The organism is Chryseobacterium sp. AG844, assembly GCF_003182335.1.
Lineage (GTDB): Bacteria > Bacteroidota > Bacteroidia > Flavobacteriales > Weeksellaceae > Chryseobacterium > Chryseobacterium cupriresistens.
Genome location: NZ_QGTV01000015.1, coordinates 1 through 115,343 on the forward strand (window position 1 = coordinate 1; position 115,343 = coordinate 115,343).

Consider the following 115,343-nt stretch of genomic DNA (forward strand, 5'->3'; position numbering starts at 1 on the left):
GGCATCCGGGTATTACAACCCTGTGGATTGGACTCAAATGTTTTAAAGATATAGCCAAAGCTTACAAAATCTTTAAAGATCTGTCCACACGATAGCTTCATGAAGGGGCTATACCCCCTTGGGTAAGGGGGTAGACGGACTTAGATAAGGGGCTCCACCTACTTATATAAGAGGGTAGAGACCGTTGTCCAAAGGGGTGGAGACGGTTATTATACAACCTGGAGGAGGTTAGGGAAGGAGGTAAGAATCATGCGTACTATTTATCTGGCTTCATCAGTGGCGCAGCCACCATTCCTTTGCTTCCTCCAATCATCAATTCGAATCAATAAAACCTTTGCATTTTAAAATATTCTGTATCTTCAAATGCAATGGCTTATTATTTTGTTTTAAACGCAAGGTCGCAAAGTTTTCAATATTGATATGTTTTGTAAGGCGCAAGAAAATCAAAGATTTTCAGCAAGGAAATTAGGGTAGGTCATCAGCAATTTTATCGGAGATAAAATCTTTGCGCCTTAAACAGTGTCCTTATGATGAGAGCTTGCGTCTTTGCGATTTCCAACCAAAAATAAGCAGATGGATCATCACAAAAAAAGCACGTTTTCACGTGCTCATGTTGAGAGAGGATGTATTGAATGTAACACTATTTTACTTAGAAGATGTATCAGGATCTGCTGAGGACGGAGGAACCTGAGTTTGCTGAGGAGTTTGTGCCGTCACAAAAAACTGCTTCATATCATCATAAATAACATTAGTCCCCGGTACATTCTCTTCGGAAAGGTATCTGATGCTTCGGTAGAAACTGATGGCGTTATGATAGTTATCGTGATCCAGCAATACCTTGGTGTCTGAAAGCTGTTCTGTTAAAGAATCCAGCTGTTGCAGCCTTTGTTCGATCTGTTCTCTGGCGATATAATCTTTATCGAATTCTGCTTTATCGAGGAAGTTAGGAACATATTGGGCATATTGTTCCATGTAGATTTTGGCTTTATTGACGAAAAGTTTGTTCTGTTCGGCAATTCTTCCGTATTGCTGTCGATGATCCGGAGTAAGGTTGATGGTTTTTCCCAACAGTACAGACTGGATGTCCTGAATTGCTTTATCAATAGTTTGTAAATCGCTTTCTGAAAAGCTTACACTGATTAAATTGTCTAGTGCCATAATATTGTGTTTTTTTGGTTTGTAGGATCAAATATAGGGAGTGCCAGGCATAGAAAAATACAGGGATATAAGATTTTCAGAGCATGTTCGTCAGAAAGTGAAAACCAGATAACAGGGTTTGTTTTTTCTGACTTTTTGATGAAAAAAAGCGGCCATAAAAACGGAAATGGCGAAATAGGGGAGAAAGACCGTTTCACGGTATCAGGATGAAGAACAGAGATTGTAATTAAGCTGTTTTTTAAGGGGCATTTTTATAAATATTTTTCTATATTTAAACCTCATAAATGTTGATTTATCATGGAACATACAATACATCAGGGACGCAATGTAAAACGATTCAGAGAAATGCTGGGCATCAAGCAGGAAGCATTGGCTCTTGACCTTGGGGACGACTGGAACCAGAAGAAAGTTTCTCTGCTGGAACAGAAAGAAATTATTGAAGATCCTCTACTGAAAAGAATTTCTGAAGTATTGAAAATTCCTGTGGAAGCTTTTCAGAATTTTGATGAGGAGCAGGCGGTGAATATTATTTCTAATACGTTTACAGCCAGTGATAATGCTACAGGTTTTATGTATAATCATTATCCTACATTTAATCCAATAGATAAAATTGTAGAATTATATGATGAAAAGGTTGCTCTTTATGAAAGGATGCTGAAGGAGAAGGATGAGATGATGGGGAGATTGGAGAGGTTGATTGAGAAGAAGTAATTTAAGATATTATAAAAGGTTCAGCATATGCTGAACCTTTTTATTTTTAATTTAAATGAAGACTTTCTTGTCTGCTTACAAAGCTGCTTACAGTCAGTCTGTGTACACCTAGGATTCTTCCGATTGCAGAGTACGATACTTTTTTATCCAGAAGCTCCTGAATTTTCTTTTCTTGTCCTGTAAGTTTAGTTTTTGAAGATTTGCTTCCTCTGGGTCTGCCTAATATAACTCCTTCCGCCCGTTTTCTTGCCAATGCTTCTTTAGTTCTTTGAGAAATTAAATTTCTTTCAATCTCTGCGGAAAGTCCAAAAGCAAAAGCTAGTACTTTAGAGCTAATATCACTTCCCAGCCGATAATTATCTTTGATCGTCCAAACTTGTATATCCCGATTCATGCATTCATTAAGAATCCCCATAATCATTAATAGATTTCTTCCTAGTCTGGAAAGCTCAGAGCAAATAAGAATATCTCCCTTCTTCATCTTTTTTAAAAGCTTACCTAGCTTTCTGTCATCTACATTTTTTGCACCAGAGATCGTTTCTTCAATCCATTTGTCTACTATAGTTTCTTGATGCTGGCAAAATTGATTGATTTCAAACCGTTGGTTCTCTACTGTTTGTTTGTCTGTACTTACTCTGATGTATCCGTAAATCATTGTATTTGTTGTTAAAAATTATTTATTATTTAATTTAAACAAAAACTATCATAAATAAAACATAGTATTATTTTAATCAACAATAATAAAACTGTATGAACCTGTTGTAAAACTGCATAATTATAACGACCATTATTAAGAGGGCGAGATATTAAGCGCTATTCTTATGAATTTGCTGATTTATATTTAATTACAACATTTCCAAGCCTTAAAATTGATATAGAACAATATCCTTCTGTAAAACAACATCTTATATCATTTGGATATCATAGATTAAAACAATCAGGAGATAAAGGTTCTCGTAAAAAAACTAATAATCAATGGTTTGAGACACAAGATAGCATAGGTTATATGGAGGATTTCTTTAGACCAAAAATAATTTATCCTAATATGACAAAATTCCTTCCATTTATTTATGATGATGAAGAATTTGTAACAAATCAAAAATGCTTTATCATCACAGGTTTAAATATTGAATTTTTAACAGCGTTTTTAAATTCATCAGTATTTAAATATTGTTTTAGAGATAAATTCCCAGAACTACAAGGCGGTACCAGAGAATTAAGTAAGATTTTTTTTGATAAAATTCCTGTTATTAAGGTTTCAGAAAGTATTAATAATCAATTTAAAGATATAGTTAGTAATATTCAGAAATTTAAACGTATTGGACAGGATACAAAAGATTTAGAGTTAAAGGTTGATCATATAATTTTTGATTTATATGATTTAACAAAGTTTGAGAGAGAAGAAATTGGATTTATTGAGATTCAATAAAATCTATTTCTTCTTTCGTTAACCCAATTTGAGAATAAATAATTTGATTTATTTGAAACTCGTAATTATCAGTAGAAACAGAATTATCATTTAATATGATGTCTATAAGATCTTCAATCTTTTTTAAATCTTGAGAATTCGGAATTGGGATTAATAGAGGTTCAATTGCTTGAACACTAATTAATAAATCTCCTGTACCTGTTTTGGGAGCTTCTTTCATAAGGTATTTTCCAAATTTAGAGTTTAGTATACCTACTAAATACTTAATATGGTTACCAACAGCAAAACATGTACTATCTAAAGCTAAGGAACCTGATTTATCAAATGAAAATCTTAAAATTGAACCGATACGTTTCCAGACTATTTTATGTCTAAAGAAATCCTCCATATAAGCACAGTTCCTTAAATTATATGGAGTACAACCCTTATCCAAGCGTTTTTCTAAAATCGGTAAAAACTTGTCCAAATGTTTTTTTACTGCCATAAAATCTTCAATATTTATCGGATTGACACCCTTTTCTTTGATTCCATTATGTACATTAATTAACCATAAATCTTCAAAATTATAATTGTATTTTTTTATATCTCTGCCGCGTAAAATAGGTCGAATGATTTCGGCAGATTTTGGATCTTCAGCAATAAGTTCATCTTTCTTTTTCCCATCTATTATAAATGCATCATTATAACCTGTTAAAATTCCACGATAAATCTTGATATCCCAAGAACTTAATGGAACTCCAACTGTCTCAATTTTAGCTTTTATGCTTTGTTCAATTTCACTTAGAATGACCCAACTTTCAGAACTTAAAAAAGAAATATTTTCAGCATTCTGTCTAAAATAATCACTCAAATTTTTTAACTCCTTTTCTTTTACGATGCAAGCTAAAGTTTGTTGTTTATTTTTATCCCTTGAAAACATCAAAATATTAGTATCCACAGTAGCAGTATCAAATATTTGAGTCCCTCCAAAATCTATTAAGATTTCGGGGTTAGTTTTGTCTATAAAAAACTTTCTGAGGCTTTCACCATAGGCTGCCCGCATCCATTTGTTAGAAGTGATAAATGTGAGAAGCCCTTTTTCTCTCAATACTTTATACCCTAATTCATAAAATAGGCTATAAATATCTCCTGTTCTGGCAAAAGTTTCATACCCTAATTTTTGTAATACATCGCTTGCTTCTCCCATTTTCTGTAGCTGGATATAAGGAGGATTCCCGATAATGACATCAAAACCAATGAAGTTACCATCATTATCCAGTACTTCAGGAAATTCAAAACGCCATTCAAATGCATTGCGATAAATAATATTATTTAGAATTTCTTCTTTTTGCTTTTTAGCTTGTTCAGCCTTTAATTTAAGTTTTTTGAGTTTATCTTTTTCTGCTTTTTTTATTGTTTCTCCGAAAGCAATTAAGTTGTTTTGTCTTTGTTCTTCATTTTGGTATTCACCCAATGCTTTAGAAAATTTCTCTTTTTCTTTGTTGTCGAGACTAGACTTGAGATTGTTTTTAATAGTACTGATAATATCTTCAATCTCTCTCTTTTTAGCTTTGGATTTAGTTGTCTTATAGTCTTTTACAGCTTGCTTATAATCTTCAACCGAAAACGTAATTTCTTTGCTTTTAAAAGCACTTTTTAAACTGTCATTCAATGCAAACTTATTAATCAATGAGTTTCCACATTTAATATTGATGTCAATATTGGGTAGTGTCTGCAATTCTCCTTCATCTGTATAATAGGCATTTTTAAGGAGTTCAATCCACAATCTCAGTCTGCATATATTTACTGAGTTCGGGTTAATATCTACTCCAAACAAGCAGTTTTCAATAAGAGTTTCTTTTTCATGAAAAATTGCTTTTTGGATTTTTAAACTTTGTGGGTCTTTACGGTTATAGCTGAACAAATCTCCATCAGCATCAGAAATATAAATTTCATCATTATCAATTTCTATTGTACATGGTAGCTTTGTTCCTTCTTCATCACCTAAAATTCCTAATTCGCTTTTAATGACAATCATTTCATTAAGAGCAGAAACAAGGAAATGTCCCGATCCTACTGCTGGATCGCAGATTCTGATAGAGTTAACTACTTCATTGAATTTTTTACGATCTTCTTTCTTGAAAAAAGTATTGCAATAATCAATAACATCTTCAAATGTTTCAATGGTTTCTGTAATTTCTTCTTTAAATTTTTGAACTACAGATTTTCTCAATGTTTCTCTACACATAAACATGGTAATAGTACCCGGAGTATAGAAAGATCCATCTTTATAACCATTGATTTTTTCAAAAATTAATCCCAAAACAGAGGCATTAATTAATGTTTTATTTTGTTGCTTATCATTAATTTCAACAGATGCATCCGCGGAAAAATCATAAGCATCTAAAAATTTAAATAGATATTCTAAAGTATTAAGCTTTCCAGTTTGTTTTTTTCCATTAGAATTTTTTAATACTGTAGATGAATAAACCTCCATTTCTTCATCCATCAATGCTGTAATGTCAAAGGTAAGATCTTCAAGCTCACTCTTTTCAAATAAGCTACTGTTTAGATAAGGAATATATTTAAATTTTTCTGCGTATCGTTGGTGACGTTCTTTTATTGGTTTTGCTAATGCCGAGAAGAACATTTCATTCAGTGCGTCAAAGCCAGGAATAAATTCTGAATTTAAAAATTTATATTCTGGTGAATCATTATTGTAACTTCTCAATTGGGATTCCAGTAACTTTAAGAAAAGAATTCTGTTAACCCATGTCAGACAAAGTTCTAACCCAACGGTAAACGATTTTTCTTCACTGTTAGGAATATTTTTAACCTTGATAAGATAATCTTTATCTTCAAGGGTAAAAATTGCATTCTCTATCAAAGGGCCATAATCTGCTTCTTTATTCTTTTTTCTTTGGATAATTTTTTTACCACTTTCTTTTACTTCTTCAAGCCCAATGATGTGAAGTAATTCATTATAAAAAACTTTATTAAGTTGATTACTGTCATTACCAAAGCTTTTTCCTAGTAAATGAACATCAGAGAATAACTTATAAATATTAACAAGCTCTTTGTCTTTGAATTTTGAAACTTCTTTATTTCTAAAATCAAGATAAACAAACGGAAGAGTATCTTCTACCTGTTCTATATATTTCTTTGCTATTTCATTATAGAAAAGTTCGTTCTTTATGGTGTCTTTTAGACCATCTCTAAACGCTTTGTATTCTTTAATTAATTCACTGTTTTTATAAAATAAGTTGTAGAAATCACTTGCATTGAAAAAGAACCATTCAAAACCATTGGTTATAATAAGGTGCTTAATATTGTTGTTCTTATAATCAACTCTTTCTCTAAGGTAATACAACAGCATTTCCTGAAATGCCTTTTTATTAAGTTGTTTTTCTGTCGGGAATTCAGCTCTGTTACTAGGTTTTTTGGCTTCTATTAAAACTCCCACGTCAGAAGTTGCATCTTTACCTAAATAAATTGCCAGATCAATTCTTTCCTTTGTATTTATTTCATTTTCAGAATAGAAAGTAGATGAAAGGAATTTCGATATTGGAGATTTTAAATGCTCTTCACTTTCATTTCTGCTGTCAACTAAATTAATAGCATTGATACAGTCCTGAAGTTTCACTGAAAAATCATCAATATCAGCTCTAAAAGGTTTAAATTTTTTATATGCAGGATTTAATGCTTTCTGAGGTTCGAGTTTATTAATTTTCATGTATTATTGTCTAATAAAAGAGGGGATTAATTTAGACAAAAATGTGGTACAAAACAAACGGGAAACCTTTATGTATTGATAAAATATTTGATTAATAAATAAAAATGTCAGGGTTATTCATATTGGTATCTTCAATCTCAGTATAAATATAATGAGAGATAAAGTCATTACTAATGCAGAGGAAATGCTGAGATGTCATAATTTAATTTCCAAACTTCTTCACCCTAATCACCTTCTCCCTTACCTTAATCACAAAAGGCTCCAGTTGTACTATTTTCCCGGCTTCCACTTTAAAAGTATCAGTAGAGCGTTCGCAATAGGTATTGGATGGCAGAGAGTTTTTGTTTAGTTCAATCCTGTAATTTCCGGAGGGCAGGAAGGAGGCAAATTCCCCGTTATCATCGGTGATGATATGATGTACTAACTGTTCGTTGCGGTAAATATTGAATAGAACACCTCCGACTTTGGGCGTGAAATCTACTGCGGTTTTGGAATCAAAGTCGTAAGTTATTTTTCCCTGGGTCGTTCCGTTTTGATGAAGAGGGATCTCAAAAGAGTAGTGGTGCTTGTCTACGGTAAATTCGGTTTCATCGTAATACCAGCCTTGCTGGATGACCTGTTTCAGGGCATACTTTCCATAAGGGATAGAACGGTAGCTGATAGAACCTGATGGATCGGTTTTAAATGAAATATTGTTGAGCATAATGAGATAGCCTGCTGCTTCTTTATCGCCTTCATCATAGATATTATTTTCGTTCAGGTCATAATAGACAAATGCTTTGATGTCTCCTTTTTTACCCGGATCAAGGGTGCTGTTTCTAAGGTTGACGGTCACACCGGCTTCCACGGTCAACAGATTATTGGTGAAGCTTCCGGCAGTATAACTGAAGTAGGAAGAGTTCAGATATAGAGCGTACTTTTCCCTTGAATACTTCAGGTTCATAAAGCCGGAAGGCGATTTTCCGTACAGAACATCATCCGTATAAGAAACCCCTGAGGTGACATTCAGCTGACGGTTGAAGAAGTTTTTATTCACAAAAGCAGAAACAGAAAGTTTTTCGTAGGGAGTGCTCTGGTTCATCATTTTTGAAAAAGCATATTCGGAAAGGAAATAACTTCCGTGCTGATAGATCCCGTTCACGGTAAGCCATTTGTAGCTGTAAGTTCCGCTTGCCTTCATCTGAAACTGCTGTTTGTCGTTGTCCGGATATTGAACCAATCCTGTCTCCATGCTTAAGATAGAGGAGTGTTGCTTATCAGGGCTCAGCCAGGTAAGGTATTCCGTAAAACGTTGTGCCTTCAGCTGTTTCGTGTTTTTGTAAGGCTGAGCATTGAAGAAATTATTATAAGAGTTGGAGTTTTCTTCCTGATACTGGTAGCCAAGTCCCATCCCGAAATTCCCTTTTTTAGGGAAGTTGATTCCTGTATCCAGTCTTAGATTGCTTGAATTCAGGGTGTTGTCGTAAAAGTAGAACTTGGGTGAAAAATGGGAAGCCGTAATGTTGGCATACACATTATGGTCTTTGAAAATCATGGTAGAGAAATTCTGCTGAATCTGCAAAATTCCCCTTCTGTTTCCGGGATAATAGTCTGTGCTGTAGAAATAATTTCCGTTCAGATTGACCTTTTTGATCATTCCTGAATATTGGGATTCCAAAGCTAAAGAAGGCTTGGAGGACTGGTTATTTTCGTAGAAACTCAGTCCGCCATACATTTTGGTGTTGGTTCTCCAGTCTTTGCCGAAAGCATACTGAAGGTCTGTTCCGGCTACATGATGTCTGGCTTTTTCATAAGGATCGTCCCTGAAAATATACGTTCCAGAGATATTACGGGAAGCGTTTTGAGCCCCAAGGGTTCCTCTGGTGTAAAATCCATAACCATATTTCAGAAAAGAATTTCTTTCGATCAGGCTGTAGGTCTGGTCTACGAAACCTGCTTCAATTTTTTTGTCTTTATCCGGAGAAGTGTAGGCATATTCGAGCCCTCTTCCGAATAGGGAAAGTTCCAGTAATTTATTGATGTTTCCGATGGTGAATTCACTGTTTTCCCTGTGATAGGTCAGATAGGTATTGTTGACAATGGGATCGCTCTGGTTCTTCATGGTATAGATATTTCCCCGGATGAAAATATATCCTGAAGGGAGGTTGAAACCTCCGGAACCTACCAATTGATACATGTCCAGGTTTTCTCCGGCATGCCTGTAACTTGCCGTGATGGTGTTCCTGGTAAAGTTGGAAAAAGCGGTGGATTCCATATCTTCATAACGTTGTACCGAAGAAACATTTTGCACAGATACCGTAGTGTTGCCGAATATCTCTCTGTCCGGCTCTCTGAAACCTGCAATATTAACGGAAATCTGAGTGCTTCGGGATCTGATTCTGGAAGGCAGAAAACGGAACACAAAGACTGAATCTTTCTGCACGCCAATACTTCCTGTTTTCTCTATAAAAGCATTTCCCTGCTCAGCTTCCGGAATTTTAAAGACAACCGTTACATGCTGCTTTCTGTTCCCAAGATTGGAAACTCTTGCCCTTACTTCTACCGAATCGGTAGCCTTATTCACATGAATAAGTGGGTTTTCTGCCGTGATGCGCATGGCATTGTTTTCAGTAACGGTGTAAGGTATTTCTTTTTCCGCCATTGTTTTATTCTGCTGGTCAGAAAGACGGAAACCCAGACGTGATTCTCCTGAAACGGCATTATTGCTGACCACGATCTTTACCGGAATGAAAAGATGTTCACCGGATTTCATTTCGACCTGAAGACTGTTGCCCGAAATATTCCTGAAACCTTGAGGAATCGTAATGTTTATTTTTCCTTTGAAATCATTTGTGCTTTGATTGTCAAGGACAATGATCAGATCCAGAATGCCTGTTTTATCTGTTCTGGATTCATTACGGATATCAAGACTTATCCCGGAACTGCTTTGCGCCGGAATCCATATCTGAAACGAAATCAAAAAAATGAAAAAGATTTTTTTGAACAGGTCTTGAAGCATGGTTATTGGGGGATAATCTCGTATTGAAGGGTGGTGGAATATTCTTCCGATTTGGCATTAATCAGTCTTTCATCATTGGCTTTGGTGGAATATCGGATATCGTAATACAGGCTGGAGTTTCCCGTGGAGCCTCCTGTCGCAATAAGCTGTGGAGAAGCACTCAGCAGGATAGGATATACATTCCCATTGTTTCCGGAAACGGGGATGAGATTCATTTTTACGGTTCCTAAAGCAATGTAGTTTCCGGCTGGAGAGCTGAACTGCCCCTGAAGAGAACGTAATTTGATCTGGTAATTGGTATTGCTTTTTACAATCAGTCCATTGGAATAAGTGACACTTACTCCGTTGACATAATCCGGCATACTTTTGAATTCCAGTGATCCGTTGACCGCTTTTGCAGAAAACTGAAGCGACATTTCAGGGACATCGGTCGGAGTTCCGCTGAGCGTTCCGATGTGAATCTGAAAATTATGATCAGCCCTGCCAATAATATTGTTGTACCGGTCATACGCCGTAAACTGTACCGGAACATTAAATCGGGTCCAGGAAGGGTAGCTTCCAAGATAGGATCCTCCCATAACGGTCAGGCTGTATTTTACCTGCAGGTTATAATAGCCGTTGGGCTGTGGCGGCTGATTGTACAGTGCTGCATTGGACTGTGGAATTAAAAAGATTTCCTGGTTGGCCTGAAGAAAAGTATTCAACGGCATTCCGATCTGAGGAATCGTGGGTACAGGTCCCGGATAAGCCTGTCCTGAAGTGGAAACCGGTTGAAATGATATTTTGTTGGCAGGCATTGTATAATTTCCGTCCGTAGAAGTGATAGGCTGCTTCAGCTTCATGGATATTTTCCAGTAAGGAATATTAAATGCGCCGTTACCGGCCAGGGTAAAGGTGTATGCATCCGGATTGGTATTTCCGCTGTAGGAATTAATCTGCAGGTAACTGTTCACCCATGAGTTGTAATTGATCTGTGAGAAGCAGTTCAGGGAAATCAACAGAAAGAAACAGAAGAGTTTTTGACTATTCATAGCTGAAACTTAATTCTCCCAATTCCAGATTGTTGTTGTCTCCATAATCAATCATTACAGAAGCGGTGTACTTTCCTTTTTCAAGGCTTGCCGGAAGAGGGATATTCATCTCTCTTTTGTTTCCGGGCATGGAGTAAAAGATAACGGGATCCAGTGATACTTTTTTTCCGGTTTGGGTATTCACAAAGTCAGTGTATATTTTTCCGTCGCCCCATATATCGCCCTGATTTTCAAAAAAGAGGTTGACTGTATTGGTTGTTTTTCCGTATACCAGATTCTGGATTTCAAGTTTTTTCGTTTTGGCGGCAGGCAGCTTGTGGAATAATTTGATTCCTGAGCGGATGCTTACCTTGATATTGGCGCCTTTATGATCCACATCATCTACCGGATTCATCTGGCTTACATATAAAACGGCCGTATGGGCAGCCAGTTGGTCTGAAAGTGCATTAGGAACCGTAATGGTAACCTCAATATCTTTTTTTTCTCCCGGAGCCAGCGTAAAGTAATTATCTTCCTTTTTGACCGAAACCCAACTTGCGCAGGAAGCGGGAAGGGTATTGGCGGGATAGGTTACATTCTCACCTTTTTTGTCATACTCCCAGTCTCCAAGGCTTACCGCAAGGTCCAGAGAGTTCTTGGCACTTACATTCGTTACCGTTATTGTCTGGGTATTGCTGTTTCCGTTTCCCGATTCAAAATACAGTCTTGGCGGTGAAACCGAAACTCCTGTTTGTGCGTATCCATGAAAAGATGATAGGAAAAGAAGACTGAAAAGGAAAAGAGAGAGTCTGCTCATGAAGGAGATTAGTTTTTAAATGTTGATAAAGTGCTGGGGTAGGTACAACACTTTATCATTACATAATGATAGCTATTATTGAGAAATAATCGTATACGTCAGCTCAGTAGTGTATACGGTAGGATCTTGTCCTGCGATATAGTTATCCAGGTAAGTATTAGCTCCTGCACCTTTATATTCAATATTGATTTTTTTGTCTACCCCTCCGGTAGAAGAAGTTACCAAAGTAGCTTCGTTAGCTGATAAATGTACATTCTGAGCATATTGAGCGCCGTTTACAGCTTCAGAGCCTGCGCTTGCAATAATCTGGATCGTGTTAGCCTGGATGTTTTTACCTCCCTGCTGTAATACATCATTTCCACCTTTTACTTTTACCTGGAATCCTCCTGTGCTGTAAATGCTTAAGTGATCTGCGTTAAGAGAAGATACACCGTCAGCATAGTCATCTTTAGTTACGTAGTCTAAATTAACGATTTTTTGAGCGTTGTTAACAACAAGAGTTTGGATAGGCTTCAGTCTTACATTCAGCGTTACATTCTGTTGTGCTTGTAATGTTGAGAATCCCAGGATAGCAAAAGAAGCTAAGATCAAATTTTTCATAAGGTTAAGGATGTTTTTTTGTATTAATTGTTTTTAAAATTGCGGTTGCAAAGGTAAATACAAAGAACATCATGGTCTTTGTGAAAAAATACTTATTATTTGTGAATTTTTACGGAGAAATAAGCGCGCACTAATAAATGCCTTTTGTGAATAATTACACAAAAAGTATAGTTTAAATGCTGATAAAATCACCATAAAGTAAAAAGAATGTTTAATTAATCTTAAACATTAATTTTACTTAATATATAGGGAATGAATAAATTGCAGAATTGTTATTCTCTGCATAGTAATTTTTTTAATCCTTGCTTTATTTTTTACTGAGAAATTAGAGTTAATGTTAAAAAATTTTGCTCGTCACTGCTGTTGGAGCTTAAATCTTCCATTGCATTTTCTAACTCATGATCGATGATATATCTCTCCTGAACCACTCCTTTGTGATGGCTGATGAGAGGATAATCACCAGATCTTTCCCTGTTGCTTTCGGAAGTACCGGACGTATCACGATCTTCATCATATTCTGCTTTCAGCTGAAATCCGGACGGACTTGAGATGGTTACAGACTGAACTTCCCGGAAGGAAGACTCGCTCCCTTCGTCCGAAAATCCTGTGCCTACAGCAAGCATCTGTACAGGATAAAGCCTAACGTTAAGCCTCAAACCGTCTGCTGCCTGTGCAAATGATTTTGTAAAAGCAAAATAAAGCAAAATGAATAAAATATACTTTGCAAGCATATAACCTATATTTTTCCCCAAAAGGTTACTTATGTAAATATACAAATTATTTCATTTCGGAGGGATTTTTTCCCGTATGTTTTTTAATAAAATTAGTAAAGTTTCCTTCATTGCTGAAACCCAGATCATAAGATATTTCAGAGATGGTGGAGTTTGAGAAACGCAGGGCTTTTTTGCATTCGATAATGAGCTTTTCAATGATGATGTGTTTAGCTGTTTTGCCCAGTACATATTCTGTCATCTCGGTCAGTTTCCTTGATGAGATATTAAGTTCTTCGGCGTAATAAGCCACTTTTTTTGCCTTTTTATAGTCTCTTTGCAACAGAACTTTGAACCGGTTGACATAATACATATAGTCAAATTTGATTTCTTTTTTGATTTCTTCAGTGGGAATATGCAGAAGGGCATCCAGCATCAGTCGTTCTATAGCATTATGGGCAGCCGCTATATATAAGCTTTCATCTTTTTTCCTAAAACTTTCCATCCGCTCCAGAAAAACCACTCTCATCTGTTCTACATTCAGGAAAGGTGCTATAAATATGTCGGAATTATAATTATAAAAAAGCTGAGAATTGATAAAAAGACTGTCTTTGGTTGATCTTTCATAAAAACTGGATGAAAAAGCAATTGAATACACATCTGATCTTTTGGTTTCACCAAAAACTATTTTCTTTTGCGGCCCTACGAAGGCAATACTTCCTCTTTTTAAAGGGTATGGAACATTCTCTACCGTTAGCTGGATATTTTCCAGAATAATATAAATACAAAAATATTCCAGGGTATTGAATTCTCTTTTGTTGTTATTTCGGGCGATAATAAAATCTAAACGATTGATACTGAATCCTATATTTTTTAACTGATCCGTGATTTTGTACATACATTATTAACCATTCTGTTCAAGAAAAATTCTTGTAAATTATTATATAAATATAAAAAATTTACCAAATAGTAAGTTTTAAAGGAAAAAATTAAGTTGAGCATCCATGAAAATACCCGGTGACCGTCTGATCAACCGGGTATTGTTATATTTTTTTTTCATTGTTAATTCAATGATAGACAATGATGTATGTTTTGTATTGGGAAATTATGTGTTTAAATCAGCTGGGACTGATGTTACTTTGCACATCCATTTTCTTAACCTCCATACGGGTAAGTATACAAAAACCACAGACAGAATTCCGGCCAGCGTTCCCACCACAACAGCCATTGCCGTTGCATCCAGTTTGTAATCTTTTGAAAAATTATACTGTCCTATAAACAGCAGCGACAATACCAATAATCCCGTAATCAATCCATGTAGGATGCTCAGTCTGGTCATCAGCTTTTTGATGTTGAGCTGCTCGTCTACTGTAAACTCTATGGCTTCCTGGCTGGCAGCATTCGTTACTCTTTTGATGATGTCTATGGTAAGAACCACCGGAAGGAAGATGGCCATCGGCAGGGTGAGACGGGCAAGATTTTGGGTTCCTGAAAAAAAATGGGTGTAGCCCAATTCCTTGAAACTGGCGTAAGCAATAATGAAATTAAAAAACACATTCGGAAGGACGTAATAAATCGTACGCTTTATGAGAAAGCGTTTGAGGGTGGTTTTCTTTATCAGTCTGGGCTTCGGAGGCTTTATTTTAAATTTCATAAAGAAGTTGTCAATAGCTCAATGGCTTTATCTTTTATCAGATGAGCTTCCTCTTTGGGAAGAAAATTTTCATTGGACATGAAGGTGAAGTCCATCTGCTGGTTGTACGTACTGGTGACTAAGGTATTTGAGTTCAGCCATGGGAAAGCCACGGTAGGACTAAAAATCGTTTTCAGGCTGAAGTTTTTATAATTATTCGGGATATTGATCTTGCCCATATTGGATAATGTAATGTCATGTCCGCCTTCGCTGGATTTCAGCATATTGATCATCCGCCCTACAACAGGATGCATATGTTCTCCCATCCACAGGAGCTCACGGGCTTCCATTTTATTGATTTTCGCAGTAAGGTCTTTTTTGATCAGCCTGGCATTGTCCATCACATCATTGCTGTTTTTCCTGATGGAAAGCTCCACGGTTGGGGCAAAAGCAAATAAATGATCTTCTTTAATTTCCGGAATAAAATGACGCACATCTACCGGGCTGATCACTTTACCTTTGGCACGGTCTCCCTGAACATCACGGAAGGCCTGCATCACGGAAGAACACAGCAAAGCATGCACAGAAATCTGGTTGGCTTTACATTTTTCAGTGATAAGCCTGGTTTCTTCCTGAGTCATTTTCCAGTGAATGGTATAGCTTTTTCCCTGGTTTCTTTTTTTACTTTTTCGCTGCATGGAAAAGAATATTCTGGCGAACAGAAGGTAAAGGCCGGCCTTATATTTTTTGATTGCTGTATTAAAATCCGAAGGCAGAAAATCATCAACAGATTCAAAAGCAGCATAAGGAATTAATGGAGCATAAGGATTGTCCAGCAAACTCAGGAGTTCACGCAGTAAGGTTACTCCGGTGGTTCCATCGGATATGCAGTGAGGCATGACCCAAAGGATTTCGGAAGTATCCTGTCCTTTTACCCATACTACTTCGGCCAATGGTTTTTTGGGTGTTTCAAAAAGTTTAAACCATCCTTTTTCGGATTCTTTGAACCAGTCATCGTCTGTTGTACGTTCTACAATGCGAAGCGGAATAGGTTCAATATCTTTCTGTCCCATAAAATAAGGATAGTTTCCGATGTTATGATCAATATTCGTTCTTAGAATAGGATGCTTCTGCTGGATTCTTATTAAAGCCGCTTTAAAATTTTCTTCAGGAATTTCTCCCTTAATTCTTGCGGTATAAATACAATTTAAAGGTGTTTCCGGATCTACATACATGATCCTTTCCACCATCATTAAGGGTCTTTTGATCATGATACTGCCATTTGTTTTAGTTGAGAATGAATGATCCGCATTACCTCTTCACGAACTGCCAGTGCATCTGTGTAAGGTAAATATCCTTCGCTTCCCATGAATGAAAAATCCATTTCACCCCGGTACGTTGAGGTTACCATTGTAGTTGTATTTCCCAGCGGTCCGATTACTGACGGACTGAAAATCGTATCTACCGTAAACTCCTGGTACTCATGAGGAATCTGAATGCGTCCCAGATTGGAAAACATACAATCGTTGGAGGATTTTCCGTTCTTTAAAAGCTTTGTAAAATTCTTAAGCGCATCATGTCCGGATTCCATAACCATCATGGTGAGGTAAGGATTCAGCTTTGAGGTCTTCTGTTCCACAGATTTCTGCATGGCACGGAGATTATCCGTAAAGCTTAGCTTTTCGTCAGAAGAAACCACGATCATCAGCCCGAAAGCGAAAATATGATCTTCTTTGATCTGTCCTGCAAAACGTCTGATGTCTACCGGACAGGAAACTTTATTGAAGGACTTTTCTGCTCTTACTTTTTTAAATGCCTGCAATACCGCTGCACTCAAAAATGTATTGACTGTCACGCCCTGGGATTTACAGTAAGCGATTAATTCTTTGCTTACCGTTTCATCCAGCTTCCAGTTGATCAGGTAATCATTCTGTCTTTCCACAGCTTTTTTGCCTACCGGAATCCATTTGATGGCGGTAGCAGCCAGTCTTCCGATAAATCTGGCTTTCAGTTTCTGTCTGCGGCTGTTCAGAATGTTGGCCGGAACCACATCTTCGATCCCCAGGATAGGATTTTCTACCCCGATATCAGCAGCCGGATTGTCCAGTACGATGAGAAATTCTTTTAAAAAGGCCATTGCAGAACCACCATCGCAAAGACAATGGTGGAACGCAAACAGCATGTCAGAAACGTCTTCTCCTTTGATCCAGATAAATCGGATCAGGGGAAATTTTTCGTAGTTAAAGGTGGTGTTCCATTCTCTCCTGGATTCTTCCTGCCACTGATCTTCACTTTGTCTGGTGACGATTCTTACGGGGATAGAAACAGGTTTTTCAGGAACGTTAAACCAAGGAATATTTTTTTCATCATGGCTGATGAATGCTCTCAGCCAAGGGTGTTTGTTTTGAATCCGGGCCAGAGCCTGCTGGATCTCTTTTAAGGTAAAAGTTCCTCTCAGTCTGAACGGAATGACCGCGTTAAAAGGTTCTGTTCCGTCTCCCAGTAACATGCGCTCACCAAATAGCAATCTTCTTTTCATAGGCTACACTGAAGCTAATATTGAATGTTCGTGTACAAAATTTTCTAATAGTTCTACGGCTTTGTCATTTCCTCCGGCAAGCGTGAATGTATTGCGGACTTCCTGAGCGGCGGTTCTGTATTTTGGATTTTCCAATAATTCAAAAACGGTTTCACGAAGAGCATCCACTCGCAGTCTTTTGTATCGGATGCTGATTCCGCAGCCTGCCTGCTCAATCAGTTTTGCAATGTGGAAATGATCATAAGCGATAGGAGTAATCAACATTGGTAAACCGTTACGGAAAGTATCGTTTACGGTATTGAAACCACCATGGCAAATTACCATATCCATTTGCTGCATCACTGCCGATTGAGGGACAAAGCTGTTTACAATGAAATTGTCCGGCCATTCTTCAAAAATTTCCGATGGAGTAGCAGCAATCACTGTAACGGGCTGATCTTTAAATGCTGCAATGATTTTTTCAAAAAAAGCTTTTCTGATGTCTACCAGCAGCGTTCCCAATGATACAAAGATTTTTGGAGTGGTGGATGCATTCAGCTTATCCCAGTCAAACGGAGCATCATTCGGACGGCCTTTTACCGGCCCTACAAATTTCATATGAGGCGGAACGGTTTCAAATCCGGCGAAAGCCTGGGAGGTAAATACCATATTCAGTTTGTGAGAATGGATGTAAATTCCTTCCTCATGAATGCCTACTTCTTTCTGAAGGTCTTTGATGAGGTTTTGCTGCCATTCCCAGATTTTAGGGGCACTTTTTTCTGTGTCTCCCATCACATCCGGTGGAACAGGTGTTGTTGTTACACAAGGAATATGATGTTTATGAGCGAAAAGAGCGCCTCCGAAAGTAATACAGTCGTTAACGATGACATCCGGCATCCAGCTTTCTGTCAGTCTGGTTAATCCTGGCATCATCATTTTAGCGAAAGGAACATAGGTTTCTTCCAGTGCCAGTTTCATTACTTCAGGTCCAGAGCATGCGGGTCCGTCATCCTGTCTTTTCAAAATACGGGCAATTTCTTCCTGATATGGGATAAGATCTTCTTCAGGATAGAAATAAGAACCTCCTTCAGGAATATGTTTGCTGTCTAAAGGGGTAATCCCGAACCATTTTACTTCATGTCCGCGGGCAATCAGACTTGCTCCCACACTTAAAGTAGGGCTCACATGTCCGAAAAACGGCGGAACAACGAATAAAAATTTAGACGGTTTTTCAGGTTTTGAAGCCTTTGATAGAGCCTGTTCCAATAAGGTAGCTGCTGTAGCTGAGCCTCCTGCTTCCACAAAAGACTGACCTACTTTCTGGGCTGCTTCACGGTAACCCGGAGTATTTAAAATCTGTTGTACCGCTTCTCTCAGGTGATTGGCTTTAAATCGGTTAAAATTAAGGCGCTCACCCGCTTCTGTACGCACCACACGTCCTGCAACATGCGACTGATCATACGCAATCGGAATCACGACCAAAGGAATACCGTTGGATAATGTTTCAGATACGGTATTATGACCGCCATGGCAAACTACGCCGTCAAGATGAGGCAGCAGATCCAGTTGCGGAACTTGTTGATACACCATAAAATTGTCCGGCCATTGCTCAAAAAGTTGTGGATCAGAAACGACTACAACGGTTAAATCTTCATCTTTGAAGGCATCAATAACCTTCTGGAAAAATGCTTTTTTATGATCGTGATCGAAGGTAGTGCCAATACTTACCAGGATCTTTTTATTGCCTTTGCTTTTTAATCTCTCCCAGTCGAATTCACATGAAACACGTCTTTCCGTAAGAACCGGACCTGTGAATTGGTATTGGGACGGCAGATCTTCCATTTCCCCAAAGAAATAACCGGAAGTCAAAACCAGGGTCAGAAGGTCTGAAGTCGCCAGAGAACGTTCTTCCTGGAAACCCAGTTCTTTCTGCAGATCGATGATCTGATTCACTTCCCATTCGTGTACTTTTGGAAGCTCATTCATAATTTTGATGGCTGCCGGAGCGGTAACGGAAGTGGCACAAGGAATTCCAAGCATTTTTGCAGCAACCGGGGCAGCAAATAACTGATGATCTCCGATAACCAAATCGGGCTGCTCTATTTTTAATAATGAAACAATACCATTATAACAATGTCTGTTCAGCGGGATAAGAACCTCTTCGTACAGAAACTTAACGCTGTCTATACCATACACTACTTTTTTGGAGATAATATCTAGATATTGTTCACTTTCTTTTTTTTCTTCGTCGGTCTGATCGTATTGGATCAGTAATAATTTTCCTCCCTCGGGAAGTTTAGCCTCTAAAGTCGGGTCAAGGCTGATCCAGGCTACCTCATGTCCTCTTTCCAGCAAAGTAGCACCGATGCTTAGAGTAGGGTTGACATGACCTGTGAGTGGTGGAACTATAAATGCAAATTTAGCCATGGTTTTGTGTTAAAATTTTAAATAAAAATTGAGCGATCGTTTCAGCAATGCGCTGAGGTTCCTGAATGGGAATATTGTGATCACCCGGGATTAATTCAAGTTCAGACTGGCTGATTTGAGATTGCAGCCACTCACCGGTAGGTCTGCAATTGGAATCAGCGCCATAAAGCAATAGAGTAGGAGCTGTCAGTTTGCTGAAGTCGGTTTCACCCAGGAAATGTTTTTCCCTGATCATATCTGCTTTAATGCTGGTCTGATTAAACAGAAATTCATACATACGGTGGTTCTTCTCCATTTGTCTTTTGCCCATTTGCACTTTGGTGGTGTCTGTAAAGTTGGCTACGTAATGCTCAAGAAACTCTTTGCTGTATTCATCAATGATGTTACGGGCTTTTTCGTCCTGAGGATCCGGAGCTTCCATCACCACAAGCTGATTCACGCGGTCAGGATATTCCAAAGCTGTTTTTAAAGCGATAAGACCTCCGAAGCTGTAGCCGACAAGGTGTACTTTTTCCAGTTGAAGATGATCTATTAAACCTATCAGATCGGAAGACATGTTATCAAGGTCGTAGCCATCCAGAAAACGCTCACTCATACCGTGGCTTTTCAGATCGTACATCACCACATGGAAATGTTTTGCCAGAATTGGGGCAATATTAAAATAATAAATGGACAGGTTACTGAACATACCGTGGATGAGTACCACGGTTTGTCCGGCTCCTTTGTTGAGTTCCTGTATATGAACTTGTCTGTTATTGACAGTGATTATTGGCATTCGTAGATATAATTGATGATCATACTAAGGTCAAGATTGATCAGCTGGTCAAGATCCATAGAGGATAACCAACCTGTAAAGTCGATCTGATCGCCAAAATGTGCCTTGATCTTTTCAGAGAAAGAGACAATTTCAATACTGTCCATTTCAAGATCTTTGGTGAATGAACTTTCAGGAGTAATATCCATCTCTTCTACAAATTCAGCACCTATCACTTCAGTAATAAAACCTTTTAATAAAGTAAAAAGTTCTTCGTGGTTCATTTTTAATGTTGCGTTTACAGTGTCCATCCGATAATATAATTTTTATGTTTAATAGTTTTGATTTCAATATTGTTGATCCACAGGTGATCGTCTTTTATTTCTTCGACTTCGAAGGCTTTAGGATTTCCTTTCAGTCCTGTTCCCAGGAACTTTCCGTAAGCTTCTTTGGCTACCCAGAAACGGGTGGTCCATTCTGCCTGATCTCGGTCTTTTAATAAGGTTAATTCTTTGTCGGTAAATACCATGTCGTAGAATCCTGAACTGCGTTCTTCCATCAGTTCCATATCAATTCCTACAGATTTTCCATATCTCGCGATCCCAACAGCTTCTTTTCCTTTATGAGCCAGAGAAATATGGATGTTATCTGTAAAATCACTGATAAGGTGAGGTTTCCCCACTTCATCGGAACGGATTTCAAACGTGATCGGGAAGCAGGCATGATTTTTTTCTTTGCGAAGAAGATTTCTTACGGCATCTTTCACCGCCACGCGGCTTACCATCCAATTTTTCTTTTTGTTAGGTAACAATTGCTGATGATGTTGTTTTTCCGTTTGGTTGAAATATCTTTTCAGGATAAAATCCCATGAAGCCACTCTGGTATAGGCTTGGTGGAAGAAGAATACATCAGGAGCAATTTCTTCCGAAAGGCGGTTGTGCAGTGGTGACATGGAAACATTCCATAAAGCGGCATCAATTTCCAGTCTTCTGTTTTGCCATCCGGTAATCGCGCACCATATTTTTCCGTCTCTTTTCAGGATAATGTCTGCGATGGCGAATTCATCATTCAATTCAGTCAGCATGCAGGTACATTCAAAAATACCTTCCTGATCATGCATATCTCCGAAGAATTCAATATCTCTGATTTTTACAGGGAATGCAATACGGTCTTTCACCAAAGTAAGCTGAAGCCAAAGCCCGAACAGCTGTCCTGCATTGTCAAGCAATGAGCCTTTACCTCCGTTTCCTTTTATCTTCCCGATGATTCCTTTATCTCCTACGGCAGAAACTTCTGTAATTCCCTGATATTGGTCTCCATGGAACATGTGCATGTCGTAGATTTCTTCAGGGGTTCTTTCGATAGGTAAAAGATTACCGATGGAAAGATTGAAGTCAGGTGTTGGAACAGGACCCGATTTTAAGACTACTTCTGCGTTGGCAAAGTTTTCAATGTCAAGATAGGCATGATTCGGTGAACGCCATTCTCCTTTTACGGTTTTTTCGAATGGTTTGGCAACATTCATCCATTGGAATACACTTACATTCATGATTTTATGAGCCAATGTTCCCGGAATTTCTGCTTCTGCAATTTCTGCAAGCTGTTCAAAGATCATCGTCATCGGGATTACCGGTTCCATATCTGCTACATGAGCCCATCCTTTAGGCTGTCTCAATAAGCTGTGGTCGATCAGGTAAGGATGACTTTCCAGCGTTACATATAAATCTTTTGTAAAATTTGTACTTCTTACGGGTTGTGGAGCAGCCTGAACTACAGGTGCAGGTCTTTGGATAGTGATTTCCGGACGGTTCTGGAATAAAGTCAATACTTCTTCCTGCATACGGATCATATCGGCAACGTTATCCTGGAATGCCTGTACCAGAGGATGTCCGCTTTTTGTGGCAATAGCTGAAGCTGTTGCGGCATATTGTTTTGGTGTGTCAAAAGACTGAGCCAACGCTTTCACCTCTTTAAAATTACGGATGATAGGTGAACCTAATTCCAGTTTAATGCCTTTTCCTGAAGCTTTTTTCGAATGATTTTGAATCTCTAAAAAGTCAAGGGCAATTGTTTTTCCTTCTACAAATAATGAAGCAACTACCCTTTGTAATTGAGCCAATGCAGAACGGGTCGGAACGCTGGAAGCGATGGTACTGAAAGCTTTTCCTTTCAAGGTATCATCAATAAATCCAATCAGTCCTCCTGTACCGACCTGAATGAAAACTCTTGCACCTTCTTCGTATAATTTGTCTGTCAGTTCACGGAAACGAACAGGTTCTACCAAATGTTCTGCACTCAGTTTTCTGATCGCTGCCTGATCTGCAGGATAAGGTTCTAAGGTAGTAGCAGACCACAATGGAATTTTCGTCTGCTGGAACTGTGCTTTTTCCATTCCCGCAAGGATCACATCCAGTTTATCAGAGATAAAAGGAGAGTGGAATCCAGACTGGAACGGCAGTACCTGATGGAAGATCTGTTTTGCTTTTAACAGAGGAACCAATTCATCCAGAGCTGCATTGCTTCCGCAAAGAATCACCTGATTAGGGCAGTTGTCATTGGAAATATATAAGTCTGAAATTTCTGAAATAAAAGGCTGTACTACATCAATTCCGGCTCCTATGGCAATGAATCTGGAATCTTTTAGTTCAAAAGTTTCAGGATTCAGTACATCAATTAAGGCTTTTACAGAATTGGCTTCCGCTAATTCTGAAGAGTAGCCGGCCAGCCATTCTCCTAAACTGTGCCCTGCATTCATATCGGGAATAATTCCCAGTTTTTTTAATGAATTATCAAGGATACTGCAGTTATTGAAAATGTTTAAGGCATCGGTTAAAAGACCTTCACCTTCTGTTTCGATAGGTGCTGATAATCCGAAATAACGGCTTACTGTTTCTACCTCACCTTTTGCCAGACCATCTAATCCTGGGAATACAAAGGCTACTTTTCCGCCATCTTTTAATAATGGAGTAGAAGTGTACCAGATATCCTGTTTGTTTTTCCACGTAATATTTTTGGAAACAATTTTAATGGCTTTTTCTATTCTTGCAGGCGTAGGATCAAATATCGCAACCCTGAAATTTCCTTCACCAATGGTTGTTTCATTATTTTGTAATGCGAAAAGCAATTCTTCGTGTGTTGGTCTTGCCAGAATTAGCACCTTATCTTTTTTCGACATATCATAGCCTTCCAGAACAACGTGTGCATTGATTCCTCCGAATCCGAAAGCATTCACCGCAGCTACTTTTGGCAGCCCTGTTTTTGACCAGTTTCTGGCGTCCTGTACCGGTTCGAATCTTGTGTTCTGCATCTCTGCAGTGGGATTCTCACAATACAAGGTTGGCGGCAAAGTATCGTGATGTAAGGCAAGACAGGTTTTAATTAATCCAGCAATTCCGGCAGCTGGCATGGCATGTCCGATATTGGACTTTACAGATCCGATACCCGCAGCCGGAACCGATTCTTCTTTTCCGAAGAACTGGGCTAAGGTCTGAAGTTCAGTTTTATCGCCAAGCGGTGTTCCTGTGCCGTGAGCTTCAAGGTAACCTACTTTATTTTTATCCAAATCTGCGTTGATCCATGCCTGTTCCAACGCTTTCAGCTGACCTTTTACAGATGGACTCATCACGCTGGTTCCGGTACCATCACTGCTTACGCCAACGCCTTTAATGACCGCATAAATCTTATCCTGATCGCGAACGGCATCTTCCAGTCTTTTTAACACAACGAAACCACAGCCTTCACCAATCAGCAACCCATCAGCATCACTACTGAACGGCTTGATCTGCTGCTGGCGGGACATGGCTCCCAGCTGGGCAAAAATACTCCAGAAGGCAGCGTTCTGTCCTGTGTGTACACCTCCTGCGATCATGATGTCGGAACGGCCTCTCTGAAGTTCCTGTACAGCATGGTCTACAGCAATTAAAGCGGATGCACAAGCGGCATCTACAGTGAATGCAGCACCTCCCAGATTGAAACGGTTGGCGACAAGTGAAGCAACAAGATTGGGAATTAATCCCATCGCAGTATCTGCTGCAAAACGACCTTTACGTTCCTGAAATGCATGCTTTACCTTTTCAATATCGGAAGAAGAAACGTGAGGCAGTAACTCTTGTAACAATGAAGAAATCTGTTCTCCGGTTCTTACAATTTCTATAGCTCGGGTCGCACCTGGACCTGTGTAGTTTCCTTTACCGATTATGATTCCCGTTTTTTCAAGGGAAATGTTTTTCTGAAATATACCTGCATCTTCCAGTGCTTTCTGTACCAGATCAAGGGTAAGCAGATGATCAGGTTCCGTTCCTTCAACGGCTAATGGCAAAATACCAAATGCGGTAGGATCGAAAGTATAATCAGGGATAAACCCTCCACGCTGACAGTAAAAACGGTCAACGGGACTTGTGGCATCACTGAAATGAACAGGATCTATCCGATCCGCCGGAGCGAGTTCGGTAGAATCAACTTTATTGATAATATTCTGCCAGAAAGTGTTGGCATCCTGTGCCCCGGGAAAGACACAGGATAAACCAATTACAGCAACATCTGTTTTTTTCATACTTTGTTTATACAGTGTTTTACCAATTATTTCCTGACATGATCAGCACCTGGCTTTCTGTTCCGTATTTAATTTCGTTAAGGAAGATTTCTTTTCCTTCATCCAACGGGATCATAGAAATACCTCTGCGCTCGTACTCAGATTCCAGAGTGGAAGAAACCATTCCGGCTCCTTTCCATGGTCCCCAGTTGATAGAGATTACTTTTCCTTTTAATCTTTTGTTTAAAGCATTCGCGTAATCATCCAGTACACTGTTGGCTGCCGCATAATCTGTCTGACCTTTGTTACCGTATACTGAAGCAATACTTGAGAATAATACTACAAACTGACAATCTGAACGAAGCTGTTCTGCCAATACACGTAGGGGGGTTACTTTGGTATCAAATACACGTCCGAAAGAGCTTGTCGTTTTTTGCTTGAATAATTTATCTTCTAAAAGACCAGCCCCGTGGATCACTCCATCCAGACGGTTGTATTTCTCATAAATACTGCTGATCAGATTGCTTAAACCTTCTTCGTCACACAGATCCAGTGATTGGTAAATGATGGTATTTCCAAGTTCTTCCATATCACGGATGGTGCGAAGAATCTGATTGTTTTTGAAAATTTTCGTTGTTTCTTTTTCAATCTCTGCCGGAGAAGCGAATTGTCCGGATCTGATCAGAAATCCTCTGATTTCCTCTTTGGTTTTCATTCCCTCAAAGTCTTTAGCCGAAAGCTCATTTCTCGGGTCTGCCGATCTTCCTACCAGAATATAGGTGCAAGGATAAGCCTGAGACATATGTTTTACCAGTTCAGCAGTGATCCCCTGTGCACCTCCCAGTACCAATACCACAGATTTCTGATCTAATTGTATATGCGCTTCATGTAAGCTTGTTGATAATGGAGAAGGAATGATGTCTATTTTATGTCTCTGATCATTTTTGTAAATGATTTCAGCTGGTTTATCATTCGTAAGGATTTCCTTTAAGGTGATTTCAGCAATCTGATCCACTTCCTGAGGCGTGCTAAGGCTGATCAGTCTGCAGGCTGTATTGTCAAATTCTCTGGCTAAACTTTTGAAAAGTCCCGGATATCCCTGATGATGGCGCAATACACTTACATCTGTGATTTCCTGAATATGTGCAGGAATATCAGAAATAAGATATACCCATTTTGCTTTATCAAAATCCAGTTTCTTGATCAGATCTACATGATCGATAATGCTTGGTTTATCTGCTGCTGAGAACAGGTCCAGCATAATTAATCCGTCAATGTTGGAAAGATCTTTTTCTGTATCTGCCACTTCTACGATAGCACCGTGTTTTTCCAGAGCTTCTTTGATTGCGGAGGTATGAGTGCTGTTATCCTGGGTAATGGCAAAACGTTTTCCCTGCAATACTTCTGTGTTTTGCACTAAAGAAGGATCAGTAGGCGTGATGTCAAAACGAAGACGTGAAAGTACATTTTGAGCTGGTTCTGCTGTATTTTCTGTTTTCACTTCCTGAGTTGCTTCGTTGGTTTCCCCATTCATTTCACTGATCCAGCTTGCCAGACCGCGAAGTGTTTTAATAGCTGCCAGTTTTTCCATTAAATCATCTGCCTGTTCCAGGTTTTGACCGAAACCGATTTTGGTTTTAAGATCACCAATAATTTCCATACGTTTAATGGAGTCTATACTCAAATCTGCTTCCAGATCAAGATCCAGACCCAGCATTTCTTTTGGATATCCTGTTTTTTCGCTCACGATATTCAAAATAGCATTTTGAAGGTCTTCCAAAGAAAATGCCGGCTGAGCCTGTGGTTTTGAAGCTGTTGATTCGGCCGCAGATCCATTTTTTTCTGTGGCAGCAGTTGTTTCAGCACCTGAGAATTCAGTAAGCCATGAAACTAATCCGCTTAATGTTTTTATACCTGCCAGCTGCTCCATAATGGTGTCTTCGCTAGTGTTTCCGTTGCCCAGAGTTCCCAGTTCATTACGAAGTGCTCCGATAATTTCAACTCTTTTAATAGAATCTATACTTAAATCCGCTTCCAGATCCATTTCCATACCCAGCATTTCCTGAGGATATCCTGTTTTGTCACTTACCACCTGCAGTAATAAGGATTTGATATCTTTTGAAGGAGCCTGTTTCACGGCTGCAACGGCTACTGGTCTTTCCTGCTGAACAGGCTGAACCGGAATAGCAGAAACTGGCTGTTGAGCCGGAACCTGCATCGGTGAATGATATACAGGAGCAGGAAAAGCCTGAGGGTTCTGTCCCATAAAGGAAAGCATCACATCCCGTTGTGCCTGTATCATTAATTTCATACTGTTTAAATATTCCTGCAGCATACGTTCAGCGGTAGATTGTGCTTCAGCTGCCGGTGCCTGATGATTCGTAGTAAAATTGTTCATGGGAATAGGGTTTATGAGTGGTAATGCACCATTAGATGGCAGATTACCATGAGTTGGATGGGCAGTCTGCCCGTTAACACGCCAGATGGCTGGACTTTTCTTATAAAGCTCAGGTTGGTTTAGATCAATAACCTTCACGTTTCGGCCATCAAAAAGTTTTTCAATATTAAAGCTTCGGCCGGTTCCTAAATATTGTGCCAGCATACAAAGCAGGTGACTGAATTTATTGTGGCTGTTGTCTTCAACATATAAGGTCAGCTGATCTTTTTCCAGACAGGACTTGGTTAATCCGGTAAGAACTTTTCCTGGTCCTACTTCAATGAAGATTCTTGCTCCGTCATTGTACATGGCCTGCAGCTGTTCTACAAATCTTACAGGCTGTACCAGGTGATCAGTAAGTCTTTCTTTTATTTCTGCCGGATCTGCCGGATATACTTCTGCTGTGGTATTGGACCACACTGGAATCTGCATTTCCCCAAAAGGAATATCTTTCAATACCTCAGCATATAATTCCTTGGATTTTGCTAACAACGGACTGTGGAATGCACAGGCGACTTCCAGTTTTTTAGCAGAAATCCCTTCCTGTTTAAGTGTCTCAAGCAGTTTATTGATCGCATCCGTATTTCCGGCGATCACACATTGTGTTGGCGCATTGAAGTTGACAGGATAACATCCTTCTATTTTCACAATAATCGGTTGCAAACGTTCCGCTGTAGCGCTTGCTGCCAGCATTGAACCCGGATCTCCTCCTTCCACAGAATTTAAAATAGACTGAGCTCTCTGAACACTTAAATCTACCAGTTTATTTTCATCAAATACTCCTGCAAAGCATAAAGCCGGAATTTCACCGTAGCTGTGGCCTGCCAGCATATCTGGAATAATACCCAATGATTCTAAGAATTGAGCCAATGCAAGGTCTACAATTCCTAAAAGTGGTTGTGCCAAACGGGTATCTTTAATGGTTTCTTTCTGTTGTTTTAAGTCAGCCTCATTAAACGTTTTGGATGGGAAAACCACTTTTTCAAGCTCAGGATAATGATCAATAATCTTACGCATGGCCGGGAAAACGACAAATAAGTCACGGGCCATATTGATTCTCTGGCTGCCTTGTCCGGGGAATGTGAACGCTACTTTACCTTCTTTTTTATTCACGGTAAATGTATCTTTAGTCTCAATCCCTAGCAATACCAGCTCAACCTTCATCATCAGATCTTCAACCGTATCAGCCACAATGCTGAACTGGATAGGCTTTTCTGAACTGATGCTTAAGCTGTAGGCAATATCCTGTAACGGAATACCATCATTAATTTCTAATAAAGTTTTAATCTGACCGGACTGTTCTTTCGCTTCTTCATACGTATCTCCACGGAAAACAAACAGTTCTGAAGGCCATGACTGCATGGCAATTGAATCATCCTGCTTTGGATGGTTTGCAATAACGGTATGGAAGTTTGTTCCTCCAAATCCGAAAGCACTGATTCCTGCATAACGGTTTTTCTCTGCCCATAATCCACTTTCTGCATGGAATGCAAACGGACTGGTTTCTGCATTGTAATACGCGTTAGGCTGCTGAAGGTGAAGGGTAGGTGGCTTTACACCGTGATATACTGCAAGAGAAGCTTTGATTAATCCTGCTAATCCTGCTGCACATTTTGTATGACCAATCTGTGTTTTTACAGATCCTAAATGAGTCTGCCCGGGTAATGCCCCTGAACGGCTGAATAAATTAGTCAGTGCACTTAATTCGGTTTTATCACCTACCACCGTTCCTGTACCGTGAGCTTCCACTAATCCAACAGATGCAGGACTTATACCTGCCTGGGTGTAAGCACGTTCTAATGCTCTTACCTGACCTATCTGTCTTGGAGCAGTCAAGCCCAATGCTTTTCCGTCACTGGATCCTCCAACTCCTTTAATCACTGAATAAATACGATCTCCATCACGTACGGCATCCTCATATCTTTTTAAAACAAGGATAGCAATACCTTCTCCAAGAGCAATACCGTCTGCATCGCTGTCAAATGTAGCACATCTTCCTTTTCTGGATAGGGCATGCGTGCTGGAGAACATCAGATAATCGTTAATTCCATTGTGTAAGTCTGCACCTCCGGCAAGAACCATATCAGATTTTCCTAATACAAGTTCCTGACATGCCAGATCAATGGCTGCCAAAGAAGAAGCACATGCTGCATCTACCGTAAAGTTTCTTCCACCAAGGTCTAATCTGTTCGTAATCCTACCTGCGATTACATTTGCCAGAATACCCGGGAAAGAATCTTCAGTAGTATGTGGGAAGGCTTCTTTTACTTCTTCATGAAGTTCTCCGAAAACCTGCTTATAATATCCTCTGAAACTATAGCTGTTGGCAAGATCATTTCCTCCTTCAGCGCCTATAATGACAGAAATGTTTTCTCTGTTGATGTGTTTTTCACCATATCCTGCATCTTCCATGGCACGCTTGGCAACCAATAAAGTTAACAGTTGAGTAGGTTCAATAGCGGCAAGAGATTGTGGCGGAATACCGAATGCCAATGGATCAAAATCGATTTTAGGAATAAATCCTCCCCATTTGGAGTGGGATACATCCGGTCCGTCAGAATCCGGATGGTAGTATAATTCCTTATTCCATCTTTCGTCGGGTACTTCAGTGACACTGTCTTTTCCAAGAATGATGTTTCTCCAGTACTCATCAAGGTTTTTAGCTCCCGGGAAAATACATTCCATTCCGACGATGGCGATGTCCAGCGGTTTTTCCGTAGAAACGGGTTCTTCCGGTAATGCCGCCTTCTGAATATGTTCGTAATTGTCTACAACGCTTTGATGAAGTGCTGCCAATGAGATCACACGATTTTGCATGGTGGCTACCTGTCCGATCATATACATTCCTAAGTCCAGCTGATCCTCTTTAGGAATATTGACAAGCTTATCGCCCTGTCGTTCTATGCCTTTCGCAGCAATACGTAAACGGCCTACATTTAATTTTTCAAGCTGTTCCCAGACTTGTTTTTTATCCATTCCGGCAGCAAGAAGTTTTGCTTTTTCGGTGTTGAAATGGTGGGCAAATGCTGTATTTAAACAACGGGTTTCGTGTCCTGGAGCTGTTTCCAGCAAGACCGTATCTTTCGCCTGCATAGCCTGGGACTGAAATTCTTCCTGAATGGCTCCTGTCTGTACAGCTTCATGAGTATACAGATAGGCTGTACCCATCAATACCCCGATTTTTACTCCTCTTGCAGCTAAAGGGGCTGTCATGATGGAAACAAATGCTGTTGAAAAGGCGTTATGAATTCCCCCTGCAAAAAATACACTGATGTTTTCAGGATGCTCTTCTTTTAAAATACGTTCAATTTGTTTTTCCCAAAGAACCGTACTGGACAGCGGACCTACGTGGCCTCCGCATTCACGTCCTTCAAAAATAAAGTTTTTAGCTCCTTCTTTAAGGAAAATATCCAGAAGAGCAGGGGAAGGAACATGTAAGAATGATTTTATTCCCGCTTTCTCAAATACTTTGGCCTGTGCGGGTCTTCCCCCTGCAATTAAAACTACCGGAGGTTTTGCTTCCAGTATATAAGAGGTTTGCTCATCTCTTAATTCCTGAGGGGCAAATCCTAAAATTCCTACTCCCCATGTTTTTTCTCCGGCCAGCTTTTTGGTGTCCATTACCAGAGACTTTGCAGCTTCTCCTTTTAATAAGGATAAAGCAACAAAAGGTAAAGCTCCGGCATCTGCTACTGCGTTGGCAAATGAAGGAACGTCACTCACACGGGTCATCGGACCCTGAGCAATAGGGTATTGCAGTCCCAGTTCCTGAGCTAAAGAGTTTCCTTTATCAATTACTTTGAGTGCTTTTGCCTGCTTCAGATGTCCATACATGGCTTCTTTGAAACCGAAAATAAGTTTTTTCAGTGTTTTGAAATCTTCATACAGATCTGTGGCCAGCGAAATGTCCTGTCCCATTGGAATGTAACAAGTGCTGAGATCCAGGCCTGTAAAATATTGTTTCAGATCTCCGGCAGTTGCATTCTCGGGTAAGGAAGGTGAGTTGGGTCTCACCAATACGCGATGGTTGGCAATCACCTTAGTTTCTGTACCATTCAGTTTTGAGCATATTTCTTTCAGATCCTGAGGAACTGCACTTTCGGGGAACAACGCTAGCTGGCTGTCCAGTACAATTCCTGTTGCTCCCAAAGCTTTTGTTGCCGCTGCGGTATGGAGACCTATTCCTCCCTGTACCCACACCGGAATGCTCTGGATTTCTTTGATCACACGCTGGAATAATACAAACGTGGATTCATAGCCTACCCATCCGCCTGCTTCATTTCCTTTGATAATGATTCCTTCTGCTCCCGCCTGTTCAGCCTGTCTTGCTTCTTCCAGACTCGTTACCTGATAAACTGCAGGCAGCGCAGAGGGCTTAGACATTCCGAATGGAAGGATCGCAAATCTTACCTTTTCAGGAATTTGAAGAGAGACGAAGTTGTCTGCAGAAAAATAAATACCATAAGATGGTACGTCTATCTGATCAAGTTGATGTAACGCTTCCTGTGCAGCCGTTATCTCATTTCCTAAACTTAAAACGGGGAATGCACCCGCCTGGTGTAATCTGGATATAAGAGTAACGTCCGGCTTTTCAAAAGGCGTCAGTCCAATAATGGTTAAGTTTTTCATGGCGTGATAATTATTGAATGATAGCAGAGATTCATAACAACATGCTTTGCCTTTCGGTAATAAGGCAATTGCTTATCATTATGATATAATAAAATTGGTTTTTGTTAGATCGTTAACGAATTGAATCGTTTTATGGTAATTATTTAATGATCTATTGGTTTGGAATAGATTGCATAGTATAAGGTTAGTGTCCGGTTGTTCAAAGGGCATCAGCCTGATTGTGGTCAAGTTTTTCATAGCATTTACGGTATTGGGATAGTTAATGTTATTTCATAACAAAACATCAATATCACTGGGATATACAATGATATTTTGTTACGATGAAATAAAAATAATAAAATTGTATTATATATTTAATCATAAATGCAATTTGATAACTATTTTTTAATATAAAAAGTATAATTATTCAAATGCTATTAAAGTATATTTATTGTTTTATTATTCTTAGAAACGTGATGATACAATCTTAGTAATTTTAACTATAACTATTTATAGTTAAAAAAATGTTAAGCAAATATAGGAATAAAAAATAAAATATTTCAAAAACAAGAGATTTGTTTTGAGTAATATTACAAAAAGATAATATACAGTGATAAGAGTCCGAAAGTGTAAGAATCTCCTTTGTCAATCTGATAAATGGACAGTGCAAATTTATATAAAATTAATCAATATATTGTGATTTAATTTAAATTATTTATGAATTTTTCCTATCCTTTTGATAAAGAAATAGATAGGATATTTTAAGAATAATTAATATATGTTTCCGAAATTCATAAAAAAAACAGTAAGTGTCTGATATGCTTACTGTTTCTTATGTGTCGATTGTTGTTGTTTTTGTTAATAAGCCATTGGCATGCTTTGTGGGATCATTGAAGTAAAATTCCTTTCAGTGAGCAGGATTGCTGGTGAGTTGTTGTTGGTTTAAAAAACTAAAAGATACTTAATCCATACTGTTTGGCCAGATCTAAAATCATATGATAGCCGGCCAGAGAATTTCCATGCTGGTCTAAAGCAGGACTGAAAACTCCGATTCCTATTTTTCCCGGAACACTTACGGTAATTCCGCCTCCTACACCGGATTTGCTTGGCAGTCCTACCATTCTGGAATATTCACCGCTGAACTCATACATTCCGGCAGTCAGCATTTGTGATTCTATCAGTTTGGCCATATCGGAATTTTTAAAAGTGGTATCTCCGTCGAATCTTACACATTGGTTGGCAAAAAAGTAACCTATTTTGGCAAGGTCCTCAGCGGTAAGTTCAATGGAACACTGCTTGAAATAGTTGTCCAGCTGGTCTTCATTTCCCGAAATCAGTCCGCTGTTTTTCATAATATAAAACATTCCACGGTTGCGGTGTCCTGTTGATTTTTCAGATTCGTAAACTGATTTGTTGTAATCTATGGATGGGTTTTTGGTGATGTACCTTACCATATCCAGTATCTTCAGGAATGGTTTTTCTCCGTCACCGGAAATTAATGAAGTAGTAAGAATTGCCCCTGCATTCATCATAGGATTAAGCGGCTTTCCTGTAGTTTCAAGGTTGGAAAAATGGTTGAAAGGTTTGTCGGAACCGAAATATCCCATTTTATCAAAGATATTGGTTTCTCCTTTTTCATTGACAGCCACCATTAATGATATGATTTTGGAAATGCTCTGCATGGTGAATTTTTTATTGACATCTCCGGCATTGAATACTTTCCCGTTTTTGTCTACCACTGAAAAGGCTATTGCTTTAGCGTCCATTTTTCCCAGTTCAGGAATGTAATCGGCTACTTTTCCCTGGCTGTAATAAGCTCTGTTCTTCTCCAGGATGCTGTTTAGGGTTTTGTCCGAAATGGTTGAGATATCTGCGGTTTTCTGAGCATAAACAATTGTGTTTAAGGAAATAAAAGCTGCTGTACAGATTCCTTTGGCAGAAAATAAAAAGCTGTTGTTTTTCATAGGGAAGGTGTATTCAAATATAATGTTGATGATAAGCCTTGAAAAACAAAGATAAAGTATTTTAATCTTGTCGGCAATTCTCTTTATCGTAGTTACGAATATCGGTGCAGGTGGGCATAGGTGATGCTTATAGAAGAAGATTAAATTGCCGGATTACATGAGAAATTTTTTAAGAAAAGAAATGGATAAAATTTTGTTGTTTTACCTGTTTTGCATATGTGATTAATTTTAATTTAAATTATTATTTTGAAGTAAAAAATTAATTTTATTTACTTTTTTGTTGTTTGTTTTGGATTTTAATACGCTAAAATGAATGATTTTATTCTGTTAAAATGGGATTGGAGCGCTTAAATAGACCGGAGTACAGGGATTTTTTTTCATAACTAATATGTTGGTGAAATAGCATATAATCACGAATTTGTTTATATTGTTGAAATTAAGTTGTGAAATAATGTTATTTTTTCACGATTAAATGATTTTTGTATTATTATTTTTATTAATTTGACAAAAAATTAATAACACTTTTTTAATAACTATGAAAAACAACACCTACTTTGGCAGGCAGCACGTCTTCAGATGGCTCCTGCTATGTTGGCTTCTGGTACCGTGGGTACTGCAAGCACAAGCTCAAATTACATGGACCGAAGAGGTCGGATGCCAGGAATTCCGCGGCGAAAAAGAAGGTCAGATCCCTGACAACGGTATCGCCAGTTCCTACATCAATTCTGCGCAGTGCCTCCGCGTCTGCGAGAAGTCAATAGACCCTGTCAAATATCTGGTTCAGGGATCCAACGTTTCTAATGTACAATGGTCAGTTTCGGGAGGAACTGCCACAATTTCCGGAACCGGAAATACCTTGGCGTATGTTACGTGGGGTGCCGCCGGTAATGGATCTTTACAGGCTGTTATCACATACAATGACGGAACTGTGGAAACACAGACCATCTGTATTGAAAAAATCAACAGGCCTATTGCTAAGTTTGAATTGCTTAATCTGGATTACACGGTATGTAATAATACAACGGTGTATTTTGATAACCTTTCCGAGCAAAACGGAGGGTCAGATATTGTCAATTATTTCTGGCAGTTCGGAGATGGAACTACTTCCACTTCCACAGCTTTTGAACCGTCTCATATCTACACTAATCCCGGTAATTATACCATTCAGCTTACCGTAACCAATAAGTGCGGATGCCAGAGCAGGTACAGAAAGGAAATCAAGGTAGTAAAATCTTATCCTGTACAGATCAATTGTGCTTCTGTAGTATGTGAAGGAAGTACTGAGAAATATAATGCTCAGGATGGATGTAACAAAGGACAATGGAAAGTTATTGGTGGAAACATTATAAACAATAACGGTAACGAAATTGAAGTAGTTTGGGATCAGGTGGATCCTCTGGACGGTTTCGGATATGTCATGTATATGTCTGAATGTGCCTGCCCGGAATGGACTACAGTTAAAATCCCAGTGATTTTAAAGAATGCAAAAGTTAAAGGACAGGATAAAGTATGCGCTGGAAAGCAATATACCTATTCTATTCCTCAATGGCCTACGACAAAAGTTAACTGGAATGTATCCGGGCCTGGAACAGGGCTGCTGGTCAATACCCAGCAGAGAAATGAAATTGTTTTCTCGGCTACACAGCCCGGAACATATCACCTTGAGGCCACCTACTACAATACTTTATTAGCTTGTGAAGGAAATGCTTCTATTGATATCACTGTTGAACAGCCTGTAACAATAAGCGGCGGTACGGATGAGATCTGTGCGGGAACAAGCCAGACATTTACAGCTACCCCTAATGTACCTGTTATCTGGAAAGTAACTACCGGAGGCTCTACTGTGACTTCGGGAGTAGTATCCGGGCCATTCAGCTATACTTTTAACACCGCGGGAACCTATACTATCGTTGCTGTGAAGCAAGGAGGAGATTGTGAAAGCAACCCAAGAATTATTAAGGTATTACCAATTCCGCAGCCGCCTACAGGAACTATTTCAGGTGAGACAAAAGTATGTCCTGGAAAACCTTATGTGTATACCATCAGTTCAGTAGATCCGGGAATGGTACCTGTTTGGAGTGTTACTAACGGAACCATCCAGGGCAGTAATGCAGGATCTTCTGTAACGGTTATCTTTAATACGGGTGCTTCATCCTATTCAGTATCTGCACAGAATAAATCGATGAGTAATGCAGGATGTCTTTCTGCTCCGATTTCGTTCAGTGTAGCGCCGTTAGATCTTAATACCATTACGGTTAATCCTAATCCGGGCGGACCTTTCTGTCCGAGCAGCACACAGACATTTACTGCAAATCTGAACGGTATTGTTCCTGATTTTATGGAATGGACATTCGGAAGTCCTAACTTCGGAAGTGTTGTAGGGGGACAGGGCACCAGTAACATTACTGTCAACTTCAACGAAATCTCTACAACAAGCAGCACTATGCTGAACCTGAGAGTTGTAAAATGTGGAGTTACAAAAATCATCAGTGTTCCGGTATCTTTATTACCGCTTCCTGTGGTAAGCTTCACAAATGTTGGAGGAATCTGTTTAGGTTCCAACCTTACATTCTCTGTTAATCAGGGATCAATCACTTCAGCAACTGGTGTAACTTTCACTTTTGCAAACGGAAATACCTATAATACCACTTATAATCCATCAGGAAATTACAGCTTCCCGAATAACGGATATATTCAAAACGGATCAGGAAGTAACGTTTCTCAAACGGTTACAGTAACTTATACAGGAACTAACGGATGTAACTATAAGCCTACTGCAAGCGCAAACTTTACAATCTATCCTGAAACTATTATTACAGTTTCTCCGGTATATAATATTCTGGTATGTGATCCTACAACAATGACACCGTATACGCTTACGGCAAATAGTTCTACAGGACTTACCAATATTATTTCCTGGCAGTGGTTCCAAAACAATTCACCTATATCAGGTGCTACAACCAACTCATACACCATAGGCGGTGCAGGTGCTTTTGGAACTTATAGAGTACAGGCTGTAGATATTAATGGTTGTGTGGTTTCTTCACAGAATATTAATGTGAGCCAGCTTTGCCCAAGCAGCGGAACTTGTAATACAGATCCTCAGATCAACTTTACAGCTGCGTGGTCAGGTTGTAATACAATTTCAGCATCAGGGTTAACGTATAACGGAACTCCTGATCAGATAGAATGGTCATCAGACAACGTACTTACTTTAACTTCTCCTCAGGGACAGCCTACAGCAACGTATCAGACTACACTTGCGGGAGCACATATTGTTTTTGTACGTTTAAGATATGGTTCATGCTGGTACAGCAAGGCAGTAGAAGTAAGAAAGAACTACGAGCCTAAATTCAGTGTTAGCACGGTGTGCAGCGGAGGCGGATATAACGTGACTCTGTTTAACAGTTCTACTATATTTGAGATTAACCAGTCATCTATTACATATACATTCACCAGCCCGGGTCAGCCAACTCAGACAGGACAGACGGCTACTTATAACAACCTTGCGCCAGGTACTTATACCTTCACCATGACAATGTCTGCGCCAGGGAAACCAGCGTGTACCACTACACAGACGATTACATTAGCTCCGGTTCCTAGTACCAGCTTCCTGGTTCCGGCATGGCTATGTGTACGGGAACCTATTACATTCACTGCACCGGGATACAACTCGGCTAATACCTACACATGGCTTTTTGATGGTACGGCGTATGTAGCTTCGGGAGCAACTGCTACGGTTACCTATAATACAAGTGGTGCCAAGACAATACAGCTAAAAGTAACTACTCCTACCGGATGTGTATATACTTCACCAATTGCAAACATTAGCTTGAATGAAGCTTCCATTGATGGTAATATTTCACCTGTTAACGTACTTGCCTGTGCAGGATCTGTTCCTACACTTGTATTTAATGGTTCGGTAGGAACTGCCAGCCAGTATATCTGGATGAATGGTTCACAGCCGGTGCCTGGAGCTCCAAATTCAATGACATTCACACCTACTCAGTCGGGAACTTACTGGCCGGTATTGGTATCACCTGATGGTTGTAAAACAAGCATCATGAGTACTAAACCTGCAACAGTAACGGTTAAAAATGCTCCATATGTAAATATTTCCGGTAAAGCTACTATCTGTGCAGGATCTTCTACCATACTGACTGGTCTTGTAACAGATAATACATTAGAATACCAATGGAAGAAAGCAGGTTCAGTAGTTATACCATGGACTTCTGCTCCTTATCCGATCACTCTTAATACAGGATCATTAGCTGCAGGTACCTATGTTTATACTCTTGAGGTAAGAACTCCGGGTACATCAGGATGTGTAAGCTCTAAAAACTTTACCCTTACGGTAAGTAATCCGCCATCATCTATTACGGCAACGTATAGTTTGGTGAGCTGCCAGCCTTATAAAATTCAGTTAACTGCATCAGGACCATCTACAGGAAATTATAACTGGAGTAATGGAATGTCTGGTCAGACAATTACAGTCAATGAAGGTGGTGTATTCCAGGTTACTTATACTGCGCCAAGTGGTTGTAAAGTATCCAGCTCTGTGGAAGTGCCATTAAGCCTTGAAAGCCTGATGTGGGTATTCCCTACAGGATGCTATGATGAATGTCTTAGAGAGAAGAATTACATTATAGGACCAAAAGGGGTATTTGATCATCATGACTGGATGTTGTTCGGAAACAGTATTCAAACCGGGAACAATAACTTTATCTTCCCGTTATATATCGGCTCTCCTGGTACATACCAATTACAGGTAAATCACTTAGGATGCCAGTATACATCAGGAACCATGAATTATTATCCAGGTAAAGATTGTGGATACGAAACAGATTGTAAGATTGAAGGAGATATTAAACCAATGAAGTGGGTAGGAGACCATTACTCTGTTTCTGGTATTATTCACAATGCCGGAGGACAGCCGATAAGTCTTAATGTTTCAAGTGTTAACGGATACGGAACTTATATTCCGTCTATTATTACCATTCCTGCAGGAGGGGTGTATGATTTGAATGCTAATCCATTAGCTTTCTATCCAAATCCAAACTTCCAGGGTACAGATGAGGTTTTATTCTATAATGAGACATGTAAGTTTAGTACCAAAGCGGTAGATCCGGAATGGATAGGCATGAGAAGTGCATCAAGAAGTGTTACCGCTGCTGCAGTTTCTTCTCTGAAAATGATACCAAATCCTGCGAAGGAAAAAGTGAAAATCTCATACAATACAGGTAACGAAAAGTTATTGGCAAAACAGATTACAGTTTTTGATGCCATGGGCAATGTCAAATTCCGTAAAGAAGTGAAAGCGGCTTCCGGAGAGGTAGACGTGGAAGTTTCCAGCTGGCTGCAAGGCGTTTATATCGTTATTGTACAAACGGGAGACACATCATTACAAGGGAAACTAATTAAAAATTAGTGACTTATAAATCAGTGTTCTCTTCGGAGAGCACTGTTTTTTATAGTATGTGATAATTAAATGAATTTATATGATACAACTAAAAAACAAGCTTTGGGGATTACTATTGATGTTGCCGGTATTATCTTTCGGTCAGACTTACCAGTGGCAATGGGCAAAACAGGCCGGCGGCCAATCCGGTTCTGCCGATCCGGGGTTTAATTACCAATTTGATGAATCTATACGGGATATTGTTGTAGATAACAATAACAACACCTATTATCTCGCAAGTGTATGGAATGGAGGCCAGAATCTGAATGGGGTAGCTGTACCTAATTATGGACTACGTGATCTTATTTTGTTTGCTACGGATTGTCAGGGTAATGCACTGTGGTCTACCGTTATTGGCGGATCAGAAGATGGTGAAAATGCCTGGCATATCGAGGTGGATAATAATGGTGGTTTATATGTAATGGCTACTCTTTATAATAATTCTTACAGCGGCGATCCTACCGCTCTTCCTATGCATTTTGATGCTACTCACACCATGCCTTTGTATACCTATTATGATCAGACAGTAGAACCGGCGCATAAAGCGGCATATCTGCTTAAATATAAAACTTCTGACGGAACATTGGATTGGAGTAAAGCTTTGCAGGGAGATGTGAGTTATCTCAGCAGACGCTGTGATGTTCAGATGATGTATATGGATTCATCCAAAAATATTCATGCTGTTATGGGTTTCAGAGCAGGAAATCATTTAAATGGTTTAATTACCGTGCCTTCAACCTTCACTACCTCCTTTCAGTACTATCTGGTTAAATTCAACTATGATAATGGGAGTATGACACCTGCAACGCCACTATTGCTTCCTATAAGCGGAGGATTAACTGCAGGAGGAACTGATGGTAAAGTAAATCTGCTGTACGATGAAAGCTTAAACAGATATTATCTGGCAGGAAAAAGAATGGTAGGAAACTACAGCAGTACTATGGAAAGTCTTTCGTACAATAATATTCCTTTTACAAAAAATGCCTATATACTTGCGTTTAACGGAAGTACCGGAGCTGAATTATGGAGAAAAGAATTTGACAATAGCTTACCGGCATTTATGGATGATGAAATTCATTCCGTAATCAAAGGTTCAGGTTCTTCGGATATTTATATTTCCGGACGTTATTTTTCAGGAACAGTTCCTACCACTTTCGGAAACTATTCTTTCCCAGTACAAAATTATCAGGGACAGACTCCTTTTGTGATGAAGCTGAATGCTGATGGAGCTGTACAATGGGCAAAAGTTCCGGATGGGCTTACAAGCTTTTCTGCGTACCGTTTCATGAAAGGAAAACTGGCACTGAACGGAAATGAACTTGCCTTCGCCAAAGGAAGCTGGAATGAGATTTGGGGAAACTTTTCAATGACACGTCCTAATTCAGATTTATCAGATCCTTTGCTGGTACGTTTCAATAAAGATACGGGTGCAGTAATTGGAACCGGAGAAATTCATAGTAATTTTCAGGTTCAGGATGAATTTACAGCCATTGCTGTAGATAAAGATGGAAATTATGTACTAGGCGGTCTTTTTCATGACCAGCTCTTTACAGATTCCAATGATAATGTCAATACCATGACGGTAAATGTGACGGGAGGAAAATCCCAGTCTTTCATTACAAAATATTCTAAGTCAGCATGCAGCCAGATGTCGGTAGAGGAAACAGCCGTACAGGCAGGAATTCAATTATTCCCGAATCCGGTTCAGGATGTGCTTACCGTCAGGAGCAAAGAGCCTTTGGTTTCTTATGAAATCTTTGGAACTACGGGACAACTGGTAAAACAGGGAACTTTGACTATGATGCAGGAACAGATCGTATTATCTTCTCTTCAGACAGGGGTATATTATATTAAACTTAAAACAAAATCTTCAACAGTAACAGAAAAGATACTGAAGAAGTAAAAAAACAAAACTGAAAATTAATAACCTTATATATAAACAGCATTCTTTAAAAAGGATGCTGTTTTTTTAGCCTTCATCTTATACAATTGAGAACCTATTCCGTATTTTTGTGCAGAATTAAGCAGCTAAACTGTTTATTCCAACCTATGAGCACTGCATTTTCCGGCCATGATCAAATTGAGGTGGTTTCTTCTTTTTCTGAACTTGTCAATACCCGTTTTCAAGGTGTTATGAATGCCATTTGCTGGCATAGGAATTTAGTGGGTGACTTTAAAGAAATCGTCACAAAGCTTCAGCTGAAAGATGATATTACAGAAGTTTCCGGCGAAGATCTTTTAGCATTGGAATTGTCAGAAGAGGGGAGTATGGCGAGAGAAATTATTTTAAATGACCTGCGGTTATTGACAGATTTTGGAGCTTCTCCGGTTCTTAATTTGCTTAAAAATTATGAGCGGGACGAAGAGCTCGGTTTTATTTCAACGGATGTATACTCGTATCATGTAGACCGTTCGCCTGTTGCAACAGATACTTTTCTATGCACTTATCACGGAACAGCGAGTGATATCATCGCTAATGATCAGGTGGAACAGAAAATTGTAATTCCTGAAGTCCGGGAACAGCTCAAAAAATTACATGATGGCACTGAAGAGGAATTTGAAGACTTCCTGAAAGAGTATTTCTTTGATCTTCATTATCAGCCGAAGCCCGGTGCAGAGCCTGTTAACTTAGGAATTGGCCATCTTTGGCGTATTGCGGTAGATCATCCTGATCAGGAAGCTTTGCCTTGTGTTCACAGGGCACCTGTGGAAAATGATGGTGAATACAGGCTTCTCCTGATTTGTTAATTCAATTTGCATCGAAATCAATGAGGTTATGAAAAATCCAACATCTTCAGGATATTGGATTTTCATAATTGATAGACTGAGTTACATATCAGTTATTTATTTTCAGAAGATCAGCTTTACCATTTTATTTTTATTTTGGGCACTACCTTTTTTATTTCTTTAGCTACATTAGTTCCCGCTTTTCCCAGTTCGTTGCTTATGTTTCTAACCACTTTCACCGCTTCATGATTTTTTCCGGGGCCGTATTGTAAATCATGAACGGTCGTATTCCATGTTTTGACGATATCGTTATTAGGACCAAACTGACCTTTTAAAGCGTCTCCAATCTGGTTTAATCCTTTAACAATCGTATTATTTTTTCCGAAACATCCATTGTCACCACCAACTCCGTTTGTTAGACATTTATTTAATTCACGATAGGTTAACTGACCGCCCGCACATCCTGCAAATGCATACGGCTGGCCTCCGGTGCTTACCGCACATTCCACAGCTATTTGAGCTTCTGTATTCAGATTAAGCTTACTTGCACCATAACAAACCGCAGTTCCCATGAAAGATATTTCTCCACTGTTGGCCTGATCTTTAAAGCAGGAAACTAATTGCTTGAGTTCAGGATCATTGACTTTATCAGCAAAACAAAGGGGATACATTTCATAATTGCCGCCATATTCTTTATAGCACTTCAACATATCCCGGGTAATTTGTTTTTCTTTTGAACCGCCTAAAATACTGAGCATACAAAGACTCTGTTCTTCCATGGTAGCTGAGTTTTTGGCACATTTATAAATTTCAAGTTCTTTCTGTCCTGCCATATTCGTTACCATACAGTCCCCGAATTTCAACTGGTTTAAGGATCCGTCAAAATTCAAAGAATTTTTATAACAGTCCACGGCATTCTGCTCACTGGTCATCATGACATCCCCATAAGGTTTTTGCTCGTCAATAATCTGGGTGGGTAACGGTCTTAATCCGTCAGCGGTTTCAATTCCTATCTGATGATCATACGTAGGCTTTGGCAGATACATAACGGGCGGAGGAGGAACAGGAATATTGGAATAACCCACGATTCGGTATCCATATCTGTAATCCAGCTCTATAATATTTTTATTAAAATCCAGAAAAAAGGCCTTTTGATAAGGAACGGCAGACGGTAAGCGCAGATAATTAATTCCGGTCTGATCATATACGGCCTGGCCGGCATTTCCCGGATTGCCATCCTGAACAATCACCCCTGTATTATACATCGTAAAAGACTGACCGTAAGTAGTCAAAAACATCTGTCCGATAGGATAAACCTGAGCAAACAGCAAGGAACAGAAGCTCATCAGTGAAATCAGCACACTTAAAATGGATAGTTTTTTAATAATTGCGTCCATGATACTTATTTTTGATAAAGGTACCCCTGCAGACCAATACCAAAAAATTACCCTTTTTCGCTATTTTTTGTTGAAGAGGCTTTATAATGAAAAAACAGCCTTGGAAAGGGCTGTTTTATATTTTTTGGGGTGAAATTTTGAAAGGATTGAATTTACTTACCGATACAGAAAGTAAACTACTGCTTGTTTATGCGGATCTACAGCAAGTAGTATCACGATTAGTAACCATCATATGTTAGTTCTCCTGTTGATTCTCCGTAGTTTGTATTAACTCATTTTAAAAGGATTCTACAATGATTTTTTTTGGTACTCTGATATTGATTTTAGTTTTAAAATTAGAGAACATCGGTTTTTAGATTTTGTACTTTGTGTTTCTCTTCAAAGTAAATGATATTTTAGAAAGTAGAATGACTGTTTTTCAATAAAAAACTACATACTTCTGTTGTTTTTGTAAAGAATTCGCACGGACTGACGGAAATTTAAAAAATTAAGACGACCTCGTAATAGAGGAAGAGTGTCCAAAAAATCCAGACACCCTCTTTGAAGTATTTCTTTAAATATAAAATATTATCACATTATTTTAAATATGATGAGAAATCATTTTCATTTTTAATACTCAATATAACTTTTTTCCCCGTTATTAATTCTATATAAATAACTTTTTCTGAATCTAATATATAACCTACTCCATATTTTTTTGAATATCTTATACCCCAGCCTATCATACTATAAAAATCATTTGCATTTCCTATGTAAGCCTTTTTTATTTCATTCTTTTTAATAGTTTTAAAAAAAGGTAAAAATGGGAAAAATGAATATTTCATGTTATCATCTGTAATAATAATTGTGAGTTTAGAAAATAACAGTATTGAAATAACAAATAAAGAAAGAATAGAAATAAAATAAATAGTATTAAGAGGCTGATTGCCTTTTAGGCAAATCAGTAGTACTACAATAAATTGAATAACAGATAAATACTGTAATAAAACAGGGAATTTTAAATATTGCTTTTTCATAATTATATTTTTTGTATTGACAAATGCTTTTTATAGAATAGTATTTTCTTAATTTCAATAAGATTCTGCTTAAAAGATATAGTAGGGTTAAAACAAAATAAAATCAAACAACCAGTCATTGAAATCCAGAATGTTCCTAAACCATGAATTAGAAATATGAAAAAGTGAAAAATAAATGCTATAAAAAATAACACATATTTAAATTTTTGTTCAAGAAAAAAACTTACAAAAAGCATAATTTCTAATATTATCACCGACCAGTTTATTAATGAGACAGTTAAATTATTAGTAAACAGACCACCTAAAAGAACCCTAATATATTCAGGAGCCCCAAAAATATTATTGTTAAACCAATAATACACTGCTGTTCCATCAACCCATTCCGATACTGAGAGTTTTGCTACTCCAGCATTTAAATAAAGTATGCATAATTGAATTTGTATAACTATAAAAGTTGTATAGGAAAAATATAGAAGATATTTATTAGTAGAAATAGGAAAAGATAATTCACTCCATCCGAATCTTCTTTTATCTAAAATACATATTGGAATTAAAAGCAATGTAACTATTACACTAATTTGATCTCCTCCTTCTATTATAAACATTGTATAAAAAGTGGAATATGTAGCCCACCAATGTAAAATTGCCAGAAACCTTGGGTAAATTCCTAAAATGACTAATGCCAAAATGAATAAAGTTATAATGTAAGGAATTTTGATATTAGTAAACCATAAATAATAATTTAAAAAAGATAATTCTCTTAAATTATTTTTCAATTTTACTATATGAAATTCAGGAAAAAGATCCTTAAAGGGTGTACACATTAATGTTAAAAAAAGACTTAACGCTAAAAAGAATCTTGCAAATTGCAAGACATTCGTTGTATATATTTTTGAAAAAGATGACATTTAATTAATTCAGGTTAATCTTAATAGATGAATATGGAGTGAATTTTTCTTGATGTTCATTTGCCCAAGCCCAAGGTATTGGCTTTTTAAGAATAAACAAGTACAATCCCTTTTTAAAATAATTATTTGATCTTTTAGACTTAACACTAAAAGCAACATCATTTATGTGGTTTTCATAGTTATTTCCTGTGTTCTCTATCCATAATTTAGATGGAGCCTCTGAAACTATAATTGAAGCTTCATATCCCTGAACTCTTGATTTCCTTGAAAATCCAAACCAATTTTCTTTAGAAGAATTAGATAAGGGAATATATAATAATTTATTATTTTCAATTTTATAAACTTCTAAAAGTGGTTCTCGTGGATCACGAGTAAAAAAACTCCACCCTTCAGGAAATAAAGTACTTATTTGCATTTTTAATTTCTCTCCCAAAACTACTTGAGTTTTGAGAGAAGAAAAAAAAATGTTAATGATAATAAAAATCCAAAATCCCCAAATAACTTTTTTATAATTAGAAAAGTTATTTCCCATTATCCTTTAAAATAAGTATTCAACTGACTTACTAGAAGATCCTTACTTAATTGTTTGGAAGGTTCCAAATTCGACAAGGATTCTATAGGATCCCAATATGCCATTTTTGTAATTAGACTATACGCTGCAACAGCTATTGATACTGCTGCTGCGACAGCATAAAATACGCAAAAAGCACCCGCTAAAGTACAAAGTGAAGCAATATTTTCTTTTATTGCATAATCATTCAATATATCATTTAATGCTTGTGAATCTTTCGGATTACTCAAATCTAAGCTAAGAATTTGATTTCTTAATTTATCATTATTTTTAATAGCATTACTAAAAGTAAATAGTCCTGAATATTTATCAGAAGCTAAACCAGCTTGTTCCACAAGTACAACAGATTCTTTAAGGTATTTATCAATTTCATATAAATTACCAGAGTACATAGCTTTCTGTAATTTATCAAAGAAGTTTGGATATTTTTCTTTAATAAATTTTGAAGATTCCTCACTTAAATTTTTTAAATTCCGTAATGTTTGTTTAGAATTAGCTGAATTTACTATTTGAGTTTTAACATTTTTTAAAGATTCAACATTATCAGCAACTTCGTTTTGTAAGAAAAACAATCCTTTAAAAATTTCTTCCCCACTTTTTTTTCTGATTTTACCTGTTCTGAAATTATTGTATTTTTATTTGCGTTGACATAAATAAAATTAAATTAAATAACAACATAAGGATAAACACTGGGCTTTGCGCAATAGTTCTAATTTTTTTCATGATAAGTATTTTATAGTTAATTTTAATTGACTGTGTTTATGTTAAATGTTTTATTTTGGAATATTACCTGAACTAAAATCTTTATGCGGGACATAATAAAAACCAACAATTTTATTGGAGTTATTAAAGGCAACTTGCATATCAATTTTAGTTTTATCGAAATCACAATAGTAATAATACACACTTCCTTCATTATTAATTTCTGTAATTCCTTTAAAATTACCAAATTGATACCCTACATCTCTTAGTGTAGTTTTTAACTGATCCAAGCTAAATTTAGTTGTTATAGAAGAGTCAAGATAAGAATAAGATTTTTCAATTTCTTTACTATAAAGACCTTCTACAAAATCTTTACCTATATCCTTTTTGTTTTGAGTTAAACAAAAAATAGGAAATAATAGGAATATTAATATTACTTTCATTTTTATTTGTTTGTTAAATTATTTTCTATTGGGTTATTATTTGATTTAAAAAACTTATCTACCCTTTCTTCTGTTGCTTAAGAAGATCTCCAACAGTTATATCACTTCCAGGCATTTTTTGAGTTCTCATCTGGGGTGTTATTCTTGACCTTGCTTCTGCAAACGGATCTTCTCGAAATGCATTGTAAGCTTTCTCAAATTTATCTTTTGAAATTATATTTACATCATTAAAACCAGATATTTTTTCTGTAAAACTTAACTCTGAAAAATCTGATATTTTTTTTACTCCAGTAAGCACCCATGAATAATTTTTGTCAACATCTTCTATTTTTACAATTAATCCTGGAAGCCCATGAAATTTATACGGTCCATCTTGAAAAGAAATTTCATTTGTAAACCATGCAATCCATTTTTTTCCTCCAAAATCTAAAATTGCCTTCTGAACAGAAAGCCCAGTAACTTTATCCATTTCATTTTCAATTTTCCAATTTTGGGGAGAAGTATCAATGTATCCAAAGTATTTTTGAGAAATACCATCTATTAAAATAGTTTTCATTTCAGGATACTCTTTTTTAATTTTAAAAGTGAAAGCAGGCCATTTCATTGTTTTTCCAATATCATAAAAAAACCCTGACTTATGCATTTTCTCAGCCGCTTGAATTAAAATTGAATCTTGAGCAACTAAATTATAATCTCTATATATTGATACTTTTTCAGCAATATCTAAAATTCCAATTGCCTTTTCAGTTTTTGAAGATTCCTTTTTAGGTTTATAGGTTAGCTCATAAAAAAAAACGAGTTGCATTATTTTGTGTATATGCATACAAAAAGGCAAAGTAGAAATATAGTTTTATAATTTTTGTCAACATTTGTTTTTTTATATTTGGTTATAGTTGCGAAAATAGACCAATTTAGAATCAATTTCAATTCTTTTCATTGTGAAATTGTTTTAATGATTAAATATCTTATTTATGACATATATTTGCTTTAAAAAAATCATTATATAATGAATTTTTAATGTTTTTTTCAATGAAATTGTTTAAAGTTTTTCAGAAGTTAGTTTATTGTCAGAGAGTTTTAGTTTCCTTCGGTGTATAGGGAATGATTACAAGGTATATCATCATCTGTAAAATCTAGTTGATAAACAAAAATCTTTCCGTTGGCTATTTCTTTTAATTCAAACTGATTGTGACAAAACCCCGCTGGCACAGTCTCCTGACTTTGAGTCAGTAATAAAGCTCCAAAGCTCAGAAACCACGAACAGGAAATTCAATAAACAAAAAAACAGCCTCAAAAAAGGCTGTTTTATATTTCGAATTCAAAATTCTTAAAATATGGTAAAGAAGGTTGTATCTATTTCCCGATACAAAAAGTAAAAATAACTGATAAACAGATATTTATGCTTTCTGAGGGACAATGGGGTAACAGAATCCCACAAACTAATAATATTTATTACAAAGGTAGTGATATTCTAAAAATAACTCATTAATAATTGAAAAGACATTTCAAATCGATCTCAATGTCAGTAAGATCATTTCAGTAAACAATGATATCACTAAAGGATTTCCCGCTGGTTCTATAAATTATATCATCTTGAATAAATCTGGTGATTAGTGATGAATTCCTTAAATTTATAGGAAGTATTGCCATTTCATTTTCAAAAATCCAATAATCTGAATCCCTCCAATTACTCGGATGTATTTTGGTGATCATTGCTGCACTTATCCGCGTATTTTGACCCTCGTCGTTTCTACATGTAAGAAATCCGTCATGTTCACGAAATTCCTGAAATGCATTTTGCTTGGTAATTAATTCCGGTACCCATCAAACAATCCGTTACATCATCCTTATCTAGAGCCAACATATCAACTGCGGTTTATTGTGGGTACAAATTTTCTATTGTACCATTCTATACCTTTTGATTTAACTAAGATATATCAGCTTAGGAAGCCGGTCAGAAAAGGAATACCCAAATAGATAAGAACACTTTCTGTGACGTCCTTCATTGAAATACTGACATTGAAGTTGGCTAGTCCAAATTTACCGGGCAGTATATTGATAAATAACCATACAAAGAGGCTATAAGTAAAGACAAGTAATGATATCACTTCTTCCTTACTTTTGATGGTTAGGTTGTAAATTAACAATTTTATTTTAGCCTTACTGAGCCAGTTTAGTGATGGAAATACCTCCGTAGTCTACAATATTATTGGTAGTAGCATTACAGCTGAAACGAACCCTTACTCTGTCTCCGGAATTTAAAAATCCTGTCCAGTATAAAGTATTGCCATTGTCTACAATAGTACCAGCAAGATCAGAATAAGTATGTTTTATCATTGTACTCCAGCTTGTTCCTCCATCAGTACTTCTTTCATAGTACGCCGCTGTATGCCATGTAGGTGTTGCTGTTCCCGTACTTGTATGTCTATTAGAATTTTGCATGACTATTATGTAGACTCCATCCATATCAGATGGAACTGTAAAAACATTATTCGTCCATGCATTATGAATATCGAGGCCTTCGTTTGTAAACTGACCAATGGCAGCATTAGGAATAAATTGCCCTTGCACATTCTGTGTTCCTGGTGCATTTGCAAGTACAAGTACTTTTGATGTTCCTGCATCTGTTGGCACTCCTTCAACATATCCAAGCACACCATTTGCATCTGCAACTACTGTTCTGGCAGCAGTAAAAGTTTGATTTTGGGTAGTAGATGCTGTACCTCCAGGGGTTGTATAGATAGCATTTGCAGCACCATTTAGTGGAAGGCTTCTAAACCGGGCAATGCCACTAACATCAAATCTTTCTGTAGGGGTATTACTGCTTATACCCACATTTCCCCCTCCCGTAATAATCATCTTTTCATTCCCTGCAGCACCTCCTCCTGCGCTTGTGATAAATCGAATCGGCGCTGCCGATCCAGAATTTAAATGTGTTCCTATATTAAGTGCAGTAGAAGCACCCAAAGCATACATCTGCGTAGCGCTATTGGTGTCGGAATACAACTGAAATTGACTAGCTCCATTATTTGTTAACCCTATTGAAGCCCTACTTCCACTTCCTGAGCTTTGAACTAATCCACCAGACCCATTATTGAAAGTTGTATTCTGTATGTTTGAAAATCTCAAAAATTTTCCGTCCTGTGTGACAGTCCGATCCGATGTCAGTGTGCCATTGTCTTTATAGATATTTATGTCTGCTGTACTAGACGGCCCCGATCCAGTGAATGCCCGCCACACTGATCCATCAAAGTAGTAATAGCCCGCTGCATCTACATTTACTACCTGTCCCGAAAGGGAAGCTGCTGATGCTGTAGCATAGATAATGGCCCCTGTTTGAGCTGTGGTATACGTTTTGGCAGCCAACTCATCACCTGTAAGCCTTGGTGCGAGGATGCCATCTAGGGCAGTAGGTTCTGTTGGTTTTCCCACTACATCAAGTGTGGCTTTTGGAGTTTCAGTATTAATACCTACTTGAGAGAAGAGAGGCATTGAGAAGCTTAAAGCTCCTAAGAATAAATAAATTTTCATGTTTGATTTGGGTTTTAAGGGTTGATCTATATTGATTGTGTTATTGTTTTTTTTAAAAGAAGGGAAGGTATTATCTCCCTGCTTAATCAAATATTAAAGTCACTTATGAAAGTTGTAGTAAAACCTGAATGAGGGGTAAGGGTTAAAGGTAATAGATTAAGTTCTTTCTCATGATTTATGACGCAAATGTAATTGAGGTTTCCTAGTTGGTGCAAAACAATTATGGAAGCAATATTTAATTTATGCCAAGTAATTTGGTTTAAATTGATAGAAATATGTGAGAAGTGTTTTTTATAGTGTAAGTAGTAATTAATCAAATAGTTATTATTTAAAATTATAAGAATAAATAATTAAAATATTCTATTAAAAATATAACCTGTAGAGAAAGGAATTTATACATTTGTGTCACTAAACAAATAACTTCAACTTACAAATTATTTTCCATGAAATTGCTATTCTATGTCTATGTTTTCTCTGTCTTTTTTCTTTTTACCCTAAGTCTGCATTCAGCATAGCAAGAAACGGGATATTCAAAATTAACCACAAAAAACCTGGATACAAAAATCCAAGAATATAAACTGGATGAAGGGCGTTGCACAACGTTAGCTAGGAAAAAAGAATCACTTATAAGCAAATGGATCTGCTTAAGAAATGTTTTACAGAGCTAGAGAAAGCTTTACTCTTTGCTGGTAAAATTGAAAAAAACATTAAATTGTATTAAACATATTTAAGAATTATGTGTAAAAACTTCTATTTTCTATTATTACTTATTCTCGGAATTTCCTGTACTAATCCGACAAAAAAACAAAAAACAAAGGAAGAAAACTTTCAAAAAAAGGAGATTGCTATACTCGACCAACTGGAGTTTTCTGGCAATCCTCAAATGATAATCAAGACTGCAGAAGAATACAAACAATACGCAAAAAAAATAAAATATGATTATGGCATATTTCGATGCAATATGTCTTTAATATTTGCCTTTAACGCCAGTAGTAAATACAAAGAAGCTACTTTGATTGGCAAAGAAAATGATGTATTAATAAATAAAATAAAAGCAGACTATTTTGTTTGTCTTAATTATACAAATGTAGCTTCATCATATTCATATTTAGGATTACTCGATGAAGCCGAAAACTGTCTGAATAAGGCATTGGTATATAACGAAAAATTAAAAAAAGGGAATGATAAATACTATTCGTTAGGTGTAATATATAGCGGTTTTGCTTTTGTAGAAGGGATGAAAGGTGAACCTTCACCCAATTTAGATAAGTTGCAAAAAAGTTATCTAAAGCAATTATGGGCACTTCTGCAAGTAAGTGAGAATAATAAAAAAATGACAAAGAAAAAAAATGCACAATTAGCGATGCTTTATCTAAATTTGGGTATTACAAGTAATGAACTGAAAAATCCACAGGAAGCAGAAAGTTATTTTCATAAGGCTCTGGATATTTGTAGAAAATATAAGTTTACCAATAATACCCCTCTTTTTGCAAACACAGCAATAGCACAATTATTTCTGGATCAGAAAAAATATGATAGTTGCATAGTTCATGCTCAAAAGGGAATTATACTTGAGAAAAAAAGCCATTCACCAGAGATAAGAAGAGATCTTTTTCAAATACTTTACAAATCCAGTGTAGCGAAGGGTGATCGAGAAACTTCTGAGAAATACACAAATCTTTATATGGCACTCAATGACAGTATGATGAATGCTGAAAAAAGAGGGATTAATACTCCTGTAAAAATAATCATAGAGAATAAAGAAAAAGAAAAAACGAATACCGTGAGGAGTACATTTATAGTTTCTGCGGTGACCCTTCTTGTACTCACTTTGACGGGGTGGACATACTGGAGAAGAAAAAATAAACTCTCCCACAAAAAATATGAAGAACTGATCGCTAAAATAAGAGAAGAGAACACTCAGAAAATCGAGCGTAAAGAGTTTCAGAAATTGAATGATGGGAATGGAAGCAAATCACTTGTAAGCATTACCGATGAGACAACGAAATCCATTCTACAAAAGCTGGGTAAGTTTGAGATGTCGGACAAATTCCTGAAAAAGAATATCAATCTGCCTTATCTGGCAGGGCAACTGAACACTAATACTACATATCTTTCAGAAATCATTAAAATCCACAGAGAAAAAAGTTTCAATGATTACATAAATGGGTTAAGGATCAGCTATATCACCCATAAGCTCGTAGAAGACCCACGTTACAGGGAATATAAGATTACCTACCTTGCAGAGGAATGTGGCTTTGCTTCCAGCCAGGTCTTTGTAATCCATTTCAAAAAGATAACAGGTTTCACTCCTTCCTATTTTATTGGAAACCTGAAGAAGGATAAAAACATTTGAGCGTTGTCTTTTCAATAAATTATTATTGAGTAATTTGATTGAGACTTTACTTTGTGTCGTCCTGAAATTACCTTACATTATTTAACATTAATTCTGTTTTATCGTCAAATTATAGATAGTGATATTTTAAAAGAAGCATCAGTAGATATTTAAGTATCTATAGACTGCTTTATCTTTCAGTTAGTTTTGATAGATTTTCAACTTAAGCTTTTCAAAATATAGCATAGATTCTTCAAACTTATTTTTATCATTTGTATTTTGAGAGAAGGGTCCTGCACAGCATCTGATACAACTTTTTAACATTTCTGAATGACATAAAATAAAGCTAATTTTTATTTTCTTAGGTTAGAATTTGGGGACAAAACTGGGGACAAATTTAACTGATTTATAGTGCTAATTTTCTTCTGTAAAATATATAAATCGCTGTAAAACAGCGATTTATAGGATATTTAGGTGATTTTGCTTGATTATTGCAAGTTGTTGATTTTCAGTCGTTTAAGCGTATCATTTCCTATATAAATATTGTTATCTTCATTCCGTATAAAAATATACATCATTTCCTTACTGTTTTCCGTAAACCCATCTTGTTTTATATAAGTAGTTTAGCCCGATATTTTGATAAAGCTTAAAGAATTTGTGAAGAGCATGCAAAATTGCTTGAATTTTAGTAGTGGTTTTGAATTAATTATTAAATTGCATAAACTAATAACTTTCACTATGAAAAACCAAATATACAATCCTCTTTAATTTAACAGCCTGCTTCATCAAAAGCATGGAATGATTTGTCCGGAGATTAACAGGCAAGTCAGGTCTGCACGTATCCCTAATTTATTGGGATACAGATTAACCGTCCTAAAACTGTATTATGAAATTTCTACATACCGCAGACTGGCACATTGGCCAGCTGTTTCACGAATACGACCGCAGCTACGAGCATCAGCAGTTTCTGAACTGGCTGGTAGGAATTTTATTAACTGAAAACATTGAAGTCTTGCTGATCAGTGGTGATATCTTCGATAGTTCCAATCCGTCGGCAGCCTCGGTGAGGATGTTCTACCGTTTCCTAAATGAAGCGACCAGAGCCGTGCCTCATCTGCAGATCATGATTACGGCAGGTAACCATGATTCGGCAGCACGGCTGGAAGCACCGAAACCTCTACTGGAATCCTCTAATGTTCACATTATCGGCCTGGTAGAAAAAGATGCAGTGGGAAACATTGATTACGAAAAACTACTGGTTAAAATACATGATACTTCCGGAGCGATAAAAGCTTTTTGCCTGGCCATTCCGTTCCTGCGGATGGGTGATTATCCTGCCATTGCCGATTGTGCCAATCCCTACACCGAAGGCGTCGCGGCTTTATATCAGGAAGCCTTTGCGTATGCCCAACAATACAGCACGGAAGACCAGCCTATTATTGCCATGGGACACCTGCATACGCAGCAGGCAGAAATTACCGATCTGGATAAAACCGAAAGGCTGATCATGGGCGGTGTGGAATGTATTTCAGCGAGTGCTTTTCATTCCGATATCAAATACGTTGCGTTGGGACACATCCACAAGGCGCAGAAAATAGGCGGAAAGGAACACATCCGCTACTGTGGCAGTCCCTTGCCGATGTCCTTTTCAGAAATTCATTACATACATCAGGTGATTGTTTTTGATCTCGATCAGGAAATCAGCAATATGAAGGCGATTGAAATTCCGGTATTTGTGCCATTGCAAAGAATTCCACATCAGCATCAGCCTTTGCATGAAGTCATTGCCCAGTTGGAGCAATTACCAGAGTTGGTTGCCGGCATGGAAAACCTGCCTTATCTGCAAGTCCGTGTACTACTCGATGGACCCGAGCCTGCTTTACGTCATAAAATAGAAACCGCCCTGGCTGGTAAAGCGGTACGATTGGCTAAAATCGATGCCCAATATCCGGCCGCTGCCGCAGCAACACCCGAACTCATCACCGCTGAAAAGCTGAATGAACTGCAGCCCATTGATGTTTTCGGTAAAGCCTACCAATCCAGATACCAGAGCGAAGTACCACAGGAAATCATGCAATTGTTCCAACAGGTGGCGCAGGAAATCAACCAAAACGCCGGATAACATGAAGATATTAGCCATACGCATTAAAAATTTAGCTTCACTGGAAGGCACTACCGAAATTGATTTTACGGCAGAACCCTTATGTTCGGCGGGCATCTTTGCGATTACCGGCGCTACCGGAGCGGGGAAATCGACCATACTGGATGCGTTGTGCCTCGCCTTATATGGTAAAACACCACGTTACGTTCAGGCAAGAGGAGAAACGGGCATTGAAATAAAGGATGTACAAAATAGCACTATGAGCCAGGGCGATGTACGCGGTATCTTACGTGACGGCACGGCAGATGGATTTGCAGAAGTGGATTTTAGAGGGATCGACGGGCAAAACTATCGGGCAACCTGGAGTGTGCGACGGGCCAGAAACCGGGCCGACGGAAGCATTCAGTCGGATGCCGTGACCTTAAAAAACATTTCCAATCAGGTTGATCTTCCGGGAAGAAAAGCCGAAACCTACAGTGAAATTGCAAGGTTAGTCGGGTTAAATTTCGAACAGTTTACCCGCTCGGTATTACTGGCGCAGGGTGATTTTACTGCTTTTATGAAAGCCAACCGGGATGAGAAATCCTCCCTGCTTGAGAAGCTGACCGGAACCCATATCTACTCCGAGATTTCCAGGAAGGTTTACGAAAAATATAAAGCAGAAGAAGTGTTGCTGCGTGACCTTCAATTGCACAAAGAAGGCATTCTGACCTTAAGCGATGAAGAACTGCAAGTTCTGGCGGCAGATCAGGCGCTTTTGGAGAGGCAGATCACAGACCTCGATAAAGAAATCGAAAGATTAAACGCAGGAATCAGCTGGTATGAGCAGCTCGCCAAATACAGTCAGGGCCACGATGAAGCCATCCTGATGGTACAGCAGGCAACCGAAAACAAAGATTCCGCCTTGCCGAGAAGCAGGCACCTGCGAATGGCCGAACAGGCACAACAAACCCGAAGCTGGGCAGACGCTTTGGCGCAGTCACAGGAACAACATACCGTTAAAACAACAGCACTGGCAACGGTAAAGGAAACCCTGATTTCCTTACAGCAACAAAAAGAAAGCCTTGAAAAGCAGCTTCAACAGTCAGAACATCAACTTTCCGTTCAAAACAAGGCCCTTACCGATTCCCTACCGCTATTGGAAGAAGCCCGCAAACTGGATACCTTGCTGGGAGAGAAAAAAGAACAGGTCGACCGGCTGAAAGAAGAGGCTGAAAAAGCTGCCGGGCTGAATCGGAAACATCAGGATATCTTAAAAGGAAAACAGCAAGCCTTCACCGATCTTGTTTTACAGATTGAAAGCATTACGAAGTGGCAAACCGAACAGGCAGCCCGCAAACCTGTTGCCGAGCATACAGACCTCATTCTCGCCAAACTCGGAGATGCCAAAAAGCTGTTGGAGAACCAAAAAGCTTCTTCCGAAAAATTAGTGGCGTTAAAGGATAAAATCCAGGCGGCCGAAGTGCAGCAGAAAACCATTGAGGACAACTGGAAAAATCAGCTTCAACTGCTGGACGAAAACCGGAAAACGTATGAGGCAAAGTCCGAAGCGTTACGCTCCGTTCCGATGGAAAGCTTAACTCTCGATAAAACCGAAACCGATCAGAAAGTAGAAGAAACCGTCAGGGCACAGGCGCAATGGCAGCTTTTGTATTATGCACAGACCGAATGGGAAAACTTACGGCAGAAGCAGGTACAGGAACAAGCCGATCATCAGACCAGACAAGAACTTTTACAACAACTCAAACAAGAACTCCCCTTAGCAAAAGCGGAAAGCGATACCGCAGATCAGCTCCTGCAACAGGCCCGTCTGGCATCGGCTGAAAATGTAGAAACACTCCGGGAAGCTTTGGTGGAAGATAAACCCTGTCCGGTATGTGGCAGCACCCATCATCCCTACGCTATACAAAATCCGCAACTGGAAAAAGTGTTGGCCCAACTGGAAAAAGCCAGCCAGGAGAAAACACAATACCATCTCAGCCTCCACAGCCGTCATGATGCCCTGGAGCGGGAATGCACCACCCTACAGCAAAATATTCAGCGGCGAAATGAAGAAATACATGCTAAAGAATCAGCTCTGGCAACCCAAAAGCAAACCTGGGAACAATCTGATATCGCCAAAAATAGTTTGAATATTCCCGATGCCGGAAAAGCGGACTGGATCACAGCGCAATTACAAACCCTTAAAACCAAACAAGCCGATCTCTCTGCCCGATTACAAGCCTATGCCGGGCAGAAGCAGGAATTGGAAGCCGCAAAAACAGGAATCGACCAACTGAAAGAAAATATCGATACCCTTGCCGGACAGCTGAAAGACCTTCAAAACAGCTTATCGCTTTATGACGAGCAGCACAGCCAGGCAAGGCGTGAACAGGAGCTGGCTACCGTCTATCTGGATGAAATTGAACAGCTTCTTGCCCCATATTTTACCATATCCGGCTGGATTAACAACTGGAAAGCAGCTCCGGAAACCTTTGTGGAAAGCATCACCGCCTTTGCCCAACAATGGAAAGCCCAAGCCGAAAAACTGGAAGTCCGTACCCGGGAAAAAGCAGCCCTCGAAGCCACACTGAAAGAGCTGGAAAGCCAAGCCAAAACGCTGGAAACGGAAGCCAGTAGTAAAATCGAAATCCACCGTGCGCAACAGCAATCGTATCTGGATCTTACTAGACAACGTAAAAACCTATTTGATGGTCAGCCTGCCGACGAAATGGAACTTCAGTTCAAACAGGCGGTTATCAAAGCACAGGAAGATGTAGCGCTACTGAAAACCAAACAGCAAACCTTGGCGATCGAACAGACCAAAATCCTCACCCAACAGGAGGAACTGGCAAACGCCTTAACTGCATTGAACGCAGCAATTCAGAAAACTTCCCGCCAAATACAGGACTGGCTGAACGATTATAATCAAAAAAATGAGCAATCGCTCAACCTGGAAGAACTTCACCAATTACTCGCTTTAGGAAATGACTGGATCGAAAATGAACGTTTAGCACTACAAGCTATTGATGAGGAACTGACCAGAGCCAACAGCATTCTTACCGAACGGAAACAGGCTTTAGACCGTCATCAGAAAAACAGTAACGCGGAAATACCACTCGAAGAACTGATGACCCTGCACACGAATGCCCGATCGGAAGTGGAAGAAAAGAAGCACAAAAAAGGGGAAAACGGTTTCCGCTTGCAGCAGGACGAAGCTAACAAAAACAAAATCGGCGACCTGTTAAAACGCATTTCGGAACAGGCTACCGTTACCGAAAACTGGGCCAAGCTCAACGATATTATCGGTTCGGCTGATGGGAAGAAATTCCGCCAGATTGCGCAGGAATATACGCTGGATGTATTGCTTGGTTATGCCAATATCCATTTGCAGGCGCTCACCAGCCGCTACCGGATCGAACGCATTCCGGCATCGCTCGGTTTGCAGGTGGTGGATCAGGACATGGGCGACGAAGTGCGTACGGTGTATTCACTTTCCGGCGGAGAATCTTTCCTGGTGTCACTGGCTTTGGCTTTGGGCCTTGCCTCCCTGTCGTCCAACCGCATGAAAGTGGAATCTTTATTTATCGATGAAGGTTTCGGCTCGCTGGATCCCAACACGCTCAATATCGCCATGGACGCCCTCGAACGCCTCCACAACCAGGGCCGTAAAGTCGGCGTGATCTCCCATGTACAGGAAATGACGGAACGGATCCCGGTGCAGATAAAGGTGAGCAAGCAGCAGAGCGGGAGAAGTAAGGTGGAGGTGATGGGAGTTTAGAACTAAAAAAAACTTAAAAATTATAACTATGAAAATAAGTAATTTAAAGATTAAAGGATTTAGATCATTTGGGCCAGAAGAAATTAAGATTCCTGTTGATGAAAAACTGGTTGGTTTTATTGGACTCAATAGTGCTGGTAAAACCACTGCTCTTGAAGCACTAAGAAAATTATTTGGACAATCCTTAACAGATAGGGAAATTTTCCGGCAAGATTTTCATATCGGCAAAGATGAAAAGCTTGAAGATATTACTGAAAGGACTCTTTCTATTGAAGCCAGAATTGATTTTGACGAAGAAGAGCAGGAAGCAGTTCCTCATTTTTTTACCGATATGGTAATTGATGAAGAAAACAGCAATCCATATCTCCGGTTGAGACTCGAAGCTTCTTGGATAAAAACTGATTATGGTCCTGAAGGTGAAATTGATAGTAAAGTTTATTATATTAAAGTTCCTGAAGGTAGTGTAGAAGGTGACGACACCAAACAAATATTTCCTAATCACTTAAAACGTCTGATACAAATACTTTATGTTCCTGCAATACGTAGACCTGTTGAACAATTAAAATATGCGTCTGGAAGTATATTATTTCGTGTTTTAAAAAAGATAAAATCAAATGATACTTTTAAATCAGAATTCGATGAAAAAATAAAAGATATAAATGATGCTTTTAAAGGTTTGGAAGACTTTAATATCGTACAAACATCTATTACAGAAAATTGGAGACAATTCCATAAAGATAAGCGTTATAAAGATACGACTCTTGGCTTTGGAGGAAGCGATCTTGATTCCATTCTGAAAAAGCTTGAAATATCCTTTAGTCCCACCGGAACCCACAAAACCTATCAGATTGATGAGCTGGGAGAGGGCTATCGTTCTTTATTTTATTTAACACTGGTATGTGCCTTACTGGAAATAGAAGAGAAATTAGCAGAAAATGATGACGAAGAGAATATTGGGATAAATAGGCCTCTTCTGACAATATTAGCGATAGAAGAACCCGAAAATCATATTGCTCCACAGCTTTTAGGTAGGGTAATAAAAATATTAAAAAAAATCGCAAGTAAAGATAATTCACAGGTTTTACTATCATCTCATACACCTGCGATCGTTAAAAGGCTGAATCCGGAAAGTATTCTTCACTTTAGAATTACGGAAAAATTTGAAACTGAAGTAAATAAAATATTACTTCCAGAGAAAACAGATGATGCATACAAGTATGTCAAGGAAGCTGTTCACAATTATCCCGAATTATACTTTGCTAGATTGGTTGTAATTGGCGAAGGAGATAGTGAAGAAGTGATCTTCAATAGACTTATGGAAGTAATGGAAGTTGATTTTGATGACAATATTATCACTTTTGCCCCACTTGGCCACCGATTTGTAAATCATATTTGGAGATTGTTAGAAACACTCCATATTCCTTATGTTACTCTCTTAGATTTAGACGTGGAAAGAGAAGGTGGAGGTTGGGGAAGGATTAAATATGCACTTAATCAATTAATTAAAATAGGTATAAAAAAAGAAGAGCTTCTAAAGTTGGCTGATGGAAGTATACTCTCTGATGATGCATTAAAAGAAATGCATACCTGGAGTTTGACAGAAAAAGATTCAATTGAAAATTTGAATGGCTGGGTGGATTACTTGAGAAAGTATAATATTTTCTATTCTAATCCTCTTGATTTGGATTTTCTAATGCTTACACATTATCCAGAATTTTATAGAAAAGCAATTCCAAAAAATGGAGGACCTCAAATACCAGATGAAACAACTGAAGCTGAAAAATTTGATGCTAAAGTGAAGGTAGCCATCCAAGCTACATTAAAATCAGAGAAAGCAACCGCAGCTACCTACTCTGAGGAAGATCGAAAATTAATGATCTGGTATAATTACCACTTTTTAGGCCGAGGAAAACCAACTACCCATATTCAGGTCTTATCGTCTATGACTGATGAAGAAATAAATGCTAATCTACCTCAGGTATTTATGGAGGTTTTTGATTGTATATCGTCACTTTTAAAAACAAATCAAGAAGATGAAGCCAATCAAATCTAAAGAATGGATCCCAACAGATGGAATGGATCTTGAAGAAAACGCGTTTAAAGTTGCAACCACTATAGAAAATAACCTTGTTGTGGCTGGTCCGGGTGCAGGAAAGACAGAGCTTTTAGCTCAAAAAGCTTGCTTCCTCTTGCAAACGAATACCTGTAAATTTCCTCATAAGATACTAGCAATAAGTTTTAAAAGAGATGCTGCATACAACCTAAAAGAACGGGTTAGACTTCGTTGCGGTGACGAATTATCTAAACGCTTTGATTCATTAACCTTTGACTCATTTGCCAAACAATTATTAGATCGATTTAAGCAAGCACTTCCAGATGAATATAAAATCTCATCAGAATATGAAATTGTGCTTGGGGATCAATTCATTTTAGCTTTATATGAAAGTGAAGATATTAATTATTTCAATACAACACATCGAAATACCATTATCCAACTTCATAACGCACAATTACCGCACTTATCAAATAATAAAGCTGAGGCTATAAGATATAAAGTTTGGCAGAAAATGATTCAGCAATCAAAGTTATCTTTCACCATGGTGATGCGTTTGGCTGAATATATTATCAATACAAACCCGAAAATTAAAGAATACCTTCAACAAACTTATCATTTTGTATTTTTAGATGAATTTCAGGACACTACTGAACTACAGTATGATCTATTCAAAAGTTGCTTTTTAGATAGTCACACTTCTTACACCGCTGTTGGTGATGATAAACAACGTATAATGATGTGGGCCGGCGCAAGAGAAACTGTGTTTGAGGATTTTATTACTGATGTAAATGCGACTAGAATTCCTCTCAATATGAACTTTAGATGTGCGCCCAGACTAGTGACTTTGTTAAATCATCTTACTCGTCATTTATTAGGAAAAGATGATTTTGCTACTCCATCGCCGAAATGGAACGCCGAACAGGGAGAATGTTACTTTTGGGTTTTTGAAAATCCAGAATCAGAAATGCAAATACTTTTTCGTGAAATTCAAGATTGGATAAATACAGAAGGGATAAATCCCAGGGATATATGTATTTTGGTTAAACAGCAATTAACGCAATATGCCGGAGATCTCATTACTTATTTTAATGAAAATGGTATTAAAGCCAGAGACGAAAATAAATTGCAAGATATTTTAACACAAGAAGTCTGTATTTATATCATTAATATTCTATATGCTATTTTTCAGAAAAAAGCCGGCGAAGCCAAACAAGCGGCATTTGTTTTTTTAAGCAATCTTCACACAGAATTAGAAGATGATCAATTAATAAAACTGCAAAATATCATTTTAGTTTTTATTAAGATAAAGCAAGATGAATATCAAAAGAGAACTCTCAGTGAAGAGCAGATCAATACACTTATTGATGAAATCATCGACTTCGCAGGTAAAGACCGCATTAGAGCAAGTTTTCCGTCATACAAAAATGCTGCTGAATTCGATCGAACCATTACTTCTTTGAAAGAGGTGCTTATTAAAGATTATCATACTACTAAGAATAATATGATTCTAGCGTTAGATATGGTACTTGGTAAAGACACAATACCAGTTATGACAATTCATAAAAGCAAAGGTCTTGAATATCATACTGTGATTTTTATTGGCTTGGAGGATGGTGCATTTTGGTCATTTGAACGACAACCGGATGAAGATAAATGTGCATTTTTTGTTGCATTATCAAGAGCAAAAGAGCGTGTAGCATTTACATTTAGTAAGAAAAGAACTGGTCGTTTTGGATTGCGGGATCAATCAATAACAAATATTAGCGTTATTCTTGACGAATTAAAAAAATCGGGTATAGTTACAATGGCTGAAAGAAAGTTAAATAGTTGACATTTAACAATCAAATTAAAAAAAATATTAGAAATCATTAGAACCTTATCCAAAAATATAGTTTTTTACTAAAAAAATATATACGCAAATTGACTGCGTAGCTATTGGCTTTATTTGTATATAAAATTCAATTTAGTTTATGAAAGAAGACCTATTTATGCTACATGAACAACACACTTTAATAAAACAACGTTTCATTAAAGATGGATGGATAACAGTTTACCATGGTTATCATGAGGAAGAGAAAGTTAATTCTGGAATATATTGCCCTATTAGTAAAACCTGAATATTTAACTACATATATGGAAAGTCGTAATTGGGGTATTCACTGGGGCTCTGAAGGTCACCCTAGCGTAATCACACAATATAATGAGGGTAGCTCAATTACAGAATATTACCGCTTCGGTGATGAAGGGATGGAACCCTTTGTTTATCCTAAATGGTTTAGCCACAATGATAGCTCATAGGTATAGCAGTTCAAACAAGAGTGTCAAGAGAGCCATGGATTACTTTGGATTGACTGATGAAAATTATCGTCAAGTTGCATTTGATATTTTTGTTAAATCGCTATATACTCTTAATACTTTATCAAGCTTGTTTTCAATTGAAGAAATGCCAGAAGATTAAGAATAATGTTATTAAAATCAAGTAATATTTATTTCTCATATAGCAAATACTACTTTCTATGATGCTGTTTTCAATTAGGAAGTCCAGACATGACATTCTTTTGATAAAAACTGATTCCCTATCTTCTTTTTATATTATTTTGTGGTAACAAGGAGTATTATTCCATATAGGGAATCGGAAGATAATTTTTGCTTGATTGGGAAGGGTAGACATATTGCAATTTGCTATATCATGGTGATCTAAAGTTCTTTTACGCGTTGGGATATTTTACTTGGGTAAATGTGCTTTGGCCTTTGCTGTGTAAACATAGAAAACTAAGATTGGAATACTAAAAATATTTTTTTATAGTCATTTAAGAGTTCAGTTCAGCGAATAAATGGTTGTTGTGTAACTAAAATATCAGTATTTTCGTTAATAAAACTTTTAGCCATTAATGACCAAACATGCTATATTAATAGGGATAAATCAAATACCTGAAATGCCATATCTGGCATCACCGTCAAGTTACGCCATAAAGATGAAAAACTGGGCAGAGGGACAAGGATATATTACCGCACTTTTTGTGGATGAGCCTAGAGGAGAGAGTACATCTGGCGAATGTACAAGAACTTACATTCTAAATACGGTTAGCACTATTATTGACGAGGGAACAGATCAGCTTTTAATTTATTTTGCCGGACATGGGGTTGAACGCGCAGCGGGTGAAGATATTTGGTTATTTCCCGGTTATTTGCGGGATACTTCAGAAAGCGCTAGTGTTCTGTCTTGCCAGCAGAGGGCTTACCGGTCAGGTATTAAGCACGTAGTTTTCATTTCTGACGCCTGCCGTAGCGCTTCTAGTGCAACCACGGTACAAGGATTAGATCCAGGTGCATTGTTCCCCAATCTAACTCGTAACAATAGGACAGAAATAGACACATTTTATTCGACTCATTCAGGAGCTAAGTCAATTGATGTGATGGATGAAGATGGAAATTACCGAAGTGTTTACAGTGATAATTTACTAAAATGCTTAAATGGTGAAGTTACAGAAGTTATCAGGCCGATAAAACGGCTAAATCCTCCATTTCCGGCGGTCCTTTCTCATGAACTCAATGATTATCTGAAAACGAAAGTGCCCGACGAAATCTATTTGGCAACGGGTAAGAAACAGTTTCCTATTGGTAGTGTTTCTTCGTCCGACCCACTTTTTTTATCCAAATTTAGTGAACAGGTTCTTGTCGAAACTATTGGTGAAACAGGGCTTTCATTGATAACGGACCAAGAGCCGATCCCAGTTGATACAGAAGTAGTTTCTGAAAAGCTGAATTTTTATTTACGTGCTAAAGGTGGCAGCTCCGCAAGGGAAATGCAACAAATAAAAAGGGATTTTAAACTTGACTATGACTTTTTCACTGCTGATGCACTATTTCAGCAAGGTGAGACTGGACTATATGTGAAGGGGGTGAGAAATCCTCTAGTTTTCAGCAGCAGGCAACAAGATCGTCAATGGAATGACGCAAGGCGGAATTTCTCATCTCCACAGATTTTTGATTTCAGCGATGTTGATCATGGTTCAAACGCGATGTATTTTATCGGAAATTATGGAGGTAAAAGATTTTACCCGATAACATTGCTCCGCGGTTTTTTTACTCAGGTTGTTTTTCATAAAAATGAATTATTGACAGTCAATTATTTTCCAACGGATCCAAATGGTAAACACGAGTCTAGGCATTATGCTAATGAGGTAGCCGAAAGGAAGTCAAATATAATTATGGCAGCCAAAAAAGGGATTTTTCAAAGTACCTATGAGTTAAATCAAGGTGGGAATTATTACCGGAAGTATAAACATCTTGAGCCTACATTAGGACTTTTTGCAGCATATGCTTATTTTCAAAATGGGGACTTTGAAGGGGTCCACTCTTTATATGATTTCTTACAACAAAATAACCAATCCATACTTGGAGATATCTCTTTATTGGAGCGACTTTCAAATAGATATCCCTCTACCCAACAAAATGACATGATACAGATCCCTTTACTAACCCAGGGCTGGTCTTATATTGACTTATTAGGCTACAATCCTTTGGAAAACTTGGTTCCATATCTTCAACCAGGTCTTTGGACCTCTTTTTCCAGGGAAGGCTTTCGAAATATTCACGATAATCTAACACAATTGTAATGCGTATCTTATTTATACACGGTAGGGCACAAGAGCACTCTAGCCAGGAAGAGTTACTGGATAAATGGACAACCGAACTTAAAAAGTCATTTGAAAATGCAGGTATTTCATATCCGGAAGGTGTGACACTGCACATGCCTTATTATGGCAAAGAATTAATTTCTTTAAAGGATCAATTTAAGGACGATGTGCATAGTGGAAAATATCAGATGCGTTCGGCCGAAGATCTGGACGAGATACAGGCCCTTCACAATGATCTGCTGAACGATATGGCTGAAAATGCGGGTATCACACCAAAACAGATATTAGAGGAAATGAAGATGGAAACGCAGGAGCGGGGACTCCAAAATAATCCTATAATTCTTGCTTTAGCAAGGATTCTGGATCGTTACGGAAAAAAATATGCTAATGACCTCATATTAAAGGAAACAGATGATGTCGTGACTTACCTTGTGGTTCCAGACGTAAAAGTTGTTATCAATAAATTGGTCACCGATGCCTTAACCAGTGAACCAACAATTATTATAGCACATTCACTAGGGACTGTGATCGCATATGAAGTTCTGCATATGTTGAAAAAAGAAGATTACAATATTTGTGGCCTGATTACTTTGGGTTCACCTCTTGGAATGAAGGCTATTATCAGACAACTGTACACATCACCAACTTTTCCGCTGGTAGTTAGTGGAAGTTGGACTAATTTATATGATAAACGTGACATTGTTTCATTACGAGCACTAGAAGCAGCGCATTTCAAGGTAAATCCCGAAATTTTGAATATTGACGTAATCAATAAAACAGATAATAGACATGGTATAGAAGGTTATTTGAGCAATGCTTTTGTAGCGAAGTCTATTTCTGATATCATGGCGTGTAATGAATAGAATTTGTACAGTTTTAGGTGGAAAGCATTGATATTATTACTACATTTCTCAAGTAGGCTTCTTGGATATATTTGCAAAAAAGACACTATTTACTAAGTATGTTTCAATATAGTATTGACGTTAAAAATTGAAGGGTAATTTAACCCCTCAAAAATTGTCTTCCTACTTTGTAATCAAGGAAGCATTTCTCTGATCAGGAATAAAATTTGCATCCCTGTTATTGTTTCCATTATGATTTGTTTTTTATATAATCAAGATGTACTGCGGTCTTTCACCCTACCTAGGCGGTAAAACTGATTTAAATACATGCATATATTAATAATTTGAAATTTTCATACGTCCCTCTGATAAGACAGTAGATTGCAAACCTGACTAGACTGCGTGTAGAGACAGTAATTCGCACCGTCAAAAAGATGGAACAGGATCGTTTTCTCAGGCTCATAGGTCAACGGATCCTATACTAAATATTGATAAAAAAATAAGCCTTCCAGTATGGCAATACTAATAATATAGTTATCGATGAAAAATGGATGGCTTATTTCTGTCAAATATATTTGCTAATAAGTAATATCTTATTTTACCATAGATTTTGCATATGCTTGTAGTTGTACCTCGCTGTCTGAGAATTACAGTTTAATGTATCAATACAATAAGAAAATTATTGTTATTTTCCAAATTTTAAGAAAAATCTAACTTAATTTTTAATGACGCTTCCCTGGTAACGGAATCTATTATTTTAGTATAAATTTCTGTTGTCTTAAGGTTTCTATGGCCCAAAAGTTTAGAAATTGTATAAATGGATGTGCCTGATGCAAGCTGTAATGTAGCAAATGTATGTCGAAAGCCATGAAACGTAAAGTATTTGTTGATGCCGGCATTCTTTAGCCATGGTTTAAGAAATTTAATAACATCATCATACTTAATTCCTTCAAAAACTTTTTCATTATTATCTTTTGGAAGACCTAATATTTCTAATGTCTTATCTGATATAGGGTAGTATTCTGCATTTCCAGTTTTACTTTGTTTGTATATAATGTAAAAACTGCCCTTAGACCCTTGTATGTCACCCCATACAAGGTTTTTAATATCGGAAAAACGAAAACCGGTTAATGCGGAAAATAAGCCAGCTTTTTTAACTAATTGTGATTCACATTTTGCATCAGCCATACTTTGTAGCTCATGTAAGAACAGGAAACAGCGATGAGTTTCCTCTAATTTTATTCCTTTGAGCATTGTACTGAAATCTGTTAAAATATATTTATTATTAAAAGCACTCTTAATGGTATTTCTAAATTTGTCAAAATAAGATGATGCAGTATTAAGACTGATTTTTCTTTCGTATCTGCCAATAGATGGATTAGATAATAAAAAATTTCTAAACTGTTCACATGTAGGATAGTCGAGCTCAATAAAAGGTAAATTTTTTCCGCAAAAATTCTGAAAATACCTTACAGCCATTTGCCAATTGTATGAATCTGGTCTTTTGTTTGCTTCAGCTTGAAAGAATTCCGTAAAATCTGATATCCTTTTTTTGATTAAAAAATCATAATTTTTATTTTGAATATCTATTAGACGTTCGGCTTTTCTATATTCTACCAATTTCAAAGTTTCAATATTATGTAGTTTTTCTACATTATTTTTAGGATTCAAATAGGTGTGTAAATGTAGAAAATACTTTCTCTTAAGTTCTCCCGTTATTGGATGTGCTATGGGAGGATAGATATCCAAATAATGAGATTCTTGTCCATTACTTATGGGCTTTTGTCTTAGTTTTACCCTTGTCATCACCGGTTTATTTTCTCATTAATAAAACATAGTTTAAAGGTCAAAAGGTCTTTTTCACAATTGCAGTTTTTTCGACTGCTAATTCTCTTTGACTTTTCGAATACTAATCTTAAAAAGATTATCAATTTCTATTCTACTAATTCTGGTATTTCTTACAGATAGTTTTATTGATTTTAAACGTCCAGAATTAACTAGATCATATATCATTTGCTTACTACATTTCAATAAGCAGGCTGATTCTTTAACGGTTAGAAAAGCAGAGCTATTTATAGTATCCATAGAGGATTCTTTAAAAAGTTGAGTGTTGATGTTACTTTTCTCTATTTTTTTTGTTTTTAGTTCAGCTTTATATGCTTTTTTATTACAGGTATGGCTGCAGTACTTTGTGACTGTTGTTTTTGCGATAAATTCCTTGCCACAATATTGGCATATTCTTATGATCTCAATGTTAGAACTCATATCAATGTTTTTAAAGTGGACTGTTAACCAAATAATTTAATATGGGATAACCCATAACATTTTTGCAATGTGTATTCATAATAGTGGATACTGTAATGTTTGAGAATTCTAGAGGTTTAGTAATTTCCTGATAATATACTCAATCGTAGTTTATTGCTAATCCTATTATTATATACTTCAAGCATCATTTTTATTCTTAAATTTTCTGCTAGGAACAGTGTTTGGTCATTATGTTTTTTTTCAAGTTGCGATTTAGGCATGCGATACAGAAAAAGTTTTAAATAAAATTTTCGCTGCGATTTTCCAGTTAATGGATCATAGATAGGAGGATAAGCATCTAAATAAAGTCTAACAGTATTTTTAGCTGCAGGCTTTTTACGTAATTTAATAAGTGTCATAATATTTTGTTTTAGAGTTGTCTACAAAAATATTATGAACTCTGTTTAGTTTTAAATTATGTCTTTGAAAAGCCTAATTTGTCTTTTATAGACCTTTCAATAATATAAAATCAACTATATTAATTATTATTTTTTTTGATAACTGTATTGAATAACCTACGTATAATTTCTTTAGATACATAAACAGATTTTCCCTTCTTTATTTTAATTATATTATATATTTTCAATTTATTGTACAGGGCACTGGCAGAGATTTTATATAGGTTAATGATCTCATTTATTGTCCAACAGTTTTTTATTTTTGTATCTTCATCTTTAAATATAAAAGGTTCTATTTCTGTTTTATTTTGATATAATAACTTTTCAATTTCTTCCTTAAAAACTCTGGTTTTTCTCTGACTAAAATTAATAGAAGATAACTTTCCTTTTTTGATCATATCATAGATTGTAGTTCGGGCACATCCTATAATACTGGAAGCTTCTTTTATCGTCATGCAATCAAAGGGAGAATAAGTGTACATTTTAAAATTGTATAAATTCTTATTTTCTATTGTTTGAGATGAATTTTTATTATATCTCTTATACATTTTTGTTCTACATCTTTGACTGCAAAACCTTGTTACAGTGATTTTGGCTGCAAATTCTAATCCACAATATTCGCATGTTTTCAATATGTGGATATGTGTACTCATTGCTTTGTTCTAACTAGTTGTGCATATTGAATATATATCTAAAAATAGAATGGTTGTAAATGAATGCAATAAATTGTCCAAAGTCTAAAATAATACAGTTAAATTGTCTCAAAAGTCGATTATAAAATGCTTAAAAGAATCTTAGAAATCAACTTTAATAATTGTTAATCAATTTATATAGAAATTAGACTCATTAAGTACAGTAAATTAACCTTTATACTAATGGTAAATTGTTTAAATCTAAATCGTTTTGTATGAAAATGAACTATTATAAAAAAGCCTGTAAAAGTTCTAAAGAATTACCTTTAAATAAATACTAATTAATTCATTTAGAGTATGCTAGTATATATTAAGTGCAGTGAATTAACCAATAAAATCGCACGATTTTTATTTTGGAACTAGGGGACAAAACTGGGGACAAATTTAACTGATTTATAGTGCTAATTTTCTTTTGTAAAACACATAAAACACTGTAATACAGTGGTTTATAGTATATTTAAAAGGGCTTACTTGATCGTTGTAAGTCGTTGATTTTCAGTTACTTAAATGCGTTATTTCCCGATACAAAACTTAGAAAAAATATTCCCCAGCACTTCATCATTGGTTACCTCTCCGGAGATTTCTCCAAGATGTTCCAGTGCATTTCTAAGCTCGTACGCGAGTAATTCTGTAGAGATCTGGAAAGAAATAGCTTCTTTTACTTTATGAACGGCATCCATGGATTTTCTTAAGGCTTCAAAGTGTCGTTGATTGGTGATGACAACGTTATTTTCTTCAGTTTTTAGATGTTCCACATACGAAGAAAGTTCATTTTTCAGATCCTGGATGTTTTGATTTTCAACGGCTGAGATTTTAATAAAATCAAAATCATGAGAAATGGCGTTTCTGAAAATATCTTCTACCGTTTCGTATTTTGTGGGAATTACTTCGTCAATTTTTGTTGCGCAGATAATCAGTTTCAGATCTTCTCTTAACAAGGATTGAATCATTTCAATATCTTCAGAAAAATCCTCGGTCGCAGCATCTGCCAGATACACGAGAATATTGGCGTTTTCTACTTTTTCTTTTGCTTTTTTTACCCCGATCGCTTCAATTTCATCCACCGTTTCACGAAGTCCGGCAGTGTCAATTAACCGGAAAGCATGACCTTTAATATGAAGAACTTCCTCAATGGTATCTCTCGTGGTTCCGGCAATATTACTTACGATAGCTCTTTCTTCTTTTAAAAGAGAGTTCAGCAGCGTAGACTTTCCGGCATTCGGTTTTCCGATGATGGCAACGGCGGTTCCGTTTTTAATGGCATTTCCGTATTGGAAACTTTCAATCAAAGAATTTAGTTTGACTTCAATTTTATCCAATAATCCACTTAAAGCACTTCTGTCAGCAAATTCCACATCTTCTTCGGCAAAATCAAGCTCCAGCTCAATTAAGGAAACGAAATTTAAAAGATCCGTTCTTAATACAGAGATTTCATTGGTGATGCCTCCTTTTAATTGATTGATCGCAACTTTTCTCGAAGCTTCATTTTCAGAAGCAATCACATCAGCAATCGCTTCCGCCTGGGAAAGGTCAATTCTCCCGTTGATAAAGGCACGAAGAGTAAATTCTCCTGCTTTGGCCATTCTCGCTCCGTTTTTGATCAGGGTTTCAAGAATACGTTTTCCGATATGTGGAGAGCCGTGAAAAGCAATCTCCACAGAATTCTCAGTGGTGAAACTTTTCGGAGCCAGGAAAATAGAAAGCATCACTTCATCAATCGCTTCCTCTTCATCCATAAAATAACCGTAATGGATGGTGTGGGATTTCTGTTTTTCCAGATTTTTGGCCGGAAAACTTTTCTGAACCACAGATAAAGCTTCATTTCCTGAAACACGGATGATGCCTAAAGCACCTATTCCATTGGCCGTAGCCAGCGCGCATATCGTATCGTTATTCATGCTGCAAATTTACGGTTTTTAATGTGATTTTTCATTCAGATCTGCTATTCAGATTATCTATTGCTGTATTCAGTTAAAAACTGCGTAGGTTTTAAAAACAAGCTATGTTTTGAGAGGCTTGCTGTATAAAGAAGTACCTGTTATATCAACAAGTGCAGAATTATTTCTATTAAACACAGGGTGAAAATACGATTTGAAATGTAAAAATTTGAAAAATAATTCTGCTGAATATAAACACAATTTGGAAGGTGTAGTTGGTTGTGGTGTAACATTTATAAGAGTTTTTTAACAACGCCGGTAATAATGTGGGGTGGTAAAATATCATGTAAGTATTAAAAAATTAAACAATTGTTTGGTATGTTAATTGTTGTTAGTGGGGGTCGATGATGTTGAAAGTTTAAAAATTTATTATTAAAGCAGTAATAATTTGTTAAAGTATTATAAATGTATATGAATAAACTATTTTTTTTAAATTTTAATAAAAAATTGATTTTTTTATTAATGCTCATTTTCAGTGCTGTAGCCTATGCTCAGTGTATTCCTTATACAGGGCAGGCCATGACAAGCGGAAACACGTATTGCCTCAATGGAAACCTAAGTGTAAGTACCAATATCAGCATTCCGAACGGGGCTGCCCTTATTATACAATCCGGACAGCTGCAATCCAATAGTATTCAGGTTGATGGGATTCTGGAAATTACTGACGGAACAAGTGTTAAATGTACAGGAACTGTGAAAGTAGGAACTTTCGGGTCTCAGAAAAATTCAAAAATTAAACTGGGAACCAAATCTTTCTTATCTCTTGTAGGATCAGTGATTCAGGAAGACCCGACATTTGGCGGTTTCTATCCCGGAACAACTTCCGTTATTGAAATGGGAACAAGCAGCGTGGTAGAAATTTGCGGAACATTTACCCAGCAGTCTACGACATACCCTTCTGTTGAATATGTAGGTGTTCCTACCGGAAGAGCTTACTGTATTGCAAAAGCAGACGTAAGTGGTGGTGGAGGAGCTTCCATTATCAGTGATGACAGCCAGATCGTAACCATTGCCATGGGATCTGTTATAGGATTGGGAATGGGGAATTCAAGCTTCTGCGGACCTAATGCAACCAAAGCCATGTGTCCTGCTCTCTGGCCCGAAGGACTATCAGAAGACAAAACGAGCTGTGGAAATGCTCCCGTGATTATTGATGAGATCGACGGATTTTGTACAAAGCCCGGAATTTCTGGGACACCGGACGGATATACAAAATTTGGAATTACCATACAGCAGAAAAGCGATTCGTGGCCTGAAAATATACCTAACGGATTCCTGGCCATGGAATCAAAAAATAAAGGCTTTGTGATTACCAGAGTTCAGCATGTAAGCCAGACGCCACAGCCCGGAGACGCCATCGCAGAACCGAAAGAAGGAATGCTTCTGTATGATATTCAGGATAAATGTGTAAAACTGTACAACGGTACGGAATGGAAATGTGTAGAAAGAAGCTGTAATGATTAAACTGATAAAGAATATGAACAATATAAAAAATATAAGTATAGCAGCTGCTTTGGTTATTTCCAATACATTTTTTGCTCAGGTTGCGATTGGTAAACAGTCCGTGGATGGAAACAGTACGGTCTTAGATTTTGATAACGTAGCAGGAAATACAAAGGGTATAATTCTTCCCGCAACATCTGGTTTTCCTGCAGGATCTTTGGAGAACGGAACATTCATCTTTGATGTCACGGACAACAAAGTAAAAATGTACGAAAATGATGTTTGGAAATCCCTGTCAGATGCCGGTAATTCAAGTGTGGTTATCGCTAATAATTCTGCAGAAACGGGAAAAGGAGTCATTATGGGGGAGACTGCAAGTTCTGCTGATGGCGTATTGGTTCTGGAATCTCAGAATAAAGCGATGATTCTTCCTCAAATAGCAGCACCGCATCTTAATGTGAAAAATCCTTATCCGGGTATGATGTGCTATGATACAGTCAGTAAAACACTGGCGGTATTTGACGGATCAGTCTGGAATTACTGGAAATAGATGATGAAAAATTAATCTAATATTGATTGACTATAAAAAGCAGCTGCATGTTTTCACGCAGCTGCTTTTTATTTTGTCTTACACAATCTGCGCACTTTCCTTAATGCTGTTCATAACAAAAATGCTCTTCGTCTGGCCGATTCCTTCAATTTCTGATAATTTGTTCACGAAAAACTCATGAAATTCATCCATATTGGGAGCAAGGATCTTCAGCATAAAGTCAAAATCCCCGCTGATATTGTAAAATTCTACCACTTCCTTCAATCTGCCCACTTCCTCAATGAATTTTCCCGCAGTTTTCTTGTTGTGAACATTTAAAGCGATCATACAGATCACCATCATTCCTTTATTAACCTTTTTACGGTCAACCACAGCAGTATACTCTTTAATGATCCCCTGTTTTTCCATACGTTTGATACGCTCATGCGTAGGTGTAGGACTCAAATTGATTCTGGCCGAAATATCACGGATACTCATCTTCGCATCTTTCTGAAGAAGACGGAGGATAGATAAGTCTTTTTCATCAGGAATATAGTTTTCAGTTGCCATTTTGTTCTGTTTTTATAGGTTTTTCCTGGTAGATCAGATGTTTTGTTCTTTTAAATATTTGAAATATTTAATATTGTTCCAAATTTAAGATTAAATTTTTATATACGTTCTGTTAATTTTAATTTTGCAGGAAATTTGAAACATGGATACAAGGAAGAATTTAATATTAATTTTAGCATCGGTAGGAACATTTGTAGAAGCGTTGGATATTGCCATTATTAATTTGACCATTCCTTCTATTCAGCAGCAGTTTCAGATTGGAGCAGAGACTGTTCAGTGGCTGCAGACGCTCTATGTATTATTCTTTGGGGGATTTCTGATCATTGGAGGAAAGCTTTCAGATCAGATCGGAAGAAAGAAAATGTTTTTGCTTGGAGCGCTGATCTTTATGCTGACTTCATTAGGCGCTGGATTATCCCAAAACTTTGAAGTGCTGACAATATTCCGTGCTTTGCAGGGATTGGGAGCAGCATTGGTAATGCCTTCAGCGTTATCCATTGTGACCAATACGTTCAGAGAGGAGCAGGAGAGAAACCGGGCTATCGGAATTTTCAGTTCATTTGCTGCCATTGGTTCAGGAAGTGGTCTTTCAGTAGGCGGAATCATCAGTACTTACCTGAGCTGGCATTGGGTTTTCCTGATCAATGTTCCTATTCTTTTAATCACATTGGTGCTGTCGTACTATTATCTGCCAACCGATGAAAAAAGCGAAACCGCTCAGAAAACCGATATGGTTTCAGGAATATTGATGGTGCTTGGATTGCTAAGCCTGACTTACGGAACGCACGAATTGGTTCACATCAAAGAACAGCCTTTCCTGGTAACAGGTTCTATAATACTTGCTTTAGTACTTCTTGTTATGGTATACTACCGTTTAAAATCCGTTGCAGAGCCATTGGTAGATTTAAAACTGTTTAAACACAGATCTTTAGTAGTTTCCAATGCTGTATTCTTTACTCTGGGAGCATTTTTTATCGGATTTTTATTCCTGATTTCACTGATGCTTCAGAAAGATATGGGCTACAGCGCTGCTTCTGCAGGATTAATGCTTGTTCCGTTCAGTATCCTGTCTGCTTTGACGGCTAAATTCATTCTGCCACACCTATCAAAACGTCTGAGCTCTTCTCAAATGGGTGTTTTAGGATGGTCGTTTATGCTGACCGGAGGATTGCTGCTGTTGATTTCAGTTTACGCAGGACATCCGCTAACAGTAGTTTTATTGGGAGCTGCATGTATCTCCGGAGTTGGAATGACATTTTGTTTTACCGCACTTTCAGTAATGGGAATTCAGGATGTTGAGCCTGCACATTACGGATTGGCATCAAGTTTGAGCTCTACAAGTTACTTTTTGGGAGCAGGTATCGGGTTGTCATTCATGACGTTGATGAGTCAGATCTTTCCATCAGAATTATCAGTAGGAAGTCTGAATCTGATTATTTTGATCAGCTACGCTTTATTAGCTCTTGGAATGTTATTCTATTTTATATTGAAAAGCGTAAAAGTGAAACAGGCAGAAGTAGCCGTTTCATAATAAGCGGTCTTAAAAATATACAAACTATATGAGGAAAGAATCGGTGTTTAGGTATCGGTTCTTTTTTTGGACTTTTGCTATTCTGTTTCCCTTTACTACCTTTGCTTTTTAACTATTCATCATGAAAATACAGGTCATCAGCGATCTTCATCGGGAATTTGGAAGTACGGAATTATGTTTTGATCACGCAGATGTGGTTGTGCTGGCAGGGGATATCAATCTGGGAACCAAAGGAATGGAATGGATTAAAGAAGCAATACCCAATAAACCTGTAATCTATGTTTTGGGTAATCATGAATACTATAAAGGTTCTTACCCGAAAACACTTCATAAAATCAAAGAGGCAGCGTTGGGCTCCAATGTCCATGTGCTGGAAAATTCATTTGTAGACATTGATGGAATTCGTTTTCATGGGGCAACGCTGTGGACGGATTTTTCCATCTTTGGAAATCCTGTTCAGTATGGAATACTTTGTCAGTCAAAGATGAACGACTATAAAATGATCAGAAGAGATCCTTCCTATTGGAAAATGAGAACTTTGGATACCTTTAAAATTCATCAGCTTTCAAGGCAATGGCTAAAAGAAAGCCTTGAAGACTCAAAAGGATTTAAAAATATTATCGTTACCCATCATGCACCCAGCATACAATCTGTTCCTGAACATTACAAAGAAGATCCGTTAACAGCTGCTTATGCTTCAGATTTAGAAGATTTGATTACAGCGTATCAACCATTATACTGGATTCATGGGCATATCCATACGCCGTGCAGATATAAGATTGGAGAAACAGAAGTGATCTGTAATCCTCATGGCTATATTGATGAAAAATATAACGGATATGATAAGGAATTACTGATTGTTATTTAGCAAGCAATAAAAAGTAAAATTTGATAATTGGGCTTCTTGGCACTTTTTCCTTTTTCCACTACCTTCGTGTTTAATTTTCTTTCCAATGCCTAAAAAATCCCAACCAAAACCTGATTTTGTTTCCCAGCTGGCCTTTGATGAAGTACTTCAGCAAGTGGAGTTTGATCTTAGAATCAAGGAATTTGTAGTGATGGAAATTGATAAGGCAAACTACATTATACAACCGAATATGCCTTATCGTTCTGATTATTTCTGCATTTTTATGGTGCAGAAAGGAGGTGTTACATTCAGGTTGGATGATAAGAGTTATAGTGTTACCAAAGGCGATATTATTTTTTGTCCCATGCTGGAAACGTTTTGGCTGGATGAAATTACAGAAGATTACAATGCTAAATATATTTTCTTTTCACTGAACTTTATATCCGATGCAGGTTTTAATTATAAATCAAATAATGTCCTTAAGAGCTTATCTTCTGATCCGGCCAATATCATCAGGAATGAACCGGACGTGTACAGGAAAGTGAATTTCCATCTCGATGAGCTGAAGGTTTTGAATGATAAAGAAAAAGAGAATTATTATTTCAAAGAAATGATATGGCATCACTTTTCACTGGTGATTTACGAAATTGATAATTATTTCAAGAAAACGGAAAGACCTCATCCGGTTACCCACAGAGAAGATGAGTTGACGACCAGTTTCTTTAAACTTGTTCAGGATCATTTCAAAGAAGAACACAACGTCCAGTTCTATGCCGATAAACTTTTTATCAGCCGTAAATACCTTACAAAGGTGATCAATAAAACAGTGTTTAAATCTCCAAGAGATATTATTCATCAGGTGCTCGCTGTGGAAGCCAGGCTGTTATTGAAAAATCCCAATCTGAATGTCAGTGAGGTCGCATCAAAGCTGAGTTTTTCAGATCAGGCGTCTTTTAATAAGTTTTTTAAAAAACACGCGGGAAGATCTCCATTGGAATATAAAAAAGATGATTTGTATTGATAATCAGTAATTTGTGTTTTTAAGACGTCTTTTTACCAAATTTCAACTATTATTTTGATTAATAATAGCAAATAGTGTCATTTATATTGTCTATGAATGATATTTCTCATGTTTTTCAAAATAAGGAGTCTTTTTGACAAAACAAGGAGTTTTTCGAATAATCCTATTGAATTTTTTTCGTTCGATTTTTGTGCGGAAAATTTAAAAGGACTATTGTTATGCAAAGATTTTTTATTCAAAAATCGACTCTACTTTTCCTCTCACTGATCATATTGGCAGGATGCAGGAAAAATAATCAAAACCAGGGCTATCAGCAGCAGGCACAGGAATTACCTGTGGCCAAAGTAACACAGGGAGACGCTTCTGTTTCCAGAGAATATGCAGCATCTATCGAGGGAGTTTCCAATGTGGAAATCAGACCTCAGGTAACAGGATATTTAAGCAAAATTTTTGTTGATGAAGGTGACTTTGTGAGGGCAGGACAGCCATTGTTCAAAATTGAAGATCAGGTTTTCCGTGAACAGCTGAAAAGTGCTCAGGCATCTTTGATTACCGCTCAGGCTAATCTTTCAACTTCTAAAATTGATCTGGACAGAAAAAAAGAACTGTTCAGAAACAAAATGGTTTCGGAAATTCAGGTGAAAGAAGCGGAGGCGGCTTATAATGCAGCACGTGGAGCGGTAAGCCAGTCTACGTCTACCATTGAATCTGCAAAAATTAATTTAAACTTCTCTGCCATTAAAGCTCCGGTAAGCGGATTTATCGGAAGATTCAATTATCGTCTGGGAAGTTTAATGACGCCGGGTAATCAGGATCCGATTACTCTGTTATCAGACATTCATCAGGTGTATACTTACTTCAGTCTGAGCGAAAATGATTTTAATAATTTCCAGAAACAGTACACGGGAAGCAGTATTGATGAAGTGATAAAAAATACTCCGGCAGTTTCATTATTGCTTTCAGGAGGTGAAAAATATGCTGAGAAAGGAAAGATTGATGCGGTGGAAGGTCAGTTTAATAAAACAACCGGATCAATCACGCTAAGAGCAAAATTCAACAATCCCAACAATCTTTTGAGAAGTGGAAACACGGGTAAAATTGTACTGGATCAGTTCTACAGCAATGTTGTTCTACTCCCGATTGCTTCTACCAGAACCATTCAGGATAAAGTTTTTGTATTCACCATTCAGGGTGGGAAAGCAGCCATGTTGCCTGTAGAAGTGAATGGAAAAGCCGGGGACAAATTCATTGTAGCCAAAGGACTTAAGGCTGGAGATGAATATATCACCAGCGGTTTTGACCGTCTACAGCCGGGAACTCCTGTCGTGGCACAAAAGAAAAATGCTCAACAGAAAAAATCCTAAGAAGAAATCATGTTAAAGAAAATTATAAAAAGACCCGTACTGGCAACGGTTATCTCCGTATTGCTTGTTATTCTGGGGATCGTCGGGATGGTAAGCCTTCCGATTACAAAATTTCCGGACATTGCGCCTCCTACCGTTATGGTAACAGCGGCCTATCCGGGAGCCAATGCTGAAACCATTGCCAGGTCCGTAGCACCACCTTTGGAAAATGCCATCAATGGAGTGGAAAACATGGATTATATTACTTCCACAGCGAGTAATGATGGTACTTTAAGTATTACTGTTATTTTTAAATTAGGAACAGATCCCGATCAGGCGGCCATTAACGTTCAGAACAGAGTGGCGCAGGTGACCAACCAGCTTCCCGCAGAGGTAATTCAGGCTGGAATCACTACGGTGAAAAGACAGAACAGTATGATCGCGATGGTCTCTTTGACCAGTAAAGATGGTACGATGAGTGATCTTTTTCTTGAAAACTATGCGAAAATCAATATCGTTCCTGAGCTTAAAAGAGTAAAAGGAGTAGGAGATGCCATGGTATACGGAAATAAAGATTATTCCATGCGTATCTGGCTGGATCCGAATAAACTGACTTCGTATAATCTTACGCCTTCCGATGTTTCCAGAGCCATTCAGACTCAAAACCTTGAAGCAGCACCCGGAAGATTAGGGGAAAGAAGTAAAGAGGTCATGGAATATGTGCTTCGTTACAAAGGAAAATTTACAGAACCTGAACAATATGAAAATATTACAATTAAAGCGTTGAATGACGGTTCTGTTTTAAAGTTAAAAGATATTGCCAAAGTAGAATTCGGAGCGTACAGTTATACGGTATCTTCCAATTATAATAAAAAAGCTTCGGTAACGATGGCGATCTTCCAGATGGCAGGATCCAATGCCAATGAAGTACAGATTGCGCTTCAGGAAAGAATGAAAGAACTGAAAAAATCCTTCCCGGCAGGAATGGATTATGAAATTCCTTATGCTACAAAAGATGCACTGGATCAATCCATAGAACAGGTAATTCATACCCTGATAGAAGCATTTATCCTGGTTTTTATTGTGGTATATATTTTCCTTCAGGATTTCCGCTCCACGTTGATTCCGGCTATTGCGGTTCCGGTATCGATTGTAGGAACATTCTTCTTTATGAAGGTTTTCGGATTCTCTATCAATATTCTGACCTTGTTCGCATTAGTACTCGCGATTGGTATTGTGGTAGATGATGCTATTGTAGTAGTAGAGGCAGTTCATGCTAAAATGGAACATAAAAAACTCAACCCGAGAGCAGCTACTATGTCGGCCATGAGTGAGATCACAGGAGCAATTGTTTCGATTACGTTGATTATGTCTGCCGTATTCGTTCCTGTAGCCTTTATGAGTGGTTCTACAGGATTATTCTACCAGCAGTTTGCATTGACACTGGCGATTGCCATTGTGATTTCAGCGGTGAACGCATTGACTTTGAGTCCGGCTTTGTGTGCTTTATTCTTAAAACAACATCATCCGGGAACGCATGAGAAAATGAATTTTAAAGACCGTTTCTTTGCAGGTTTCAATGCAAGTTTCAATAAACTTACTTTCCGTTATGGAAAAGCAGTATTGTTCCTTTTAAAAAGAAAATGGGTGGCTTTGGTTCTGATTGTAGCCTTCGGAGGATTGTTCGCATGGATGTCTATGACAACACCTAAAGGGTTTATTCCGGATGAAGATCAAAGTTTTATTATTGTAACTGCTAATCTTGCTCCCGGAGCTTCAAAGGATAGAACGTCTAAAGTAGTTTCCGATACGGAAGATCTTTTAATGAAAAATCCGGCTGTGGATAAAGTAATTTCTGTAGACGGACTGAACTTATTCAGTGGTTCCATGTCATCTTCGGCAGCTTCTATTTTTGTTAAATTAAAAAAAGGAGGCGAGAGAGGACCTGTTAATAATATCAACGATATCATCGGACAAACTCAAGGCATGCTTTCTCAGGACAAAAGAGCGAATTTCCTTGTGATCAATACCCCAACGGTAGATGGTTTCGGTAATACCAGTGGGATGGAACTGGTGCTTCAGGACCGTACCAACGGAGAACTTCAGAATTTAGGAAATATCTCCTACGGAATGATGGGCGCTTTGATGCAGAGACCTGAGGTTGCCGTGGCATTTACTACGTTTGACGTTACTTATCCGCAGTTTGAGGTGCTTGTAGATGAAGTGAAGTCTGCGCAGCTTGGAGTAAATGTTTCTGATGTTTTAGGTGTGATGCAGGGATATTATGGAAGTATTCAGGCGTCTGATTTCAACAGATTCGGGAAATATTACCGAGTATTGGTACAGTCTACACCGGAAACAAGACAGGATAAAGAATCTCTGAACGGAATTTTCGTTAAAAATAACCTGGGTCAGATGGTTCCTGTCAATACATTGGTAAGCCTGAAACAGGTGACAGGAGCAGAAGTAGTAGATCGTTTTAATCTATTCAACTCTTCTAACTTAACAGTAATGGCAGCTCCGGGATACAGTACCGGACAGGCTATGGCAGCCATTGATGAGGTAAGCAAGCAGGTACTTCCTCCGGGATATACTTATGATTATAAAGGGATGAGCCGTGAAGAAGCAGGTTCAAGCTCACAATCTGTTATGATCTTCGGGTTATGTATTGTATTTGTATTCTTCCTTTTATCTGCGCAATATGAAAGTTATATCCTTCCATTAGCGGTTTTGATCGCGATTCCGGTAGGGCTTTCAGGAGTATTTGTGGGAATTACGTTTGCGGAACTTTCCAATAATATTTATGTACAGATTGCTTTAGTGATGCTAATCGGATTGCTGGCGAAGAATGGTATCCTGATCGTAGAATTTTCCATTCAGAGACGTAGAGCGGGGAAAAGCCTTATTGCTTCTGCAGTAGAAGGAGCAAAAGCCCGTTTACGACCTATTTTAATGACTTCTCTTGCATTTATCACCGGGTTGATTCCATTATTATTCGTGGTAGGTCCTTCAGCAATGGGGAACCATTCCATCGGGTATGCAGCCATTTCAGGGATGCTTTTCGGAACCATTTTGGGAATTTTTGTAGTTCCTGTTCTTTTTGTGGTATTCCAGGCATTGCATGAAAGAATCAACGGAAGAGTAGTAACCGATGCGGATTGGGAATATTAATTCAAATGATTTTAAAAATGAAAATTAAAAATATAGCATATATCGCATTCATTTCAGGAACAGCAATCTCCTGTAAGGTTCAGAAATATGAACAGCCTAAAATAAAAATGCCTGAAGCTTTCAGAGCTGACAGTATTGTGGTGGATTCTCAGGAGAATATTGCTAAAATAAGTTATAAAGACTTCTTCAAAGATCCCCTTCTGGTAGGATTAATTGATAAAGCAATGATGCAGAATAATGATCTTCAGGTGGCTTTAAAACAGATAGAATTTGCATCACTGGCTTACAATCAGAGCAAATGGGCCAATATCCCAACGGTAAGTGCTTCTGCCAATGCCAATATCAACCGTCCTTCAGACAATAGTATGAACGGAATGATGGCGGGACAGTTTATGGGAAAAAGATATATGGAAGATTATACAACTTCTCTGAGTTTCTCCTGGGAAGCAGATATCTGGGGGAAGATCAAAGGCAGAAAAGAACAGGCTTTGGCAGAATATCTTAAAACACAGGAAGCGGCAAAAGCGGTAAAAACGCAAGTTGTATCTGCGGTTGTACAAGGGTATTATAATTTATTAATGCTGGATATTCAGCTGGAAATTACAAAATCCAATCTGGCGTATGCGGATAATACCCTGAAATTTCTGACCAAACAGCAGGAACTTGGTTTGACAACAGCTTTGGCAGTACAACAGCAGGAAATTGTAAAGGACCAGATTCTGAAATCAATTCCTGCTATTGAAAGTTCTGTAAACACTCAGGAAAATGCTTTGAGCCTGTTAACGGGTTCTATGCCCGGAAAAATTGAAAGAAGTGCAAGTCTGAACCATGTACAGTCTCCGGATCATCTTGCAGCAGGCATTCCTTCAGAATTATTAAGCTACAGACCGGATATTAAAACGGCAGAACTTGAAGTCAGAAAAAGTGCAGCAGCCATTCATGTGGCAAAAATGAGCATGTACCCTTCATTGAATATTACCGCACAGGGTGGAGTGAATGCCTTCCAGCTCAGCAAATGGTTCAGCGTTCCGGGATCTCTTTTCGGAATGGTGGCGGGAGCCGTGGCACAGCCTATTTTGAATGGAAAACAGTTGAAAACACAGTATGAGCAGTCTAAAGTATTAGCTGATCAGGCGGAAATCAACTTTAAGCAGTCTGTTTTAAAAGCGGTAGGTGAAGTGTCTGATGCATTGGTACAGATCAAGAAGCTGGAAGAACAGCAGAAAATTGCAGAAGGGCTGGCTGTGAAATCTGGTGAAGCCGTGAAGAAGGCTGATTTATTATTTAAATATAATTCAGCAACGTATGTAGAAGTGATTATCGCACAAACGAATAAACTTCAGGCAGAACTGGAACTGGCTTCTCTGAAAACTCAGAAACTGAACGCGATTACAGCGCTTTATCGCTCTGTAGGAGGCGGATGGCAATAAAGTAAAATTGAATCTGCTTCGTCTGTAAGGATGAAGCAGGTTTTAATCCATTATCATTATGAAGACAACTATACAGGAGGGGATTATTCTCATTCCGGATTTCAGCGGATTTACCGAATTTGTGTTCAATACAAAATTGTATACAGGCGAGTATATTGTACGGCAATTACTGTCGACACTCATTGATGTGAACGATCAGTATTTTGAAATTTCCGAGATTGAGGGAGATGCCATTTTATTTTACCGTTATGATGAAAATCCGTCTTACCAGAGTATTTCAACAATGCTGTGGAAGATGCGGACTGCTTTCAACAGGAAAATAGAAGAGTTAAGTAAAAGTTTAAGTACCAAAATTGATCTGGCTCTCAAGTTTATTGTTCATTACGGATCTTTTTCACAGTATAATATCGGAAACTTCAGAAAATTATATGGAAAAACAATCGTGGAAGCCCATCAGCTTTTAAAAAACGGAGTGGCAGAACAGCCTTCTTATGCACTTTTCAGTAATTCTTTTCTGGAAAGCAGCAGGAATAAAGAATCCGGTTTTAATAAAGATCCGCTTCGTCTGCCTGAGGTAGGTGTTATTCATTACTTTGAAAGTGTAAACTAGCATATATTTTTAATAGTAATCCTTGTCAATTTGCTATTGCTAACGGCCCGGGTGAGATCCGGGCTTTTTGCTTGTCAAATTGTTGGAATTTTAAATAAATTTTCAATTTCGTATAAATACTGTTTTTTAAGAATATTTATAATGGAAGTGAGTTTTATTGGTTTGATTTATTGAAAAATTTACATCGTTTTTAAATTTATGTTTATGTTTTAATTGTTATATGCTTGAAAATTAAATAATTATTTTACTTTTTTTACTTTTTAATGTAACATATTAATGAAGATAGTGGTCTTATAGAAAAAACTAAATTTCACATGAAAATACTATTATTTCCCATAGCAATATTAACAGGCGTATCAGCAATGGGCCAACAGGTTCCAGCTCCGGCTGCCAACGATACTGTAAAAGGAAATGCAAAAGAAATAGAAGCGGTTACGCTGGTTGCCAGAAAACCAACCGTAGAATCTAAAGTAGACAGAACTGTATTTAATGTAGCCAACAGTGCAATTCTGGCGGGAAATACAACATGGGATGTGCTGAGAATGACTCCTTTGGTAAGTATTGATAACAATGATGAGGTAAAAGCTGAGGGACAATTGGTTACCGTATATATCAATGACAGGAAATCTGTTTTTACAGGTAAGGAGCTCAAGGAATATCTTAAAACAATTCCTGCCGATAACCTGATGAAAATTGAAGTAATCACCAGTCCGTCTTCCCGTTATGAAACTTCCGGTTCCGTGATCAATATTGTCCTTAAAAAAAGGGATGATGAAGGATTAAAAGGAAGCATATCTCTCAACAACAGACAAAGTACCAAAAACTCGCAATACACGAATTTCAACCTGAACTACCATAAGAAAAAGTTTACCCAAACCCTTATAGGAGGTTATAATAACGGAACTTATGTACAGACGAATCAGACATGGGATAACCGCTATGCGGAAAATAAACTGACACAGTTTAATCTGAAAAATGTAATGAGAAATGAAAGCCCTTCTGTTTCTTCCACTTCAGAGTTTGAAATTAATGATAAAAATAACTTCGGGCTTGTACTGGAATATTCACAAAACAGGAATTTTCATACTGCAGAATCTAATGGAACCACTACAAAAGACGGAGATCCGGGAGAATCTTTCCTCCAGAACCAAAACAACTGGGGATTCAGCCGTAATCTGGGGACTAATGCTTTCTACAAGTACTATGATAAAGAGAAAAACAGGATTTTAGATATTAATTTAGGAACCAATTATTCCAGTAATAATAATGATAATCTGATCGACAAGCAAATTACTAAGCAGGGGGTGATAACCCATCAGCAGCTGGGCGTTATCAGTAGCAATCAGATGCGTAATTATTATCTGAAAGTTGATTATACACAGCCTTTTGGTAAATCGGGAGGCACCATGGAAGTAGGAGGGAAGACCGAAATAAACAACCATGTTATTCCTAACAGCCTGTATGGATTCAGTATTGATAATGCCATCCCGGAATTCGCTAATCTTTCCCGCAATGACAGATTCCATTATGAAGATCATCTGAGTTCTTTATATGCCAATTACAGCAAAACATTTTTTGAAAAACTGGAAACAAGAGTCGGAATCCGTTACGAATATATTGATTATAAAGTAAGACAGGATGTAGCAGGTACGGAAAGAAGGGATTCTTACGGCTCTTTTCTTCCCAACTTATTGCTGAAATATAGTTTTTCAGAGAAATTTGACCTGAGTCTTACCTACAACCGAAGCATTTGGAGACCCTGGTATTCTGAATTTAATCCCTTCCTTATGCCTGAAATTAACGGAACGTATTCTAGAGGAAACCTTTATCTGAATCCTAACCCGAATGACAGGCTTTATCTGAAGTTCGGAATTCTGAAAAAGTACTTTATCTCTGCAAGATACATGCATACGAATCAGGATTACTGGACGACGTACGTTACGGAAAACGGCAGAACAGTTTCATTGCCGGGGAACTTTGATGGAAAGGTTGAAAAATACTACCTATTTGCCAATACCAATCAGAATTTCCTGAAAAATAAACTGAATGTGAATGCCGGATTTGGATGGTACTACATTAATAATAAGGATTTTAACGAGAAGAATAAATTGGGAGCTAAGGATTATATCAGCTATTGGGGAGCTTCAGCGAATATATCTTATACTAATCTGTTTAATAAAAACATTAATGTAAGTGCATGGATGGAACTTGCCAATCAGAATAACGGTAACTCATATGCCAACAATACCAATGTTTTCCATAATATTTCAGTGACTAAAATATTCCCGAAAACCCAGATGGAGCTGAGCATGCAGCTGATGAACATCTTTAAAAGGCCTTATGGCGATAACACAACATACAGCGCGGACGGAACTTTCAGAGAGTACTCAAAATGGGACTGGTATGGAGTTTCTCTTACTTTTGTAAAGCGTTTTGGAAACCAGAAGGTAAAGGAGAATACAAAAACCGACGTAGAGAAAAACGGCGGCGGCGGAAAATAATTCAGGATTTGTTAGATATAATGAAAGCAGGTTTCCAATTGGGAATCTGCTTTTTATTTCTGGCTGGAAGCTGGAAGCTAGAAGCACTGAGGTACGTCCTTGATTGTCTATAAAAATCTGTGAAATCTCTGTAATCTTTGGGAGAAAAATTAAAAAAAACAGATCCCAATCCGGAATCTGTTTGCATTCTATCAAATAATTATAAATAGAGTTTATACTCAGTTTTTCTATTTAAGAGTAAATTTCACTTTGGTTTTAATGGCATCTGAAGAATTTCCAATAAGAGCTTCAAAGTCTCCGGGCTCAGCTACCCAATCGTGTTTTTGAGCATCAAAATAACTTAAAGCCGTTTTATCAATGGTGAAAGTCACTTCTTTCTGTTCTCCCGGATTCAGGTATATTTTTTCAAAACCTTTCAATTCTTTTGCAGGGCGTGGAACAGAAGATTTTAAATCACTGATATAAAGCTGCGCCACTTCAGCACCTGCCTTTTTACCTGTATTTTTAACGGTTACTGTAAATGTGATTTTACCATCCTGTGAAATAGTAGTCTGGTCTGCTTTTGCTTTTCCGAATTCAAAAGTAGTGTAGCTCAAACCATGCCCGAAGCTGAACAGTGGTTTTATATTTTTCGTGTCATGCCAGCGGTACCCTACAAAAATGCTTTCGTTGTACGTAATATTGATAGGATTTTTCTGGTCTTTACCTTTTCCTGCAGCTAACTCATCTTTCTGCCCCGGATATTCTCCCAGCTGGTGTGCTGAATTGTCTTCAAGCTTTACCGGAAATGTAAACGGAAGTTTTCCTGACGGGTTGGCATCTCCGGCTAAAATGGCAGCAATAGAATTTCCGGCTTCGGAACCAAGATACCAGGCTTGTACAACCGTTGGAACTTCTTTGATCCACGGCATAGCCACTGCATTTCCGGAAACTAAAACCACAGCAAGATTTTTGTTTGCTTTTGCCAGAGCAGAGATGATTTGATCCTGATTGTAAGGCAGCCCATAGCTTTTTCTGTCGTTTCCTTCACTGTCCTGGAAGTCCGCTTTGTTCAGTCCGCCTACGAAAATGACGTAATCTGATTTTTTTGCCAATTCTACGGCTTCATTCAATAATTCAGCCTCAGATCGGGTGTCTTTTAAATCCTGTCCGGATTTTACTCCGTTATATTCTCCTCCGATATCTCCTACATAGCCTCTTGCGTACTGTACATCAGCCTGTTTTCCGAATCTGGATTTGATTCCGTCTAAAGGAAGCGTTTCATATTTCACTTTTAAAGATGAAGAACCTCCACCTACAGTCATTATTTTGATGGCATTCTCTCCGATAACCGCTATTTTTTTAGCCTTGTTAAGATCAATCGGAAGAATATTCCCCTGATTTTTTAACAGAACAATTCCTTCTTCTCCGATTTCTTTGGCAACCGCTTTATGTTCTTCAGAAGCAATATTTCCGAAAGGCTTGTTGCGGTTCATCGTTGTTTTGTAGGCAAGACGAAGTAATCTTGTTACTTTGTCATCCAGTTCCTGGGTTCCTACTTTTCCTGCTTTAATCAAATCAAGGTAAGGCTTTGCCAGATAATAATTGTCATAGGCATTTTTAGTTCCTGCAGAAAGTCCGTTGGTCCATGAGCCGAATTCAAGATCAAGACCATTGTGGATAGCTTGTTCTGTATTGTTTACAGCACCCCAGTCGGATACCACTACGCCTTTATAATTCCATTCTTTCTTTAAAATATCATTTAAAAGATATTGATTCTGGCTGGCATACTGGCCTTTATACATGTCGTAAGCTCCCATGATCGTCCACGAATCACCTTCTGTTACCGCTGCTTTAAAGGCAGGAAGGTAAATTTCATACAATGCTCTGTCATCCACATTCACATTGCTTGTATGACGGAACATTTCCTGATTGTTCAGAGCAAAATGTTTTACAGAAGTTGCCACTCCGTTAGATTGCACACCTTTAATATAAGGAACCACCATCTTGGATGTCAGATAAGGATCTTCACCCATGTATTCAAAATTTCTGCCGTTCAGTGGAGTTCTGTAAATATTAACTCCAGGTCCCAGAAGAATATCTTTTTTTCTGTAGCGGGCTTCTTCACCCAATGCTTTCCCATAGTTCCATGACATTTTTTTGTTCCAGGTTGCGGATAAAGCAGTCAGGGCAGGGTAGGCGATAATAGAATCGTTGGTCCATCCGGCCTGATCCCATTCGTCCCACATTACTTCAGGACGAACCCCGTGCGGGCCATCTGTAGTCCAGAATTCAGGAATTCCCAATCTCGGAACACCCGGTGAACTGAATTTGGACTGTGCGTGAAGCATAGCCACTTTTTCTTCCAGGGTCATTCTTGATAGTGCATCCTGAATGCGCTGTTCAACAGGTTTGGATTCATCCAGATAAACAGGAATGGTAGTATTAGTCTGAGCCATATAAGAAGCAGAAATAAAGGTGAATAAACTTATAATGACGGTTTTCTTTAACATAATGCCTTACTATTTGATTAAAAACAAAAATAGAGAAAATTTTTATTATCTCAAATTGAGAAAATAAAAAATTGATAAATAAAAAAACTGCCTGATTATTTGCAGACAGCTTATTATTAAATATTGTATTTGTAAATGCGGAAAACTGAAGAGAAGTTGATGTTGAGACATCAAAGTGAAAAGGCTGAAAGCAAAATTGCAAAATGGTAAAAGACGAATGAAGCTACTCTCATATACTTTCATTCAACACCTCGAATCTTACAACACTCCTAGCACAGTGTTTAGATTCCTATGGAATGATAAGGCGGACGTATAGGTATAGCATGTAGTTTGTTCATTCCGAAGGAATCTACACTCAAACCCTCTTACTCTCCAACCCGAAAACTCGTATCCCGAATCCACTCTCACAACTCTAATACTCTCAAACTCTCCAACTCATCAATCCCATCCTTTCACAGCACCTCCTTTGAAGATTTCCTTAGCTTTCTTTTCCACTTCCGGAGACTGATAGGCTTTTACAAAGTTTTTTACTTTCTGGCTGTTTTTATTATCCTGTCTGGCGACTACCACATTCACATAAGGAGAATCTTTATCTTCCACAAGAATACCTTGCTTTTCCTGATCCAGACCTGCCTGTGCTGCAAAATTATTATTAATTACCCCCACAACAACATCTCTGTCATCCAAAACTCTTGGAATCTGAGCACCTTCGATCTCCATGATTTTCAGTTGTTTCGGGTTTTTTGTAATATCTGTTACTTTGGGAAGAAGTCCCACACCATCTTTCAATTTCAGCAAACCACTTTTTTGCAGAAGCAGTAAAGAACGTCCTCCGTTGGTAGGATCATTGGGAATAACAATCGTATTGCCTGCCTGTAATTCACCAACGTTTTTAATTTTTTTTGAATAAGCTACAATAGGATACACAAATGTATTTCCTACAGGCACAAGGTTATATCCTCTCTGCTTTGACTGTTCCGTTAAATAAGGAATATGCTGAAAGGCATTGGCATCAATATCTCCGTTAGTAAGGGCTTCATTGGGAACTACATAATCGTTGAAAGGGATCAGTTCCACTTCAAGATTGTACTTATCTTTAGCCACTTTTTTAGCCACTTCAGCAATTTCCTGTTCCGGGCCATAGGTAATCCCGACACGGATAAAGTTCGGATCATCCTTTCTTCCCGAACAGGCACTGAACAGCAATATTCCGGCAGCCACTAAACCAAAAATCTTTATTTTTTTCATTCTATTTTTTATTTAAATACTATTGAAGCAAAAGAGTAAAAAATGATCTTATTCATCCCCATATCCCGAAACTCGCACCCCGGATCTCAAACACTCCCACTCTCAAACCCTCTCACCCAAAAACTACCTGTGATCAAATCTTTTTGACAATCTGTCGCCCATAAACTGGATAATGAAAACCAAAAGAACAAGCAGAATCAAAACGGTATTCATAATTACAATATCATATCCGATATATCCGTACTGGTAACCCACCTGTCCAAGCCCGCCAGCTCCTACAGCACCACCCATTGCAGAGTAACCTACTAAGGTAATCAAAGTGATAGTCGCATTATTGATTAATGAAGGAAGCGCTTCGGGCAGCAATACTTTTCTAATGATCTGCAGCGGAGAAGCTCCCAAAGCTCTTGCCGTCTCTATAAGACCGTGTGGAACTTCGATAAGGCTGTTTTCTACAAGTCTAGCAATAAAAGGAGCAGCTCCCACACTTAACGGAACCAAAGCCGCATTCACTCCAATGGAAGTTCCTGCCAGAATCCTTGTGAAAGGAATCATCCATACAATTAAAATAATGAAGGGAATGGCACGAAAAATATTTACCAATATAGATAATCCTCTATGGTAGGCTGCATTTTCCAGCAGTTGTCCTTTTCTGGTTAAAAATAGCAGGATTCCTACCGGAAGTCCCAGCACAAATCCAAAAAATCCGGATAAAAATGTCATATAAACCGTTTCCCAGGTTCCTTTTGCCAAAAGGGCAATTACCGCATCACTAAGCATATCCTTTTACTGTATTTTGAATTTTATTTTGATTGAAATAATAGATCGCCTGCTGGTTTTCTTCCGCTTCACCCTGAAGCTGCAACAGTAGTTTACCGAAATTGGAATTTCCAAAATACTCTACATCCGCCTTTAACAATTTATATGGGATTTTATATTGGTTGTATAGTGTTGAGAGAATTTGTTCAACACTGATGTTTTCGTTAAGTTCTATTTCGACCAGTGGAAATAAACCTTCTTGAGGTTCTTTCTGCAGTCTGCTGATGAGTTCCTGTGGCAGGGTCATGATGTCTGAATTGATGAACTGACGGATGATCGGGTTCTCTTTTTCCGAAATAATCTCGCTTAAAGTTCCTTTTGTTAATAATTTTCCTTTATCGATAACGGCCACGTGGTTGCAGACCGATTTGATGACTTCCATTTCGTGGGTAATTAAAAGGATGGTAATTCCCAGTCTCTGATTGATATCTCTTAAAAGCTGCAGAATAGACTGTGTTGTAGCCGGATCCAGTGCACTTGTAGCTTCATCACAAAGCAGAAGGTGAGGATCATTGGCCAGAGCCCTTGCAATGGCAACTCTTTGTTTCTGTCCTCCGGAAAGGCTTTTGGGATAATCGTTGGCTTTATCTTCAAGTCCTACAATCTTCAGGAGTTCGTTGACTTTCCTTTTGATTTCGTCCTTGCTGGTATGATCAAGTTCCAATGGAAGCGCTACATTGTCAAAAACAGTTCTTGAAGAAAGAAGATTAAAATGCTGGAAGATCATTCCGATTTTTTTACGCTCCTCAGCCAGTTGTTTGGAGCTAAGTTTGGTAAAATCCTTTCCATTAATAATAATTTGTCCTTCATCCGGCCTTTCCAATAAATTAACGGTACGGATCAGCGTACTTTTTCCTGCCCCTGAAAAACCGATAATTCCTACGATATCTCCTTTATCTATAGTAAGACTTACCTTATCCAGTGCTTTGAAAGACTGTTTTTTCTGGTGAAATGTTTTTGATATGTTTCTGATTTCTATCATTCTGATTTTATATACTTTTTAAATAGGCTGATATCTTCTGCCTGTTCTGTTTAAAAATCTCCTTACTCTTCTGATTTTGACCTTGGCCCTTTTTGAAAGTCTGAAATACTTGGTGACATTGGTTAGAAGTACTCCCAGCAATATAATGAATAAACCATACAGCTGACCTCCATTGATGCTTTGGTGGGCAACAATCCAGCCAGCAATCACTGTTACAATAGGATTGATGTAGGTGTGGGTGCTTACCAAAGCAGCGGGTTTTACGGACAGAAGCCAAATGTACGACAAATAAGCGACTATCGATCCAAAGAAGATCAAAAATAGAACCCCAAACCATGCCGATAGCGGAACCGCAGAAACTGAAAAATCAGTCCATTCTTTTCTGAAAAAAGCGATGAGAAAAGAGGCTAATCCTGCTATTATAAGCTGTTGGGCAATATTCATAAACGTAGATTGGGATGCCGGATTTTTCTTTGAATATAATGAACCCAATACCCATGAGATCGAACTTAATCCCAGAACTACAAATGCTGTAATCCGTAAATTTTCATTAACAACAGCATGAGCAGCATTTGAATGTACACTGCCTTTTAAAAACATAATCAATCCAGCAAAACCAATCACCAATCCTATCGGAATAAATTTATCTGAAAAATAATATTTCCAATTATTTTTGTCAATAGCAATAAACCAGAATGGCCCTGTTGCAATGGAAATAGCAGCTTCAGAAGCGGTTACATATTGTTCTCCCCAGGCTACAAGCCCGGTTCCTCCGGTAAGAATAAGAATACCGGTAATGGCATTTTTCTTCCAGTTGATCAGTGAATTTGCCTTTTCTCCTTTAGAAAGAAGATAGGCTATCATGAGAATTCCGGCTACCAGAAATCTCAATCCGGAAAGAATGAAGGGTGGGAAACCTTTTAAGCCAAATGAAATAGCTAAAAACGTAATTCCCCATATCACATAGATATTTGTAAAAGCCAATGGAATCAACCATTTGTTTTTAGAATTGCTCATTTTTATGTTTTTAATGTTGTTATTCAATAAAAAAAGGCTCTACCACGTGGTAAAGCCTTCGAAAATATGTCTAAATAAAAGTAAGGTCAACCACAGTATTCTTGATGTACAGGCATACACATATCCTTCATCATATTTTTGATGGTATGTTTCTTAATTGAATTATATTTTAATTCTGCCTTCATTTTGTCTTATTTCCTGAATACGTTTGCAAATATAGAATATAATTTTTATTAGTCCACTAAAAAAGTAGACATTTTGAATATTAAATTATTATTAATGGATTAGTGTTTTGTAAATCAGTGATTTGTATGTTGTTCTGTTTTGAAATTAAAGTATTGAATAGATTAATTTCATAATGTTTTGGTAAGAAAAGGTCAGATTTTGATTAAAACAGGCGTTATGGAAAAGGTAATATAAATTGAATTTTTTGAGGATTGTGTAAAGGTTGGTTGAGGACTGTTTAAAAATGATTTAAAATGTGTTTCCGGAAACGGAGTTTTGCATTTATTAAACTAGTTAAATGCACAGGATTTCTGTTCACTGTAATTTAGCATCAAAATTAAAAGACATGGACAATAGAATTTTAGGTCTGCATCATATTACTGCTATTGCAGACAACGCGAAAAGAAATTTAGATTTTTATACCAAAGTTTTAGGTGTAAGACTGGTAAAGAAAACTGTAAATTTTGACGATCCGGGAACGTATCACTTCTATTTCGGAAATGAAAACGGAACCCCGGGAACCATTCTTACATTCTTTCCCTGGGAAGGAATAGGAAAAGGAAACAACGGAAGCGGAATGGCAACTCATATCGGATATTCTGTCCCGAAAGGAAGCCTTGAATTCTGGAAAAACCATTTACAAAGCTTTAATGTAGCCGCAGAAGAAGGAGAAATATTCGGCGAAAAGATGATTTCTTTTAAAGATCCGGACGGCCTCCAGTTACAGCTGATAGAGCCTCTAAGTGAAGACAACAGAAAAGTATGGACAACGGATGATATCAAAGATGAAAATGCATTAAAAGGTTTCCATAATGTGACTTTAACCTTGAAAAAAGCAGATCCTACGATCAAAGTTCTGACCGATATTTTAGGATACGACTTGCAGAAACAGGAAGGCGAAAGATACAGACTGGCTACTGATGCCATTGATACCGCTAATATTGTTGATATTATTGAAAATGATACCATTCCGGCAGGTAGAAATGCAGCGGGAACCAATCACCATATTGCATTCAGGGTAAAAGATGATAATGTTTTGATGGAATATCGTGAGAAAGCCTTATCCGCAGGACTAAGCATCACACCGAAAATCAACAGAGATTATTTCTACTCACTGTATTTCCGTGAGCCGGGTGGAGTTTTATTTGAAATTGCAACTGATAATCCTGGATTCACTGTAGATGAGCCTTTGAATGAGTTGGGAGCCAACCTTAAACTTCCTGTTCAATACGAAGGTATGCGTGAGAAAATAGAAGGAGTATTGCCGAACTTATCATAGATCATCGGTCATATTTTATAAAGATGCTAATTTTGAATAAAGATTTAAAAACAAGAAAAATGGAAAGAACAGAAATAGTTTTAGAAGGAAGAAAAGGAGAGATCCAGCTTTTCTCAGACGATCATAAAGCAGGTAAAATGGACATATCAGTGATTGGAAAAAAACTGACCGTTTACCATACCGAAGTAAATCCGGAATATGAAGGAAAAGGCTTTGCCAAAATTTTACTGGAAAGACTGGTTTCCTACGCAAGAGAAAATGATTTGAAAATTCTACCGCTATGTCCTTATGTTCACGCTCAGTTCAAACGTCATCCGGAAGAATATAATGATGTATGGTTGAAGGAAGAACTGTAGGGAGTTTGAGATGCGGGATGCGGGTTTTCGATATTCGAGTTTGAGAGTCTGAGGGGAAGAGGGCTTGAGAATCTTGAGCTAAAAAACAGAAGATGAATAAAGTTATTTCCGAACTTATCAACTCGAATCCCGAACCCCGAAATCTCGGATCCATCATAATAACCAATTAACAATTTTATCACAATGAAACTTATCACAGGATTGCATCACGTTACGGCAATTACCGGCAATGCACAGGAAAATATAGATTTTTATACCGGAGTTTTGGGACTTCGGTTGGTCAAAAAAACGGTCAATTTTGATTACTCAGATGTTTATCATTTTTACTTCGGTGACGAATACGGAACACCGGGAACGATTATGACTACTTTTCCTTATGGTAAAGATCTGATCAATGGCAGACATGGTAAAGGAATGCTCAATACAACGGCTTTTTCGGTTTCTATCGATGCCCTGGATTATTGGATGAACCGTCTGGAACAATTCAATATTCCTTTCAAACAGCCGCAGCAAAGATTTTCTGATGAAGTTTTCATTTATCTTGAAGATTTTGATGGATTGGGATTGGAATTGGTTTTTAATGATGAAGACGAAAGAAAAGGATATTACAATGGTTATATTCCTAAAGATTATGCCATCAAAGGGATTCATCATGTAGAAATCTGGCAGGATGCTTATGAAAGAACAGCAGCACTTCTGACCACTCAGATGGATCATAAAGTGATCAAAGAAAGTCCTGACCGATTGAGATTGGGAACCGACAACATGCCGGGAAAATATGTAGATCTGCTTTCTACCCCAAATGCCTTAAAAGGTTTAGCAGGAAGAGGTACCGTTCATCATGTGGCTTTTGCTACTCCCGACGCAGAGTCCCAGCTTGAAATGGTAAAAAGATTAAATGCCTATGGATTGGAGCATACCGAAGTGAAAGACAGAAAATATTTTACTTCCGTATATTTTAAAGAACCAGGTGGCGTTTTGTTTGAAATTGCTACTTCAGGCCCAGGGTTCGACGTGGATGAAGAAGCTGCATTTTTAGGTGAAGATCTGCAATTGCCGCTACAGTTTGAAAAAAGAAGAGAACGTTTGAAAGAAGTTCTTCCTAAAATTGATTATCCAACAGAAAAATTCAGATAGAAATAATGAGTCATACTTTAAATATAAAAACAGCAGGAATACCCTTAAATCAGGCGGAAAAAACTTTGATCATGATTCACGGACGCGGAGGAAGTGCTCAGGATATTCTGAGTTTATCCCAGCATTTGAATGTAAAAGACTATACGCTGCTAGCCCCACAGGCTTTGAATCACAGCTGGTATCCTTTTTCATTTATAGCTCCGGTGGAACAAAACGAACCGTGGTTGTCATCAGCTCTTGAAATGGTTGAAGAGACTGTAAAAGCAGCCGTCAATGCAGGAATAAAACCTGAAAATATATACTTTTTCGGATTTTCCCAGGGAGCCTGTCTTACCCTTGAATTTTTAGCCCGCAATGCTCAGAAGTTCGGTGGAGCGGCAGCTATTATTGGTGGCGTGATTGGAGATAAAATCAACCGTGAAAATTATAAAGGTGATTTTGCAGGGACTCCGATTTTCCTGGGAACCAGCAATCCTGATTTTCATGTTCCGGTAGAAAGAGTATATGCTACAGCCAATATTTTAAGAGAAATGAATGCGGAGGTAACTGAAAAAGTATATGCCAATTTTGGACATTCTATTAACGAGGAAGAAATTGAAATAGCGAATTCAGTTATATTTAAATAGTTTAACCACAAAAGTCACAAAAGATTTGATAAGTAAATATCGAACGCTTAAAAAGAACACTTAAGTTGTATAAAAATCTTTGATTTTTCTCTCATGTGATCTTTATATTGTATATTATTAAACTTTGCAAACATTTTAAAACAAAAACTTTGTGACTTTTGTGGTTATTACATTTTAAGTAACCTAGTGAAGTGGAGATTCCTACGGAATGGCAAAGTATGAGGATTAACTATCCATACAGATTGTCACTCCGTAGGAGTCTCAATAAATAAATTAACATTCAATAGCGGTGGGCTTTAGCCCGCCTTTAAAAAAATAAATTTACCACTGGCTTTAGCCCAAACATAAATGATCAGAATCTGAAATCTAACTTCAAAAAACATGCACGAACAATTACTTTTAATATTAGGACTTTTATTACTTGTTATGCTGCTGGTCATGCTGGCACAACGGATCAAAATTGCCTATCCTATCTTTCTGGTACTTGCCGGATTGGGGATCAGCCTTATTCCCGGAGTCCCTGTTTTAAAGATGGATCCGGAGATTATATTTCTGATTTTCTTACCACCTCTTTTATACGAAGCAGCCTGGTACACTTCATGGAATGATTTCTGGAAATGGAAACGTCCCATCAGCTTATTGGCTTTCGGGCTGGTATTTCTGACTTCTCTGGTCGTTGCTTACACTTCACAAATGTTGATTCCGGGATTTACGCTTGCATTAGGCTTTTTATTGGGAGGAATTGTTTCGCCACCGGATGCCGTAGCAGCCACAACAGTTTTAAAAGGATTAAAAGTACCGAAACGTACCCTCGCTATACTGGAAGGAGAAAGTCTGATTAATGATGCCTCTTCACTGATTGTTTTCAGGTTTGCTCTGGCAGCTGTAATGACAGGAGCGTTTTCAATGCATGAAGCGACTGGGCAGTTTTTTCTGGTGGCAGGTATGGGTGTTGTCGTAGGGATTGCCGGAGCACATATTTTTTATGCCATTCACCGTTTTTTACCTACAACACCTGCTATTGATGCGGCACTTACCGTAATGACGCCATATATTTTATTTCTTTCTGCAGAACATTTCCATTTTTCGGGAGTGATGGCTGTGGTGAGCGGAGGATTGTTTATGTCTTTCCGTGCTCATGAGATTTTCAAAACCGGAACTACGAGAATCAATATGACAGGAGTCTGGAACACACTCATCTTTGTGATGAATGCTTTGGTTTTTGTATTAATAGGTCTTGAACTTCCTGATATAATCAATGGATTGGGTGAAATTTCAGTAATGGAAGGCATCAAATATGGTTTGGTTATAAGTTTGATTGTCATTGTGGTACGTCTTTTATGGATCTATCCCGTAGCTCATCTTCCAAGATGGTTCAGTGAAAAAGCCCGTCGTGATCCGAGTCCGGGATGGAAAAATCCTTTAATCATAGGCTGGGCAGGAATGAGAGGAGTGGTTTCCCTGGCAACAGCTTTGTCTATTCCGGTGATGATGAATTCACAAGCTGAGTTTCCGATGAGAAATCTGATCATTTTTATCACATTTGTCGTCATTTTTGTGACATTAGTGTTTCAGGGATTGACATTACCTTTGATTATTAAATTAACCAAAATAGGGGAGATCGATCATATTTTGCCTTCTCACGAACAGCAGGCCGGAATTCAGATGAGACTGGATAAACTTGCCGTTCAGAGGCTTGATAACGAATACAATGAGGTGTTGAACAGCAATAGTCTCCTTGAAAATCTTAAAAATACGCTGGAAAGTGATATCAGACTTCACCAGAATCATCTCAATTCTATCGAAATGTGTACCAACAGGCAAAACGATATGGCCGAATATCATAAAGTAATGATGGATATATTTGCCTTACAGAGAAAAGAACTCTTTAAAATGAAACGCGAAAAACTCTTCAGTGATGACGAGATCCGAAAAGCAGAATCGCAACTGGATCTGAATGAATTGAAAATTACGGGGAATAAGCATTTGTAGCGGGTTTGCGAGATGCGAGATGTGGGTTTCGGGTTTCGGGTTTGAGAGTAAGAGAGTTTGAGAGTGGGTCGAGGTTTCGAGGTTTTGGATACGAGTGGGAGAGTTTGAGGATGCGTGCGTTTGAAATTATAAGAGTGTAAATTGTTACAGACAGAATGGACAAACTACGCACTTTATTTATCCATGCACTATGTCATTCCGCAGGAATCCAAATCGTCATTTTACTATTTACGTAAACAATATAAACATTAAACTCTGAACCTCGAACTTTAAACCTTAAACCTTGAATTTTAAACTTTAAACATTGAACAACATGAAAACATTACATTTTTTAGTCATTGGAAAAAACCAGGAAATTCTGGATACTTTAAAAAGAATTATAGAAAATAATGAGGGCTGGACAGCAGAAATACAAAGTGATGAAAATTTCTGCTATGAATATATAAAAGAAAATGTGGTAGATATTGTCCTTTTAAGCTCTGGCCTAGAGGAGGATTTTGAGAAAGATATAAAAATATTCTGTGCCGGTTTGGATAAGGATGTTAAAGTAATCGATCATTATGGAGGAGGAAGTGGACTTTTAAAGAATGAAGTTTACAGTCTTTTTCCTAATTTGCAGGGATAAAACCTGACATTATGTTCGAAAATATCATCAAAAATATTACGCGATTTATTTCAATCACTCCCCAAGAAGAAAAAACCTTTACAGATCTGCTTGTCTGCCAGTCGTTTCCAAAGAAAACGGTTTTGCTCAGAGAAGGAGAGATCTGCCAGTTTGAAGGGTATATTCACAAAGGATGTGTGAGAATGTATTGTTTGGATGATAATGGTTCTGAAGTAACGTTATTGTTTGCCATCGAAGATTGGTGGATCAGTGATATTGCATCATTTCATGAACAGAAGCCTTCTAAGGTTTTTATCGAAACGCTGGAAGATTCTGAAATCTATATGTTGAATACTACAACAAAAGAAAAACTGCTGCAGGAAGTTCCCAAATTTGAAAGAGTTTTCAGAATGCTGGTTCAGAGGAACCTGGCAACCCTGCAAAGCCGATTGGTAAATACCATTTCAAAGACTGCATCAGACAGATACCTTGAGTTCATCAAAGTATATCCTTCAATCCCCCAAAGAGTTGCGCAGTATTATATTGCTTCCTATCTGGGAGTTTCAAAAGAATTTGTCAGTACCATAAGAAAGCGTCTTGCTTCAAAAGAAAAATAAATCTTAGTTTTTTATACTTGCAGATTGCAGAGATTTGCATGGATTTTAAATTATATTCACCCATTTTATCGGAGATAAATCCTTGCGTCATAAAAATATTTAGCTTAGAAAACAACTTGCGTCTTTGCGTTTTCCAACTATTTTTTTGCTTGTCATTGATACAAAGATTCTTATGGAATGACATAATTGCAATGATGGCCTTGCCCACACAGTTTGTCATTCCGGTAGGAATCTAAGTGAAGTTATTCTTTAAAATATTATATCAAATTAAATAGTTCCTAAGAGTAAAAAGACTTTTACACTTTCCAAAAAAAACAGCAATCCACTATAGTTATACTGCCGAATACAAAAGTATCCGGCATTTTTTTTTGCTTCAAAGTCATTTATTAAACTAGTTAAATGTGCAGGGTTTTCGGTCTCTCTAAATTTGTCCTATCAAACAAGAACAAATAACAATCTGATATGGACAGAAAAGATTTTTTAAAGAAAGGATTATTGGGAACAGGAATGTTTGTAGCATCAGCTTCTTTGGCCGGCGCTATGAAAAATGACATCGACGAGATCGAACCATTAGAACCGATCGGATACAATCATCTTCCCAATACAGAATCAAAAATAAAAGAAAACTCTGTGATCCACAGAGCAGACTCAAGAGGGAAAGCGGATCACGGATGGCTGTTGAGCCAGCACACTTTCAGTTTTGCCAATTATTACAACCCTGAAAGAATGCACTTCGGCGTATTGAGGGTTTTGAATGATGATAAAGTGGAAGCAGGAAGAGGTTTCGGAACCCACCCTCACGACAATATGGAAATCATCAGTATTCCTTTGGAAGGTGATCTTGAACACAAAGACAGCATGGGAAATACAGCCGTGATCAGAAGCGGAGATATTCAGGTCATGAGTGCAGGAACCGGAATTATGCACAGCGAATTCAACAAAAACAGTGATCAGCCGGTGAAATTCCTTCAAATCTGGATTTATCCCAAAAAAAGAAATGTGACGCCGAGATATGATCAGATCAATTTAGACAAAACTAAAGGTCACAATCAATTTCAACAGATTCTTTCCCCTAATGCAGATGACGAAGGTGTATGGATTCATCAGGATGCATGGTTTCACCTGGGAACTTTTGATCAGAATAAAGAAATCCATTACCAGATCAGAAAAAAAGGAAACGGAATCTATGCTTTTATTTTGAAGGGAAGCGCAGAAATAGGCGGTGAGATCATAGAAGAACGTGATGGATTCGGAGTCTGGGATATTCAGGAAATTACGATCAAAACCTTTCAGGAAGGTACAGAAATCCTTTTGATGGAAGTACCAATGACACTATAAATAAAAAATTAAACAAAAATAACAACTCTTAAATTTTAAATTATTATGAAAAAATTAATCCTATCATTTGCAGCTGGTTTATTATCATTAACCGCATCAGCTCAAAACCCCGGAAAATCATTATTAAATCCTACCAATCATGCCGTAGTGCTTATAGACCACGAAGGACAAATGGCTTTTGCAACCAAAAGCATCAGTATGGAAGAATTAAGAAATAATGTGGCACTGGTAGCGGGTGGATCAAAAATATTCAATGTTCCTACAGTAGTAACAACGGTGGCAGAAAAGTCATTCAGCGGACCTGTTTTCCCGGAAATTTCAGAAGTATATCCGCAAGCAACCAGTGGATATGTAGACAGAACTACTATGAATACGTGGGAAGATGTTAATGCTCACAAAGCCATTACAGGAAAAAATAAAAAGAAACTGGTTTTCGCCGGATTATGGACAAGCGTATGTATCGTAGGCCCTGTATTATCAGCGATTGACGAAGGTTACGATGTATATGTAGTAACAGATGCTTCTGGGGATATTTCTAAAGAAGCGCACGATCAGTCAATCACCCGTATGGTTCAGGCAGGAGCGCATCCTATCACTTCTGTTCAGTATGTATTGGAGTTGCAGAGAGACTGGGCTAGAAAAGAAACATACAAACCGGTTAATGACCTGATGAAAAAACATGGTGGAGCTTATGGTATTGGAATTCAGTATGCTCAGGAAATGTTAAAACACTAATGGGACTGTTTCGGCAGGCTGAAAGCCTGCCGAAACCTTCAAACTTAAATATTGAAATTATGAAACTACTGAATATATTTACCCTTTCCACAGTTTTGGCAGCAGGAATTCTGAATGCTCAGAAAGCAGACATGATCATTACCAATGGGAAGATTACCACAATGGATGATAAGAATCCTGAAGTACAGGCTGTGGCCATCAAAGACCATAAAATCTTACAGGTAGGAACCAATGCCCAGATTTTAAAATTAAAAAACGGCAATACAAAAGTCATTGATGCTAAAAGAAACAGAGTGATTCCAGGCTTATTTGACAGCCATTTGCATGTAATCAGAGGAGGACGATTTTACAATACCGAACTTCGTTGGGATGGTGTGAAATCATTAAAAAGAGCATTGGAAATGCTGAAAGAACAGGCTCAGAGAACACCGAAGGGACAATGGGTAAGAGTCATTGGAGGCTGGAATGAATATCAGTTTGAAGAAAAAAGACTTCCCACACTGGCTGAAATTAATGAAGCTACGGGAAATGTGCCTACTTTCATCATGTATCTCTATGGAAAAGCGTGGTTGAACAAAGCCGGATTAAAAGAACTGAATATCAATGGAGATACTCCCAATCCTGCCCAAGGTTTAATTGAAAAAGACAATAACGGAGATCCTACAGGATTACTGGTAGCTGAACCCAATGCATTTATCCTTTATTCAACATTGGCGAAACTGCCGGAGCTGAAAGAAGAAGAAAAAGTAAATTCTACCCTTCAATACATGACGGAACTGAACAGATTAGGAGTGACTGCCGTAATGGACGCAGGCGGAGGATTCCAGAATTTCCCGGATGACTACGGAACAACAGATCAGCTGAACAAACAGGGGAAAATTACCGTTCGTCTTCCTTACTATTTATTTGCCCAGAAAAAAGGATCTGAGCTTGCCGATTACACCAAATGGATTGGAATGGTAGAAATTGACGATCATGGTCATAATGATTTTAATGAAATCGATTATCATGTCAACGGAGGAGGGGAAAATCTGGTGTCAGACGGAGCCGACTTTGAAAATTTTCTTTTCCCAAGACCGGAACTTCCTGCTACCATGGAGAAAAATATGAAAGAGGTAGTAAGTCTTCTGGTAAAAAACAAATGGCCTTTCAGAATTCATGCAACCTATAATGAAAGTATCACAAGGTTTTTGAATGTCATTGAAGAAGTCAACAAAGAGACACCGTTGAATGGATTAGTATGGTTCATTGACCACGCAGAAACCGTTACCGAAGATAATATGAAAAGAATCAAAGCGTTGGGTGGAGGAATTGCTGTACAGCACAGAATGGCGTATCAGGGCGAAAGCTTCATTCACAGATATGGTAAAAAGCCCGCTTTAGCTTCTCCTCCAGTGAAAAAAATGCTGGAAATGGGAATTCCGGTAGGATTGGGAACTGATGGAACAAGAGTAGCAAGTTACAATCCATGGGTGGCTTTATACTGGATTACTACAGGAAAAACAATAGGAGGAACTCAGGTGATGGCTAAAGAAAATACACTGGACAGAAAAACAGCTTTATCACTTTCTACTTACGGAGGATACGAATTGATCAAAGACTATCAGAAAGGAAAAATCCAGAAAGGATACTTTGCAGACCTTACTATTTTGGACAAAGATTATTTCACAGTCAATGATGAAGACATCAAAAACATCACTTCAAAACTGACGATCGTAGATGGAAAAGTAGTGTACGGAGATAAAACCTACAAAACAGAAGCACCCGCACCACTTCCAGTCATTCCGGACTGGTCACCTGTAAAATATTACGGAGGCTATCAGACAAAATAATTTTTTAAATCACAAAAATTTTTAATTATTCAAGTATCAACCAACGTTCCAACTGAAGGGGGTAAAAATTCCCCTCCTTTGGAGGGGTGTCAAAAATTCAAAGAATTTTTGACGGGGTGGTTTTACACTCAAAGCTATCAACAGTATTAAATACCCCCAATCATCCGTGTCAATCCGTGTAATCTGCGGTTAAAAAAAACAAAAATCATTTTAAAAATTTATTCCAATCATGAAAAAGTTAATCCATATCATCACCAATACCAATCCGGGAAGAAAATTAACAGATACAGCTCTTTTAGTTTTCAGAGTTTTACTTTCCATAGAATTAATCGTAGCCCACGGATTAAAAAAAATAGGAGTAGGTGTTTCAGAAGCAGAACAGGTTCCGAACCCGCTGCACCTTCCGGAAGCATTCAATAGCCTTTTCGCTGATGCAGCCAATCTGGTATTTCCGGTATTTGTGATCTTTGGTTTTTTCACAAGAATTGCTGTGTTGCCGATCTTAGCGGTGACGCTTACAGGATACTTTATTCTCCATTGGAATGATGCACTACTGGTAAAAGATACTCCTTTTATGTACAGTTTGTGTTACCTGTTTTTACTGTTTATGGGAGCGGGAAGATATTCAGTGGATCATTATTTAACAAAGAAATCATCATGAAAAAACTGATTGCAATAGTACTGTTGCTGCAGATTTTTATTCCCGTTCAAATTTCTGCTCAGTTCAAGCTGATGAGGTTTGATGAAGATTATGCTTCCTATAAAGACTCTGCAAAAACTTTTTACAACTCCATCAAATACATACCTATTGCAGAAAAAAGCAACCATTATCTTTCATTGGGGGGAGAAGCAAGACTGGAATTTGTAGATTTTAATAATGAAGATTGGGGAAGAATGGATATTGGGAGCAATCCTTTTCTTATTCAAAGATACAATGTACATGCAGATCTGCATCTGGGCTCACGGGTAAGAATTTTCGGGCAGGTGAGAAGTGCATGGGAAAATGGAAGAAAAAATGGGCCGAGACCTATTGACGAAGACCATTTGAATATTCAGAACCTTTTTATTGATATTGATGTTCTGAAAAATGAGAAAGAAAAGCTTACAATGCGTGCCGGAAGACAGGAACTTGATTATGGAAGCGGAAGATTAATTTCAGTAAGAGAAGGTCCGAATTTAAGACTCTATTTTGATGGATTCAAGTTCATGTACAAAAGAGGGAACTTCAGATCTGATGCCTTTATGATGGCCGCCAGTGAAATCAATCCGGGAGCTTTTGATAACAAGTCTTCAAAATCAATCAATCTTTGGGGAAGTTACAACATATGGATTATTCCCAGAAGCGGAAATCTGGAGCTCTATTATTTAGGCATTCACAGAAAAGATGTACGTTTTGAAGACGGGCTTTCCGATGAGAACAGACATACTTTTGGCGGAAGATTCTGGAAATATGGAGGAGGTTTTATTTACAATTTTGAAGCAGCCTACCAGTTCGGGAACTTTAATAAAGGAAATATCAGCGCGTGGACGGCTTCTGCAGATATCGGATATATGTTTGAAAATGTAAAAGGAAAACCGACCATCAACCTTAGAAACGATTATATTTCAGGAGACAGCAATAAAGGAGACGGAACATTGGGAACATTCAATCCATTGTATCCGAAAGGAGGTTATTTTGGATTTAATCCTCAGATTGGTCCTGTGAATTTAATTGATATTCATCCCTATGCGACCATTGATTTGGGTAAAAAAATAACCGTACAGGCAGACGTAGTTTTCAATTGGAGATACTCTACTCAAGACGGAATTTACAGACCCAGCGGAACACTAAACCTGGCGTCTTCCAACTCAAAAAAGAGATACATCGGAACCGCATTTTTAGGAAGCTTTAATTATAAGATCAATCCATTTTTAACCTTTAACACAGGAATACAATATTTCAATACCGGAGCTTTCATTAACGATGTAATCGACAACCACAAAGACGGACTCTTCATCAATTCCAGAATTGTATTTAAATTTTAAAAAAACACAGGGAATTTGAAAATTTGAAAATGAGATAATTTGAAAATAAATTAAACAATTATCCCACATCAATGCACCTTTCCATCACAGAAACTACCTTTGAAAAACAAATAAAAATAGCCGGAGCGAAGCGACTCGCGCCTTAACAACATAAACCTTAAAAAAACTTTGCGTCCTTGCGTTATTCCAACAAACAAAAATTAAAACCCGCAACAAAAATAACCCGCAACTCGCATCCCGAACCCCTCAACAAACAACAAAAAATAAATCAAATGAAAAATACACTAAAACACTCACTGGTAATTGCAGCTTTAGCATTATCTACCTTAAACTTTGCACAAACTACAACCACAGCTCCTGCAAAAACAACAGCCATCGGAACTTCCAAAACCTGGGGAACCGTAGACGGAATCTCCATGATAGGATTGGTACAGGGCCCATCGTCTGCTGACGCCCAGCTTCAGGTAGCCTGTGTTTTCGAATATACAGAAGGTGACATCTTCAGTGCTCAGGCATTGCCGGCAAAACTGAACGGATTGGTTCATCTTGATGAAGCTTTAAAAGGAGAACTGACCAACCTTAGAAAAACAGGACAGTTTCAGGGGCATTCTTTAGAAACCATTTTAATTACGCCACCTGCAGGATCGATGTCTGCAAAGAAATTATTATTGATTGGTTTAGGTGACCGTAATAAATTTACTCCAGATTTAATGACTTCCGTAGGCGAAGTGGCAGCCCGTGAAGCCATGAGATTAGACGTTACCAATTTTGCATTTGCCAGCGATCTGAAAGATGCCGGAATAGATTCACCCACCGCTTTGGTAGCCGGAAATGTAGTAAGAGGAATTGTACATGCCAACCGTTCTGAAAATTACCTGAAAGAACACAAATTATCCACCACAAAAAAATTAGAAAAAGTATACCTTCTGGCTGGTCCTGCCTTCTTTGAAACCGCAGGCGGAGGAATTTCCGATGCCATTTCAGAAGTAAAAAAGAAATAATGAACTAGTTTCATTACATTGTTGATCCGGCCTCCTTTTTATAAGGGGGCTTTTTGTTATATTTATGAAATTACTTAATAGCGATGAAAAAAGACAATAGATATATCAGAAAAGAAGCGAATGGATTACTTACTAGTCAGCTAAGGCGATTGTTTTTAAATAAAAACATGAGATTAGGGGAAAATCCATCAACTGCCGATGAAGATATGGGTATAGATTATTTTTTTGAAGTTCTGGATGATACAATTCCACAAGAACCTAAGCACTTATTTTTATTCTATAATCAAAATAAAGGTACGGATAAAGAAATAAAGAAAATTAAAACAAAATCTCACGAATATTTTGGGAAGATTCCTTTTACAATATCATTGAGACATGCTGAATATTTTTATAATGAGTTGGAGGAAGGATTATTATTTACTTTGTGTGATATAAATAATAAAAATATTTATTGGTATGATATTCAAAATGATCCAATGTTACCCGAAAGAATGTTGGAACAAAAGGCTAAAGGGTCTAATTTTATACAAATCTATATTCCTGCAGATAATTTACTAAGTGAAAATACTTTTGAAAGATTATTTAAACAAATAGATTATGCAAAGTATAATCAAATACGGAAAAAAAGAATTGTTAAGAAAGATATTAATGCTGATTATTCAAAAACAAAAATTACTGATAGTAATATTCTAAATGAGATTTTGCATACTTTAAAACTGTTTGAGGGAATAAAAGTATTACCAATAAATGTAATATGTCAACTTTATCCCTTTAAAGGAAGTGACAAAACATTTTTTAATGACTGGGGTTTTTACACAGATAATGAAAAATTTTTTGATTTTATGGATTCAATTGTAATAAATGGTAATAACCTAATATCTTCAGAAAATTTAGAATATAAGAGTGATAAATTAAGAGAGGTTATTAATTTCTTTCAATATAATAAAATATTACATATAAGATGGTCAGGAAATAATAGTAAAAATCAAATTTGTATTCATAAACTATATGATTTATCTAAATGTGATTGTGAGCGATGTAATTTAGAAAAGCTTAATTTTAAAAGAACTAAGGAGCTTTTAAGAGAAGATAAATCTGATTCCAAACAAGATTTAATGAGAAAAGGTTATACTTATTATTTAATGGGTGACTATATTAAATCAAGTAAAATTTTTTTAGAAGTTTATAATGATGCAAATAAAACATTTAATCCAATAAATTATACAATTTCAAAATATAATTTAATTAAACTTAGAGGTTTTATTAAATCATTTTATTATGATGATAAAGATAAGATACTTGAACAAATAAATGATCTGGAATTTGATGATGATGAAAGATTCATTAAGCAAAACGCTCCTCATTTTGTAGATATTTATAAGAACATTAAGGAAATCCAGTTTTACGATGATGTTGAAAATAAAATCAATAATTGTTTTTTAGAAATCCAGAAAATACATTATAGAGATAGTAATGGAGGAGGACAATCAATTGATTCTTATTATAAACTAAAATCTAATTTTTTAAGATTTAATTCTTATATAGAGCATAATTTTATAATTTTCAATTATTACCAAGAATATATTGATATATCAAAAAAGGTGTTGGAAAGCTTATTTATTCTCTATTCTTTGAAAAATCCGAATTCTGAAAAATATGAAATATTTGAATGGTATGCTATAAAACTTTTAATTTTTAATGTTAATGAAGAGTTTATAAAATATCTTTTCAACAGATATGCAATATCTAATCTTAAAGTTTATGAAAATGTATTATTTAAAATAAATGAATTATTAGATAATCTCTTATTTTCATATGATGAACTTGCTGATCAAATTGATATTTTTAGACCTTTAAGGTTAGAAAAAATAATTAATAATTTGGTTATGATTTTAAGCATAATAGACGTAGAAAATAAAGAAAAAGAAAAGTTTATTTTTAAAATTTTAAAAGATTCTAAAAAGCTTTTAAAGCTTAATTTAATACCTTATGATGGATTATACTTCTTTGTTGAAAAGGTAAATATAGATAAAAAAACTCTTAAAAAAATATTAGATTTATTTATTTTAAAGGAGTATAAAGGAATAGGATTCACCGATATACTAGATAAGTACGTGAAAATATGTTCAACAGACGAAATTGAGCAACTTATAAAAGATATATCTAATATTTCTGAAATTACACAATTGGCTAGGGACAATGAATATTTTGATGATTTAGTTTACGCTCTAACATTGATAAATGATGACACGAAATTGGCTTTAAAGAAAATTTTGACTGAGAAATTACATGAGAACTTTGATATCTTTTTATTTGAAACAGCAGTATTATATGAGCTCATTGATTTTGATATGGAAATGTTTGATAGTTTTTTGTCACTCATTCCTGATATGTCGAATTTTGATGAAAGTAAGGCTTACTTTAAATCATATGAAAATATTCATTTATTGAAAGCTATTAATATTGCTTTCAAATTTAAAGTAGATTTAATACAAAAAATTAGACCACAGTTACGTAAAGTATTTAAAGGAGAGAAAGCTTATTTTATTTGGTTAACAGATTTAGATAATTTTGATTATAAAAAATTTAATTCTTATTGGATTTTAAGAGGACGAACAAAATATTTTATAGAAAAATTCAAAAATTCAAAAAAGCTCAAAGAAGAGATTGTAAAATCATTAAAGAATGATTATGTAGAAGGAGTAGCCAAAATGTATTTTAAAGAATTAGTATGAGTAATAATCATATTTAAGTAACTATAAGCAGCAATTTGCAATGTCAAAAAAAATCCCGATTTTTGCACTCCTTCAATAAACCCGAGTTCATGAAATTATGTATTGCCGAGAAACCCAGTGTTGCCAGAGATATCGCCAAAGTATTGGGCGCTACCACGCCTAAACAAGGCTATATGGAAGGAAACGGCTATTGCGTAACATGGACGTTCGGACACCTTTGTACCCTGAAAGAACCACACGACTACGGTCCGCAGTTCAAATCCTGGAACCTTTTTTCACTGCCGATTATTCCCAGCAGTTTTGGAATCAAGCTGATCCCTAATAAAGGTGTTGAAAATCAGTTTAAAGTCATTGAAAAATTAGTTGAAGAATGTGATGAGGTCATTAACTGCGGGGATGCCGGGCAGGAAGGAGAACTGATTCAGCGTTGGGTATTGCAGAAAGCAAAATGCAACAAACCGGTTCAGCGTTTATGGATTTCTTCACTAACGGAAGATGCTATTAAAGAAGGATTTGCGAGCTTAAAGCCAGCAGAAGATTACAAAAACCTTTATCTGGCCGGAAATGCCAGAGCCATAGGAGATTGGTTATTGGGAATCAATGCTACGAGACTATTTACGAAAAAATTCGGAGGAAATAAAGCGGTTCTTTCCATTGGAAGAGTGCAAACTCCTACATTGGCGATGCTGGTGCAGCGTCAGAAAGAAATTGATGCTTTTACCACAGAAGAATATTGGGAACTGAAAACCAAATACCGTGACGTGATTTTCAATGCGGCCATTGACCGTTTAAAAACATTGGAACGTGCAGAAAAAGGACTGGAATACCTTAAAGTCAATCCATTTGAGATCGTTTCTTTCGAAATTAAAGAAGGAAAAGAAAAAAATCCACGACTTTTCGATTTGACCGGACTTCAGGTAGAAGCCAATAAAAAATACGGTTATTCGGCGGAAAATACGTTGAATTATGTGCAAAGTCTTTATGAAAAGAAGCACGTAACCTATCCGCGTGTTGATACCACCTACTTATCAGACAGTTTATATCCGAAAATTGCAGGAATTCTTCAGAAAATGTATCCTTATCAGGATCTGATTGCTCCGTTGCTGGAAGCTCCGATTCCAAAATCAAAGGCGGTTTTCGACGATACAAAAGTAACCGATCACCATGCGATCATTCCTACGGAAATTCCGCCTTCTCAGAATCTGAGCAGGGAAGAAAAACTGATTTATGATCTGATTGCAAAACGTTTTATAGCAGTATTCTATCCGGAATGTAAAATTTCCAATACTTTGGTTGAAGGAAAAGTAGGAACCATTCCTTTCAAAACCAGCGGAAGACAGGTTCTTGAAGCAGGATGGAGAGCAGTTTACGCCAAAGAACCTAAAGAAGAAACCACCGATAAGGAAAAAGAAAAAGAGGAAGAACAAACCATCCCTGAATTTACTGTAGGAGAAACCGGGCCCCACGATCCGATGATTCACCAGGGAAAAACAACCCCTCCAAAACCTTATACCGAAGCAACACTGCTGAGAGCGATGGAAACTGCCGGAAAACAGGTAGAAGATGAAGAACTGCGTGAAATGCTGAAGAACAACGGGATCGGAAGACCATCCACCCGTGCCAATATCATCGAAACCCTTTTCAAAAGAAAATACATCGAGAAGAAAAGAAAAAATCTGATCGCTACCCAAACCGGAATCCAGCTGATCGATACCATCGAAGACGAACTGTTAAAAAGCCCGGAACTGACCGGAGAATGGGAATCCAAACTTCGTAAAATTGAAAAAGGAGAGTATGAAGCCAATCTTTTCAAAGAAGAACTGATTCAGATGGTGACAGAACTCACTGAAAAAGTGGTGTACGGAAAAGGGAAAGTAATTACCCTCCAGGAAGAAGAAAAGGAAGAAGTGAAAGAGAAGAAAAAAAGAGAACCTGCTCAGAAAAAAGAATTGCAGTCCTGGGAAGAAACGAAATGCCCGAAATGTAAAGAACATAATCTGATCAAAGGAAAAACCGCTGTAGGCTGCTCCGATTTCAAAAATTGTGGTTTTAAAATTACGTTCGAAATCTTCGGCAAGAAACTATCCGATAAACAACTTTTAGATTTGGTATTAAAAGGAAAAACTTCAAAATTAAAAGGCTTCTCTACCCACCCGGAAGCAATCACAGAAGGCGTTTTGACTTTAAGTGATGATTTCCAGGTACAATTGAGCTAATCAATAGTATACTTAATCTAAATTATCAACTACCATTTGGAAACAATAAACTAACTGGAATTATCAGGTGGAGAATACGGGATTCGAACCCGTGATTTTTCAATACCTGATTAAGCGTATCGGTTATTTTATATCGGGATTCCTAGGGCATGACTAGGTGTACGGATAAACTAAGCGTTGTATTTGTCGTTCTGAAAGAATCCAACCTTACCCTTTTTCTATCCAATCTGTGTACCAATACCCTAACTGAATACGTAAAAATTCCCATCTTCCCGAGCCTGGCAAAAATTCAAAGAATTTTTGCCAGGCTGGTTTTACAGTTTCTTGAATAACCTGTCATCATTAAATGCCAACATTCTCCCTTTTCTGTTTGATAAACTGAAAAACAGATCCAACAATAAAAAGCAGAAGAATAATAAGAAGAGTCTGCCCGATGATCGGATCTTTGATGTCTTTGGCCAAAGGATGTCCAATCGGAACCCGTGTAAATGTTTCATTAACAGTTGGGACAAGCGACAGGAAAAAGCTGAGTGACAACAGGAAATTCTCAAAATACCGGGCTTTCTTACTTTCTTTTTTATTGGCAAAAAGAAAATAGGCCACAGTGATCAAAACAAGGATAAATAATGAGAACACATGTCCTGCATTAAAACCTCCGTTTTTGGAGATACCTAATGCTGTAAGTGAAGTGACGGCCGTCGCATAAAAATAGACTTTTCCTGACGGCTGAGTCAGATTGATTTTACCATATCTGATAAATCCTATCACTGCGCCAACAAGAGCTGTTACGCCAATAATAGTGTGAAAAATTCCTAAACCTGATAGATTCATATTGATTGTATTTTAAATTGATACTTATAAGCTGCAGGTATATTACTGCTCCCTGTAACTGACAGTACAAATTTGCGATAGAAATACAGAAATGATTTTGTGATTTAGTTCAAGAATTTGGGATTTTGGTTCAAAAAAGAACTCCTTATCAAAACAGGAAATGCATTTATAATCTTTAAAAAGGTACGATTATCATCCTTTCCGTTCCTGGCGGTAATTGGAGGGCGTTATATGAAATTTATCGCTGAAGTTTTTGGTAAAAGTGGCCAGATCATTGAATCCGCATTCGAACGCGATATCGGTAATGCGTTCATCGGATATTAAAAGTAATTCGGCGGCTTTTTCCAGTTTTTTGTTTCTTATATAATTGGCAGGGGTATCGTTGTAAAGTTTTGCAAATTCTCTTTTGAAAGATGATACACTTAAATTGCTTTGCTCAGCAAGCTGTTCGATTGTTAGCTGTGAAAATAAATTCGCTTCAATGATTTGCTTAAAAGAATAAGTGGTGGGAGAGAAAAGCTGTGACAGGATCAGCTGAACGGCCTTAGCATTCTGTGACTGAGCCAACAGCAAAATGATTTCCTTGAGTTTTAGAACCAATATATCTTCATTAACGAGGGAAGGGTTTTCAAAATAAAAAAGCAGCCCTTCTACATACTTCTGAATCAGAAAGTCATTGTTTATTTTCTCATTGGATTTATTCGAAACGATATCGGAAGGTTTTTGCAGTAATAAAGGCAATTCTCTGTCATAGATTTTTTTCAGGATGTCAGGATAGAACGTAACGATCACAATCTCACAATGATCTTCTGACACTGAGTTCTGAATATGTTTTCCGGAGCTGATACAGTTCAGAAAAAGAGAATAATTTGCAGAAACATCAAACTCCTGTTCCTCTGTTTTGTACTGAAAATCACCTTTAAGCACATACAGAAAGCAGGCTTGCTCCGAAACCGGAAAATCATACCTGAAGGACCCTGATATATCAATTTTCTGTATCAGGGTTTTCCCAAACAATTCGTGTTTTTTGTAATCATTCAGCATAATGGAGTACGTGAGTTTTTGAATTCAATAATCAGGAAAAGTTAAATAAATTTTCATTGTAAATGTAAAGCAATAATTGACTTTATCGGAGATAAAATCTTTGCGCCTTAAGAACATATAGTTTGGTAACAATCTGCGACTTTGCGTTTTTCAGCCAAAATATGCAGAGATTCCTGTGGCATGACATTGTGATGAATAAGACTAAACTTTGTATTTGGCATTCAATAGGAATGCCACTTTACACTTTTTTTGACTGGTGATTTACCGGAACAACTTCTCGTACCAGGCGCCAACATCACTTTTAATCTCCTCATGATGCTTACATAAAATCACAGCCAGCTCCAGTTCAGACCTGTCAGACTGATAAGGATTCAAAGTAAGAAACCCGAAGAAATTTCCATCCTGATCAACAATCGACGGAGGATAAGAAGCATAAGCATTCCATGGTGAATAGGGGCCATATGTACTACCATAGTTTCCATACGTATTCCAGATAGATTTTGAGCTGAAAACATTTCCGTAATCACCAAACTTATTCCATATCGAATTTTTATCAAAATTATCACAGTTTAAGCATCCCAGATATTCTTTTTGATCTGTACCGCCATATAAATGCAGGGTTTGCGCATAAAAGATACAGCATAAGAGAAGACTTACAACAATAAACACTTTTTTACAGTACATAAGATGATTACTTTATTAAATAATGATAACTGCCAGAAACGAAAAGTCCAATATTAACCTCTATCTTCCTTTCTTCCATCTTCCGGCCCTTATCAATCTACCTTAAACTTCTTCGGAGACTTTCCGGTGATCTGGGTAAATTTTCTGTAAAAATACTCCAATGTATTAAAACCTGATTCAAAACATATATTTTTAATCCCGATTTCAGGATTGCTGATCAGCAATTGCTTGGCATGTTCTATTCTCAGTTGAATAATATATTCTACCGGAGTAAAGCTGTAGGAATGCTTAAACTTTTTAAACAGATTGGCTTCGCTCATTCCTGCAAGCGCAGCAAGTCTCCTGATGGTAATTGGTTCTCTGTAATTGTTTTTGATGAAATGAACCACTTCCTGAAGTCCGTTCTGTATATTTTCTGCCTTTCCGGAATGGAGGAGGATATGCTTTGCATTGGTTTTCATCAGCTCATAAATCAGTTCTTTCAGACTTAAGCTTAAAAGAAAATCCGAGGTATTATGAAGATTTCCGTCAATTCTTCTGTTATAAAGATTGGTAAGGCTTCTCCATAAAGACTCATCCGAGCTGATGAACTTTTTCACAGTGTTTTCTTTCATCATAATTCCTGTTCTGTCCCAGTCCGGATGCCAGTTTTCAATCACTTCGGAGAATACACTGTC

At 37.5% G+C, this 115,343-nt stretch carries 78 protein-coding genes and 2 pseudogenes (1 of these 80 running past the window's edge); 38 read left to right on the forward strand and 42 right to left on the reverse strand.

The genetic code is table 11. The features are described 5' to 3' along the window. Positions 1–645: 645 nt before the first annotated feature. Entirely contained in the window at positions 646–1,158 is a 513-nt protein-coding gene (locus tag DEU40_RS14750) for a hypothetical protein (RefSeq protein WP_110010530.1), read from the reverse strand. Between the two features lie 297 nt (positions 1,159–1,455). Between DEU40_RS14750 and DEU40_RS14760 the strand changes: the two genes are divergently transcribed. Then, positions 1,456–1,869: a helix-turn-helix domain-containing protein gene (locus tag DEU40_RS14760; RefSeq protein WP_110010532.1), complete on the forward strand. Its 414-nt coding sequence runs from the start codon at positions 1,456–1,458 to the stop codon at positions 1,867–1,869. A 46-nt stretch (positions 1,870–1,915) separates the two neighbouring features. Here the strand turns inward: DEU40_RS14760 and DEU40_RS14765 are convergent, their stop codons facing one another. Next, entirely contained in the window at positions 1,916–2,524 is a 609-nt protein-coding gene (locus DEU40_RS14765) for a master DNA invertase Mpi family serine-type recombinase (protein WP_110010533.1), read from the reverse strand. A gap of 141 nt (positions 2,525–2,665) precedes the next feature. On the opposite strand from DEU40_RS14765, the pseudogene DEU40_RS14770 reads away from it, so the two are divergent. Next, a pseudogene (locus DEU40_RS14770) lies at positions 2,666–3,298 on the forward strand (TaqI-like C-terminal specificity domain-containing protein); the annotation flags it as partial. Here DEU40_RS14770 and DEU40_RS14775 read toward each other — a convergent pair. The 16 genes from DEU40_RS14775 to glsA all read right to left on the reverse strand — a co-directional run bounded on the left by DEU40_RS14775 (position 3,282) and on the right by glsA (position 34,017). After that, entirely contained in the window at positions 3,282–7,010 is a 3,729-nt protein-coding gene (locus DEU40_RS14775; RefSeq protein ID WP_110010535.1) for an Eco57I restriction-modification methylase domain-containing protein, read from the reverse strand. The pseudogene DEU40_RS14770 and the gene DEU40_RS14775 sit on opposite strands and share 17 nt — an antisense overlap. Positions 7,011–7,212: 202 nt before the next feature. Further along, on the reverse strand, positions 7,213–9,969 hold the full coding sequence (locus DEU40_RS14780; protein ID WP_146207866.1) for a hypothetical protein: 2,757 nt from the start codon (positions 9,967–9,969) through the stop codon (positions 7,213–7,215). 41 nt (positions 9,970–10,010) lie between these two features. Further along, positions 10,011–11,039, reverse strand: a complete 1,029-nt coding sequence (locus tag DEU40_RS14785) for a hypothetical protein (protein WP_110010537.1) — start codon at positions 11,037–11,039, stop codon at positions 10,011–10,013. Next, complete coding sequence (locus DEU40_RS14790) at positions 11,032–11,835, reverse strand: molecular chaperone (protein WP_110010538.1); 804 nt, start codon at positions 11,833–11,835, stop codon at positions 11,032–11,034. The genes DEU40_RS14785 and DEU40_RS14790 overlap by 8 nt, the downstream gene beginning before the upstream one ends. A 75-nt stretch (positions 11,836–11,910) precedes the next feature. Then, the gene (locus DEU40_RS14795) at positions 11,911–12,435 is read right to left on the reverse strand and encodes a hypothetical protein (protein WP_110010539.1); all 525 of its coding nucleotides are present in this window, start codon (positions 12,433–12,435) and stop codon (positions 11,911–11,913) included. Positions 12,436–12,749: 314 nt separating this feature from the next. Continuing rightward, on the reverse strand, positions 12,750–13,166 hold the full coding sequence (locus DEU40_RS14800; protein ID WP_110010540.1) for a hypothetical protein: 417 nt from the start codon (positions 13,164–13,166) through the stop codon (positions 12,750–12,752). Between the two features lie 46 nt (positions 13,167–13,212). Further along, complete coding sequence (locus DEU40_RS14805; protein WP_110010541.1) at positions 13,213–14,043, reverse strand: helix-turn-helix domain-containing protein; 831 nt, start codon at positions 14,041–14,043, stop codon at positions 13,213–13,215. A gap of 207 nt (positions 14,044–14,250) precedes the next feature. Next, entirely contained in the window at positions 14,251–14,799 is a 549-nt protein-coding gene (locus DEU40_RS14810; RefSeq protein WP_110010542.1) for a hypothetical protein, read from the reverse strand. After that, positions 14,796–16,049, reverse strand: coding sequence for a phthiocerol/phthiodiolone dimycocerosyl transferase family protein (locus DEU40_RS14815; protein WP_110010543.1), 1,254 nt, complete (start codon positions 16,047–16,049; stop codon positions 14,796–14,798). The genes DEU40_RS14810 and DEU40_RS14815 overlap by 4 nt, the downstream gene beginning before the upstream one ends. After that, positions 16,046–17,317 (reverse strand): condensation domain-containing protein, encoded by a 1,272-nt coding sequence (locus tag DEU40_RS14820; protein WP_110010544.1) that lies wholly within the window; start codon positions 17,315–17,317, stop codon positions 16,046–16,048. Before DEU40_RS14820 ends, DEU40_RS14815 begins: the two co-directional genes overlap by 4 nt. Positions 17,318–17,320: 3 nt before the next feature. Continuing rightward, the gene (locus DEU40_RS14825; protein WP_110010545.1) at positions 17,321–19,723 is read right to left on the reverse strand and encodes a glycosyltransferase; all 2,403 of its coding nucleotides are present in this window, start codon (positions 19,721–19,723) and stop codon (positions 17,321–17,323) included. Then, positions 19,716–20,498 (reverse strand): alpha/beta fold hydrolase, encoded by a 783-nt coding sequence (locus tag DEU40_RS14830; RefSeq protein WP_110010546.1) that lies wholly within the window; start codon positions 20,496–20,498, stop codon positions 19,716–19,718. Before DEU40_RS14830 ends, DEU40_RS14825 begins: the two co-directional genes overlap by 8 nt. Then, positions 20,489–20,788, reverse strand: a complete 300-nt coding sequence (locus DEU40_RS14835; protein ID WP_002977699.1) for an acyl carrier protein — start codon at positions 20,786–20,788, stop codon at positions 20,489–20,491. Before DEU40_RS14835 ends, DEU40_RS14830 begins: the two co-directional genes overlap by 10 nt. Further along, complete coding sequence (locus DEU40_RS14840; protein WP_110010548.1) at positions 20,776–25,029, reverse strand: type I polyketide synthase; 4,254 nt, start codon at positions 25,027–25,029, stop codon at positions 20,776–20,778. Before DEU40_RS14840 ends, DEU40_RS14835 begins: the two co-directional genes overlap by 13 nt. Positions 25,030–25,048: 19 nt before the next feature. Further along, entirely contained in the window at positions 25,049–32,074 is a 7,026-nt protein-coding gene (locus DEU40_RS14845; RefSeq protein WP_110010550.1) for a type I polyketide synthase, read from the reverse strand. Between the two features lie 929 nt (positions 32,075–33,003). Beyond that, positions 33,004–34,017, reverse strand: coding sequence for a glutaminase A (gene glsA, locus DEU40_RS14850; RefSeq protein WP_110010551.1), 1,014 nt, complete (start codon positions 34,015–34,017; stop codon positions 33,004–33,006). Positions 34,018–34,552: 535 nt separating this feature from the next. On the opposite strand from glsA, the gene DEU40_RS14855 reads away from it, so the two are divergent. The 3 genes from DEU40_RS14855 (at position 34,553) to DEU40_RS14865 (ending at position 42,223) form a co-directional block, all read left to right on the forward strand. Next, positions 34,553–39,445 (forward strand): PKD domain-containing protein, encoded by a 4,893-nt coding sequence (locus tag DEU40_RS14855; RefSeq protein ID WP_110010552.1) that lies wholly within the window; start codon positions 34,553–34,555, stop codon positions 39,443–39,445. Positions 39,446–39,515: 70 nt separating this feature from the next. Then, the gene (locus DEU40_RS14860; protein WP_110010554.1) at positions 39,516–41,378 is read left to right on the forward strand and encodes a T9SS type A sorting domain-containing protein; all 1,863 of its coding nucleotides are present in this window, start codon (positions 39,516–39,518) and stop codon (positions 41,376–41,378) included. Between the two features lie 146 nt (positions 41,379–41,524). After that, on the forward strand, positions 41,525–42,223 hold the full coding sequence (locus DEU40_RS14865; RefSeq protein ID WP_110010556.1) for a DUF1826 domain-containing protein: 699 nt from the start codon (positions 41,525–41,527) through the stop codon (positions 42,221–42,223). Between the two features lie 116 nt (positions 42,224–42,339). Here the strand turns inward: DEU40_RS14865 and DEU40_RS14870 are convergent, their stop codons facing one another. The 9 genes and pseudogenes from DEU40_RS14870 to DEU40_RS14910 all read right to left on the reverse strand — a co-directional run bounded on the left by DEU40_RS14870 (position 42,340) and on the right by DEU40_RS14910 (position 50,770). Continuing rightward, complete coding sequence (locus DEU40_RS14870) at positions 42,340–43,599, reverse strand: hypothetical protein (protein WP_110010557.1); 1,260 nt, start codon at positions 43,597–43,599, stop codon at positions 42,340–42,342. Positions 43,600–44,174: 575 nt separating this feature from the next. Then, positions 44,175–44,615 (reverse strand): hypothetical protein, encoded by a 441-nt coding sequence (locus DEU40_RS14875; protein ID WP_110010558.1) that lies wholly within the window; start codon positions 44,613–44,615, stop codon positions 44,175–44,177. A 2-nt stretch (positions 44,616–44,617) separates the two neighbouring features. Further along, a complete protein-coding gene (locus tag DEU40_RS14880) occupies positions 44,618–45,523 on the reverse strand; it encodes a hypothetical protein (RefSeq protein WP_146207867.1) in 906 nt (301 codons plus the stop codon). 4 nt (positions 45,524–45,527) lie between these two features. Further along, entirely contained in the window at positions 45,528–46,055 is a 528-nt protein-coding gene (locus tag DEU40_RS14885) for an SdpA family antimicrobial peptide system protein (protein ID WP_110010562.1), read from the reverse strand. Then, positions 46,055–46,666, reverse strand: coding sequence for a hypothetical protein (locus DEU40_RS14890; protein WP_110010564.1), 612 nt, complete (start codon positions 46,664–46,666; stop codon positions 46,055–46,057). The genes DEU40_RS14885 and DEU40_RS14890 overlap by 1 nt, the downstream gene beginning before the upstream one ends. Before the next feature lie 201 nt (positions 46,667–46,867). Then, positions 46,868–47,239: a DUF3887 domain-containing protein gene (locus DEU40_RS14895; protein ID WP_110010566.1), complete on the reverse strand. Its 372-nt coding sequence runs from the start codon at positions 47,237–47,239 to the stop codon at positions 46,868–46,870. Between the two features lie 58 nt (positions 47,240–47,297). Next, positions 47,298–48,044 (reverse strand): GLPGLI family protein, encoded by a 747-nt coding sequence (locus DEU40_RS14900; protein ID WP_181397978.1) that lies wholly within the window; start codon positions 48,042–48,044, stop codon positions 47,298–47,300. Between the two features lie 1,069 nt (positions 48,045–49,113). Continuing rightward, positions 49,114–49,329 (reverse strand): annotated as a pseudogene (locus tag DEU40_RS14905) (arsenical-resistance protein); the annotation flags it as partial. 70 nt (positions 49,330–49,399) lie between these two features. Continuing rightward, positions 49,400–50,770, reverse strand: a complete 1,371-nt coding sequence (locus DEU40_RS14910; protein WP_146207868.1) for a hypothetical protein — start codon at positions 50,768–50,770, stop codon at positions 49,400–49,402. Between the two features lie 736 nt (positions 50,771–51,506). On the opposite strand from DEU40_RS14910, the gene DEU40_RS14915 reads away from it, so the two are divergent. From DEU40_RS14915 to DEU40_RS14950, 7 genes are all read left to right on the forward strand, one after another. Beyond that, the gene (locus DEU40_RS14915; protein WP_110010571.1) at positions 51,507–53,126 is read left to right on the forward strand and encodes an AraC family transcriptional regulator; all 1,620 of its coding nucleotides are present in this window, start codon (positions 51,507–51,509) and stop codon (positions 53,124–53,126) included. Between the two features lie 865 nt (positions 53,127–53,991). Then, positions 53,992–55,227, forward strand: a complete 1,236-nt coding sequence (locus DEU40_RS14920; RefSeq protein ID WP_110010573.1) for an exonuclease SbcCD subunit D — start codon at positions 53,992–53,994, stop codon at positions 55,225–55,227. Position 55,228: 1 nt separating this feature from the next. Beyond that, positions 55,229–58,966: an AAA family ATPase gene (locus DEU40_RS14925; RefSeq protein ID WP_181397979.1), complete on the forward strand. Its 3,738-nt coding sequence runs from the start codon at positions 55,229–55,231 to the stop codon at positions 58,964–58,966. A gap of 28 nt (positions 58,967–58,994) precedes the next feature. Further along, positions 58,995–61,019, forward strand: a complete 2,025-nt coding sequence (locus DEU40_RS14930; RefSeq protein WP_062696523.1) for an ATP-dependent nuclease — start codon at positions 58,995–58,997, stop codon at positions 61,017–61,019. Further along, positions 61,000–62,853 carry a UvrD-helicase domain-containing protein gene (locus tag DEU40_RS14935; RefSeq protein ID WP_110010576.1) on the forward strand — a complete coding sequence of 618 codons (1,854 nt, stop codon included), beginning with the start codon at positions 61,000–61,002 and terminating at the stop codon, positions 62,851–62,853. Before DEU40_RS14930 ends, DEU40_RS14935 begins: the two co-directional genes overlap by 20 nt. Positions 62,854–63,913: 1,060 nt before the next feature. Further along, positions 63,914–65,641, forward strand: coding sequence for a caspase family protein (locus DEU40_RS14945; RefSeq protein WP_062696526.1), 1,728 nt, complete (start codon positions 63,914–63,916; stop codon positions 65,639–65,641). Next, positions 65,641–66,525: a hypothetical protein gene (locus tag DEU40_RS14950; RefSeq protein ID WP_110010579.1), complete on the forward strand. Its 885-nt coding sequence runs from the start codon at positions 65,641–65,643 to the stop codon at positions 66,523–66,525. Before DEU40_RS14945 ends, DEU40_RS14950 begins: the two co-directional genes overlap by 1 nt. A gap of 678 nt (positions 66,526–67,203) precedes the next feature. On the opposite strand, the gene DEU40_RS14955 is transcribed toward DEU40_RS14950, so the two are convergent. The 5 genes from DEU40_RS14955 to mnmE all read right to left on the reverse strand — a co-directional run bounded on the left by DEU40_RS14955 (position 67,204) and on the right by mnmE (position 71,796). After that, a complete protein-coding gene (locus DEU40_RS14955; protein WP_110010581.1) occupies positions 67,204–68,310 on the reverse strand; it encodes a site-specific integrase in 1,107 nt (368 codons plus the stop codon). A gap of 78 nt (positions 68,311–68,388) precedes the next feature. Further along, the gene (locus tag DEU40_RS14960) at positions 68,389–68,769 is read right to left on the reverse strand and encodes a helix-turn-helix transcriptional regulator (protein WP_110010582.1); all 381 of its coding nucleotides are present in this window, start codon (positions 68,767–68,769) and stop codon (positions 68,389–68,391) included. Between the two features lie 116 nt (positions 68,770–68,885). Continuing rightward, positions 68,886–69,167, reverse strand: a complete 282-nt coding sequence (locus DEU40_RS14965) for a hypothetical protein (protein ID WP_110010583.1) — start codon at positions 69,165–69,167, stop codon at positions 68,886–68,888. Between the two features lie 119 nt (positions 69,168–69,286). Then, positions 69,287–69,859 (reverse strand): helix-turn-helix transcriptional regulator, encoded by a 573-nt coding sequence (locus tag DEU40_RS14970; RefSeq protein WP_110010584.1) that lies wholly within the window; start codon positions 69,857–69,859, stop codon positions 69,287–69,289. A gap of 551 nt (positions 69,860–70,410) precedes the next feature. Continuing rightward, on the reverse strand, positions 70,411–71,796 hold the full coding sequence (gene mnmE, locus DEU40_RS14975; protein ID WP_110010585.1) for a tRNA uridine-5-carboxymethylaminomethyl(34) synthesis GTPase MnmE: 1,386 nt from the start codon (positions 71,794–71,796) through the stop codon (positions 70,411–70,413). 501 nt (positions 71,797–72,297) lie between these two features. Here mnmE and DEU40_RS14980 point away from each other — a divergent pair. Further along, positions 72,298–73,299, forward strand: a complete 1,002-nt coding sequence (locus DEU40_RS14980) for a hypothetical protein (RefSeq protein ID WP_137904720.1) — start codon at positions 72,298–72,300, stop codon at positions 73,297–73,299. 13 nt (positions 73,300–73,312) lie between these two features. Beyond that, positions 73,313–73,828: a hypothetical protein gene (locus tag DEU40_RS14985; RefSeq protein ID WP_228406528.1), complete on the forward strand. Its 516-nt coding sequence runs from the start codon at positions 73,313–73,315 to the stop codon at positions 73,826–73,828. 78 nt (positions 73,829–73,906) lie between these two features. Here the strand turns inward: DEU40_RS14985 and DEU40_RS14990 are convergent, their stop codons facing one another. Further along, positions 73,907–74,377, reverse strand: coding sequence for an Lrp/AsnC family transcriptional regulator (locus DEU40_RS14990; RefSeq protein ID WP_110010588.1), 471 nt, complete (start codon positions 74,375–74,377; stop codon positions 73,907–73,909). Positions 74,378–74,519: 142 nt separating this feature from the next. Here DEU40_RS14990 and DEU40_RS14995 point away from each other — a divergent pair, with 142 nt between their 5' ends. The 8 genes from DEU40_RS14995 to DEU40_RS15030 all read left to right on the forward strand — a co-directional run bounded on the left by DEU40_RS14995 (position 74,520) and on the right by DEU40_RS15030 (position 86,831). Beyond that, the gene (locus tag DEU40_RS14995) at positions 74,520–75,908 is read left to right on the forward strand and encodes an MFS transporter (protein ID WP_110010589.1); all 1,389 of its coding nucleotides are present in this window, start codon (positions 74,520–74,522) and stop codon (positions 75,906–75,908) included. Between the two features lie 121 nt (positions 75,909–76,029). Beyond that, positions 76,030–76,776 (forward strand): metallophosphoesterase, encoded by a 747-nt coding sequence (locus DEU40_RS15000; RefSeq protein ID WP_110010590.1) that lies wholly within the window; start codon positions 76,030–76,032, stop codon positions 76,774–76,776. 85 nt (positions 76,777–76,861) lie between these two features. Further along, positions 76,862–77,776, forward strand: a complete 915-nt coding sequence (locus DEU40_RS15005; protein WP_110010591.1) for a helix-turn-helix domain-containing protein — start codon at positions 76,862–76,864, stop codon at positions 77,774–77,776. 218 nt (positions 77,777–77,994) lie between these two features. After that, positions 77,995–79,140, forward strand: a complete 1,146-nt coding sequence (locus DEU40_RS15010; RefSeq protein WP_110010592.1) for an efflux RND transporter periplasmic adaptor subunit — start codon at positions 77,995–77,997, stop codon at positions 79,138–79,140. A 9-nt stretch (positions 79,141–79,149) separates the two neighbouring features. Next, entirely contained in the window at positions 79,150–82,290 is a 3,141-nt protein-coding gene (locus DEU40_RS15015) for an efflux RND transporter permease subunit (RefSeq protein WP_110010593.1), read from the forward strand. Between the two features lie 17 nt (positions 82,291–82,307). Further along, positions 82,308–83,720 carry an efflux transporter outer membrane subunit gene (locus DEU40_RS15020; RefSeq protein WP_228406529.1) on the forward strand — a complete coding sequence of 471 codons (1,413 nt, stop codon included), beginning with the start codon at positions 82,308–82,310 and terminating at the stop codon, positions 83,718–83,720. Positions 83,721–83,778: 58 nt separating this feature from the next. Further along, positions 83,779–84,330: a DUF2652 domain-containing protein gene (locus DEU40_RS15025; RefSeq protein WP_110010596.1), complete on the forward strand. Its 552-nt coding sequence runs from the start codon at positions 83,779–83,781 to the stop codon at positions 84,328–84,330. 314 nt (positions 84,331–84,644) lie between these two features. Then, positions 84,645–86,831, forward strand: a complete 2,187-nt coding sequence (locus DEU40_RS15030; protein ID WP_110010597.1) for a TonB-dependent receptor domain-containing protein — start codon at positions 84,645–84,647, stop codon at positions 86,829–86,831. Between the two features lie 227 nt (positions 86,832–87,058). Here DEU40_RS15030 and DEU40_RS15040 read toward each other — a convergent pair whose 3' ends face one another. The 5 genes from DEU40_RS15040 to DEU40_RS15060 all read right to left on the reverse strand — a co-directional run bounded on the left by DEU40_RS15040 (position 87,059) and on the right by DEU40_RS15060 (position 93,389). Then, a complete protein-coding gene (locus tag DEU40_RS15040; RefSeq protein ID WP_410493753.1) occupies positions 87,059–89,269 on the reverse strand; it encodes a glycoside hydrolase family 3 C-terminal domain-containing protein in 2,211 nt (736 codons plus the stop codon). Positions 89,270–89,761: 492 nt separating this feature from the next. Further along, a complete protein-coding gene (gene metQ, locus DEU40_RS15045) occupies positions 89,762–90,571 on the reverse strand; it encodes a methionine ABC transporter substrate-binding lipoprotein MetQ (RefSeq protein WP_110010600.1) in 810 nt (269 codons plus the stop codon). Positions 90,572–90,694: 123 nt separating this feature from the next. Further along, positions 90,695–91,351: a methionine ABC transporter permease MetI gene (gene metI / locus DEU40_RS15050; protein WP_110010601.1), complete on the reverse strand. Its 657-nt coding sequence runs from the start codon at positions 91,349–91,351 to the stop codon at positions 90,695–90,697. Further along, a complete protein-coding gene (locus DEU40_RS15055; RefSeq protein WP_110010602.1) occupies positions 91,344–92,372 on the reverse strand; it encodes a methionine ABC transporter ATP-binding protein in 1,029 nt (342 codons plus the stop codon). The genes metI and DEU40_RS15055 overlap by 8 nt, the downstream gene beginning before the upstream one ends. An 18-nt stretch (positions 92,373–92,390) precedes the next feature. After that, entirely contained in the window at positions 92,391–93,389 is a 999-nt protein-coding gene (locus DEU40_RS15060; RefSeq protein ID WP_110010603.1) for an EamA family transporter, read from the reverse strand. Between the two features lie 571 nt (positions 93,390–93,960). On the opposite strand from DEU40_RS15060, the gene DEU40_RS15065 reads away from it, so the two are divergent. From DEU40_RS15065 to DEU40_RS15140, 16 genes are all read left to right on the forward strand, one after another. Next, the gene (locus DEU40_RS15065; RefSeq protein WP_181397980.1) at positions 93,961–94,893 is read left to right on the forward strand and encodes a ring-cleaving dioxygenase; all 933 of its coding nucleotides are present in this window, start codon (positions 93,961–93,963) and stop codon (positions 94,891–94,893) included. Positions 94,894–94,952: 59 nt separating this feature from the next. Then, the gene (locus DEU40_RS15070) at positions 94,953–95,249 is read left to right on the forward strand and encodes a GNAT family N-acetyltransferase (protein ID WP_047433770.1); all 297 of its coding nucleotides are present in this window, start codon (positions 94,953–94,955) and stop codon (positions 95,247–95,249) included. Between the two features lie 183 nt (positions 95,250–95,432). Beyond that, positions 95,433–96,386, forward strand: coding sequence for a VOC family protein (locus tag DEU40_RS15075; protein ID WP_110010605.1), 954 nt, complete (start codon positions 95,433–95,435; stop codon positions 96,384–96,386). Positions 96,387–96,391: 5 nt separating this feature from the next. Then, positions 96,392–97,012 (forward strand): alpha/beta hydrolase, encoded by a 621-nt coding sequence (locus tag DEU40_RS15080; RefSeq protein WP_110010606.1) that lies wholly within the window; start codon positions 96,392–96,394, stop codon positions 97,010–97,012. 381 nt (positions 97,013–97,393) lie between these two features. Continuing rightward, positions 97,394–99,004, forward strand: a complete 1,611-nt coding sequence (locus DEU40_RS15085) for a Na+/H+ antiporter (protein WP_110010607.1) — start codon at positions 97,394–97,396, stop codon at positions 99,002–99,004. 313 nt (positions 99,005–99,317) lie between these two features. Further along, positions 99,318–99,629, forward strand: a complete 312-nt coding sequence (locus tag DEU40_RS15090) for a hypothetical protein (RefSeq protein ID WP_110010608.1) — start codon at positions 99,318–99,320, stop codon at positions 99,627–99,629. Between the two features lie 11 nt (positions 99,630–99,640). Further along, positions 99,641–100,225, forward strand: coding sequence for a Crp/Fnr family transcriptional regulator (locus DEU40_RS15095; RefSeq protein ID WP_110010609.1), 585 nt, complete (start codon positions 99,641–99,643; stop codon positions 100,223–100,225). A 462-nt stretch (positions 100,226–100,687) separates the two neighbouring features. Then, entirely contained in the window at positions 100,688–101,563 is an 876-nt protein-coding gene (locus DEU40_RS15100; protein WP_110010610.1) for a pirin family protein, read from the forward strand. A gap of 45 nt (positions 101,564–101,608) precedes the next feature. Further along, positions 101,609–102,298, forward strand: coding sequence for a hydrolase (locus DEU40_RS15105; RefSeq protein WP_110010611.1), 690 nt, complete (start codon positions 101,609–101,611; stop codon positions 102,296–102,298). A 59-nt stretch (positions 102,299–102,357) separates the two neighbouring features. Next, positions 102,358–104,130: an amidohydrolase gene (locus DEU40_RS15110; protein ID WP_181397981.1), complete on the forward strand. Its 1,773-nt coding sequence runs from the start codon at positions 102,358–102,360 to the stop codon at positions 104,128–104,130. 229 nt (positions 104,131–104,359) lie between these two features. After that, positions 104,360–104,791: a DoxX family protein gene (locus DEU40_RS15115; protein WP_110010612.1), complete on the forward strand. Its 432-nt coding sequence runs from the start codon at positions 104,360–104,362 to the stop codon at positions 104,789–104,791. After that, positions 104,788–106,155, forward strand: a complete 1,368-nt coding sequence (locus tag DEU40_RS15120) for an alginate export family protein (RefSeq protein ID WP_110010613.1) — start codon at positions 104,788–104,790, stop codon at positions 106,153–106,155. Before DEU40_RS15115 ends, DEU40_RS15120 begins: the two co-directional genes overlap by 4 nt. A gap of 272 nt (positions 106,156–106,427) precedes the next feature. Beyond that, positions 106,428–107,156 carry a M17 family peptidase N-terminal domain-containing protein gene (locus tag DEU40_RS15125; protein ID WP_110010626.1) on the forward strand — a complete coding sequence of 243 codons (729 nt, stop codon included), beginning with the start codon at positions 106,428–106,430 and terminating at the stop codon, positions 107,154–107,156. Positions 107,157–107,239: 83 nt separating this feature from the next. Continuing rightward, positions 107,240–109,891 (forward strand): DUF4365 domain-containing protein, encoded by a 2,652-nt coding sequence (locus DEU40_RS15130; RefSeq protein ID WP_110010614.1) that lies wholly within the window; start codon positions 107,240–107,242, stop codon positions 109,889–109,891. Between the two features lie 89 nt (positions 109,892–109,980). Continuing rightward, positions 109,981–112,107, forward strand: coding sequence for a type IA DNA topoisomerase (locus DEU40_RS15135; protein ID WP_110010615.1), 2,127 nt, complete (start codon positions 109,981–109,983; stop codon positions 112,105–112,107). A 149-nt stretch (positions 112,108–112,256) separates the two neighbouring features. After that, positions 112,257–112,439, forward strand: coding sequence for a hypothetical protein (locus tag DEU40_RS15140; RefSeq protein WP_110010616.1), 183 nt, complete (start codon positions 112,257–112,259; stop codon positions 112,437–112,439). A gap of 10 nt (positions 112,440–112,449) precedes the next feature. On the opposite strand, the gene DEU40_RS15145 is transcribed toward DEU40_RS15140, so the two are convergent. From DEU40_RS15145 to DEU40_RS15160, 4 genes are all read right to left on the reverse strand, one after another. Further along, positions 112,450–112,938 carry a hypothetical protein gene (locus tag DEU40_RS15145; protein WP_110010617.1) on the reverse strand — a complete coding sequence of 163 codons (489 nt, stop codon included), beginning with the start codon at positions 112,936–112,938 and terminating at the stop codon, positions 112,450–112,452. Between the two features lie 192 nt (positions 112,939–113,130). Beyond that, positions 113,131–113,982 carry a helix-turn-helix domain-containing protein gene (locus tag DEU40_RS15150; protein ID WP_110010618.1) on the reverse strand — a complete coding sequence of 284 codons (852 nt, stop codon included), beginning with the start codon at positions 113,980–113,982 and terminating at the stop codon, positions 113,131–113,133. Positions 113,983–114,243: 261 nt separating this feature from the next. Then, positions 114,244–114,666 carry a hypothetical protein gene (locus DEU40_RS15155; protein WP_110010619.1) on the reverse strand — a complete coding sequence of 141 codons (423 nt, stop codon included), beginning with the start codon at positions 114,664–114,666 and terminating at the stop codon, positions 114,244–114,246. 92 nt (positions 114,667–114,758) lie between these two features. Next, a protein-coding gene (locus tag DEU40_RS15160; RefSeq protein WP_110010620.1) for a helix-turn-helix domain-containing protein crosses the window boundary here: on the reverse strand, positions 114,759–115,343 show its 3' portion. The gene runs 285 nt beyond the window's last position; 585 of the gene's 870 nt are visible here — the last part of the coding sequence; the start codon falls outside the window, past its right edge; the stop codon is at positions 114,759–114,761.

Excerpts from the sequence above, each read along its gene's own strand:
- DEU40_RS14750 (WP_110010530.1), bottom strand. The coding sequence starts at position 1,158 with ATGGCACTAGACAATTTAATCAGTGTAAGCTTTTCAGAAAGCGATTTA.
- DEU40_RS14760 (WP_110010532.1), top strand. The coding sequence starts at position 1,456 with ATGGAACATACAATACATCAGGGACGCAATGTAAAACGATTCAGAGAA.
- DEU40_RS14765 (WP_110010533.1), bottom strand. The coding sequence starts at position 2,524 with ATGATTTACGGATACATCAGAGTAAGTACAGACAAACAAACAGTAGAG.
- DEU40_RS14775 (WP_110010535.1), bottom strand. The coding sequence starts at position 7,010 with ATGAAAATTAATAAACTCGAACCTCAGAAAGCATTAAATCCTGCATAT.
- DEU40_RS14785 (WP_110010537.1), bottom strand. The coding sequence starts at position 11,039 with ATGAATAGTCAAAAACTCTTCTGTTTCTTTCTGTTGATTTCCCTGAAC.
- DEU40_RS14790 (WP_110010538.1), bottom strand. The coding sequence starts at position 11,835 with ATGAGCAGACTCTCTCTTTTCCTTTTCAGTCTTCTTTTCCTATCATCT.
- DEU40_RS14795 (WP_110010539.1), bottom strand. The coding sequence starts at position 12,435 with ATGAAAAATTTGATCTTAGCTTCTTTTGCTATCCTGGGATTCTCAACA.
- DEU40_RS14800 (WP_110010540.1), bottom strand. The coding sequence starts at position 13,166 with ATGCTTGCAAAGTATATTTTATTCATTTTGCTTTATTTTGCTTTTACA.
- DEU40_RS14805 (WP_110010541.1), bottom strand. The coding sequence starts at position 14,043 with ATGTACAAAATCACGGATCAGTTAAAAAATATAGGATTCAGTATCAAT.
- DEU40_RS14810 (WP_110010542.1), bottom strand. The coding sequence starts at position 14,799 with ATGAAATTTAAAATAAAGCCTCCGAAGCCCAGACTGATAAAGAAAACC.
- DEU40_RS14815 (WP_110010543.1), bottom strand. The coding sequence starts at position 16,049 with ATGATCAAAAGACCCTTAATGATGGTGGAAAGGATCATGTATGTAGAT.
- DEU40_RS14820 (WP_110010544.1), bottom strand. The coding sequence starts at position 17,317 with ATGAAAAGAAGATTGCTATTTGGTGAGCGCATGTTACTGGGAGACGGA.
- DEU40_RS14825 (WP_110010545.1), bottom strand. The coding sequence starts at position 19,723 with ATGGCTAAATTTGCATTTATAGTTCCACCACTCACAGGTCATGTCAAC.
- DEU40_RS14830 (WP_110010546.1), bottom strand. The coding sequence starts at position 20,498 with ATGCCAATAATCACTGTCAATAACAGACAAGTTCATATACAGGAACTC.
- DEU40_RS14835 (WP_002977699.1), bottom strand. The coding sequence starts at position 20,788 with ATGGACACTGTAAACGCAACATTAAAAATGAACCACGAAGAACTTTTT.
- DEU40_RS14840 (WP_110010548.1), bottom strand. The coding sequence starts at position 25,029 with ATGAAAAAAACAGATGTTGCTGTAATTGGTTTATCCTGTGTCTTTCCC.
- DEU40_RS14845 (WP_110010550.1), bottom strand. The coding sequence starts at position 32,074 with ATGAAAAACTTAACCATTATTGGACTGACGCCTTTTGAAAAGCCGGAC.
- glsA (WP_110010551.1), bottom strand. The coding sequence starts at position 34,017 with ATGAAAAACAACAGCTTTTTATTTTCTGCCAAAGGAATCTGTACAGCA.
- DEU40_RS14855 (WP_110010552.1), top strand. The coding sequence starts at position 34,553 with ATGAAAAACAACACCTACTTTGGCAGGCAGCACGTCTTCAGATGGCTC.
- DEU40_RS14860 (WP_110010554.1), top strand. The coding sequence starts at position 39,516 with ATGATACAACTAAAAAACAAGCTTTGGGGATTACTATTGATGTTGCCG.
- DEU40_RS14865 (WP_110010556.1), top strand. The coding sequence starts at position 41,525 with ATGAGCACTGCATTTTCCGGCCATGATCAAATTGAGGTGGTTTCTTCT.
- DEU40_RS14870 (WP_110010557.1), bottom strand. The coding sequence starts at position 43,599 with ATGGACGCAATTATTAAAAAACTATCCATTTTAAGTGTGCTGATTTCA.
- DEU40_RS14875 (WP_110010558.1), bottom strand. The coding sequence starts at position 44,615 with ATGAAAAAGCAATATTTAAAATTCCCTGTTTTATTACAGTATTTATCT.
- DEU40_RS14880 (WP_146207867.1), bottom strand. The coding sequence starts at position 45,523 with ATGTCATCTTTTTCAAAAATATATACAACGAATGTCTTGCAATTTGCA.
- DEU40_RS14885 (WP_110010562.1), bottom strand. The coding sequence starts at position 46,055 with ATGGGAAATAACTTTTCTAATTATAAAAAAGTTATTTGGGGATTTTGG.
- DEU40_RS14895 (WP_110010566.1), bottom strand. The coding sequence starts at position 47,239 with ATGAAAGTAATATTAATATTCCTATTATTTCCTATTTTTTGTTTAACT.
- DEU40_RS14900 (WP_181397978.1), bottom strand. The coding sequence starts at position 48,044 with ATGCAACTCGTTTTTTTTTATGAGCTAACCTATAAACCTAAAAAGGAA.
- DEU40_RS14910 (WP_146207868.1), bottom strand. The coding sequence starts at position 50,770 with ATGAAAATTTATTTATTCTTAGGAGCTTTAAGCTTCTCAATGCCTCTC.
- DEU40_RS14915 (WP_110010571.1), top strand. The coding sequence starts at position 51,507 with ATGTGTAAAAACTTCTATTTTCTATTATTACTTATTCTCGGAATTTCC.
- DEU40_RS14920 (WP_110010573.1), top strand. The coding sequence starts at position 53,992 with ATGAAATTTCTACATACCGCAGACTGGCACATTGGCCAGCTGTTTCAC.
- DEU40_RS14925 (WP_181397979.1), top strand. The coding sequence starts at position 55,229 with ATGAAGATATTAGCCATACGCATTAAAAATTTAGCTTCACTGGAAGGC.
- DEU40_RS14930 (WP_062696523.1), top strand. The coding sequence starts at position 58,995 with ATGAAAATAAGTAATTTAAAGATTAAAGGATTTAGATCATTTGGGCCA.
- DEU40_RS14935 (WP_110010576.1), top strand. The coding sequence starts at position 61,000 with ATGAAGCCAATCAAATCTAAAGAATGGATCCCAACAGATGGAATGGAT.
- DEU40_RS14945 (WP_062696526.1), top strand. The coding sequence starts at position 63,914 with ATGACCAAACATGCTATATTAATAGGGATAAATCAAATACCTGAAATG.
- DEU40_RS14950 (WP_110010579.1), top strand. The coding sequence starts at position 65,641 with ATGCGTATCTTATTTATACACGGTAGGGCACAAGAGCACTCTAGCCAG.
- DEU40_RS14955 (WP_110010581.1), bottom strand. The coding sequence starts at position 68,310 with ATGACAAGGGTAAAACTAAGACAAAAGCCCATAAGTAATGGACAAGAA.
- DEU40_RS14960 (WP_110010582.1), bottom strand. The coding sequence starts at position 68,769 with ATGAGTTCTAACATTGAGATCATAAGAATATGCCAATATTGTGGCAAG.
- DEU40_RS14965 (WP_110010583.1), bottom strand. The coding sequence starts at position 69,167 with ATGACACTTATTAAATTACGTAAAAAGCCTGCAGCTAAAAATACTGTT.
- DEU40_RS14970 (WP_110010584.1), bottom strand. The coding sequence starts at position 69,859 with ATGAGTACACATATCCACATATTGAAAACATGCGAATATTGTGGATTA.
- mnmE (WP_110010585.1), bottom strand. The coding sequence starts at position 71,796 with ATGAATAACGATACGATATGCGCGCTGGCTACGGCCAATGGAATAGGT.
- DEU40_RS14980 (WP_137904720.1), top strand. The coding sequence starts at position 72,298 with ATGCTCATTTTCAGTGCTGTAGCCTATGCTCAGTGTATTCCTTATACA.
- DEU40_RS14985 (WP_228406528.1), top strand. The coding sequence starts at position 73,313 with ATGAACAATATAAAAAATATAAGTATAGCAGCTGCTTTGGTTATTTCC.
- DEU40_RS14990 (WP_110010588.1), bottom strand. The coding sequence starts at position 74,377 with ATGGCAACTGAAAACTATATTCCTGATGAAAAAGACTTATCTATCCTC.
- DEU40_RS14995 (WP_110010589.1), top strand. The coding sequence starts at position 74,520 with ATGGATACAAGGAAGAATTTAATATTAATTTTAGCATCGGTAGGAACA.
- DEU40_RS15000 (WP_110010590.1), top strand. The coding sequence starts at position 76,030 with ATGAAAATACAGGTCATCAGCGATCTTCATCGGGAATTTGGAAGTACG.
- DEU40_RS15005 (WP_110010591.1), top strand. The coding sequence starts at position 76,862 with ATGCCTAAAAAATCCCAACCAAAACCTGATTTTGTTTCCCAGCTGGCC.
- DEU40_RS15010 (WP_110010592.1), top strand. The coding sequence starts at position 77,995 with ATGCAAAGATTTTTTATTCAAAAATCGACTCTACTTTTCCTCTCACTG.
- DEU40_RS15015 (WP_110010593.1), top strand. The coding sequence starts at position 79,150 with ATGTTAAAGAAAATTATAAAAAGACCCGTACTGGCAACGGTTATCTCC.
- DEU40_RS15020 (WP_228406529.1), top strand. The coding sequence starts at position 82,308 with ATGAAAATTAAAAATATAGCATATATCGCATTCATTTCAGGAACAGCA.
- DEU40_RS15025 (WP_110010596.1), top strand. The coding sequence starts at position 83,779 with ATGAAGACAACTATACAGGAGGGGATTATTCTCATTCCGGATTTCAGC.
- DEU40_RS15030 (WP_110010597.1), top strand. The coding sequence starts at position 84,645 with ATGAAAATACTATTATTTCCCATAGCAATATTAACAGGCGTATCAGCA.
- DEU40_RS15040 (WP_410493753.1), bottom strand. The coding sequence starts at position 89,269 with ATGGCTCAGACTAATACTACCATTCCTGTTTATCTGGATGAATCCAAA.
- metQ (WP_110010600.1), bottom strand. The coding sequence starts at position 90,571 with ATGAAAAAAATAAAGATTTTTGGTTTAGTGGCTGCCGGAATATTGCTG.
- metI (WP_110010601.1), bottom strand. The coding sequence starts at position 91,351 with ATGCTTAGTGATGCGGTAATTGCCCTTTTGGCAAAAGGAACCTGGGAA.
- DEU40_RS15055 (WP_110010602.1), bottom strand. The coding sequence starts at position 92,372 with ATGATAGAAATCAGAAACATATCAAAAACATTTCACCAGAAAAAACAG.
- DEU40_RS15060 (WP_110010603.1), bottom strand. The coding sequence starts at position 93,389 with ATGAGCAATTCTAAAAACAAATGGTTGATTCCATTGGCTTTTACAAAT.
- DEU40_RS15065 (WP_181397980.1), top strand. The coding sequence starts at position 93,961 with ATGGACAATAGAATTTTAGGTCTGCATCATATTACTGCTATTGCAGAC.
- DEU40_RS15070 (WP_047433770.1), top strand. The coding sequence starts at position 94,953 with ATGGAAAGAACAGAAATAGTTTTAGAAGGAAGAAAAGGAGAGATCCAG.
- DEU40_RS15075 (WP_110010605.1), top strand. The coding sequence starts at position 95,433 with ATGAAACTTATCACAGGATTGCATCACGTTACGGCAATTACCGGCAAT.
- DEU40_RS15080 (WP_110010606.1), top strand. The coding sequence starts at position 96,392 with ATGAGTCATACTTTAAATATAAAAACAGCAGGAATACCCTTAAATCAG.
- DEU40_RS15085 (WP_110010607.1), top strand. The coding sequence starts at position 97,394 with ATGCACGAACAATTACTTTTAATATTAGGACTTTTATTACTTGTTATG.
- DEU40_RS15090 (WP_110010608.1), top strand. The coding sequence starts at position 99,318 with ATGAAAACATTACATTTTTTAGTCATTGGAAAAAACCAGGAAATTCTG.
- DEU40_RS15095 (WP_110010609.1), top strand. The coding sequence starts at position 99,641 with ATGTTCGAAAATATCATCAAAAATATTACGCGATTTATTTCAATCACT.
- DEU40_RS15100 (WP_110010610.1), top strand. The coding sequence starts at position 100,688 with ATGGACAGAAAAGATTTTTTAAAGAAAGGATTATTGGGAACAGGAATG.
- DEU40_RS15105 (WP_110010611.1), top strand. The coding sequence starts at position 101,609 with ATGAAAAAATTAATCCTATCATTTGCAGCTGGTTTATTATCATTAACC.
- DEU40_RS15110 (WP_181397981.1), top strand. The coding sequence starts at position 102,358 with ATGAAACTACTGAATATATTTACCCTTTCCACAGTTTTGGCAGCAGGA.
- DEU40_RS15115 (WP_110010612.1), top strand. The coding sequence starts at position 104,360 with ATGAAAAAGTTAATCCATATCATCACCAATACCAATCCGGGAAGAAAA.
- DEU40_RS15120 (WP_110010613.1), top strand. The coding sequence starts at position 104,788 with ATGAAAAAACTGATTGCAATAGTACTGTTGCTGCAGATTTTTATTCCC.
- DEU40_RS15125 (WP_110010626.1), top strand. The coding sequence starts at position 106,428 with ATGAAAAATACACTAAAACACTCACTGGTAATTGCAGCTTTAGCATTA.
- DEU40_RS15130 (WP_110010614.1), top strand. The coding sequence starts at position 107,240 with ATGAAAAAAGACAATAGATATATCAGAAAAGAAGCGAATGGATTACTT.
- DEU40_RS15135 (WP_110010615.1), top strand. The coding sequence starts at position 109,981 with ATGAAATTATGTATTGCCGAGAAACCCAGTGTTGCCAGAGATATCGCC.
- DEU40_RS15140 (WP_110010616.1), top strand. The coding sequence starts at position 112,257 with ATGACTAGGTGTACGGATAAACTAAGCGTTGTATTTGTCGTTCTGAAA.
- DEU40_RS15145 (WP_110010617.1), bottom strand. The coding sequence starts at position 112,938 with ATGAATCTATCAGGTTTAGGAATTTTTCACACTATTATTGGCGTAACA.
- DEU40_RS15150 (WP_110010618.1), bottom strand. The coding sequence starts at position 113,982 with ATGCTGAATGATTACAAAAAACACGAATTGTTTGGGAAAACCCTGATA.
- DEU40_RS15155 (WP_110010619.1), bottom strand. The coding sequence starts at position 114,666 with ATGTACTGTAAAAAAGTGTTTATTGTTGTAAGTCTTCTCTTATGCTGT.